The 107,729-nt window shown below is 66.4% G+C and carries 101 protein-coding genes, 1 tRNA gene, 1 pseudogene and 1 riboswitch; of the genes and pseudogenes, 48 read left to right on the plus strand and 55 right to left on the minus strand.

Annotated elements, in window-relative coordinates; genetic code table 11:
- The first annotated feature begins 119 nt into the window (after positions 1–119).
- A complete protein-coding gene (locus C8N44_RS04415) occupies positions 120–1,127 on the plus strand; it encodes a siderophore-interacting protein (protein WP_107974960.1) in 1,008 nt (335 codons plus the stop codon).
- Here the strand turns inward: C8N44_RS04415 and C8N44_RS04420 are convergent.
- The 4 genes from C8N44_RS04420 to C8N44_RS04435 form a co-directional block, all read right to left on the minus strand.
- A complete protein-coding gene (locus C8N44_RS04420; protein WP_244640986.1) occupies positions 1,109–1,621 on the minus strand; it encodes a hypothetical protein in 513 nt (170 codons plus the stop codon). The genes C8N44_RS04415 and C8N44_RS04420 overlap by 19 nt on opposite strands.
- A gap of 160 nt (positions 1,622–1,781) precedes the next feature.
- On the minus strand, positions 1,782–3,812 hold the full coding sequence (gene pbpC / locus C8N44_RS04425; protein ID WP_107974961.1) for a penicillin-binding protein 1C: 2,031 nt from the start codon (positions 3,810–3,812) through the stop codon (positions 1,782–1,784).
- Positions 3,805–4,356 carry a putative glycolipid-binding domain-containing protein gene (locus C8N44_RS04430; protein WP_107974962.1) on the minus strand — a complete coding sequence of 184 codons (552 nt, stop codon included), beginning with the start codon at positions 4,354–4,356 and terminating at the stop codon, positions 3,805–3,807. The genes pbpC and C8N44_RS04430 overlap by 8 nt, the downstream gene beginning before the upstream one ends.
- Complete coding sequence (locus tag C8N44_RS04435) at positions 4,353–9,764, minus strand: alpha-2-macroglobulin family protein (RefSeq protein ID WP_107974963.1); 5,412 nt, start codon at positions 9,762–9,764, stop codon at positions 4,353–4,355. The genes C8N44_RS04430 and C8N44_RS04435 overlap by 4 nt, the downstream gene beginning before the upstream one ends.
- Positions 9,765–9,889: 125 nt before the next feature.
- Here C8N44_RS04435 and C8N44_RS04440 point away from each other — a divergent pair, with 125 nt between their 5' ends.
- Complete coding sequence (locus tag C8N44_RS04440) at positions 9,890–12,439, plus strand: hybrid sensor histidine kinase/response regulator (RefSeq protein WP_107974964.1); 2,550 nt, start codon at positions 9,890–9,892, stop codon at positions 12,437–12,439.
- Between the two features lie 3 nt (positions 12,440–12,442).
- Here the strand turns inward: C8N44_RS04440 and yaaA are convergent, their stop codons facing one another.
- The 4 genes from yaaA to C8N44_RS04460 all read right to left on the minus strand — a co-directional run bounded on the left by yaaA (position 12,443) and on the right by C8N44_RS04460 (position 17,489).
- Positions 12,443–13,228 carry a peroxide stress protein YaaA gene (gene yaaA, locus C8N44_RS04445; protein WP_107974965.1) on the minus strand — a complete coding sequence of 262 codons (786 nt, stop codon included), beginning with the start codon at positions 13,226–13,228 and terminating at the stop codon, positions 12,443–12,445.
- Positions 13,229–13,428: 200 nt separating this feature from the next.
- Positions 13,429–15,480 (minus strand): DNA helicase RecQ, encoded by a 2,052-nt coding sequence (recQ, locus tag C8N44_RS04450; RefSeq protein ID WP_107974966.1) that lies wholly within the window; start codon positions 15,478–15,480, stop codon positions 13,429–13,431.
- An 84-nt stretch (positions 15,481–15,564) separates the two neighbouring features.
- Complete coding sequence (locus C8N44_RS04455; protein WP_107974967.1) at positions 15,565–16,002, minus strand: PPC domain-containing DNA-binding protein; 438 nt, start codon at positions 16,000–16,002, stop codon at positions 15,565–15,567.
- Entirely contained in the window at positions 16,002–17,489 is a 1,488-nt protein-coding gene (locus C8N44_RS04460) for a 2-isopropylmalate synthase (protein WP_107974968.1), read from the minus strand. Before C8N44_RS04460 ends, C8N44_RS04455 begins: the two co-directional genes overlap by 1 nt.
- A 147-nt stretch (positions 17,490–17,636) precedes the next feature.
- Here C8N44_RS04460 and C8N44_RS04465 point away from each other — a divergent pair, with 147 nt between their 5' ends.
- Positions 17,637–19,292, plus strand: coding sequence for an NAD+ synthase (locus C8N44_RS04465; protein WP_107974969.1), 1,656 nt, complete (start codon positions 17,637–17,639; stop codon positions 19,290–19,292).
- 322 nt (positions 19,293–19,614) lie between these two features.
- Positions 19,615–20,691 (plus strand): Acg family FMN-binding oxidoreductase, encoded by a 1,077-nt coding sequence (locus tag C8N44_RS04470; RefSeq protein ID WP_107974970.1) that lies wholly within the window; start codon positions 19,615–19,617, stop codon positions 20,689–20,691.
- Positions 20,692–20,901: 210 nt separating this feature from the next.
- Here the strand turns inward: C8N44_RS04470 and C8N44_RS04475 are convergent, their stop codons facing one another.
- Complete coding sequence (locus tag C8N44_RS04475; protein ID WP_107974971.1) at positions 20,902–21,288, minus strand: metallopeptidase family protein; 387 nt, start codon at positions 21,286–21,288, stop codon at positions 20,902–20,904.
- 132 nt (positions 21,289–21,420) lie between these two features.
- Here C8N44_RS04475 and C8N44_RS04480 point away from each other — a divergent pair, with 132 nt between their 5' ends.
- Both C8N44_RS04480 and C8N44_RS04485 read left to right on the plus strand, forming a co-directional pair.
- Positions 21,421–22,014 (plus strand): NAD(P)H-dependent oxidoreductase, encoded by a 594-nt coding sequence (locus C8N44_RS04480; protein WP_107974972.1) that lies wholly within the window; start codon positions 21,421–21,423, stop codon positions 22,012–22,014.
- Positions 22,015–22,107: 93 nt separating this feature from the next.
- Entirely contained in the window at positions 22,108–22,659 is a 552-nt protein-coding gene (locus C8N44_RS04485; protein WP_107974973.1) for a 2OG-Fe(II) oxygenase, read from the plus strand.
- Here the strand turns inward: C8N44_RS04485 and thpR are convergent.
- Both thpR and C8N44_RS04495 read right to left on the minus strand, forming a co-directional pair.
- On the minus strand, positions 22,625–23,188 hold the full coding sequence (gene thpR, locus C8N44_RS04490) for an RNA 2',3'-cyclic phosphodiesterase (RefSeq protein WP_107974974.1): 564 nt from the start codon (positions 23,186–23,188) through the stop codon (positions 22,625–22,627). The two genes, C8N44_RS04485 and thpR, sit on opposite strands and share 35 nt — an antisense overlap.
- A gap of 73 nt (positions 23,189–23,261) precedes the next feature.
- Entirely contained in the window at positions 23,262–24,206 is a 945-nt protein-coding gene (locus C8N44_RS04495) for a 1-phosphofructokinase family hexose kinase (RefSeq protein WP_107974975.1), read from the minus strand.
- A 124-nt stretch (positions 24,207–24,330) separates the two neighbouring features.
- On the opposite strand from C8N44_RS04495, the gene gltX reads away from it, so the two are divergent.
- Complete coding sequence (gene gltX / locus C8N44_RS04500) at positions 24,331–25,656, plus strand: glutamate--tRNA ligase (protein ID WP_107974976.1); 1,326 nt, start codon at positions 24,331–24,333, stop codon at positions 25,654–25,656.
- 3 nt (positions 25,657–25,659) lie between these two features.
- On the opposite strand, the gene C8N44_RS04505 is transcribed toward gltX, so the two are convergent.
- Complete coding sequence (locus C8N44_RS04505; protein ID WP_107974977.1) at positions 25,660–26,223, minus strand: gamma-glutamylcyclotransferase family protein; 564 nt, start codon at positions 26,221–26,223, stop codon at positions 25,660–25,662.
- Positions 26,224–26,313: 90 nt separating this feature from the next.
- Here C8N44_RS04505 and C8N44_RS04510 point away from each other — a divergent pair, with 90 nt between their 5' ends.
- The 4 genes from C8N44_RS04510 to gcvP all read left to right on the plus strand — a co-directional run bounded on the left by C8N44_RS04510 (position 26,314) and on the right by gcvP (position 31,515).
- Positions 26,314–26,802: an RrF2 family transcriptional regulator gene (locus tag C8N44_RS04510; protein ID WP_107974978.1), complete on the plus strand. Its 489-nt coding sequence runs from the start codon at positions 26,314–26,316 to the stop codon at positions 26,800–26,802.
- 8 nt (positions 26,803–26,810) lie between these two features.
- Positions 26,811–26,897: riboswitch (glycine riboswitch) on the plus strand.
- A gap of 155 nt (positions 26,898–27,052) precedes the next feature.
- Positions 27,053–28,174, plus strand: coding sequence for a glycine cleavage system aminomethyltransferase GcvT (gcvT, locus tag C8N44_RS04515; protein ID WP_107974979.1), 1,122 nt, complete (start codon positions 27,053–27,055; stop codon positions 28,172–28,174).
- Positions 28,175–28,191: 17 nt separating this feature from the next.
- A complete protein-coding gene (gene gcvH, locus C8N44_RS04520; RefSeq protein ID WP_107974980.1) occupies positions 28,192–28,554 on the plus strand; it encodes a glycine cleavage system protein GcvH in 363 nt (120 codons plus the stop codon).
- Positions 28,555–28,671: 117 nt separating this feature from the next.
- Positions 28,672–31,515: an aminomethyl-transferring glycine dehydrogenase gene (gene gcvP, locus C8N44_RS04525; RefSeq protein ID WP_107974981.1), complete on the plus strand. Its 2,844-nt coding sequence runs from the start codon at positions 28,672–28,674 to the stop codon at positions 31,513–31,515.
- Between the two features lie 4 nt (positions 31,516–31,519).
- On the opposite strand, the gene C8N44_RS04530 is transcribed toward gcvP, so the two are convergent.
- The 3 genes from C8N44_RS04530 to C8N44_RS04540 form a co-directional block, all read right to left on the minus strand.
- Positions 31,520–32,377 (minus strand): inositol monophosphatase family protein, encoded by an 858-nt coding sequence (locus C8N44_RS04530; protein WP_107974982.1) that lies wholly within the window; start codon positions 32,375–32,377, stop codon positions 31,520–31,522.
- A gap of 72 nt (positions 32,378–32,449) precedes the next feature.
- Positions 32,450–34,978, minus strand: coding sequence for an ABC transporter permease (locus tag C8N44_RS04535; RefSeq protein WP_107974983.1), 2,529 nt, complete (start codon positions 34,976–34,978; stop codon positions 32,450–32,452).
- Positions 34,975–35,667 (minus strand): ABC transporter ATP-binding protein, encoded by a 693-nt coding sequence (locus tag C8N44_RS04540; protein ID WP_107974984.1) that lies wholly within the window; start codon positions 35,665–35,667, stop codon positions 34,975–34,977. Before C8N44_RS04540 ends, C8N44_RS04535 begins: the two co-directional genes overlap by 4 nt.
- A 17-nt stretch (positions 35,668–35,684) precedes the next feature.
- Here C8N44_RS04540 and C8N44_RS04545 point away from each other — a divergent pair, with 17 nt between their 5' ends.
- Positions 35,685–36,356 (plus strand): arylesterase, encoded by a 672-nt coding sequence (locus C8N44_RS04545; protein ID WP_107974985.1) that lies wholly within the window; start codon positions 35,685–35,687, stop codon positions 36,354–36,356.
- Between the two features lie 33 nt (positions 36,357–36,389).
- Here the strand turns inward: C8N44_RS04545 and C8N44_RS04550 are convergent, their stop codons facing one another.
- The 5 genes from C8N44_RS04550 to C8N44_RS04570 form a co-directional block, all read right to left on the minus strand.
- Positions 36,390–36,587: a hypothetical protein gene (locus C8N44_RS04550; protein WP_107974986.1), complete on the minus strand. Its 198-nt coding sequence runs from the start codon at positions 36,585–36,587 to the stop codon at positions 36,390–36,392.
- Between the two features lie 210 nt (positions 36,588–36,797).
- A complete protein-coding gene (locus tag C8N44_RS04555) occupies positions 36,798–37,346 on the minus strand; it encodes a L,D-transpeptidase (protein WP_188758624.1) in 549 nt (182 codons plus the stop codon).
- 117 nt (positions 37,347–37,463) lie between these two features.
- The gene (locus C8N44_RS04560; protein ID WP_308421205.1) at positions 37,464–37,946 is read right to left on the minus strand and encodes a MotE family protein; all 483 of its coding nucleotides are present in this window, start codon (positions 37,944–37,946) and stop codon (positions 37,464–37,466) included.
- A 196-nt stretch (positions 37,947–38,142) separates the two neighbouring features.
- Complete coding sequence (locus tag C8N44_RS04565) at positions 38,143–38,523, minus strand: hypothetical protein (protein ID WP_107974988.1); 381 nt, start codon at positions 38,521–38,523, stop codon at positions 38,143–38,145.
- Positions 38,524–38,534: 11 nt separating this feature from the next.
- Positions 38,535–39,047, minus strand: coding sequence for a flagellar basal body-associated FliL family protein (locus tag C8N44_RS04570; protein ID WP_107974989.1), 513 nt, complete (start codon positions 39,045–39,047; stop codon positions 38,535–38,537).
- A 140-nt stretch (positions 39,048–39,187) separates the two neighbouring features.
- Here C8N44_RS04570 and fliF point away from each other — a divergent pair, with 140 nt between their 5' ends.
- The 4 genes from fliF to fliP are packed head-to-tail and all read left to right on the plus strand — an operon-like array spanning position 39,188 to position 42,445.
- A complete protein-coding gene (gene fliF / locus C8N44_RS04575; protein WP_107974990.1) occupies positions 39,188–40,831 on the plus strand; it encodes a flagellar basal-body MS-ring/collar protein FliF in 1,644 nt (547 codons plus the stop codon).
- Positions 40,828–41,439: a FliH/SctL family protein gene (locus C8N44_RS04580; RefSeq protein WP_107974991.1), complete on the plus strand. Its 612-nt coding sequence runs from the start codon at positions 40,828–40,830 to the stop codon at positions 41,437–41,439. The genes fliF and C8N44_RS04580 overlap by 4 nt, the downstream gene beginning before the upstream one ends.
- Positions 41,432–41,719 (plus strand): FliM/FliN family flagellar motor switch protein, encoded by a 288-nt coding sequence (locus C8N44_RS04585; RefSeq protein WP_107974992.1) that lies wholly within the window; start codon positions 41,432–41,434, stop codon positions 41,717–41,719. The genes C8N44_RS04580 and C8N44_RS04585 overlap by 8 nt, the downstream gene beginning before the upstream one ends.
- Before the next feature lie 3 nt (positions 41,720–41,722).
- Positions 41,723–42,445 carry a flagellar type III secretion system pore protein FliP gene (fliP, locus tag C8N44_RS04590; protein WP_107974993.1) on the plus strand — a complete coding sequence of 241 codons (723 nt, stop codon included), beginning with the start codon at positions 41,723–41,725 and terminating at the stop codon, positions 42,443–42,445.
- Between the two features lie 26 nt (positions 42,446–42,471).
- Here the strand turns inward: fliP and C8N44_RS04595 are convergent, their stop codons facing one another.
- Together C8N44_RS04595 and ilvD are read right to left on the minus strand one after the other, a co-directional pair.
- Positions 42,472–43,386, minus strand: coding sequence for a DMT family transporter (locus tag C8N44_RS04595; protein ID WP_107974994.1), 915 nt, complete (start codon positions 43,384–43,386; stop codon positions 42,472–42,474).
- Positions 43,387–43,550: 164 nt separating this feature from the next.
- Entirely contained in the window at positions 43,551–45,314 is a 1,764-nt protein-coding gene (gene ilvD / locus C8N44_RS04600) for a dihydroxy-acid dehydratase (protein WP_107974995.1), read from the minus strand.
- A 196-nt stretch (positions 45,315–45,510) separates the two neighbouring features.
- On the opposite strand from ilvD, the gene C8N44_RS04605 reads away from it, so the two are divergent.
- The 3 genes from C8N44_RS04605 to C8N44_RS04615 are packed head-to-tail and all read left to right on the plus strand — an operon-like array spanning position 45,511 to position 48,710.
- Entirely contained in the window at positions 45,511–46,413 is a 903-nt protein-coding gene (locus tag C8N44_RS04605; protein WP_107974996.1) for a CPBP family intramembrane glutamic endopeptidase, read from the plus strand.
- A gap of 57 nt (positions 46,414–46,470) precedes the next feature.
- Positions 46,471–47,439 carry an acetyl-CoA carboxylase, carboxyltransferase subunit beta gene (accD, locus tag C8N44_RS04610; RefSeq protein WP_107974997.1) on the plus strand — a complete coding sequence of 323 codons (969 nt, stop codon included), beginning with the start codon at positions 46,471–46,473 and terminating at the stop codon, positions 47,437–47,439.
- Complete coding sequence (locus tag C8N44_RS04615) at positions 47,436–48,710, plus strand: bifunctional folylpolyglutamate synthase/dihydrofolate synthase (protein ID WP_107974998.1); 1,275 nt, start codon at positions 47,436–47,438, stop codon at positions 48,708–48,710. The genes accD and C8N44_RS04615 overlap by 4 nt, the downstream gene beginning before the upstream one ends.
- A gap of 288 nt (positions 48,711–48,998) precedes the next feature.
- On the opposite strand, the gene zapE is transcribed toward C8N44_RS04615, so the two are convergent.
- Complete coding sequence (gene zapE, locus C8N44_RS04620; protein WP_107975068.1) at positions 48,999–50,069, minus strand: cell division protein ZapE; 1,071 nt, start codon at positions 50,067–50,069, stop codon at positions 48,999–49,001.
- 140 nt (positions 50,070–50,209) lie between these two features.
- Between zapE and C8N44_RS04625 the strand changes: the two genes are divergently transcribed.
- Positions 50,210–51,457, plus strand: coding sequence for an MFS transporter (locus C8N44_RS04625; RefSeq protein ID WP_107974999.1), 1,248 nt, complete (start codon positions 50,210–50,212; stop codon positions 51,455–51,457).
- On the opposite strand, the gene C8N44_RS04630 is transcribed toward C8N44_RS04625, so the two are convergent.
- From C8N44_RS04630 to C8N44_RS04650, 5 genes and pseudogenes are all read right to left on the minus strand, one after another.
- Positions 51,454–52,356, minus strand: a complete 903-nt coding sequence (locus C8N44_RS04630; protein ID WP_107975000.1) for an ornithine cyclodeaminase family protein — start codon at positions 52,354–52,356, stop codon at positions 51,454–51,456. The two genes, C8N44_RS04625 and C8N44_RS04630, sit on opposite strands and share 4 nt — an antisense overlap.
- Positions 52,353–52,973: an HAD-IA family hydrolase gene (locus tag C8N44_RS04635; RefSeq protein ID WP_107975001.1), complete on the minus strand. Its 621-nt coding sequence runs from the start codon at positions 52,971–52,973 to the stop codon at positions 52,353–52,355. Before C8N44_RS04635 ends, C8N44_RS04630 begins: the two co-directional genes overlap by 4 nt.
- Positions 52,974–53,039: 66 nt before the next feature.
- Positions 53,040–53,873, minus strand: a complete 834-nt coding sequence (gene fghA, locus C8N44_RS04640) for an S-formylglutathione hydrolase (RefSeq protein ID WP_107975002.1) — start codon at positions 53,871–53,873, stop codon at positions 53,040–53,042.
- 35 nt (positions 53,874–53,908) lie between these two features.
- A pseudogene (locus C8N44_RS04645) lies at positions 53,909–54,058 on the minus strand (TetR/AcrR family transcriptional regulator C-terminal domain-containing protein); the annotation flags it as partial.
- 126 nt (positions 54,059–54,184) lie between these two features.
- Complete coding sequence (locus C8N44_RS04650; RefSeq protein ID WP_107975004.1) at positions 54,185–55,417, minus strand: SAM-dependent methyltransferase; 1,233 nt, start codon at positions 55,415–55,417, stop codon at positions 54,185–54,187.
- Positions 55,418–55,593: 176 nt separating this feature from the next.
- On the opposite strand from C8N44_RS04650, the gene aspS reads away from it, so the two are divergent.
- Positions 55,594–57,366, plus strand: coding sequence for an aspartate--tRNA ligase (aspS, locus tag C8N44_RS04655; protein WP_107975005.1), 1,773 nt, complete (start codon positions 55,594–55,596; stop codon positions 57,364–57,366).
- A gap of 36 nt (positions 57,367–57,402) precedes the next feature.
- Here aspS and C8N44_RS04660 read toward each other — a convergent pair whose 3' ends face one another.
- Positions 57,403–58,119 carry a response regulator transcription factor gene (locus tag C8N44_RS04660; protein WP_188758626.1) on the minus strand — a complete coding sequence of 239 codons (717 nt, stop codon included), beginning with the start codon at positions 58,117–58,119 and terminating at the stop codon, positions 57,403–57,405.
- 130 nt (positions 58,120–58,249) lie between these two features.
- On the opposite strand from C8N44_RS04660, the gene mce reads away from it, so the two are divergent.
- Together mce and C8N44_RS04670 are read left to right on the plus strand one after the other, a co-directional pair.
- Entirely contained in the window at positions 58,250–58,654 is a 405-nt protein-coding gene (mce, locus tag C8N44_RS04665) for a methylmalonyl-CoA epimerase (protein ID WP_107975007.1), read from the plus strand.
- Entirely contained in the window at positions 58,654–58,944 is a 291-nt protein-coding gene (locus C8N44_RS04670) for a DUF1467 family protein (protein WP_107975008.1), read from the plus strand. Before mce ends, C8N44_RS04670 begins: the two co-directional genes overlap by 1 nt.
- Here C8N44_RS04670 and C8N44_RS04675 read toward each other — a convergent pair.
- Both C8N44_RS04675 and C8N44_RS04680 read right to left on the minus strand, forming a co-directional pair.
- A complete protein-coding gene (locus C8N44_RS04675) occupies positions 58,941–59,642 on the minus strand; it encodes an EI24 domain-containing protein (protein WP_107975009.1) in 702 nt (233 codons plus the stop codon). The genes C8N44_RS04670 and C8N44_RS04675 overlap by 4 nt on opposite strands.
- Positions 59,639–60,217, minus strand: a complete 579-nt coding sequence (locus C8N44_RS04680) for a nitroreductase family protein (protein ID WP_107975010.1) — start codon at positions 60,215–60,217, stop codon at positions 59,639–59,641. Before C8N44_RS04680 ends, C8N44_RS04675 begins: the two co-directional genes overlap by 4 nt.
- 96 nt (positions 60,218–60,313) lie before the next feature.
- On the opposite strand from C8N44_RS04680, the gene C8N44_RS04685 reads away from it, so the two are divergent.
- Complete coding sequence (locus tag C8N44_RS04685) at positions 60,314–60,568, plus strand: DUF167 domain-containing protein (protein ID WP_107975011.1); 255 nt, start codon at positions 60,314–60,316, stop codon at positions 60,566–60,568.
- Positions 60,569–60,570: 2 nt separating this feature from the next.
- On the opposite strand, the gene C8N44_RS04690 is transcribed toward C8N44_RS04685, so the two are convergent.
- Entirely contained in the window at positions 60,571–60,801 is a 231-nt protein-coding gene (locus C8N44_RS04690) for a hypothetical protein (RefSeq protein WP_107975012.1), read from the minus strand.
- A gap of 164 nt (positions 60,802–60,965) precedes the next feature.
- On the opposite strand from C8N44_RS04690, the gene C8N44_RS04695 reads away from it, so the two are divergent.
- The 3 genes from C8N44_RS04695 to C8N44_RS04705 all read left to right on the plus strand — a co-directional run bounded on the left by C8N44_RS04695 (position 60,966) and on the right by C8N44_RS04705 (position 62,362).
- Entirely contained in the window at positions 60,966–61,688 is a 723-nt protein-coding gene (locus C8N44_RS04695; RefSeq protein WP_107975013.1) for a M48 family metallopeptidase, read from the plus strand.
- A gap of 97 nt (positions 61,689–61,785) precedes the next feature.
- Positions 61,786–62,037, plus strand: coding sequence for a DUF6455 family protein (locus C8N44_RS04700; RefSeq protein WP_107975014.1), 252 nt, complete (start codon positions 61,786–61,788; stop codon positions 62,035–62,037).
- A 4-nt stretch (positions 62,038–62,041) separates the two neighbouring features.
- Positions 62,042–62,362 (plus strand): DUF6455 family protein, encoded by a 321-nt coding sequence (locus C8N44_RS04705; RefSeq protein ID WP_188758628.1) that lies wholly within the window; start codon positions 62,042–62,044, stop codon positions 62,360–62,362.
- A gap of 51 nt (positions 62,363–62,413) precedes the next feature.
- Here C8N44_RS04705 and C8N44_RS04710 read toward each other — a convergent pair whose 3' ends face one another.
- On the minus strand, positions 62,414–63,397 hold the full coding sequence (locus C8N44_RS04710; protein ID WP_107975015.1) for a complex I NDUFA9 subunit family protein: 984 nt from the start codon (positions 63,395–63,397) through the stop codon (positions 62,414–62,416).
- A 160-nt stretch (positions 63,398–63,557) separates the two neighbouring features.
- Here C8N44_RS04710 and C8N44_RS04715 point away from each other — a divergent pair.
- From C8N44_RS04715 to infB, 11 genes are all read left to right on the plus strand, one after another.
- Positions 63,558–63,644: transfer RNA gene (locus C8N44_RS04715), tRNA-Leu, on the plus strand.
- Between the two features lie 295 nt (positions 63,645–63,939).
- Positions 63,940–64,665: a GntR family transcriptional regulator gene (locus tag C8N44_RS04720; RefSeq protein WP_107975016.1), complete on the plus strand. Its 726-nt coding sequence runs from the start codon at positions 63,940–63,942 to the stop codon at positions 64,663–64,665.
- A 33-nt stretch (positions 64,666–64,698) separates the two neighbouring features.
- Positions 64,699–66,102, plus strand: coding sequence for a vanillate/3-O-methylgallate O-demethylase (gene ligM / locus C8N44_RS04725; RefSeq protein WP_188758630.1), 1,404 nt, complete (start codon positions 64,699–64,701; stop codon positions 66,100–66,102).
- Between the two features lie 165 nt (positions 66,103–66,267).
- The gene (locus C8N44_RS04730) at positions 66,268–67,248 is read left to right on the plus strand and encodes a TRAP transporter substrate-binding protein (protein WP_107975018.1); all 981 of its coding nucleotides are present in this window, start codon (positions 66,268–66,270) and stop codon (positions 67,246–67,248) included.
- Positions 67,249–67,269: 21 nt separating this feature from the next.
- A complete protein-coding gene (locus C8N44_RS04735; protein ID WP_244640987.1) occupies positions 67,270–67,758 on the plus strand; it encodes a TRAP transporter small permease in 489 nt (162 codons plus the stop codon).
- Positions 67,755–69,059 carry a TRAP transporter large permease gene (locus C8N44_RS04740; protein ID WP_107975020.1) on the plus strand — a complete coding sequence of 435 codons (1,305 nt, stop codon included), beginning with the start codon at positions 67,755–67,757 and terminating at the stop codon, positions 69,057–69,059. Before C8N44_RS04735 ends, C8N44_RS04740 begins: the two co-directional genes overlap by 4 nt.
- Before the next feature lie 27 nt (positions 69,060–69,086).
- Complete coding sequence (locus C8N44_RS04745) at positions 69,087–70,004, plus strand: methylenetetrahydrofolate reductase (RefSeq protein ID WP_107975021.1); 918 nt, start codon at positions 69,087–69,089, stop codon at positions 70,002–70,004.
- A gap of 143 nt (positions 70,005–70,147) precedes the next feature.
- Positions 70,148–70,723, plus strand: coding sequence for a ribosome maturation factor RimP (gene rimP / locus C8N44_RS04750; protein WP_107975022.1), 576 nt, complete (start codon positions 70,148–70,150; stop codon positions 70,721–70,723).
- Positions 70,724–70,729: 6 nt separating this feature from the next.
- On the plus strand, positions 70,730–72,373 hold the full coding sequence (nusA, locus tag C8N44_RS04755; RefSeq protein WP_107975023.1) for a transcription termination factor NusA: 1,644 nt from the start codon (positions 70,730–70,732) through the stop codon (positions 72,371–72,373).
- Between the two features lie 2 nt (positions 72,374–72,375).
- A complete protein-coding gene (locus C8N44_RS04760) occupies positions 72,376–73,011 on the plus strand; it encodes an RNA-binding protein (RefSeq protein WP_107975024.1) in 636 nt (211 codons plus the stop codon).
- A 9-nt stretch (positions 73,012–73,020) separates the two neighbouring features.
- On the plus strand, positions 73,021–75,498 hold the full coding sequence (gene infB, locus C8N44_RS04765) for a translation initiation factor IF-2 (RefSeq protein ID WP_107975025.1): 2,478 nt from the start codon (positions 73,021–73,023) through the stop codon (positions 75,496–75,498).
- 109 nt (positions 75,499–75,607) lie between these two features.
- Here the strand turns inward: infB and C8N44_RS23540 are convergent, their stop codons facing one another.
- From C8N44_RS23540 to C8N44_RS04780, 4 genes are all read right to left on the minus strand, one after another.
- A complete protein-coding gene (locus C8N44_RS23540; RefSeq protein WP_170121062.1) occupies positions 75,608–75,748 on the minus strand; it encodes a hypothetical protein in 141 nt (46 codons plus the stop codon).
- Between the two features lie 151 nt (positions 75,749–75,899).
- The gene (mutT, locus tag C8N44_RS04770; protein ID WP_107975026.1) at positions 75,900–76,298 is read right to left on the minus strand and encodes an 8-oxo-dGTP diphosphatase MutT; all 399 of its coding nucleotides are present in this window, start codon (positions 76,296–76,298) and stop codon (positions 75,900–75,902) included.
- A 22-nt stretch (positions 76,299–76,320) separates the two neighbouring features.
- Complete coding sequence (gene argJ, locus C8N44_RS04775; protein ID WP_107975027.1) at positions 76,321–77,550, minus strand: bifunctional glutamate N-acetyltransferase/amino-acid acetyltransferase ArgJ; 1,230 nt, start codon at positions 77,548–77,550, stop codon at positions 76,321–76,323.
- Between the two features lie 4 nt (positions 77,551–77,554).
- Entirely contained in the window at positions 77,555–78,427 is an 873-nt protein-coding gene (locus tag C8N44_RS04780; protein WP_107975028.1) for a peptidylprolyl isomerase, read from the minus strand.
- Positions 78,428–78,601: 174 nt separating this feature from the next.
- Between C8N44_RS04780 and secA the strand changes: the two genes are divergently transcribed.
- The gene (gene secA / locus C8N44_RS04785; RefSeq protein WP_107975029.1) at positions 78,602–81,421 is read left to right on the plus strand and encodes a preprotein translocase subunit SecA; all 2,820 of its coding nucleotides are present in this window, start codon (positions 78,602–78,604) and stop codon (positions 81,419–81,421) included.
- Positions 81,422–81,540: 119 nt separating this feature from the next.
- Positions 81,541–83,115, plus strand: a complete 1,575-nt coding sequence (locus tag C8N44_RS04790; protein ID WP_107975069.1) for a phosphate ABC transporter substrate-binding/OmpA family protein — start codon at positions 81,541–81,543, stop codon at positions 83,113–83,115.
- Here C8N44_RS04790 and radC read toward each other — a convergent pair.
- The 4 genes from radC to cysQ all read right to left on the minus strand — a co-directional run bounded on the left by radC (position 83,112) and on the right by cysQ (position 86,828).
- Complete coding sequence (radC, locus tag C8N44_RS04795) at positions 83,112–83,873, minus strand: RadC family protein (protein WP_107975030.1); 762 nt, start codon at positions 83,871–83,873, stop codon at positions 83,112–83,114. The two genes, C8N44_RS04790 and radC, sit on opposite strands and share 4 nt — an antisense overlap.
- An 86-nt stretch (positions 83,874–83,959) precedes the next feature.
- Positions 83,960–84,943 (minus strand): UDP-glucose 4-epimerase GalE, encoded by a 984-nt coding sequence (galE, locus tag C8N44_RS04800; RefSeq protein ID WP_107975031.1) that lies wholly within the window; start codon positions 84,941–84,943, stop codon positions 83,960–83,962.
- 17 nt (positions 84,944–84,960) lie between these two features.
- Positions 84,961–85,857: a UTP--glucose-1-phosphate uridylyltransferase GalU gene (gene galU, locus C8N44_RS04805; protein ID WP_107975032.1), complete on the minus strand. Its 897-nt coding sequence runs from the start codon at positions 85,855–85,857 to the stop codon at positions 84,961–84,963.
- A gap of 173 nt (positions 85,858–86,030) precedes the next feature.
- On the minus strand, positions 86,031–86,828 hold the full coding sequence (gene cysQ, locus C8N44_RS04810) for a 3'(2'),5'-bisphosphate nucleotidase CysQ (RefSeq protein WP_107975033.1): 798 nt from the start codon (positions 86,826–86,828) through the stop codon (positions 86,031–86,033).
- Positions 86,829–87,063: 235 nt separating this feature from the next.
- Between cysQ and C8N44_RS04815 the strand changes: the two genes are divergently transcribed.
- Positions 87,064–87,657 carry a COG3650 family protein gene (locus tag C8N44_RS04815; RefSeq protein WP_158274002.1) on the plus strand — a complete coding sequence of 198 codons (594 nt, stop codon included), beginning with the start codon at positions 87,064–87,066 and terminating at the stop codon, positions 87,655–87,657.
- A 3-nt stretch (positions 87,658–87,660) separates the two neighbouring features.
- Here the strand turns inward: C8N44_RS04815 and C8N44_RS04820 are convergent, their stop codons facing one another.
- Complete coding sequence (locus tag C8N44_RS04820; RefSeq protein ID WP_107975035.1) at positions 87,661–88,260, minus strand: alpha-ketoglutarate-dependent dioxygenase AlkB family protein; 600 nt, start codon at positions 88,258–88,260, stop codon at positions 87,661–87,663.
- A gap of 203 nt (positions 88,261–88,463) precedes the next feature.
- Between C8N44_RS04820 and dnaK the strand changes: the two genes are divergently transcribed.
- The 3 genes from dnaK to C8N44_RS04835 all read left to right on the plus strand — a co-directional run bounded on the left by dnaK (position 88,464) and on the right by C8N44_RS04835 (position 92,181).
- The gene (dnaK, locus tag C8N44_RS04825; protein ID WP_107975036.1) at positions 88,464–90,389 is read left to right on the plus strand and encodes a molecular chaperone DnaK; all 1,926 of its coding nucleotides are present in this window, start codon (positions 88,464–88,466) and stop codon (positions 90,387–90,389) included.
- An 82-nt stretch (positions 90,390–90,471) separates the two neighbouring features.
- Positions 90,472–91,629 carry a molecular chaperone DnaJ gene (gene dnaJ / locus C8N44_RS04830; RefSeq protein WP_107975037.1) on the plus strand — a complete coding sequence of 386 codons (1,158 nt, stop codon included), beginning with the start codon at positions 90,472–90,474 and terminating at the stop codon, positions 91,627–91,629.
- A 285-nt stretch (positions 91,630–91,914) separates the two neighbouring features.
- Positions 91,915–92,181, plus strand: coding sequence for a YjhX family toxin (locus C8N44_RS04835; protein ID WP_107975038.1), 267 nt, complete (start codon positions 91,915–91,917; stop codon positions 92,179–92,181).
- Between the two features lie 56 nt (positions 92,182–92,237).
- Here C8N44_RS04835 and C8N44_RS04840 read toward each other — a convergent pair whose 3' ends face one another.
- The 6 genes from C8N44_RS04840 to C8N44_RS04865 form a co-directional block, all read right to left on the minus strand.
- Positions 92,238–92,702, minus strand: coding sequence for a PTS sugar transporter subunit IIA (locus tag C8N44_RS04840; RefSeq protein ID WP_107975039.1), 465 nt, complete (start codon positions 92,700–92,702; stop codon positions 92,238–92,240).
- 50 nt (positions 92,703–92,752) lie between these two features.
- Entirely contained in the window at positions 92,753–93,319 is a 567-nt protein-coding gene (gene hpf / locus C8N44_RS04845; protein ID WP_107975040.1) for a ribosome hibernation-promoting factor, HPF/YfiA family, read from the minus strand.
- A gap of 231 nt (positions 93,320–93,550) precedes the next feature.
- Positions 93,551–94,312, minus strand: a complete 762-nt coding sequence (gene lptB / locus C8N44_RS04850; protein WP_107975041.1) for an LPS export ABC transporter ATP-binding protein — start codon at positions 94,310–94,312, stop codon at positions 93,551–93,553.
- Complete coding sequence (gene lptA / locus C8N44_RS04855; protein WP_107975042.1) at positions 94,309–94,809, minus strand: lipopolysaccharide transport periplasmic protein LptA; 501 nt, start codon at positions 94,807–94,809, stop codon at positions 94,309–94,311. Before lptA ends, lptB begins: the two co-directional genes overlap by 4 nt.
- Positions 94,806–95,423 (minus strand): LPS export ABC transporter periplasmic protein LptC, encoded by a 618-nt coding sequence (gene lptC / locus C8N44_RS04860; protein WP_107975043.1) that lies wholly within the window; start codon positions 95,421–95,423, stop codon positions 94,806–94,808. Before lptC ends, lptA begins: the two co-directional genes overlap by 4 nt.
- A 10-nt stretch (positions 95,424–95,433) precedes the next feature.
- Positions 95,434–96,048 (minus strand): ribonuclease D, encoded by a 615-nt coding sequence (locus C8N44_RS04865; RefSeq protein WP_107975044.1) that lies wholly within the window; start codon positions 96,046–96,048, stop codon positions 95,434–95,436.
- 732 nt (positions 96,049–96,780) lie between these two features.
- On the opposite strand from C8N44_RS04865, the gene C8N44_RS04870 reads away from it, so the two are divergent.
- Entirely contained in the window at positions 96,781–97,470 is a 690-nt protein-coding gene (locus tag C8N44_RS04870) for a sugar transferase (RefSeq protein WP_107975045.1), read from the plus strand.
- A 99-nt stretch (positions 97,471–97,569) separates the two neighbouring features.
- Here C8N44_RS04870 and C8N44_RS24025 read toward each other — a convergent pair whose 3' ends face one another.
- Positions 97,570–98,241 (minus strand): YiaD family glycine zipper/OmpA-like lipoprotein, encoded by a 672-nt coding sequence (locus tag C8N44_RS24025; RefSeq protein WP_107975046.1) that lies wholly within the window; start codon positions 98,239–98,241, stop codon positions 97,570–97,572.
- 119 nt (positions 98,242–98,360) lie between these two features.
- Entirely contained in the window at positions 98,361–99,203 is an 843-nt protein-coding gene (locus C8N44_RS04880) for a methylated-DNA--[protein]-cysteine S-methyltransferase (protein ID WP_107975047.1), read from the minus strand.
- A gap of 110 nt (positions 99,204–99,313) precedes the next feature.
- Between C8N44_RS04880 and nth the strand changes: the two genes are divergently transcribed.
- Both nth and C8N44_RS04890 read left to right on the plus strand, forming a co-directional pair.
- Positions 99,314–99,958, plus strand: a complete 645-nt coding sequence (gene nth, locus C8N44_RS04885; protein WP_107975048.1) for an endonuclease III — start codon at positions 99,314–99,316, stop codon at positions 99,956–99,958.
- Entirely contained in the window at positions 99,955–100,944 is a 990-nt protein-coding gene (locus tag C8N44_RS04890; RefSeq protein ID WP_107975049.1) for an adenosine kinase, read from the plus strand. Before nth ends, C8N44_RS04890 begins: the two co-directional genes overlap by 4 nt.
- 89 nt (positions 100,945–101,033) lie before the next feature.
- On the opposite strand, the gene polA is transcribed toward C8N44_RS04890, so the two are convergent.
- The 3 genes from polA to C8N44_RS04905 form a co-directional block, all read right to left on the minus strand.
- Positions 101,034–103,838 (minus strand): DNA polymerase I, encoded by a 2,805-nt coding sequence (gene polA, locus C8N44_RS04895; protein WP_107975050.1) that lies wholly within the window; start codon positions 103,836–103,838, stop codon positions 101,034–101,036.
- 74 nt (positions 103,839–103,912) lie between these two features.
- Positions 103,913–104,605 (minus strand): PAQR family membrane homeostasis protein TrhA, encoded by a 693-nt coding sequence (gene trhA / locus C8N44_RS04900; RefSeq protein ID WP_107975051.1) that lies wholly within the window; start codon positions 104,603–104,605, stop codon positions 103,913–103,915.
- A gap of 68 nt (positions 104,606–104,673) precedes the next feature.
- Positions 104,674–104,853, minus strand: coding sequence for a zinc-finger domain-containing protein (locus C8N44_RS04905; RefSeq protein WP_107975052.1), 180 nt, complete (start codon positions 104,851–104,853; stop codon positions 104,674–104,676).
- A 69-nt stretch (positions 104,854–104,922) separates the two neighbouring features.
- Here C8N44_RS04905 and C8N44_RS04910 point away from each other — a divergent pair, with 69 nt between their 5' ends.
- A complete protein-coding gene (locus C8N44_RS04910; protein ID WP_107975053.1) occupies positions 104,923–105,846 on the plus strand; it encodes an ABC transporter ATP-binding protein in 924 nt (307 codons plus the stop codon).
- 142 nt (positions 105,847–105,988) lie between these two features.
- On the opposite strand, the gene C8N44_RS04915 is transcribed toward C8N44_RS04910, so the two are convergent.
- Entirely contained in the window at positions 105,989–106,525 is a 537-nt protein-coding gene (locus C8N44_RS04915; RefSeq protein ID WP_107975054.1) for a hypothetical protein, read from the minus strand.
- 343 nt (positions 106,526–106,868) lie between these two features.
- Positions 106,869–107,414, minus strand: coding sequence for an STM3941 family protein (locus tag C8N44_RS23110; protein WP_146178804.1), 546 nt, complete (start codon positions 107,412–107,414; stop codon positions 106,869–106,871).
- Positions 107,415–107,729: the final 315 nt, after the last annotated feature.

Below are 107,729 nucleotides of genomic sequence, written 5' to 3' on the forward strand. Positions count from 1 at the left end.
ACGCGGCGGGATTGGCAATCAGGGCTATTTCATAGTAAAAAACTCAGACATCCCCTTGCGCCGGTCGTCGCGCCCCGCGACAGTGCCGCCGCAACGACAAATCCCGGAGGACTTTAGGCATGCACCAGGCACGCGCAGCGCTGGAAATCGAGACGGCGACGGCCTTCACCGCCTTCCGGCAGGTGGCCGACCTCTGGGAATCGCCCGCCCGGGCCGAGGGCGACGCCCTGCACATCGCCCTGCCCACCGGCACGGTCACGGTCCTGCCCGGCACCGGGTCCGGCACCGCGCTGCGGGTGGAATGCCCCGACGCGGGCGCCCTGCAGGGGCTGCGCGACACGCTGGACGAGATCATGTCCCACCACGGCGTCAGCCGCCGCTGGGAGGGCACGGGCGCCGGCCAGCGCCCCGCCAACCTCTCGCTCGGCAAAGTGGCCTCGGTCACCCGGATCTCGCCCTCCTTCACCCGCGTCGTGGTCGAGGGACCCGAGCTTGCCCGCCTTGCCACCGGCGGTTTGCACTTTCGCATCCTCTTCGGCCCCGAGGGTGCCGACTGGCCCGCGCTCGACGAAGGCGGCGTGACCCGCTGGCCCGGCGGCGCGGGCGCCTGGCACCGCCCCGTCTACACCGTCCGCGAGATCGAGACCGACGGCGCCACTGCGCGGCTGTCCTTCGACGTTTTCCGCCACGACGGCGGCCGGACCACCGGGTGGACCGACCGCGTGCAGCCCGGCGAGGAAGTCGCCCTCACCGGCCCCGGCGGCCACGGCATCCCCGAGCCCACGGGCTGGATCGGCCTTGTCGGTGACGAAACCGCCGTCCCCGCCATCGCCCGCACCCTTGCCGCCCTGCCCGAGGGCACCCGCGGCGAGGCAATCCTCTTTGTCCCCGAGAGCGGCGACATGGCGGACCTGCCCCGGCCTTCGGGTGTCTCGCTGCGCTGGATCGGTCGTGACGAAGGCGTCACGCCGCTTCAGGCGATGCAGTCGGTCGCGATCCCCGAGGACGACCGCCACGTCCTTTTCGCGGGCGAAAAATCCGAGGCGCTCGCCGCGCGGGCCTGGCTGCAGGAGCAGGGCCTGACCCGCGGCGAATTCCTTGCCGCGACCTACTGGATCCGCGACTGAGCGGGCGCCCGCAAATGAGCGGGCGCCCCGCAAAGCGGCATCACCCGCGCGAGCCGCAGCATCTCTTCCAGCAGGGGGCCCGTATCGTTGCCCTCGCAGAGGATCATCGCGTGGCCCGCCGCTTCTTCGGGCCGTCCCCGCGCCATCGAACGGCATGCGTTCAGCAGCAGCCGTTCGTGCGCGCAGAGCGTGGCCGCGCAATGCGGGCAATCGGGGTTCGAGAACTGAAAGGTGCTGCGCCGCGCGCAACGCATCTTCTGGATGACGTGAAAGACCGCGTGCACAAGCTCGGGCGCCGCATCCCGGCCCAGCCAGCTTTCCGCCCCCAACATCGCCCGCGTCCAGCCCTCGGTCTGGGGATCGGCGAAGGACTGGAAGAAATACCGCGCCACGGTCAGCACGAAGAACTCCTCGCGGTCCAGACCGCCGATCCCGGCCTGCCACCCCGCCTCGTGCCGGCAGCCGCGGCTTTCCTGCCTGTCGTGACGCGCCATCGTTCCGCTCCCTGTCGGGGCCCATCGGGCCGTTGAAGATACCTGAATCCAGGTCGGCTGGCCCGTGGTGACGGCTGGCATATTATTTCTGACAAAAACGATAAGTTATCGCAACCCTGCTTGTGCCGTATGGTGCAAAGAACGGCCAAGCACCCGTATGCTAACGCAATTCGATCCGCACGCGGCCCGATTGCCCCGCCGCGTCGATCACCGACAGCGTGGTGAACCCCGGCCCCGCGACGGGGGCCAGGAACTCCGGGACGTGGCGGCCGGTCTCGGCCACCGCGCCGTCGACCAGCAGCGTGTAGGGCGGCGTGCCCCCGCGCAGCTTGACGGGCACCGCCCCTGAGGCCTCCAGCCGCGCGCCCTCGGGCGGAAAGGTCAGGTCCAGCCCCGGGTCATCCGCCTGCGGGCCGAAGCGCTGCAGCGCGCGCGGCAGATGCGCGTTGTCCACCATCAACGTCTCGGGCGGAGGGGCTGGCAGCGGCGCCGGGCCCGTACGCGCCCGCTCCAATGCCCGGAACAGCGCGGGCGCCGCGAGATCGCCGCCAAAGGCGCCAGGCACCGGCGTGCCGTCCGCGCGCCCGATCCAGACACCCGCCACGTGGCGCCCGTCCCAACCCAGCGCCCAGGCATCGCGGTGCCCGTAGGAGGTGCCCGTCTTCCACGCGACCCGTCCCGGTGCCCCCGCGCTGGGCGGCGGTGGGATCTGCGCCAGCACGTGCCCCACCTGCCAGGCCGAGGCGCGTGACATGATCCGCGCAGACTGCCCCTCGGGCGCGTCCACCCGCCAGTGCAAAGGCAGGGCCACTCCGCCCCGCGCCTGTGCCGCATAAAACTGCACCATTTCCTCGAGCGTCAGCCCCACGCCGCCCAGCGCCAGCGCGAGCCCCGGCCGTCCGCCCGCCAGTTCCGGCGCCAGCCCCGCGCGTTCCAGCGCCGCCATGAGCTGCGCCGGACCCAGCGCCTCGGTCAGCCGCACCACGGGGATGTTCAGCGACAGTTGCAGCGCGCGTGCAGCACTCACCTCACCCCGGAACGTCCCGTCGAAATTCTGCGGTGCATAGCGACCGAAACGCACCGGCGCGTCGAGGATCAGCGTCTCCGGGTGCGCCAGGCCCCGGTCGAAGGCGAGCCCGTAGACCAGCGGCTTCAGCGTCGAGCCCGGCGACCGCTTGGCCTGCGTCATGTCCACGAACCCGCGCGAGACCGTGTCGGTGTAGTCGGGCGCACCGACCGAGGCGAGCACCTCGCCGCTTTCCACGTCGGCCAGCACCAGTGCCATGGACAGCCGCGGATCGCGACCGGCCATGTGGTGGCGCACCAGATCCTCCATAGCGCGCTGCAGGTCCGCATCCAGCGTCAGCCGGTGCACCCCCGGGCCCGCCGCCACGGCCCGGTCGGCCATGTGCGGCGCAAGGAAGGGCATCTCGTGCCGCGCCGGGGGCACCGGATCACCGGCCAGAACGCGCGCCGCCTCGGGGGCGATCACGCCGAGGTCGCCCATCCGCGCCAGCACCCGGTCGCGTGCGGCCTTCGCCACCTCCGGCTGCCGGTCGGGCCGGCGCGCCTCGGGCGACTGCGGCAGGGCCACCAGCAGCGCCGCCTCGGGTGCCGTCAGCCGTGCGGGCTCTTTCCCCAGCCAGGCGAGGCTCGCCGCGCGCACGCCTTCGACATTCCCGCCGTAGGGCGCCAGCGACAGGTAGAGGTCCAGGATCTCGCCCTTGCTCAGCCGTCGTTCCAGCGCCAGCGCCACCCGCACCTGCCGCAGCTTGCCGGACCACGATCCCGTGCCGCTGTCCTCCAGAAGCCGCGCCACCTGCATGGTCAGGGTCGAGGCGCCCGACACCACGCCCCCGTGCCGCAGCGCCTGCCACCCGGCCCGCGCCACGGCCCGCGTGTTCACCCCGTGGTGATCGAAGAAGCGCCCGTCCTCCCAGGCGATGAGCATGTCGAAAAACAGCGGATCGACGGCGTCGCGGCTGACCGCCATGCGCCATGTGCCCTCTCCCACCGGGTAGGCCCGCAGCAGGCGCCCCTCGCGATCCCGCACCTCGGGCGAGACCGCCTGCACCAGCACCGGCAGCTCCGTCTCCGCCACCCAGCGGTCGCCCACATCGCGCGCGAAGGCTCCGGCCCAGAGCACGACCACCAGCCCCAGCAAGACCCGGGGCAGGCGCCTGTCAGCCATCGGTGACATCCCAGAGGCCAGGATAGGTCTCAACGAAGCCGTCCGGGCCCACGACAAGCTGCGTCTCGAATCCGCTCGATGCCGTGTAATGCACCAGCCCGCCGCGTTCCCGCCGGTAGGCCTGATCCAGCGGCTCCGGCACGCCACCGGGCAGGCGGAACCAGGCCGCGCGCACCTCGAGCCGGCCCACCTCGGGCAGGCGCCGCAGCGGCATGAGGTTCGTCGCCGGCGTGAAGCTCAGGTCCACGTCCTCGGCCCCCTCGACCTGCGGCTGCGGCGCATCGTTCAGGAACCAGCCGCCCTCGTTCACGATCCGCCAGCCCACGGTCGCGTCCCCGTAGGTGCCGGAAATATCGGCCGAACGCGTCAGCCAGTCCTTGCCCATCCGCACGACGTAATCCAGCGCGGCAAAGCCCGCATCGTCGCGGAACCGCGCGTGGCCCACCAGCATCCAGCCTTCGCCCACGCGCGCCAGCCGGCACTTGTCCTCGCCCTCGCGGTCCAGCGCCCGCCAATGCACCGTCGCTACCGTTTCGCCCGTCATTCTGTCACCACTACGTTGCCCGATCCCGTCACCGCCCGGTATTCCGGGCGATACATGTCCTCCACCAGCGCCGCGGGGTGGTGGAACCGTCCCGGCGACACCGCCCGCACCACGTAGGCCAGCCGCAGCGCATCGGTGCTGCCCCAGTCCAACGCGGCAAGGAAGCGATCCGTGCGGAACTCTGCCGTCAGCGGCTCGGCGGTTTCGAGCCAGTCCATCCCGCGGATGTCACCCGAGCGCAGCAGGCTCGGGTTGTCGATCTCGAACCCCGCAGGCAGCGGGTCGTCCAAGATCAGCCGTACGCGCACCTCCTCGGCCGGCCGCACGGTCAGCACCGTCACCAGCCTGTCGCCCCGGGCCACGCGCGAGGGGTCGGCGCGCTCACCCTCCGGCGTGTAGTAGGCCCGCTCCAGCGCGTAGCCGTAGCCGCCGGGCTCGGTCACCCCCTCGGGCACGCCCAGCGTGGTCAGCGTCAATGCCACATCGCGGCCCGAGGTGTTGGTGATCTGCATGGACTCAAGCGCGTCGCCGTCGATCCGGCGCAGGAAGGGCCCCGCCACCGGCGTGCCGTCGACCGAAATGCCGGAGATTCCGGGATCGGCGACCATGGCCCGCGCCGCCAGCAGCGACCAGGCCTGCTCCTGCGTCGAGAGCGGCCTGTCCGAGACGGCCAGCCGTTCTGCGAGCGCCGTGCGATCCACCGCCGTGCTGCCCGCCTCGACCGCCAGCGACAGGACGCCGGCCGCATCGCGCAGCTCCGATCCGTAGTCGGCGCGAAAGACCCTCTCGCCCCGGCCACCCAACCGCGCGGCGGCCTGCGCAAACAGCCGGTCCGCCCGAGCCTGATCGCCATAGCTCGCCAGCGCCGCGCCAAGCTGCGCCAGCGCCAGCGGCGTGCCGAAGGCCCCCGCCTTTTCGTCGGCGTAGTAGCGCAGATCCCCCATGGCCGCCCGCCCCTCGCGGGCCAGCACCATGAGCGCATAGGCGATATCCTCGCCGCCCTGATCGAAGTCGGCGGCATAGGCGATGCGGTTGGCAAGGTTGTCGAGCGCCGATTGCAGCGCCCGGTCCGGCACCGCGTGCCCGGCTGCCGCCGCCCGCGTCAGAAAATCGCTCACATAGGCATCAAGCCAGCCATTGCCCGAGTCCGCCCGCCAGAGCCCGAAGGCCCCGTTCGCCGCCTGCCGTGTCAGGATCTGCGTGATCGCGTCGTCGATACGTCCGTCGATGCCCTGCGTGCCGCCGATCCCCAGCGGCCCCGCCACCGAGGCGAGCGACAGGAGCGGCAGCGCCTGGCTCGTCAACTGTTCGGTGCAGCCGTAGGGGTAGCGTTCCAGCGAGGAAAGCAGCCCCGGCACGTCGAAGCGCGCCAGCGGCCCGGCCGAGACCAGCACCTCCGACGATCCCGCGCGGTAGCCCGTCAGCACCGCGTCATCGAGCGTGAAGCTCTGCCCCGGTGCCAGCGACAGCCGACGCGTGGTGCCGCGCGCCGGGTCGTTCGCCCGCACGCCCAGCGTCAGCCGCTTGGTCAGCACTGCGCCGCCGGGCGTGGTCAAGGCCACCTCGATCGCGTAATCGCCCGGCTCCGTTCCCTTGACCGGGACCGACAGCACCGTGCGTCCGCCCTCGGCGATCTCCACGCTGTCGGCGACGGCGCCTAGGTCCAGCCCCGGCGCCGAGACCTTGAGCGCCATGGTGCCGCCCGGCCCCTTGGCGTGGGTCAGTTCCAGCCCCAGCAGGGCCTCGTCGCCGGGCGCCAGGAAGCGCGGCAGGTTCGCGGCCACGACCACCGGGTCGCGCACCAAAACCTCGGTCTCGGCCGATCCAACGCCGCGCGCGCTCCAGGCAACCGCCATCAGCCGCACGGTCCCATTGAAATCGGGCATGTCGAAGCTGACCCGCGCCATGCCGTCCACCCCGACGGTCACCGGCCCCGTGAACTGAGCCACCAGCTCCTCGGTCGGCGGCGGGCTCTGCATCCGCAGCGCCGCGGCGGCATCCCCGCCAGACCGGATCTGCCCCATGGCGCCGTTCAGCCCGTCGATCAGCCGGCCATAGACATCGCGGATCTCGACCCCAAGCCGGCGCTGGCCGAAGTAGTAGCCGCGCGGGTCCGGCGCCTCGAAGCCCGTCAGGTTCAGGATACCCACATCCACCGCCGCGACGGTGACATAGGCTGCGTCGCCCTCGGTCAGCCCGTCGATGCCCACCGCCGCCTCGAAAGTCCCGCGCGGTGCCACTTCCTCGGGTGCCTCCAGCGCCACGTCCAGCCGGGCCTCACCGGGATCGACCGGGGCATGGGCCAGTCCAAGACTGCGCGCCGGATTGTGACCGGCCTGCGCGTCCATGGGCCCGATCACCTGCGCCGTCACGTAGGCGCCCGCGCCCCAGTCGTCGGTCACCGGCAGCTCGAGCGTCGTCTCGCCCTCGGGCACCTCCACCGCCTGCATCGACACCACCCGGTCGGCCATGACCGTCACCAGCGCCTGCCCCGCGTAGCGCGGGACCATGCGCAGGACCGCCGTGTCGCCGGGGCGATAGGCCTCGCGATCGAGCGACATCTCAAGCATGTCGGGGCTGTCGGGGGCTGAGGCCGTCGCGTACCAGCCCGCATCAAACCCCACCGAACTCGCCAGATAGGCGCCGTCCGCCCGTGTCACGACCAGCTCGTATTGCCCCCAGTCGACCGGGGCCGCGATGCCCACCGGATCCTCGCCCAGCGCCGCGGTGCCCCGCGCCACCGTCTCGCGCGTGGTGACTGGCTCCCAGTTCCAGTCACCGTAAAGCTCGTACCACTGGTAGCGCGTGGTGACCCGGTTGATCGTCCACTCGACCTCCATGTCGACGGGCGCAAGATCCGGCCCGAAGGCCTGCAGATCGAACCGCGCCTCGCCACCCTCGGGCAGGGTGCCATCAAAGCCCGGTCGGATGCCGATCATCGGCCCCGGCGCCAGCACCGGGCGCGAGATCTGTCGTTCCACCGGGCGCCCCGAGCCTTCGGTGATCCGCACCGCGACTTCTGCCTCCATGGGCCGCCCGCTGTCCTCTGCCTCGGGCAGCGGCAGGCGCAGCGACGCCGCGCCGCTTCCGTCCGTGAAGACCTCGCCGATGGGCGCAGTGCGCACCGAAACCTCGGCATCGTGCCGTCCGAAATGCCAGCCCGGCAGGTCCTCCAGCCGGTCGCGCGCGGCGAGCCTCACGCTGCCTTCCACCGGCAGCCCGCCCCCTGGCGCGCCGAACAGATAGCGCGCGTCGATTGTCAGCTGCGGCGGTGCGAGCGGCGAAATCGCGCCTTCGGGCAGAGTGAGGTCGAAGTCGATCCGCTCGGGCACGAAATCCTCGACCAGCAGGCTTTGCGATTGCAGCGCCTCGGCCTCGGGATCGGCATAGACATCCAGCCGCCAGGTCCCGCGCGGCGCGCTTTCGGCCACGGGCAGGTCAAAGACATGTCCGCCCGCCACGCCGCCGTCCGAGACCTCACGCGCGTATTCCACCCCGTCGGGCCGGGTCAGCACCGCCGTCAGCGGCACGTCCTCGACCGCCGCGGCCTGCGCATCCCGCGCCAGCACCGTGGCATGGATCACCTCGCCCGCACGGTAGGCGCCCCGGTCCGTCGCGACGAAGACATCGAGCGGCCCCGCAGGCGCCCGCCCCGCCACACCGCGATCCGAGAGGTCAAAGGCCGGGTCCGCGAGCGACAGGAAGGCGATGTCCTCCTCGCTGTCCCGCGCGATCACAAGGGCCGGCGCAGCCCCGCCCATGCCGCGCATCAGACCTGCCGGGAAGGTGGCGACACCCGCGGCATCCGTCTCGGCCACGCCCAGCGCCCGGTTCGCCGCCGACAGCAGCGTGACCTCCAGCCCAGCACGCGGCGCCGCATCGCCAAGACCCCGCGCCACGACGGTCAGACCCTCGGTCCCCTGCAGGGTCGTCAGCCCGGTGTCCGACAGCACGAACCACTGCGTCGCCGGTTCGCTCTCCACAGCCTCCGGCAGCCGCGCCGTCAGCGCGTAGATCCCGGCGGGCATGTCGCCCACGAGTTCGCCCACGGGCAGGCGCGTCACCATGTCGGCGTTCAGCTCCTGCTGAAGATCCGCCTCGCCGCGCCAGACCTCTTCAGCCACCTGGTCGCCGAACTGTTCCAGCTCCCATTCGGACATGCGGCGGGCAAAGAAATCCTCCTGCATGGCGCGCAGCAGGTTGCGGTCCGACACGCGGCGCAGGACCAGCTCGGCCCGATCCGCGTTCACGCTCTCCAGCGGCAGCCCCGCCTCGGGGCTGCGCGGCAAGACGTAGGCCCGCCCGGGAAAGCCCAGCTCGGGCGCCCGGTCGCGGACATAGGCGGTGATCTCCACGTCTCGCGACAGCACCTCTCCGCTGGCCGCCGGAAGCCCCGAACGGAAGGTCAGTGTGTAGCGCGCGCCGTGCTCCAGCCCGCTCACGCAAAGCCGCTGGTCCTCGGCCCGCACCGCGAGACGCGCATCGGGCAGCCGCACGTAGGGGGCATAGTCCACGCCCGCAGGCGCCAGATCCTCGGAGAACACCGCGCAGATCCGCGGCGATGCGCTGTCGGCCTCCACTTGGTGTTCGGTGATCCGGAAGCCGTACTGCGCCACCGCTTCGTCGAGCGCCGCGGCGATGTCGTCACGCGCGCCCAGCGACGCCGCCAGCCTTAGCGCATCCACCGTGTCGCGCCCGCGCCCTTCTACCTCGAGCGCATCAGCCAGCTGCAAAAGCGCCGCCTGCCGCTGCGGGGCGCCCTCACTGCGCAGGTAGGCATTCACGGCGCCAAGAAAGGCCCGGTCGCGCAGGGTGAACCGCTCGCTCCCCGTCACGCTCTCCGCCAGCGCCGCCGACAGTTCACTGTATTGCAGCCAGTGCGCGGCGCTGTCGCTCTGCGCCGTTGCCGCGCCCGTCCAGTGCACCGCATCGCGCAGGTTGCCCGACTGCCGGGCGTCCTCGGCGGCGTCCAGAAGCGCCGGCACGTCCCAGCGGCCGCCCGCATGGCGGGCGCCGAGCGCCGCAGCCTCGTCCCTCGCGCGGTCCAGATCGTCCGGCGTCAGGAAATCCAGCTCGGCCGACCGTGTCGTGGCACGCTCCAAGTCCCCCGGCGCGGCATCGACCACCACGGCCGACACCGCCCCCTGGAAAGGCTTGCGCTCGGACACGCCGGTCTTGGGGAAACAGATGGCCTTCGCGGTGTTGAAGGTAAAGGCTCCGCAGGCAGGATCGCTCAGGCAGACCCTCTCGCAGGCCTCCTGCGTGGTGTCGAACAGCGTCTGCAGATCAGCGCCGTAGAAATCCACGTCACGCGACACGACGCTGCGCCGCTCCGGGATGGCCTCCTGCGCGGCGACCTGCGCTGTGGTGACAGCGCCCAGCAAGAGGGCGGCAAGCAAGGGGCGCATCACGAAGACTCCGGCTGAAAATTTGGGCAAGCGTGCCACGCGGCCGGGGCCCAGACAAGCGCAGGAAAGTTAAGCCGTTGTTCACGCAGGCGGGGGCAATCTCCGCCGGAACGCGGAGGAAAGGCATGGATCTGGCCAACCGGCTGGCCGAGGAACGTCGCAGGCGGCTGGCCGCCGAACGCCTGCTCGAACTCAAGCAGGCGGAGCTTTTCGCCGCCAACCGCAAGCTGGGCAAACACGCGCTTCAGCTTTCGCAGGAGGTCACCGAACGCCGGGCCGAAGTGGCGCAGGTCCGCGACCAGAACCAGCGCATCACCTCGCAGCTCGGGCAGGCCACCGAACGGATCGAGCTTGTCGAGGGACAGCTCTGGGCCGCACTCGATGCCATGCGCGACGGGTTCGCCATGTTCGATGCGGCCGGGCAGCTTGAACTCGCCAACAGCGCCTTCATGTCACTATTCGACGGGCTCGACAGCGTGCGCCCCGGCGCCAGTCACGACCACCTGATCGAGATGATGATCGAGGAAGGCATCGTCGACCTGCAGGGCGAAGACGCGCGCGACTGGGCGGCCCGGATGCGCACCCGCTGGGACCGGTCCCCGATCCCGCCGGAAACACTGCGCCTCTGGAACGGCGGCTTCATCAAGCTGCAGGACCGCCGACGCCCGGACGGCGGCATCGTCAGCCTCGCGGTCGAGATCACCGAACTCATGCGGATGTGGTCCGCGGTCGAGGAACTGCCCGACGGCTTCGTCCTCTACGACACCGATGACCGGCTGCTCATGTGCAACCAGCCCTACCTCGATTTCTACGACGATTCGGCCCCCGCCATCCGCCCCGGCGCCAGCTTCGAGGATATCCTGCGCTACGGGCTCGACCACGGCCAGTACGCCGAGGCCATAGGTCGTGAGGAAGAGTGGCTCGAGGAACGGCTCGAACGGCACCGCCGTGCCGACCAGGAGCTCGAACAGCAGCTCGCCGACGGCCGATGGCTGCGCATCTACGAGCGCGAAACCCGCGACGGCGGGCGCGTCGGGCTGCGCATCGACATCACCCAGATCAAGCAGGACCAGGAACGCCTGCGCGACGCCATCCACCGGGCCGAGGCCGCAAGCCGCGCCAAGTCCGCCTTCCTCGCCAACATGAGCCACGAGATCCGCACGCCGATGAACGGCGTGGTGGGCATGGCCGACCTGCTGATGGAATCCCCGCTGGACGACGAACAGCGCCTCTACGTCGACACAATCCGCGCCTCCGGCGAGGCGCTGCTCGTGATCATCAACGACATCCTCGACTACTCCAAGATCGAGGCCGACAAGCTGACGCTCCACCCCGAGCCCTTCGACCTCGAACGCTCGATCCACGACGTGGTGATGCTCTTGCAGCCCGCCGCCCGCGACAAGGGCCTGTCGATGCTGGTGGACTACGACATGTTCCTGCCCACCCGCTTCGTCGGCGATGCAGGCCGGCTGCGCCAGATCCTGACCAACCTCGTGGGCAACGCGGTCAAGTTCACCCAGTCCGGGCATGTCCTCGTCCGTGTCACCGGCGTCACCGGTGCCGAGGAAGCGCCCGCCGGGGAAGCTGCGCTGCACCTCACGGTCGAGGACACCGGCATCGGCATTTCAGCCGACAAGCTCGGCACCGTCTTCGACGAGTTCAATCAGGTCGAAACCGAGCGCAACCGCAGCTTCGACGGCACCGGCCTCGGCCTCGCCATCACCCGGCGGCTCGTGGGTCTCATGGGGGGCGAGGTCTGGGCCGACTCCGAGCCGGGCGCGGGAAGCTGCTTCGGCCTGCGCATCGTCCTGCCCGCCGACGAGGGACCCGCCCCCGAGCTGCCTTCGCTGCCGGAGGGCTTCCGCAGGGTGCTGGTCGCCGAACCCGACGGCGGCAACCGCGCCATCCTGCACAAGCAGCTCGACCTTATCGGTCTCGATCCCCGTTTCTGCCCCGACGGCGCCGCCGCGATCGCCGATCTCGACCCGCCGCCGGACCTTGTGCTGCTCGACGCCACGCTGCCCGACATGACCGGTCCCGATCTGGTGCGCCAGCTGCGCCGCCACGGCATTACCGCCCCCGCCCTGCTCATGAGCGACAGCGCCGCTGCCCTCTCGGCCCATCTGCCCGGCAGCGTGCAGGGCGTGCTGCAGAAACCCATCGCGCGCCGCGCGCTTTTCACCGCGCTCGAAGAGGCCGGCGGCATGCGACCCCTCGCGCAGGTCCCGGCCACGCCACCCCCTGCGCCTCCCGCGCCGCGGCAGGCGCCCGCCCGCACGCGGCCCGAAATCCTGCTGGCCGAGGACAACCGCACCAACCAGCTCGTTTTCCGAAAGATGATCGCCGGGCTCGACGTCGATCTCCGCCTCGCCTCCAACGGCCTCGAGGCGGTCGAGGCCTATCGCAGCCACCATCCCGATGCGGTCTTCATGGACATCTCCATGCCCGGCATGGACGGCAAGCAGGCCACCCGCGAAATCCGCCTGATCGAGGAGGAAGAGGGCGCCCCGCGCGTGCCGGTGATCGCCGTCACCGCCCATGCCATGGCCGAAGATCGCGCCGCGATCCTCGCCGCCGGGCTCGACGACTACCTCACCAAGCCCGTGCGCAAGGCGGAACTGGTCGAAAAGCTGCTCGCCCACTTGCCCGCCCTGCGCGAAAGCGCGGCGGGCTAGGGCTCACGCCGCGTCGCGCGCCTTCGCCTCGGACCGCAGGAAGGCCGGCTTGCCCGGCGCCGACAACGCCTCGGAATAGGCATAGCCGCCCAGGCCGAAGTCCTTCAGGCTTTCGGCATCGGTCAGCCGGTGCGTCACCACGAAACGCGCCATGGCACCCCGGGCCTTCTTGGCGTGGAACGACACCACCTTCGGGCCGCCCGGCTTGTCCTCGAGGAACTGCGGCGTCACCACGTCGAGCGACAGCGCCTCGCGGTCCACAGCGCCGAAATACTCTTGGCTCGCGCAGTTCACGAGCACCCCGGCGCCGACCTCCTCGGCCTGCGCGTTGAGCGCCTTCGCGATCCGGCCGCCCCAATAATCGTAGAGGTTCCTCCCGGCATCCGTCTTCAGCCGCGATCCCATCTCCAACCGGTAGGCCTGGATGCCATCAAGCGGCCGCAACAGCCCGTAGAGCCCCGAGAGGATCCGCAGGCGATCCTGCGCGAATTCCATTTCCTCGGGCTCCAGCGATGCCGCCTCGAGCCCCTGGTAGGTGTCCCCGGCAAAGGCCAGCGCGGCGGGGCGCAGGTCCTCGGGGCCGGGCTCATCGGTGAAGGCGCGAAAGCGGTCGCGGTTCAGCGTGGCCAGATCCTCGCTGATCGACATGAGCTTGCGCAGCTCCTCGACGCTCAGCCCGCGCGCGACACCGGCCAGATGCTGCGCATCCGCCTCGAAGGCGGGCGTGGTCATCGCGACCTTCCGCTCGGTCCAGTCCAGCTTCTTCGCGGGCGAAATCACAACCAGCATGTCCTGCCTCCATCTCGTGCCATCCCCGGCCACACGCGCGCCCTGTCAGGGGGAGGGCCGGGAAGGCGACTACCTAGTCCGCCGCGCCCCCGAGGTCCAGCATGGCCACGCCTGAAGTCACCACGCCAAGCCAAGGACGCCCTCCCTCTCCCCTCGGGGGAGAGGGCCGGGGTGAGGGGCAGAAGGCGCGCCGCGAAGTCTCAGTCCCGCTGTTCCAGCACCCTCAGGAAGGCCGCGCCGAACCGCTCGGTGCGCCGGTCACCCAGCAGCCGCTCCAGCGCCTGCTCCGACCCGGGCCGCGCCTGCGCCACCTTGGCGATCTGCGAGGCCGAACAGGACAGCGTCTTTTCCGTCCCGTCCACGCCGCGCACCAGGTCCGCCTGCGCCGCCATCAGCGCGTCGTACAGCGTGCCCTCGTCGCGGCCCGCGAGCTTGCGCCGCGTCGGGTGCATCTCCTCGGCTTCGCCCGCCAGCACCTGCAGGAACTCCGCCCCGTAGCTTTCCAGCTTCTTCGCGCCGACGCCGCCGATGCGGGCCATCTGGTCCAGCGTCGTGGGCCGTGTCTCGGCCATCTCGATGAGCGTCCGGTCGTTGAAGATCATGTAGGCCGGCAGGCGCGCCGCCTCGGCCAGCGCGCGCCGCTTGGCCTTGAGCGCCGAGAGCATCGGCGCGTCCTCGTCCGACACCAGCGCCTTGGCCGCGGGCCGCCGCTCGGGCCGCTGCACCACGTCGCGCCGCAGCGCCACGCTTTCCTCGCCGCGCAGCACCGGCAGCGCGCGGTCGGTCATCACCAGCGCGCCGTGGCGTTCCGCGTCGGGCCGGATCAGATCGCGCCCCATCATCTGCCGGAACACCGCCTGCCACTGCCCCTTGGACAGGTCCCGCCCCACCCCGAAGGTGGGCAGCTTGTCGTGCCCGCGCTGGCGCACCTTGTCGGTCTCGTTCCCCATGAGAACGTCGATCAGGTGCCCCGCGCCAAAGCTCTCCTCGGTCCGCAGCGCCGCCGACAGCGCCTTGCGCACCGGCTCGGTGCCGTCAAAGGTCTCGGGCGGCGTGTCGCAGAGATCGCAGTTGCCACAGGCCGGGGCCTCCTCGCCGAAATAGGCCAGAAGCTCCTTGCGGCGGCAGCCCAGCGCCTCGGCCAGCCCCAGAAGCGCGTTCAGCCGCCCGTGATCGGCGGCGCGGCGCTCGGGCGGGGCCTGGCCCTCGTCGATCTGGGCGCGGCGCAGGCGGATGTCCTCGGGACCGTAAAGCGTCAGCGTCTCGGCGGGCGCCCCGTCGCGCCCGGCGCGGCCGATCTCCTGGTAATAGGCCTCGATGCTTTTCGGCAGGTCGGCATGCGCCACCCAGCGGATGTCGGGCTTGTCCACGCCCATGCCGAAGGCCACCGTCGCCACGACGATCAGCCCTTCCTCGGTGGCAAAGCGTTCCTCGACGCGGCGGCGGTCGTCCGCCTCCATCCCGCCGTGATAGGAACAGGCCGAATGCCCCTCGTCGCGCAGCGCCTTGGCCAGCGTTTCGGTCTTGGCGCGGGTGCCGCAGTAGACGATGCCGCTCTGCCCCTTGCGGGCGGCGGCGAAGCTCAGGATCTGACGGCGCGGCCCGTCCTTGGGCGTGAAGGCCAGGTGGATGTTGGGCCGGTCGAAGCCGCGCAGGAAGGTCTGCGGCACCTCGCCGCCGAACAGCCGCGCGACGATCTCTTCCTGCGTCTCGGGATCGGCGGTGGCGGTGAAGGCCGCAAGCGGCACGCCAAGGCTCTGGCGCAGCTCGCCGATACGCAGGTAATCGGGCCGGAAATCGTGGCCCCACTGGCTGACACAGTGCGCCTCGTCCACGGCGATCAGGCTTACCCCCGCCTGCGACAGCATCCGCTGCGCCGAGAAGGAGGCCAACCGTTCCGGCGCGAGGTAAAGCAGCCGGAGCGAGCCGTCCTGCAACGCTTCCATCACCGCTGCCGTCTCGTCCTCGGTATTGGCCGAGGTCAGCGCCCCCGCGGCCACGCCCGCCTCGCGCAGCCCACGCACCTGGTCGCGCATGAGCGCGATCAGCGGCGAGATCACCACCGTGATCCCCTCGCGCATGAGCGCCGGAAGCTGGTAGCAGAGCGATTTGCCGCCGCCCGTGGGCATGATGGCCAACACGTTGCGCCCCTCGGCCACGGCCTCCACGATTTCCCCCTGCCCGGGGCGGAAATCGTCGAATCCGAAGACATCGCGCAGCAGCGGGGCTGCGCCGGGGATATCACGGGGCATGTGGGGCCTGTCGATGGGAACTATATCTGCCTGCCCTGCCACAGTCTCACACCACAAATGGGGAAATCAAGGCGCCTTGGCGTCTCAGGCGCCGCCGGTGCCCGCTTTCTCGGGGGCAAGTTCCGCATAGCCCGTCTTAAGATCGCGTTTACGATGAAACACGACCGCCCCGGTCAGCCCCAGCACCACTTCGGCGGTGGTGCGCACGACGCAGCCCGCCAGCAGGTGCCCGCCGCGCCTCGCGCCCTGCGCGTCCGAGACCGCCATGTGCAGGTGCGGCCCGTCCGGCCCGAATGTCCCCGAAAGGCTCACGATCTCGAGCGGGCCGGGCACGCTCGTACCGCCGTCCTCGCCCGCCATGCGCAGCGCGGCCGAGGTCAGGCTGCCGACGCAGGCCACCACAAAGCCCGCCGTGGCACCCGTCCCTTCAAAAACCTCTTCCAACGCAAGGCGCAGGTCGGCGCCGGGCTCCAGCCGCACGACAAGGTGCTCCGTCGCCGAACACGCCCAGCGCAGCGCCATCAGTCGGTCGCGGCCGGCTCGGCCTCGCCCTCGGTGACCTCCGCCTCGCCTTCGCCGCCCTCGGGTGCCTCGGGCGTCTCCGGCGTGGTCATCGCCTCGCGGTCGGTCAGCGCGCCGTTGGTCCACTCGCCGGTCACTTCCTCGCCGCTGGCATAGCGCATGGTGCCCTGCCCCTCGCGCTTGCCGTCCACGAATTCACCCTCGTAGACGTCACCGTTGGCGTAGTTGGCCACGCCCGCGCCGCTCATCTCGCCGTCTTCCCAGGTGCCCCGGTAGCGAAATCCGCTGGCCATGGCGATCTCGCCCTCGCCCTCGCGCTGGCCCTCGACAAAGCTGCCCACGTATTCCGACCCGTCGGGATAGGTCGCGCGGCCCTGCCCGTGGCGCTGGCCATCCTGCCATTCGCCCTCGTAGCGGTAGCCGTCGGGATAGGTCATGACGCCTTGGCCGTGGTTGCGCGCGTTGCGGAAGCCGCCCTCGTAGACCAGCCCGTTGGCATAGACCGCACGGCCCTGCCCCTCGATCACGCCGTCGACCCAGTCGCCCTCGTAGGTCGACCCGTCGGGATAGGTGATCTTGCCCTCGCCATTGGCGAGATCGCCGCTGAACTGGCCCTCGTAGACCGACCCGTCGGGATAGGTCACGGTGCCCTGCCCCTCGATCTGGCCGGCCTCCCACTGGCCCTCGTAGCGATAGCCGTCGGCGCCGGTGAAGGTGCCCTGACCTTCGCGGCGGTCATTGCGGAACTCGCCCTCGTAGACGTCGCCATTGGCATAGGTCACCTTGCCCTGCCCGTCGCGGCGGCCCTGCGACAGCTCACCTTCGTAGACATCGCCGTTGGGCTGCGTGAGCGTGCCGATGCCGTCGATCTGCCCGTCGTGCCAGGTCCCCTCGTAGACCAGACCGTCGGGCATGGTCAGCGTACCGCGGCCCTCGCGCTCGCCCTCCTGGACCTTGCCCTCGTAGACCGACCCGTCGGGATAGGTGATCGAGGCCTCGCCCTCCTTGGTGCCGTTCACCCAGGTGCCGTCGTATACATAGCCCGAGGGGTTCGTCATCACCCCCTGCCCGTGGTGCAGCGCATTGCGGAAGCTGCCCTCGTAGCGCACCCCGTTGGCATAGACCGCGACGCCCTCGCCGGTGATCTTGCCGTCGCGCCAGGTGCCCTCGTAGGTGCCCCCGTCGGCGAAGGTGATCTTGCCCATGCCCTCGGGCTTGCCCTGCGCGAACTGGCCCTCGTAGACCGACCCGTTGGGAAAGCGCGCCACGCCCTGGCCCTTGATCTCGCCCTCGTCCCAGTCGCCGGTGTACTCGTAGCCGTTGGGCAGCCGGTAGGTCCCCTCGCCGTGCTGCAGCCCGTTGCGGAACGTGCCTTCGTAGACCCCGCCGTCGTCGTATTCCTTGGTGACGACATCGCCATCCTGCGCCAGCGCCGCCTGCGACAGGAGCACCGCGAGGGCCGTGATGGTGAGTTTCCTGCGGATCATTCTGACGTTGTCCCCATCATCGTCGCTTCCCCGTGCAGCAACCTAGAGAAGCCCCCCCATCGGAGCAATCTCTTTTGCCCGCCCGCGCTTCCCCTCGCATCCCGATCTGCTATGTCGGCACCCGGACCGAAGAAGAAGGACGCGCCCATGGCCGACCGTTTCCGCCTGACGCTCGCGCAGATCAACCCTACCGTGGGCGACCTCGAGGGCAACGCCGCCCTCGCGCTCGACGCCTGGAAGCAGGGCTGCGACGCGGGCGCCGACCTCGTGGCGCTGCCGGAAATGTTCATCACCGGCTACAACGCCCAGGACCTGGTGATGAAGCCCTCCTTCCACCTCGCCGCGATCGAGCGGATCGAGCAACTGGCAAAAGACTGCGCCGACGGCCCCGCGCTCGCCATCGGCGGCCCTTGGGTCGAGGGCACCGAGCTCTTCAACGCCTACCACATCTGCAGCGGCGGCCGCGTGGTCAGCCGCGTGCTCAAGCACCACCTGCCCAACTACGCCGTCTTCGACGAGGTGCGCATCTTCGACAGCGGCGCGCTCGGCGGGCCCTATGCCGTGGGCAACACCCGCATCGGTTCCCCCGTCTGCGAGGACGCCTGGTACGAGGACGTGGCCGAAACGCTGGCCGAAACCGGCGCCGAATTCCTGCTGGTGCCCAACGGCTCGCCCTACCACCGCGGCAAGTACGAAACCCGCCTCAACAAGATGATCGCCCGCGTGGTCGAAACCGGCCTGCCGCTGATCTACCTCAACATGGTGGGCGGCCAGGACGACCAGGTCTTCGACGGCGGCAGCTTCGTGCTGAACCCGCACGGGCGCATCGCCGTGCAGCTGCCCGTCTTCGAAAGCTGCGTCGCCCACGTGGACCTCGAACGCACCGACGATGGCTGGCAGGCGGTCAAAGGCGACTTCGCCCAGCACCCCGACACTCGCGAACAGGACTACCACGCCATGGTGCTGTCCCTACGCGACTACCTTCGCAAGAGCGGTTTCAGGAAGGTGCTACTGGGGCTCTCGGGAGGGGTGGATTCCGCCATCGTCGCCGCCATCGCGGTGGATGCCATCGGTGCCGACAACGTCCGCTGCGTGATGCTGCCCTCGGAATACACCTCGGAACATTCGCTCGAGGACGCCAAGCAGGTGGCCGAAAACCTCGGCTGCCACTACGATTTCGTGCCCATCTCCGAGGGCCGCGACGCCATCACCGGCACGCTCGCCCCCCTCTTCGAGGGCTACGCCGAGGACCTGACCGAGGAAAACATCCAGTCCCGCCTGCGCGGGCTGCTGCTCATGGCCATGTCCAACAAGTTCGGCGAGATGCTCCTGACCACCGGCAACAAGTCCGAGGTCGCCGTGGGCTACGCCACGATCTACGGCGACATGGCCGGCGGCTACAATCCGATCAAGGATCTCTACAAGACCGACGTCTTCGAGACCTGCCGCTGGCGCAACGCGAACCACCGCGACTGGATGATGGGCAAACCGGGCGAGGTGCTGCCACAGCGCGTCATCGACAAGCCGCCCAGCGCCGAGCTGCGCGCCGACCAGAAGGACAGCGACTCGCTGCCCGACTACCCGGTGCTCGACGCCATCCTGCGCATCCTCGTGGACGAGGACGGCAGCATCGGCGACTGCGTCGCCGCCGGCTACGACCGCGAGGACGCCCGCAAGGTGCAGGGCCTGCTCTACGTCAGCGAATACAAGCGCTTCCAGTCCGCCCCCGGCACGCGCCTGTCGCCCCGCGCCTTCTGGCTCGACCGCCGCTACCCCATCGTCAACCGCTGGCGCGACGGCTGAGCCAGCCCGGAGTGGCGCGCCACCCAACACCCGCACAGCACATCCTCCTGCCAGGGGGAGGGTTTGGGAAAGGGCCGCACGGGTTCGAACCGAGACCCAGCGCCCAGCACAACGCGCCTCCCTCTCCCCTCTGGGGAGAGGGCCGGGGTGAGGGGCATCCCGACGCCTGAAATGCATGTCGGCCGCCAGCGCACCCCCTACCCCAGCCAAGAGCAGGTCAGCGAGGCGGTCTCCCCCCGGCTTGATCCGCATCAACGCCCCGCCTGCCACCCCGCGCTAACCTCGGACCATCCCGATCCTCCAACCAAGGGGGTGAGTCCCCATGCCCTCCCGCAGAACCCTTCTCGTCTCCGCCGCCGCCGGCCTCGCGGCGCTCGGCTACGCCAGCTGGCCCGACATGGCTCCCTATGCCGAGGCGGCCGCGCAACAGCGCCACCTGCCCGCACCGGACCCCGAGCTTTCCGAGCTCGTCCGCATGGCGACCCTCGCCCCCAACGGCCACAACACGCAGCCCTGGGTCTTCCACCTCGACGGCGACACGATCTCGATCCGGCCCGATCTCTCGCGCCGCACCGCCGTGGTGGATCCCGACGACCACCACCTCTTCACCAGTCTCGGCTGCGCGGCCGAGACGCTCGCGATCGCCGCCCGCGCCCATGGCCATGCCCCGGAGTTCACGCGAACAGACGACCGCATCGACATCACCCTCGGCACGGGGCGGCCCGAGCCCGGCCCGCTCTACGCCGCCATCCCGGCGCGCCAGTCGACACGTGCCCCCTACGACGGCCAGCCCCTCACCAGCGATGCGCTCCGACAGCTCGCCGCGGCCGCCGGTCAGGAGGGCATCTCCGTCGAATTCTTCACCGATGACCGCCGGAAGGAGGCGCTGCTCGACCTCGTGGTCGCCGCCAACAGCACCCAGATGGAGGATCCCGCCTTCATCGCCGAGTTGCGCGACTGGCTCCGCTTCACCCCGGAAGAGGCGCTGGGCCGACGCGACGGGCTCTTCACCGCCAGCAGCGGCAATCCCGTCCTGCCCGGCTGGTTGACGCGCAGCCTCTTCGGCGTGCTCTTCACGAAGGAGGCCGAGAACGACAAGTACCGCAGCCACGTCCGCAGCTCCGCCGGGATCGCGGTCTTCACCGGCGATGCCGCCGATCCCGAGCACTGGATCGCGGTGGGGCGCGCTTACCAGCGCTTCGCCCTCCAGGCGACCGCGCTCGACATCCGCACCGCCCACCTGAACCAGCCCGTCGAGGTGCCGCGGATCCGCGATGAGCTCGCCGCCTGGATGGGCATCCCCGGACGCCGTCCGGATCTCGTCGTCCGCTTCGGCCACGGCCCGACCCTGCCCATGTCGCTGCGCCGCCCGCCCGAGGCCGTGATCCGGCCCGCGTGACGCGCCCTCGCCCCGCACCGCGGCCCCGCTCCACCCGCCCGCCCCCGGCCCTTCTTCTCGCCGGAAAATACCTCGGGGGAGTCCCGCAGGGACGGGGGCAGAGCCCCCTCTTTTCGGGAACCACCCGCGGGACATTCCTAAGATCCGGTTAATCTGCCTCTGTAACCCATTGATTCATATAAGGCGCCAAGATGTCCCGGCCCGGGACAGCTATTCCCACCAGGGGTCGATCACCGCGATATCCTCGTCCGACCAGCCGAAATGGTGGGCGAACTCATGCACCGTCACATGCGCCACCAGATCCGCCAGGTCCACGTCCCCCCGGTCGCGCCATTCCGCCAGGATCGGCTCGCGGAAAAGCCAGACGGTGTCCGGGAAAGGGGCCGGGTCGGCAAAACTCTTCTGGGTCATGGGCACCCCGTCGTAGAGCCCTGTCAGCTCCAGCGGATCGCCGATCCCGAGCTCGCGCAGGAACGCGTCGGGCGGCCAGTCCTCGACCCGGATGACCACCTCCCGCGCGCCCTTCCGGAAGGGCTCGGGGAAGGCATCGACCGCCGCGCGGGCAGCGGCGTGAAAGGCGTCGGAATCGGTTTTCATGCGCCCGGTAAACCCCGCCCCGCGGCCAGCTGCAAGCTTCGCGCGGGCGCGCACAGATCCCCTGCGCTGCCGGGAGATGGCAGGACGGCTTTCGCAGGCTAACTTTGGGAGAGATCAAACAAGGAGGCACCCATGGCCGCACCGAAAATCGCCATCATCTTCTACTCCACCTACGGCACCAACCACGCCATCGCCCTCGAAGCGCAGCGGGCCGCCGAGGCAGCCGGTGCCGAGGTTCGCCTGCGCCGCATTGCCGAGACCGCCCCCAAAGAGGTCGTCGAAGGCCAGGACGCCTGGAAGGCACAGCTCGAGAAGATGTCCGACATTCCGGAGGTCAGCCTCGACGACATGACCTGGGCCGACGGTTACTTCTTTTCCTCGCCGACCCGCTATGGCAGCGTGACAAGCCAGATGCGCGCCTTCATCGACACGCTCGGCCCGCTCTGGATGGAAGGCAAGCTGGTCGACAAGACCGCCACGGCGGCCACCAGCGCGCAGAACCCGCACGGCGGCCAGGAGACGACCCTTATGGGGCTCAACACCACCTTCATGCACTGGGGCGCGATCCTCGTGACGCCAGGCTATACCTCGCCCGTGATCTTTGAATCCGGCGGCAACCCCTACGGCTACTCCGCCGTCGCCGGCCAGTTCGACGACAAGGGCAAGGCCTCCGTCGCCCACCAAGCCAAGCGCCTCGTGGAAGTGACCGCCAAGCTCAACGCCTGAAGTCGCTTTCGGCCCACCCCGTCGCGAACGGACGCGCGCGGCGGGGATCCGGCCCTATGGAGTGGTGCTTTCGATCCCCCAAGGCGCCACTCCATGATCCGTATCCATCACGTGCCGCAGGCCTTCTCCGAAGGCGAATGCGCGCGCCTGATCGCCCTTTCCGCCGAATCCGATCCCTCCGACGCGGGGCTGGTTGGCCGCAAGCGCGATCACAACCTGCGGCGGGCAGACCTCGTCTGGCTCGATGACCTGCCCGAATGCGACTGGGTCATGCCGCGCATCGTCGATCTTGTCCTTCAAGCCAACCGCGAGTTCTACGGCTTCGATCTCGACGGTTTCGACGAAAGCGCCCAGATCGCCCGCTACGGTGCCGAGCGCGAGGGCCACTTCAGCTGGCATTCGGACATCGGCGATGGCCGCCTTGCCGCGAGGCGCAAGCTGACCATGGTGGTGCAGCTTTCCGATGATGCGGACTACGCTGGCGGCGCACTGGAAATCATGCCCTCGGCCAATGTCGACGCCGCACCGCGACAGCGAGGCACCGCAACGCTTTTCCCGAGCTTCCTGTTGCATCGTGTGACACCGGTGACCGAAGGCGCCCGCCACTCGCTCACCATATGGGCCCATGGCCCTGCATTCCGTTAAGGTTCGGCCCGAGCGGATAGCTGGCCAGAACCTCGTGCAACGCCCCGTCCTCGCGCAATGTGGAGGACACGAGCGCGAGTTCCGTAAGTGACACCGGTCCGATCTGCGCCGCGCTCAGCGTTGCCAGCGCGGCCCCCGGCTCCGCCCCACGCGGCAGGCGGGCGACGGTGACATGAGGTCGGAAGCGCCGCCTCTCGAGCGTGATCCCCGCCCCTCTGACGCGCGAAACGACGCGGTCGTAGAGGTCCCGCAGGCCCGGGCCGCCATCCACCTCAAGGCCAAGCGCTTGGCCGTGTTGCCCCCCAAAGAAGGCGGCTCCGGCAAGTTCGATGGAAATGGTTCCGTGGCGCAGGGTGAGAAGCTCCTCGTGCACGGCCTCGAGGGCGCGCTCCGGCTGATCACCGAGAAAGGCCACGGTGAGATGCAGGTTCTCCTCGGGCACGGGTCGCCCCTTCGGCAGCCTCGACTGAAGCTGCAGGAGCGGCTCGATGGCCGCTTCGGGCATGGGGAGTGCGATAAAGGCGCGCATTCGAGGAATGCACCACGTATGCCCTGGACATCGCAAGCCCCCGGGACGTGTCAGCCGCGCAACGCCCCGGACGTCAGAGCTGCGTAAGGCTCGTCACGGCAAAGAGTCGCTCGACATCCTCGCGGCGACAGAGCTGGGTTCCACCCGTCATCACGGCGGAACTGGCCGCCGCAGCGCCCAGCCTCAGCGCCTCGGGGTAGCTGTCGCCGCGCGACAGCCCCAAGACGAAACCGCCCACGAAACTGTCGCCGGCGCCGATCGCGCTGACCACGGTGTCATTGGTCGCGCTGACCTTCCAGCGGCCGTCCGGCCCCACCATCACTGACCCCTCGGCACCACGGGCAACGATCACGCGCCGGGCGGCACCACGCGCCACGAGAGAAGCCGCGAAGTCTGCGCTGTCCTCTGCCTCGGGCAAGGGACTTCCCGCAAGCTCCTCGGCCTCGTGCGAATCCATCCGAAGCACGTCCGGCGTGGCGCTTCCACCTTTCGCAAGCGCCGCGAGCGGACGGCCCGAGGTATCCGCGATGACATGTCGGTCGGGACCGAGCGCCGTGGTGGCGCGCGCCATGAAGTCGTCGGGCGCGCCGGGCGGCAGGCTTCCCGAGAGCACCACGAGGTCACCCGGCGCGGCTTCCGTCGCGAGCCCCGAGAGCATCGCGTCGAGCTGATCCTGCGTCCATTCCGGCCCCGGCAGGACGAACCGGTACTGACTGCCGTCCCGATCGTCGGTCACCGCAAAGCTGAGACGGGTTTCCCCCGGCGCCGCGACTTCGACCACCTCGACCCCTTCCTTGGCAAGAAGCCCTGCAAGCGCCTGCCCGTTGGGCCCGCCGAGCGCCACCATCGCGCGGGCGCTGCCCCCCATGATGGCCACCGCTCGCGCCACGTTGACCCCGCCGCCGCCGGGTTCGGCACTCGCGGGCGCGCAACGCAGCTTCGGGCCGGGTTCGACCTTCGGGGCCGAGGTCGCCAGGTCGAGCGCCGGGTTGAGAGTGACCGTGAGAATGTCGGGCATGAGCTGATCCTTTCGCTGCGGCTCAGAATGTCAGCGCAAACGGCCTGTGCAAGCGCCGAAGTCCCGGCGATATGGACAAATCCGCGCGGCTGTGAAAACACGCCACCCTGACAGGAGACCCGCCATGACCGTCACCCGATTTGCGCCTTCGCCCACCGGCTACATCCACGTGGGCAACCTGCGCACCGCGCTCTTCAACTTCCTCATCGCCCGCAAGGCCGGGGGCGAGTTCATCCTGCGCATCGACGACACAGACCCCGAACGCAGCAAGGAAGAATACGTCGACGCGATCAAGGAAGACCTCGAGTGGTTGGGGCTCCACTGGGACCGGGTCGAGCGGCAATCGCAGCGGTTGGACCGCTATGCCGAGGCCGCCGACAAGCTGCGCGAGATGGGGCGCTTCTACGAGGCGTGGGAGACGCCGACCGAGCTGGATCTCAAGCGCAAGAAGCAGCTCAACATGGGCAAGCCGCCGGTCTACGACCGTGCCGCGCTGAACCTGACGGATGACGAGAAGGAAAAGCTGCGGGCCGAGCGGGGCGACGGCGTCTGGCGCTTCAAGCTCGATCACGAGCGCATCGTCTGGGAAGACGGCATCCTTGGCGAGGTCTCGATCGACCCGGCAAGCGTCTCGGATCCGGTGCTGATCCGGGCCGACCGGCAGGTGCTCTACACGCTGGCCTCGGTTGTCGACGATACCGAGATGGGCGTGACCCACGTCGTGCGCGGCAACGACCACGTGACCAACACCGCCACGCAGATCCAGATGATCCGCGCGCTGGGTGGCGAGCCGCCCGCGTTTGCGCACCATTCTCTGCTGACCGGCCCCACGGGCGAGTCGCTGTCGAAGCGTCTTGGCGTGCTGTCGCTTCGCGACCTGCGGGCCCGCGGCGTCGAGCCCGAAGCGCTGCTGAGCCTGATGGCGCGGCTGGGGTCCTCGCAGCCGGTCGAGCTGCGCATGACCATCGACGAGATCGCCGAGGGGTTCGACACCAGCCAGTTCGGCTCGGCGCCGACGAAATTCGACGAACGCGACCTCTTCCCGCTGTCCGCGCGCAAGCTGCATGCCATGCCCTACGAGGCGATGACCGAGGAAATCACGGCCCTCGGCGTGCCCGAGGACAAGGGGCCGCTGTTCTGGAAGGTCACGCACGAGAACATCGAGACCCGCAAGGACCTGACCGGCTGGTGGCAGCTCTTCTCCGAAGGTGCCGACCCGCTGGTGGCGGACGAGGACCGGGAGTTCGTGGCCGAGGCCTTTGCCCTGCTTCCGGAACCGCCCTATGACGAGAGCACCTGGTCGACCTGGACCGCCGAGGTGAAGGAAAAGACGGGCCGCAAGGGCAAGGGGTTGTTCATGCCGCTGCGCAAGGCCATCACCGGCCGCGAGCGCGGTCCGGAAATGGCCGAGGTCATGCCTCTCCTGCAGAAGAAACCGTCGCTGGACTGATCCTCACCTGAGGATTCGGCACCCCTTGCGGCCAAGCCATTCGTCCACGACGGCGGTTTCCTCGTCGCCAAGCGTCTGCGCCCGCGGATAGCGGGGGTCGGCGCGGTCGTCGAGGATCGGCACATCCCAGCCGTCGGTGGTCTCGAAGAAGTGCGTGGCGCCGGTGGGACCGAACTCGGCCAGGTAGCCCTGCACAACGACATCGAGATAGCTCAGCAGAACCGGGTGGTTGTCGTCCGGTTCGCGCAGGCGATCAGGGGCGATGGCATAGATCGCCACCTCTTCCGGAGCCGCATCCTCGGCCTTGACCTGATGGGCCGCCGGGCGGCGTTCGTAGGCAAATTCCCGTTCGTCCAGCACCACCCAGCCGCCCTCGGGCACAGGTGCGATCAACCCGTCGATGCTGCCATCCGGATCTGCCACCGCAGTCAGGAAGGCGATGTCGCGGTCGGGCGTGACACGCCAGGCGCGGCGCCATCCGTTGGCTGTCGCCCGGTGAACGGGCGTGAACCCGTGGGTCAACCGGTTCACGAGGGAACCGTAGCCGAAAAAATATGACGCCTGCATGTGCCTTTCCTTCAAATGATTGATTCAGGTCAAACCTTCTGGATGCTTTTGCCCGTATCACGGCGGCGTTACCCGAGGGAGGGACGGTCGATGCGTGTCACCAAAAGAACCAATATCGCCATGCGCGTGCTCATGTTCTGCGCCGCGAACAACGACCGTCTTGTCACCAAGGCCGAGATTGCACGGGTCTGCAACGCCAGCGAGAACCACCTCGCGCAGATCATCAACCACCTGGCGCAGCTTGGGTACCTTCATACCCAGCGCGGGCGCAACGGGGGAATGATGCTCGGACGCCCGGCCTCGGACATCGTCATCGGCGACATCTTTCGCGCGCTCGAAGCCCCGGTCCCGCTGGCCGAGTGCTTCGCCGACGTGGACAACACCTGCCCCCTCACCGAATGCTGCAAGCTGCGCTCGGCCCTCAGCCAGGCGGCAGAGGCTTTCTATGCCACGCTCGATCCGATCACGCTGGACGAGCTTGTCTGCAATAACACCGAACTGCTCAACATTCTGGCACCTCTCGCAGCCTGCCGGGGCGCGGACCGCCCCGAGCTTGAAAGCGTCGGGAAGAGCCGCTAACGGTTTGCCTGTCCACGACGGGAGAACCGGCAGAGCCGGTGCCGAAGGAGCAACCGCCCCGGAAACTCTCAGGCCAAAGGGACCGCCGCGGACACGAAAACTCTGGAGAGACCCCGGCTCAACCGGGGCGCCGAAGGGATAGCGATCTCAGGCCAAAGGACAGAGGGGGCATTCGTTGCGCGGCATCTGCCGCGCGGGATGCCCGGTTGCCGACATCTTGGCCGGGCCCGACACGTAACCGGGAGGCCAGATGGGCGAAGAGCTGAAAGAGACGATACTTCACGGACTTCATGAGGCGCACGGCGCCCGCATGGTGCCCTTCGCCGGCTACGACATGCCGGTGCAATTCAAGCCCGGCGTCATGAAAGAGCACCAGCACACGCGCACGGCCGCGGGTCTGTTCGACGTCAGCCACATGGGTCAGGTCATCCTGAGAGGGGACGGCGCCGCCGAGGCTCTGGAAAGCCTCGTGCCGGTGGATGTCGTCGGCCTGAAAACCGGACGGCAGCGCTATGCGCTGTTCACCAACGATGAGGGCGGGATCGAGGACGACCTGATGATCGCCAACAAGGGCGATCACCTGTTTCTGGTCGTGAACGCAGCCCGCAAGGACGCCGATCTCGCCCTCATGCGCGCCGCTCTGGAGCCGCGTGGGATCGAGGTGACGCTGATCGAGGATCGCGCGCTGATCGCCCTGCAGGGCCCGCAGGCCGAAGAGGTGCTTGCCGGGATCGCGCCCGCTGTGCGCGACATGCGCTTCATGGACGTGGCGACGCTGACGCTCGCTGGTGCAGAATGCTGGATCTCTCGTTCGGGCTATACCGGGGAGGATGGCTTCGAGATCTCGGTGCCTAATGCCGCCGCCGTGACCCTTGCGGAAAAGCTACTCGAGGACGAGCGCGTCATGCCGATCGGCTTGGGCGCGCGCGATTCGCTGCGCCTCGAAGCCGGACTTTGCCTCTATGGCCACGACATCGACGCGACCACCACACCCACGGCTGCCCGGCTCGGCTGGGCGATCTCGAAAGCGCGGCGCGCCGATGGCGACCGCGAAGGCGGTTTTCCGGGTGCCGACAAGATCCTGCCCGAAATGGCCGAAGGCGCCGGGCGCGCACGCGTGGGCCTGCAGCCCGGCGGACGCGCCCCGATGCGCGAGGGCACGCAGCTCTTCGACAGCGAAGACGGCGGATCACCCGTCGGCGAGGTGACATCGGGCGGCTTCGGCCCCACGGTAGGCGCGCCCGTCGCCATGGGATACGTCCCGGCGGCTCTGTCGGAGACGGGCACGGAACTTTGGGGCGAGGTACGCGGCAAGCGGCTTCCGGTGACGGCTGCCGCCCTGCCCTTCGTACCCGCCCGCTTCAAGAGATGAGAACAGGAGAGGAAATCATGCGCTACACCGAAGAACACGAATGGCTGCGCGTCGAGGAGGATCTGGTCGTGGTGGGCATCACGACCCACGCGGCCGAGCAGCTGGGCGACGTCGTCTTCGTCGAACTTCCCGACGAGGGGCGCGCCGTGACCAAGGATGACGAGGTTGTCGTCATCGAGTCGGTCAAGGCCGCCTCCGACATCCTTGCCCCGCTCGACGGCGAAATCGTCGAGGTGAACGAGGCGATCGTGGATGAGCCCGCCAAGGTCAACGAAGACCCCGAGGGCGATGCCTGGTTCTTCAAGATGAAGGTCGAGGATCTCTCGGCACTGGACGATCTGATGGATGCCGCCGCCTACAAGGACTTCATCGGCGACTGAGCCGCGCATGACCGGCGGGGAAGGGGGCTCTGCCCCCGGGCGCTTCGCGCCCGCCCCCGAGGTATTTCCGGCAAGAAGAAGCGCGCCCAGCGGCGCGGCCAACCCGAGGAGAGTTTGATGTCCTTCGAACCCACCGACTACCTGCCCTACGACTTTGCCAACCGCCGCCACATCGGCCCCTCCCCGGCCGAAATGGCCGAAATGTTCACGGCGCTCGGTGTCCGGGATCTCGATCAGCTGATCGACGAGACGGTGCCCAAGGGCATTCGTCAGGAGGAGCCGCTCGATTTCGGCAAGCCGCTGTCGGAGCGCGAGATGCTACACCAGGTGCGCGAGATCGCAGGCCGGAACAGGGTTGTGACCTCGCTCATCGGGCAGGGCTATCACAACACGGTCACACCCCCGGCGATCCTGCGCAACATCTTCGAGAACCCCGCCTGGTACACGGCCTATACGCCCTATCAGCCGGAGATCAGCCAGGGCCGGCTCGAGGCACTGCTGAACTACCAAACCATGGTGAGCGACCTGACGGGCCTTCCCGTGGCCAACGCCTCGCTCCTGGACGAAGCCACCGCCTGCGCCGAGGCCATGACCATGGCCAAGCGGGTCGCCAAGTCTAAGGCAACCGCGTTCTTTGTCGATGCCAACTGCCATCCGCAGAACATCGCGGTGATCCGCACCCGGGCCGAACCGCTGGGCATCGAGGTCATCGTGGGCGAGCCGGAAGAGCTGGATGCGAGTGCCGTCTTCGGTGCGATCTTCCAGTATCCCGGGACCCTTGGCCGGGTGCGGGACTACAGCGACGAGATGGCCAAGCTGCACGCGGAAAAGGCCGTGGGCATCATGAGTGCCGACATCATGGCGCTCTGCCTGCTGAAGGAGCCGGGTGCGATGGGTGCGGATATCGCCGTCGGCTCCACCCAGCGGTTCGGCGTGCCGCTCGGCTACGGCGGCCCGCACGCCGCCTACATGGCCTGCAAGGACGAGATGAAGCGCGCCATGCCCGGTCGGATCGTCGGTGTTTCGGTGGATGCCCACGGCAACCGCGCCTACCGGCTGGCCCTGCAGACCCGCGAACAGCACATCCGCCGCGAGAAGGCGACTTCCAACGTCTGCACGGCACAGGCGCTGCTGGCCGTCATGGCGGGCTTCTACGCCGTGTTCCACGGGCCCGAGGGGCTCAAGGCCATCGCGCAGCGCATCCACCGCAAGACGGTGCGCCTTGTCCGCGGGCTGGAAGACGCGGGCTTCGCGGTCGAGCCAGAGAGCTTCTTCGACACTGTCACCGTGGACGTCGGGCTGCTTCAGCGCGGGGTCCTTCAGGCCGCAGTGCACGAAGGCGTCAATCTGCGCCGCGTGGGCAAGACGAAGATCGGCATCACGCTTGACGAGACCACGCGCCCCGAGACCATCGAGGCGGTCTGGCGGGCCTTCGGCATCCAGGCCAAGGACGGCGATTTCGCGCCGGACTACCGCCTGCCCGAGGCGCTGCTGCGGACCTCGGACTATCTCACCCACGAGATCTTTCAGATGAACCGGGCCGAGACCGAGATGATGCGCTACATGCGCCGTCTCGCCGACCGCGACCTTGCGCTCGACCGCGCGATGATCCCGCTGGGGTCGTGTACCATGAAGCTCAACTCGGCCGCCGAGATGATGCCGGTGAGCTGGCGCTCCTTCTCCGAGATGCACCCCTATGCCCCGGCGGACCAGGCTCGCGGCTACCAGGCGCTGATCGACGACTTGAACGCGCGGCTCTGCGAGATCACCGGCTACGCTGCGATCTCGATGCAGCCGAACTCTGGCGCGCAGGGGGAATATGCGGGCCTTCTGACCATCCGCCGCTGGCAGGTGGCGCGCGGTGAAGGGCAGCGCAACGTCTGCCTGATCCCGGTCAACGCCCATGGCACCAATCCCGCCAGCGCCCAGATGGTGGGCTGGAAGGTCGTCGCGGTGAAATGCGACGAGAACGGCAGCATTGATCTCGAAGATTTCCGCGCCAAGGCCGAAAAGCACGCGGCCGAGCTCGCCGCCTGCATGATCACCTATCCCTCGACCCACGGCGTCTTCGAGGAGACCGTGAGGGAGGTCTGCGACATCACCCACGAACATGGCGGCCAGGTCTATATCGACGGGGCCAACATGAACGCCATGGTCGGGCTGTCGCGCCCCGGCGATCTGGGTGGTGACGTGAGCCACCTGAACCTGCACAAGACATTCTGCATTCCGCATGGCGGCGGCGGGCCCGGCATGGGGCCGATCGGGGTGAAATCCCACCTCGAGCCGCATCTGCCGGGCAACCCGGTGGATGGCGGCGGCGCGGTCAGTGCGGCGCCTTTCGGCTCGCCCTCGCTGCTGCCGATTTCCTGGGCCTATGTCCGGATGATGGGCGGCGCGGGCCTGACGCAGGCCACGCGGGTGGCGATCCTCAACGCCAACTACATCGCCAAGCGACTCGAAGGCGCCTACACGGTCCTCTATCGTGGCGGTGAAGGGCGCGTGGCGCACGAGTGCATCATCGACACCCGGCCTTTCGAGAAATCGGCCGGGATCACGGTCGAGGACATCGCCAAGCGACTGGTCGACTGCGGTTTCCATGCTCCGACGATGAGCTGGCCCGTGGCGGGAACGCTGATGGTCGAGCCCACCGAGAGCGAGACCAAGGCCGAGCTCGACCGCTTTTGCGACGCGATGCTGGCCATCCGCGAGGAGATCCGCGCCATCGAGGAGGGCCGCAGCGATGCCGAGGCGAACCCGCTCAAGATGGCGCCGCACACGATGGAAGACCTCGTCCGCGACTGGGATCGTCCCTATTCGCGGGAACAGGGCTGCTTCCCGCCGGGCGCCTTCCGCGTGGACAAGTACTGGCCGCCGGTCAACCGCGTGGACAATGCCTATGGCGACCGCAACCTGATCTGCACCTGCCCGCCCATGTCGGATTACGCCGAAGCGGCCGAATAACGGCTCAGATCAGGAAATCGAAGACGTCCCTGACGCGGCCCCAAGTGGCCGCGTCACTTGCCATAAGCAGGTAGCCATCCTGCTGCTGGGCCTTGTAGGGGCTCCCGTCGAGCATGGCCACGTGGCCACCGGCTTCGAGCGCGATGGCAGCCCCCGGCGCGTGATCCCAGGGTGTCAGGCGAGCGCTGAGGACGAAGTCGACATTGCCCTGCGCGAACATCCGCGATTCGTGGCAGGAGCAGCGCAGCGACCATGCCCGGCCGAAGCGCGGCAGCACCGCCGCCACGGCGGGCTGGAGATCCTTTTCGAAATTGAAGAGCGGCACGTAGCCCAGAAGCTGATCGACCGGCCCGCCGGGCGAGGCGCGCAGCGGCCGCGGTGCATGACGGGGGCGCACCATCTCGGCGGCAAGATCAGCGCCGCCCCAGGTCACGTCGTCCATGACCGGATCATAGAGCAGACCGAAGGCCGGCTGGCCGAAACGCACCATGCCGACCATGACCCCGAAGGTCGTCAGCCCGCGTGCGAAATTCCAGGTCCCATCCACGGGGTCGATGACAAAGGCCGTCTCGGCCTCGGCGATCCGGCCGATCAGGTCTGGGGCCGTCGAGGCGGCTTCCTCGCCCACGATCAGGGCGCCGGGGAACATCCGCGACAGGCCGCGCGCGATCATGGCCTCGGCCGCGGTATCCGCCTCGGTCACAAGGTCCTGCGGCCCGGTCTTCTGCGCGATGTCCGCCTCGGACAAGCTTCTGAAGCGCGGCAGGATTTCGGCGCGGGCAGCCCGGCGCACGAGGTTGAGAATCGCCGTGCGCTGAGCCGAGCTCAGGGCGGTGACAGGCATCGGAAGGCTATCGGTCATCGCGGGGGCTCCGTTGGCAAGCGTCAGGGGTTGCCCGGTCCATGCCACCCGCGACATGGGCGTTCAAGATGACTATTCGCGTGCGCGCAAAACCCGCGCAGGACGTGCCGCCAGCGGGCGCCATGCAAAGCCAAGCCCCGCCACAAGCGTTGCCAGCACCCCGCCCGCGACGATGCCGACGGCAGATGGCCAGATCACGGAAAACGACGTCTCCATGACGAAGGTCGCGACCGCCCACCCTCCGGCGATACCGGCGGCCAGCGCCACGACACCGGCGCCCGCGCCCAGGAGCGCCGAGCGCAACGCGAAGCTCTGCAGGATGCGGGCGCGCGTGGCCCCCAGCGTCTTGAGAAGGGCCGCCTCGTAGGTCCGCGCCCCCTCGCCCGCCGCGGCTGCGCCGACCAGCACGAGGAAGCCTGTCAGCAGCGTCGCAGCCGCCCCCCAGCGCACCGCAGCGGCGATTCCGTCCAGAAGCTCGGAGACGCGGCCGATGGCATCGCGCACGCCGATGGCCGTGATGTTGGGATACATGTCCGCGACATCGCGCAGGATCGCGGCCTCGTCATCGGCATCCGCGTAGACGGTGGAGATCCAGGTGTGAGGGGCGCCTTCCAACGCCGCGGGGTTCATCGTCATCACAAAGCCGATACCGGCGGTCGAGAAATCGACCTCGCGAAAGCTGGTGATTGTCGCCGTGATGTCGCGCCCGAGGATGTTCACGGTGATCTCGTCCCCCAGCTGCAGACCCATTTCCGCGGCCTCTTCGGCCGCGAAGCTGATCTGCGGCGCGCCGGTGTAATCCTCGGGCCACCATGTGCCCGCTGTCACGGTCGTGCGGTCATCCGGTGTCGCGGCATAGGTGACGCCCCTGTCGCCGTTCAGCACCCAGTGGTCGCCCACAACTTCGCTCGCCGACTGCCCGTTGATCCGTGTGATGATGCCGCGCAGCATGGGGGCGCTGTCGATCCGGCTGACCGCCGGATCGGTTTCCAGCCGGTCGAGGACCCCCGGCATCTGGTCGTTCTGGATGTCGACGAAGAAATACGACGGCGCCACCTCAGGAAGGTCACGCTGGATCGCCTGCCGCAGGTTGCCGTCGATCTGACCGATTGCCGCCAGCACCGAAAGGCCCAGACCCAGCGACAGCACCACAGAACCGCCGCCCTCGCGCGCACCACCGATCGCCGACAGCGCCCACCGCAAGGCCGGCCGCCCGCCCGCCACCCGCGTGGTCCGCCCGGCAAGGGCCTGCAGGCCCTTCGCGGCAATGACGAGAACCGCAAGCGCAGCCACAATCCCCGCCGCCGTCCAGAGCGCAAGCTGCGGACTGCCAGAGAAGACGGCCGCCGCCCCGATCAGCAGCGCCGCCAGTACAAGCGTCGCGGCCACGTATCGGGGTGCGGGAAACGTCCGGGCCCCGGCAAGCGCATCGCGGAAAAGCGTCGCCGCACGCACCTCTTCCGCCCGCGCCAGCGGCCAGAGCGTGAAGATCAGCGCCGTGAGCACGCCATAGAGCGCCGCCTCGGCCAGGGGTGCTGGATGCAGGGAAAAGACCGCCGGCACCGGCAGGGCGGCGTTGATGAAGGGCCCGAAGAGGATCGGAACCGCAGCGCCAAGGATCAGCCCAAGCAGGATGCCGACAACGGACAGCACGCCGATCTGGATGAAATAGGTGGCGAAGATCACGCCGCGCGTTGCACCCAGCGTGCGCAGCGTCGCGATGACCGGTGTCTTGCGCGACAGGTAGGCCCGCACCGCCGCCGAGACGCCGACCCCGCCGACCGCCAGCCCCGACAGCCCGACAAGCACCAGGAAGCTCGCCAGCCGTTCGACGAAGGTCTCGATCCCCGGCGCGCCGTTGCGGGCGTCGCGCCAGCGGATCCCGGTATCTTCGAAGCGCGCCATGGCGTCGCGCTCCAGTGCGGCCAGATCGGTTCCGGGGGGCAGCGTCATGCGGTACTGAGTCTCGAACAGCGATCCGGGCGCAAGCAGCCCCGAGCCCTGCAGCGCCTCGGTCGTGACGATGGTCCGGGGGCCAAGCGCGAAGCCCGCGCCGGCGTCGTCGGGTTCGGCCGCGATGCGCGCGGAAAGGACGAAGTCCTGCGAGCCCAGCCGGAACCGGTCCCCCGGCCGAAGCGCGAGCCGATTGGCGAGCAACGAAGCCATGACCGCCCCCGGCAGCCCGTCGCGTCCCGCAAGGGCCTCGCTCAGCGGCATTTCTGGCTCCAGCCTGACCTGCCCAAGCAATGGATAGGCGGCGTCGACGGATTTCACCTGCGTCAAGCCCCGCTCGGTCTGCCCGTCGCGCTCGACCACGGCCATGGAGCGGAAATCCGTGACCTCCGACACCTCCTGCGAGACGCTTTCGAGCCAGTCGCGCTCGGCGTCGCTGGCAAAGCGATATGTGAACTCCGCCTGCGCGTCGCCGCCCAGAAGGACGGCGCCCTGCTCGGCCAGGCCGGTCTGGATTGCCGACCGGACGGAACCGACCCCGGCGATCGCTGCCACCCCGAGCGCGAGGCAGGCCAGAAAGATCCGGAAGCCGCGCAGCCCGCCGCGCAGTTCGCGCCGGGCCAGGACCGCGGCGGTGCGCAGGCTCATTCGGCGGCCCTCGCCTGATCCGTATCCACCCGTCCATCCCGAAGCCGCAGCACACGGTCACAGCGTGCAGCCAGCTCGGGAGCGTGGGTCACAAGAACAAGCGTCGTTCCCGTCCTTGCCGACATGCCAAAAAGCAAGTCCACCACCGCCGCGCCATTGGCTTCGTCGAGGTTGCCGGTCGGTTCATCCGCAAGCAGGATGTCTGGTCGCGGCGCCAGCGCGCGGGCGAGCGCAACGCGCTGCTGCTCGCCACCCGAAAGCTGACCGGGATAGTGATCCGCGCGATGGGCAAGCCCCACGGACTCGAGTTCGACCCCAGCCCGCTCGAAGGCATCGCGCACACCGGCAAGCTCGAGCGGGGTCGCGACGTTTTCAAGGGCGGTCATCGTCGGAATGAGGTGAAACGACTGGAAGACCACGCCCATATGATCTCGCCGAAAGCGGGCAAGAGCATCCTCGCCCAGCGCGCTCAGGTCATGGCCCAGAGCGTCCACGCGGCCGGTCGTGGCGCGCTCCAGCCCGCCCATGATCATGAGCAGGGAAGACTTTCCCGATCCGGAGGGTCCCACAAGCCCCAGACGCTCTCCCCGGCGCACGTCGAGTGAAACCCCGTGCAGGATCTCGACGGGTCCGGCATTGCCGTCGAGCCTGAGGGTGACATCTTTGAGGGAAAGAACCGTATCGGTCATTAGGGAAGGGTCCGGGCATGAAGCATCGAAAGACATATGGAGCGCTGCGTCGGGGCAGCAAGATTGCCCTGCTCACGCTGGGGCTTTGGGCCGCACCCGCGCTAGCCGAGCAGGTGGATATCCTGGCGCTCGGCGACAGCCTGACCCAAGGCTACGGGCTTCCGGAACAAGACGGATTCGTGCGTCGCCTAGAGACTTGGCTACGTGAACGCAATCACGATGTGGCGATCGTGAACGCCGGTGTCTCGGGCGACACCACGGCCGGAGGATTGTCGCGCGTTGAATGGTCGCTCACGCCCGAGATCGACGCGATGATCCTGGCGCTCGGCGCAAACGATATGCTGAGAGGACTCGATCCGGAGGTCGCGCGCGGAAACCTGGAGGGCATTCTCGAAGTGGCTCAGCTGCAGAATACTCCCGTACTTCTGATCGGCATCGAAGCGCCGGGGAACTACGGGGCCGACTACAAGCAGGCCTTCGATGCGATCTATCCGGACTTGGCTGAGGAATACGAAACGCTCTATCTGGACAGCTTCTTCGCGGGTCTCCGAGAAAACGGCGCGCTTCCCGACGATCTGTCCCAGTTCGTCCAGGCAGACGGACTGCACCCCAATCCGACCGGCGTGGAACGGATCGTGGAGGGCGTCGGACCGAAAGTGGAAGAGTTGATCGACAAGCTGGACCACTAGGTCCGGCGGGTCACGAGTTCGGGTCTGCTGCCCTCACACCCCTTCACCTGCCACGTCGTTACCCCCGGAGGAATAGGCAACGAAGGCCACCGAAAGGAGCGACATCGTGAGCGAGGCAGCGATGTAAAGTCCGAAGGCCGAGAACAGCGACATCTGACCGGTGATCCAGCCGGCGAACCCGGCGCCGAAACCAAGAAGGCTTCCGCCCAAAAAGATGATGATCGTTGCCATGGTCGTCTCCCACCACTTCGATGAAAGAAGACATAGCGCCCCACTTGGCCTTGAATCGGGCTCAATTAAGGCAGTGACTGCCTAATTTCCCTAAGAATTGGTAGAGAAATCGCGCGCTCAGGCCAAATGCGCGCCCCTCCGCCCTTCCGTTGGCGGGTTCAGAACGCCTCGGACAGACAAATGGGGCGATCCACCGCCCAGATTCGAAGCTTAGATGACTGTCACCTTTGCGCCCACCGGCACACGTTCGTAAAGGTCAATGACGTGATCATTGATCATCCTGATGCAGCCGTTCGAGACGGAACGGCCAATCGAACTTGGCTGCGTCGTGCCGTGGATCCGGAAGTAGGTGTCACGCCCATTCTGGAAAAGATAAAGCGCACGCGCACCAAGCGGGTTACCGGGTCCGCCGGGCTGGACATAGTCGTTGTCCACGAACTCGGCGTAGGCTTGCGGCTCGCGCTCGATCATCTCGTTGGTCGGGCGCCAAGTCGGCCACTTCTTCTTCGCGCCAATCTTGGCTTCGCCGGTGAACGCAAGTCCCGCTTTGCCGACGCCCACGCCATAACGACGCGCCTCGCCGGGTGCCGTGATGAAGTAAAGCAAGTGGGCGCGTGGCAAGATCAGGATCTGGCCCGCCTCCATATCGCGCTTCATGCCAACGGTCTGCGGTTGGAAGACAGGATCAAGTTCGTACGCCAGCGCGGGCGTCGCAAGGCTTGCGGCCGCGGCAGCAAAGAAGGTTCGCCGGTCGATCATGAAAAATCCCCGTTTCAGCGCGTGGAAGCGTTTTGGTTATTCCCCGCCCGGGCGCAAAAATCAACTCGCGCCAGGCTTTCAGTAGGATAACGATCCTACAGGCGTGGTGTTCCTGCCCTATTGCCGCGGCGCGTTGGCGTTTCGGCCCGCAACGATTACGCTGATGGTGTAGGCGGTTTCCGGCGTCAGTCCCGCGAGGATCGCGGCGGCCGCATCCGGCGGCATTCTTCCCAGAAACCCAGCCGCGAACTCCGGGTCCATCGTTTCGAACAGTGCAGCGGCCTGCTTGGGCTTCATCGAGGCATAGACATCGGTGAGGCGCGCCACGTCGTCCTCTGCTGCGGTTCGCGCAGTCGCTAGAGTCGCCCGCAGGCTGGCTTCGGCTTCCTCGAGACGCGCGAGCTTTCGATCGATTTCGCTTTCGGCGACCGAGAGCGCCTGCATCCGCACGTCGATTTCCTCTTCCAGCGTGGCCACCCGTGCCTCTCGCGCCTTCAGCGCTTCGATCATCGGACGAAGATCTTCCTCCGAAACGTAGACCTGGTTCGCCGCAGCGCCTTGCTCGCCCCCCATTCCGGAACCGGAAGCCGTCTCCTCCACGGAATGTTCTTCTTCGGGGGTTGCGCCTCGTTAGCCGCCATTGCATCGCTTGCACCAACCGCAATCCGCAGTGTGGCCGACGCGAGAAGCAATCCGCCGATCAGCGCGAGGACACCACCGCCGCGCCGAATCGAACGACGCACACGTGGCTTCTTCCCGGAAGTTTTTGCAGTTGTCTTGGTCTTCTTGAACGCCATCACGCGGCCCCCCGTCCGGCATGCCGCATGAAGACGGTATCCCCCTCCGTTCTCGGACGTACGGTCTCTTCCGGTTTCGGACGCGTTGCCTCGTCCTTCGGCAAGCCGTGCATCGAGGCAAGGTGAAGCTCGAGTCGCTTCGCCGTTTCCTCGGCGCGCATGGTGAGGTCCGCCAGCGATTCGCTCGATTCGCCGGCTGTCTTCTGCGCTTCGGCAAGCGTGCGGGTCAGGTCGTCCACCTGGGCAGACAGCACCGCCACGGCACCGCCCACCCCGTTTTCGAGATCGGTGAAACGCGTCAGCCGGCGAGACAGGACGAAACAGTAGAAACCCGCCCCCAGCGCACCCGCGGCAAGCAGGATATCGGCAATCAGATCCATTCCCATCCCTTTCAGTTCAGTACAAATTCGGTCACGAGCAGGTCGCGCACGCGCCCCTCACCGGCCACCAGCTGGATCCGGCGCAGTAGCTGCGCACGCAGGCGGATGAGCGCGCCCGGCGCCTCGATATCCCGCGATTCGAGCGCCCGGAGGTATGAGTTCATCACGTCCTGGACCCGCGGCAGGATCCGCTCGACGTCGGCCTGCGCGCTTCCCGGCACCTCCAGACTCGCCCGGAAACGGAGGTGCGCCGCCTGCGCACCGGGCCCGAGAGAAATGACCATCGGCGGGATCTCGATGAACGCGACATCGCCCAAAGGTGTCATGGGCTCGGCCGGTGCCTCGGGACTTTCGTCGGCGTGCTCTGCGGAATCGCCACCGCCGCCAAGCCCCAGAAGACCCGACGATACCGCGAAAAAGCCCCCGCCCGCCCCCGCAAGTGCAAGCACGACGCCAATGATTAGGGGCAACTTGGACGGCTTCGCGGGCGCGGCCCCTTCCTCGTCGACAGTGGTATCAGTCATTCCACAGCCTCTTCGATGGATCCCGGCCGCACCCTTCTGGCCGACCAGGGGTGACCATATGCAAAAGGGGCTAACTGATTGTTAAGTCTGATAGGTCAGTGTCCGGCCAACCGAACAGAACGTTTGGACGGAGGCCGGTGGTGGAGCAAATTACCTCAGTTTGGACAGCGCTCAGCGTGCGACAGCGGATCGTGGTTCTTGCCGCGACCGTGGCCACGGTGCTGTCTGTGTTCTTTCTTGCGCGCCTGGCGTCCACGCCCAGCATGTCGCTGCTCTATGCAGGCCTGGAAAACGGCGCGGCCGGCGAGGTGGTGCAGGCGCTGGAGGCGCGCGGCATTCCCTACGAGGTCAACGGTGGCGCCATCCTCGTGCCCGATTCGCAGCGCGACAGCCTGCGCCTGACGCTGGCCAGCGAAGGCCTGCCCGCGAACTCCAACCAGGGCTACGAACTGCTCGACAGTCTGTCCGGATTCGGCACCACATCGCAGATGTTCGACGCCGCCTATTGGCGGGCCAAGGAAGGTGAACTTGCGCGCACCATCGTGTCGAACCCGAACATCTCGAGCGCACGGGTGCATATCGCGAACTCCAGCGCCAATCCCTTTCAGCGCGATGTCACGCCCACGGCTTCGATCTCGGTGTCCACTTCCGGCGGGGAGCTTTCCGTCCAGCAAGCACGCGCGCTGAAGTACCTCGTGGCGTCTGCCGTACCGGGCCTTGTCCCCGAAGACGTTGCGGTGATCGACGGGCGTGGTGGCCTCATCGCCAGCGAGAGCGAAAACAGCGCGGGTCCCACCGCCGAAGACAGGGCCGTGGGTCTGCGCGAGCGCGTGCAACGGCTGGTCGAGGCCCGCGTCGGCAGTGGCAATGCGGTGGTCGAAGTCAGCGTCGAGACGGTCACCGATCGCGAATCGATCCGCGAACGCCGGTTCGACCCGCAGGAACGCGTGGTCATTTCCACCGACACCGAGGAAAGCAGCGAGACCTCACAGGAGACCGGCGGCGGCGACGTCACGGTGGCCTCGAACCTCCCCGACGGCGCGGCCGGCGGTGGCGGGGACTCCTCCCAATCTCAAAGCTCCGAAACGCGCGAACGGGTCAATTTCGAGGTTTCCGAAACCACCCGGGAGGTCACCCGGATGCCAGGGGCAGTCCGACGCCAGACCGTCGCCGTCCTCGTCAACGGCAGCTATCAGGAGGGCCCGGACGGCGAACAGCAGTTCGTCCCGGTCCCCGATGAGGAGCTTGCAGCGCTGCGTGATCTCGTGGCCTCGGCGGTGGGTTTCGACGAGGCGCGCGGGGACCAGATCACCATCCGCTCCCTGCCCTTCGAGCGTCCGGAAGGGCTCGGAACCGGGCCGATCTCTCCCGGCCTCTTCACCGGGACGATCGACACGATGCGCCTGATCCAGATGGCGATCCTCGCGGTCGTCGCACTGATCCTTGGCATGTTCGTGGTGCGGCCGATCCTTGCCGCGCCGGGCGCCGCAGCACTGCCGGCCCCAGCCGGGGATGGCGAGGATGGCTACGATGGCATGGGCGGCACGGCACTCGACGGGGAAATCGAACCCGCCGGCGGCTTCGGCGATCTGCCGATGCTGACCGACGGACCCGACTTCGGAGGAATGGGAATGGTCGACTTCGATTCGCCGATCGGCGGCACAGGGACGGACGGCGACCCGGTCGAACGGCTGCGCAACCTCATCGAGGAGCGCAAGTCGGAAACCGTGGAGATCCTGCGCAGCTGGCTTGAAGACGATCCCGAGAAGGAGAAGGCCCAATGACCGCCCTGCGCCAGTTTCTCGAGGATTTCGAGGCACCTGCCGCGAAACCCCGTCCTGCGCCGGAAGAGCCCGGCATCGGCGTGGCCCAGCTCGAGGCAGAGAAACTCGAAGCCTACGAAAACGGCTATCGCGCCGGCTGGGACGATGCCGTGAAGGCCCAGACGGAAGAGAGCAGCCGCATCTCCAGCGCGCTGGCCCAGAACCTCCAGGACCTCTCCTTCACCTACAACGAGGCCTATTCCCAGGTGATGAATGCGATGGCCCCCCTGCTTGAGGAAATGGTCAGTGCCTTGCTGCCAGGTCTGACCCGCGAAGCGCTCGGAGCACAGGTGCTCGAACAGTTGCTCGGCACCGCGCGCGAGGTCGGGTCCGTGGGTGTGGTCATCGCGGTGGCTCCCGGCGTCTCCGAGAGCGTCGCCCCTCTACTGGAACAGGACTTCGGCTTCCCGGTGACGCTGCAAGAGGACGACACCCTTACCGAGGGCCAGGCCGACCTTCGCTTTGGCGAGACCGAGCGACAGATCGATCTCTCCGAAGCGCTCGAGACCATCACGGAGTCCGTCCGCGGCTTCGTTCACGACAACCGGAGGATGACGGCTCATGGATGACTTCGACAAAGGCCAGGCCGGCGAAACGGCCTCCGTCTTCACCTCTGTCCCGATCGAGATCACGGTTTCGGTGGGCCGGGCAAGGCCGCTGGTACGCGACCTGCTGCAGCTGACCAACGGATCGGTGCTCACACTCGACAAGCGCCTCGAGGATCCGGTCGAGCTCTACGTGGGCGACAGGCTGATCGCCATCGGGGCGCTCGAGGTGATCGAGGGCGACGAGCAAGGACGCCTTGCCGTCAGGGTGACCGAGGTGGCCGACCTGCAGACACCGGCCTGACAAATGATCCGGATCGCGCTTGCGGCGTTCTTCCTGCTGTTGCCCGTCGCGGCATCGGCGCAGTCGATCTCGGTCGACCTGGGCGAAGGCGGATCGGTGACCGGCACGAGCATTCAGCTCATCGCGCTCATCACCCTGCTGAGCCTCGCGCCCGGCATCGCGATCATGATCACCTGCTTCCCGTTCCTCGTGACGGTGCTGTCGATCCTGCGCCAGGCGATCGGCCTGCAACAGTCGCCGCCCAACATGCTGATCGTGAGCCTCGCGCTGTTCCTGACCTACTTCGTGATGGAGCCCGTCTTCACGCAGGCCTGGCAGAACGGTCTCCAGCCGCTCATCGATGAACGGATCGCGGTCGAGGATGCGATACCCGCCACGCTCGCCCCGTTCCGCGATTTCATGGCGGGCCGCACAGACCCTGCCACGTTCGAGGCCATGGCGGATCTTCGGCCTGACGCCGAGGGCCTGACGCTCGCGCCCGACGCGCCGCTTTCGGTCCTCGTGCCGAGCTTCATGCTGTCGGAAATTGCGCGCGCCTTTCAGGTCGGCTTTCTGATCTTCCTGCCCTTCCTGATCATCGACCTCGTCGTCGCGGCCGTGCTGATGTCGATGGGCATGATGATGGTGCCGCCCGCGATCGTCTCGCTGCCGTTCAAGCTTGCCTTCTTCGTGATCGCGGACGGCTGGTCGCTTCTCGCGGGCGCACTGGTTCGCAGCTATTTCTGAGGCACCGATTTGAAGGACAAGTGCCGCTATCCGTTCGGTGTCATGTTCGGACGCGCCCGTCCGCGCTGCAGCCCCAACTGCCGTTCGCGCCAGACGATGGCGCCTCCCGCGGACATGACCACGGACGACCCGAGCAGGACCATCGTCGTCGGGACCTCATCGAAGACCGTGTAGCCGATCAGGATCGCAAAGAGGAGCGAGGCATAGTCGAAGGGCGCCAGCACAGCCGCCTCCGCATGTCGATAGGCGGTCGTCAGCAGGATCTGACCGAAACCGCCGATCAGCCCTGCCATGATCAGGCACAACAGGATCTGGGCCGACGGCACCTGCCAGCCGAAGGGCAAGGTGAACAGGGACAGGACGGTCGCCGTCATCGAGAACCAGAAGACGATGGCCGAGGTCTGCTCGGTCGCGACAAGTCTGCGGACATGCACCTGCGCCAGCGCACGCATTGCAGCCGAGACCATCATGAGCGCGACACCCATCGTTGCCGCCTGGTCGAGGTTGTCCACCGAGATGCGGGGCCAGAGCACGATCAGCACCCCGACCAGCCCGACCAGAACCGCGGAAATCCTGAAAGCGCGGAGCCGTTCGCCCAAGAGCAGAGCCGCCAGAAGGACCGTCATCAATGGCGCGGCGTAACCCAGTGCCGTCACCTCGGGCAGAGGCAGCAGGCCGAGTGCCGCAAAGCCGCAGCCCATCGCCGTGACGCCCACGACCCCGCGCCAGACATGCCCCATCGGCCAGTCGGTGTGAAAGCCGGTGCGCAACTCGCCCCGAAAGAAGAGCCAAGCGACAATCACCGGCATGGCAAAGAAAGACCGGAAGAAAACCGCCTCTCCCGGCGGCACTTCGGAGGAGCTGGCCTTGATCAGGGCGGACATCACGGTGAACAGCAGAATTGCGCTCGTCTTGAACGCGATGCCGCGCAGGGGGTGCATGGAAGATCCTTCGTGGTTGCAGGCAAACTGGCCCGCCCCGCAGGGAAGGTCAATCGCAGGCGCTCACCCACCGGCGGAATTACGGCTCGCGCCATCGAATGCAAATCGCCGCCACCCCGGAGGATGGCGGCGATCACATTAACGGAATTCGACGCGTCTGCGCCTCAGAGATCCGCGTAGACGTGCTTTTCGGCCTGGCCGCCGGGGTGCGTCACTGCACCTTTGTAGGTCGCACCGACAAGCTGGGCATATTTCCACAGCGCGCCCGAGGCATAGATGGTCTCGCGCGGGCCGGCCCATTCCTTCTTGCGCGCGGCAAGCTCTTCGTCGCTCAGCTCGACGGAAAGCTCGCCCGTGACGGCGTTGATCGTGATGACATCGCCGGTCTTCACGAAGGCAATCGGACCGCCCAGCGCCGCTTCGGGACCGACGTGGCCGACACAGAAGCCGCGCGTGGCCCCCGAGAAGCGGCCATCGGTGATCAGCGCGACCTTCTTGCCCATGCCCTGGCCCGAAAGCGCAGCGGTGGTGGCCAGCATCTCGCGCATGCCGGGGCCACCGGCGGGACCCTCGTTGCGGATGACGATCACTTCGCCTTCCTCGTAGGCACGGTCCTTGACCGCCTCGAAGGCCTCTTCCTCGCATTCGAAGACGCGCGCCGGTCCGGTGAAAACCTGCCCCTCGGCCGGGATGCCCGCGACCTTCACGATGGCGCCTTCAGGGGCGAGGTTGCCCTTGAGGCCGACAACACCGCCGGTCTTGGTGATCGGGTTCGAGATCGAGTGGATAACCTTGCCGTCCGCCTCGCGGTCGATCAGATCGAGCTCTTCGCCGATGCTGCGACCACTGGCAGTGATACAGTCTTCGTGGATAAGCCCCGCCTTGCGAAGCTCCTTCATGACAACCGGGATGCCACCGGCGTCGAACAGGTCCTTGGCAACATGCGCGCCGCCGGGCTTGAGGTCGACGAAGTAAGGAGTCTCGCGGAAGATATCGCAGACGTCCTCGAGGAAGAAGTCGATCCCCGCCTCGTGGGCGATGGCGGGCAAATGCAGGCCCGCGTTGGTCGAACCGCCGGTACAGGCCACGACGCGCGCGGCGTTTTCCAGAGACTTGCGGGTGACCACGTCACGCGCGCGGATGTTCTTCTCGATCAGATCCATGACGGCGCGGCCCGAGGCCTCGCCGTACTGATCACGGCTCTCGTAAGGGGCCGGCATGCCGGAGGAGTTCATCAGCGCAAGCCCGATCGCCTCGGACACGCAGGCCATGGTGTTGGCGGTGAACTGGCCACCGCAAGCGCCCGCACTTGGGCAGGCCACACGCTCGAGCATGGCAAGCGCCGCGTCGGAAAGCTCGCCGTTCTGGTGGCGGCCGACCGCCTCGAACATATCCTGCACGGTGAGGTCACGGGTCCGGAAATCCTCGGGGATCTCGTCGAGCTGCGGCGCCTTGCCCGGCAGGATCGAGCCGCCGTAGATGAAGACCGACGGCACGTTCAGCCGCACCATGGCCATCATCATGCCCGGCAGCGACTTGTCGCAGCCGGCCAGACCGACGATTGCGTCGTAGCAGTGGCCGCGCATCGTCAGTTCGACCGTGTCGGCAATCGCCTCGCGCGATGCGAGCGAGGAGCGCATGCCCTCGTGGCCCATGGCGATGCCGTCGGTCACGGTGATCGTCGTGAACTCGCGCGGGGTGCCGAAGCCCTGCTTCACGCCGCCCTTGACCGCCTGCGCCTGACGGCTCAGCGCGATGTTGCAGGGCGCGGCCTCGTTCCAGCAGGTCGCCACGCCCACCAGCGGCTGGTGGATCTCTTCCTCGGTCATGCCCATGGCATGGTAGTACGACCGGTGCGGCGCCCGCGCCGGGCCCTCTGTCACGTGGCGGCTGGGAAGCTTGGTCTTGTCGAACGGACGCTTGAGCATCGCGGGGATCCTTCCGGGCTTTTCGTCGGGTCTAGCCGAGCAGACCTTGCCAGACAAGCGGATCGGACAGGACGCTGCGCCGCACGCCACTCCAGAGCAACAAGCTTGCGCCATGACCTGATCAAGTCGTCCGAAAGTGCTCATCCAGGCAAAGCGTCATTTGACAGCGGCCCCGGCGCGCAGCACTAACGCCGACATGCCCAAGCGCGACCCCTATGCCCCCCACCGCATCCTGGTGGCCACTGCCGACGGGCAATCGGCCCTCTGGCGGCTGGCATTGGGTGTGTTGCTTGCACTAGCAGTCACGTTCGGACTGGGCCGTTCGGTTTTTGCCATCGCGCGCCTCGCGCTCGACGAACAGACCTATCTTTCCTTCACGCAGACGCTGTCGCAGGCCGACACGCCGCTGACGCTGCTGATCCTCCTTCTCAGCACGGGGTTTCTCGGCATCGGCACGCTGGTTGCAGCCGAGCTTCTACACCGCCGGAGCGGCGTCTCGCTGCTGGGACCGTTGCCCTTGCTGAAATCGCAGTTCCTCCGCGTCCTCGTCGCGCTTGTCGGGCTGCAACTGGCGATCACCCTCCTGCCGCCATGGCCCTTCGCAAGCGTTCTCATTCCCGGCCTTCCACTCTCGACCTGGCTGGCCTTCCTGCCGCTGACCCTTGTCACGCTGCTACTGCAGACCGGCGCGGAGGAGCTGTTCTTTCGCGGCTACCTGCAATCGCAGCTTGCCGCGCGCCTCCACGCTCCGGCGATCTGGATGGGCGTTCCTTCGGCATTCTTCGCAGCGGCGCACTACGCGCCCGGCCTCTATGGCGACAGCGCAATGCTCGTGGTGCTTTGGGCCTTTCTCTTCGGTCTGGCGGCGGCCGACCTGACGGCGCGGTCGGGCTCGCTCGGCCCTGCCATCGCGCTACATTTCGTGAACAACTTTGCCGCTGTCGCGGTGACATCCATGCAGGGCGACATGTCTGCGCTCGCGCTTTACCAGCTTCCCTTCGGCCCCGGTGATGCCGAGATGCTGCGCGCTCAGCTTCCCATCGACCTCGGCGCGCTCGCCGTCGGATGGCTTGCAGCGAGACTCGTCCTGCGCGCCTGATTGCAAATCATCGCCACGTGGCTTACGTCAGCGCCCAATCCAAGGGACGCCGCCGATATGAACTGGATCACCAACTACGTCCGCCCGCGCATCAACTCGATCTTCTCGCGGCGCGAAATCCCCGAGAACCTCTGGTCGAAGTGCGACAGCTGCGGAACGATGCTGTTTCACCGCGAAATCAGCGACAACCTGAATGTCTGCACCAACTGCGGGCATCACATGAACATTACGCCGCGCGACCGTTTCCATGCGCTGTTCGACGGCGGGGTTTTTTCCGAGATCAGCGTTCCCGAACCGGTCAATGACCCGCTGCACTTCCGCGATCAGAAGCGATATCCGGAACGGATGCGCGCCGCGCAGAAGGCGACCGGTGAAAAGGAAGCGATGCTCGTCGCCCGTGGCGAGATCGGCCGCACGCCCATCGTGGCCGCCGCGCAGGACTTCACCTTCATGGCCGGGTCCATGGGCATGTACGTGGGCAACGCCATCATCGCCGGGATCGAGGAAGCGGTCCGCCTGGGACGGCCCTTCGTGCTGTTTTCGGCGGCAGGCGGCGCACGCATGCAGGAAGGCATCCTCAGCCTGATGCAGATGCCGCGCAGCACGGTCGCCATCCAGATGCTGCGCGAAGCCGGGCTGCCCTACATCGTGGTCCTCACGCACCCGACGACCGGCGGCGTGACCGCGTCCTACGCGATGCTGGGCGACGTCCAGATCGCCGAGCCGGGCTCGCTGATCTGCTTCGCTGGCCCCCGCGTGATCGAACAGACCATCCGCGAAAAGCTGCCCGAAGGCTTCCAGCGTGCCGAGTACCTGCTCGAGCACGGGATGCTCGACCGCGTGACCGACCGCCGCGAATTGCGCGAGGAGCTTATCGTCATCCTGCGGATGCTGATGCAGCTGCCGCCCGCCACGTGGGGGGACCTGCCGCCACCGGGACCGGAAGAGCTGCCGGAAGATGGCGCCGCAGACCAGGTGCAAGCTGCCCCCAATCCGGCACTTGAAGACGCGCCCCGCAAGGAATGAGCGGCGAGAGCTCGGACGTCATCCTCGAAAGGATGATGTCCCTTCACCCGAAGATCATCGACCTGACGCTGGACCGAGTCTGGCGGCTGCTCGACGCGCTCGATCACCCAGAACAGCAACTCCCGCCCGTGATCCATGTGGCCGGGACGAACGGCAAGGGGTCGACGCAGGCCATGATCCGGGCCGGGCTCGAAGGCGCCGGGCACCGCTGCCATGCCTATACCTCGCCGCATCTCGCGCGTTTTCACGAGAGGATCCGCCTTGCAGGTGAGCTAATCTCGGAAGAGCATTTGACCCGCCTTCTCGACGACTGCTGGCAGGCCAACAATCACGAGCCGATCACCTATTTCGAGATCACCACCGTGGCCGCGCTGCTTGCCTTTGCGCTGACCGAGGCAGATTTCACGCTGCTGGAAGTGGGGCTCGGCGGGCGGCTCGACGCGACCAACGTGGTCGAACGCCCGGCGCTGTCCATCATTACCCCGGTCTCGATGGATCACGAGCAATATCTCGGCGGCTCCCTCGATGCGATCGCGGGCGAGAAGGCCGGCATTCTCAAGCGTGGCGTGACCTGCATTGTCTCGCGGCAGGACGATACCGCGCTGGAGGTCATCGAACGGCAGGCCGCGCGCGTGGGCGCGCCCTTGCTGATCCACGGGCAGCACTGGCACGTCGGCACCGAACACGGGCGGCTCGTCTATCAGGACGAGCATGGCCTACTTGACCTGCCGCTGCCCAACCTGCCCGGCGCGCACCAGATCGACAACGCCGGCGCGGCGATTGCCGCCCTGCGCCACCTGGGCCAGCCAGACGCCGCCTTCGAGGCGGCCGTCACCCGCGCCTTCTGGCCCGGCCGGCTTCAGCGGCTGCGCGAGGGACCGCTTGCTAAGGCCGCGCCCGACGCCGAGATATGGCTCGACGGCGGACACAACCCCGCGGCGGGTGAGGCGCTTGCAAAGCACCTCGCCTCGCTTCCCGCGCGTCCCACCCACCTCGTCTGCGGCATGCTCGGCACCAAGGATGCCAGCGGTTTTCTCACACCGCTTGCCAAGGTGACCGACCACCTCACCGCGCTCTCCATTCCCGGCGAGGTCAGCTCGATGACGGCAGAAGAGCTGGCAGAGGCCGCGCGCGGCTGCGGCATTACCGCGGACACCGCCGCCAGCCCCGTCGAAGCTTTCTCGGAGATCGCTGGCAGGGAACCGCAAGCGCGCATTCTGATCTGCGGATCGCTCTACCTTGCCGGGCATATCCTTCGAATGCGCGGATAAACGGCAGCCCATCTCGCGCGGAATTCGATTCGCCTCGCGACGGATAGTTCGCGACACTATATGTTGACGCTAGGGGTTTATTCCTCTACAAGTTGAGTTGTGGATCCAGCCACAGACTTACCTCGACATAGCCAAGATCCCCGGACTTCAGGGGCTTCCATCAGACGCCCCGAACCAAGATTCGTGCCGCGACACCAGTCGGCACAGCCTCCAAGACAACGACAGGCAGAAGACCCAAGCGAGAGCAGTTTCTAGGGCCCCACCCGGGGCCCTTTTTTTGAACTTCGCTCAGTCCCCGTCCGACGAAACGCCCCAGCTCTCGCTCTGCATTTCGCGAAGCCGGCTCGCGGTACGCTCGAACTCGAAAGCCCCCCGTCCCTCCACATAGAGGCTTTCCGGCTCGTCCGCAGCGCTTGCGATCAGGCGAACCTTCGCCTCGTAGAGCGCATCGACAAGCGTCACGAAGCGCTTGGCCTCGTTGAAGTTGCTCCGTCCCAGCCGAGGAATGTTTTCGAGCAGCAGCACACGCACCGCTTCTGCCAGCGCAAGGTAGTCCCCCGGCCCCAGCGCGGCACCGCACAGATCGTAGAACGAGGCCCGCGCCACCCCATTGTGATAGCGCGGCAGCGTCACTTCGCGTCCCTTCACGCGCAGCGTCAGCGTGTCTTCCTCGCCGTGGGTCAGCTCCTGCCAGATCCGGTCCATGTCCGCCCGTGCCTCGGCGTTGGCAGGGGCAAAGTAGACCTGGCTTCCGGACAGGCGGTCCTGCCGGTGGTCCCGCTCGCTCGCCAGCTCGTGCACGACAAGCCGCTCCTTGATGAGCTCGATGAAAGGCAGGAAAAGCTCGCGATTGAGGCCGTCCTTGTAGAGATCGTCGGGAACGCGGTTCGACGTCGTGACCACCACGCAGCCGGCGTCGAAGAGACGCTCGAAGAAGCGCCCGACGATCATCGCGTCGGCGATGTCCGTGATCTGCATCTCGTCGAAGGCGAGCACCTTGATGCTGTCCGAGACATCCTTTGCGACCGGCTTGATCGGGTCCTCGTGGCCCTTCTCGCGCAGCTTGTGGATCTCTCCCTGCACCTCCTGCATGAAGGCATGGAAATGCACCCGGCGGGCAGGCACCTTGAGGCTTTCGACGAAGAGATCCATCAGCATGGACTTTCCGCGCCCCACGCCCCCCCAGATATAGAGCCCCTTCGGCGGCTCGGGCGCCTTTCGGAAAAGACCTTTCTTCCGCGGCTTGGAGAGCTCGGACCGGATACGCTCGAACTCCGGCAGCGCCTCTTCCTGCGCGGGATCCCGCGTCAGGCGGCCTTCTTCGAGACGGGCTTCGTAGAGATCAGATACGCTTGGCATGCCCGTGCATACCGAGGCCCGAAAGCAATGCCTAGGGGCCACGCGTGCCGTATCACGGTCGTTGATGGCAAGGCCCAAGAACATGCATTTGATCTTTGCTGTGAGGATGACGCAAATGGGCAGGACGCCGAGGAACCACCATGCCCCGCACAACGCCCCTTTTCACGCCGGTCCTGATCGGCGGCTGCCTGATCATCCTCGTGGGCTTTGCCGTCCGGTCGAGCTTTGGCGTCTTCCAGATCCCGATCGCCGAGGAATTCGGCTGGCTGCGCTCCGAGTTCTCGCTGGCCATCGCGATCCAGAACCTGGCTTGGGGCATCGGGCAGCCGATCTTCGGCGCCATCGCGGAACGCATCGGGGACCGACGGGCCATCGTGCTCGGCGCAGTGACCTACGCGGCGGGCCTTGTGCTGTCGAGCTTTGCCGTCACGCCCGCCGCCCACCATATCTACGAGGTCCTCGTAGGCTTTGGCATCGCCGGCACGGGTTTTGGGGTCATTCTTGCCGTGGTCGGACGCGCATCCAGCGACGCGAACCGGTCGATGAGCCTTGCCATCGCGACCGCCGCGGGCAGCTCGGGCCAGATCGTGGGCCCGCCCGTGGCCGAGGCGCTGCTGTCGGTCATGTCCTGGCAGTCGGTCTTCCTCGTCTTCGCGGCAACGGTGCTGGCGGTCATTCTCGTCCTGCCGCTGATGCGCGCGCCCGAACCCGCGACCAAGGCCGAACTCCAGGAAAGCATGGGAACGATCCTGGGGCGGGCCGCCCGCGATCCGTCCTTCACGCTGATCTTCGTCGGCTTCTTCAGCTGCGGCTACCAGCTCGCCTTCATCACCGCGCATTTCCCCGCCTTCGTGACCGAGCTGTGCGGCCCCATTGCGCCCGGCGGCGTCCTGCACGGGCTCGGCATCACGACGACATCGGGGCTCGGGGCACTGGCCATCGCGATGATCGGTTTCTTCAACATACTGGGCACGCTCACGGCGGGCTGGGCCGGCAACCTGTTTCCGCGCAAGTACCTGCTCGCCGGCATCTACACGGGCCGCACCATCGCGGCGGCCCTGTTCATCGCGCTGCCAATCACGCCCGCATCAGTTCTGATCTTCTCGGCGGTGATGGGCGCGCTCTGGCTGGCGACGGTTCCACTGACCAGCGGGCTCATCGCGCATCTCTACGGGCTGCGCTACATGGGGACACTCTACGGGATCGTCTTCTTCAGCCACCAGCTCGGCGGCTTCATGGGGGTCTGGCTGGGCGGTCGGCTCTACGACCTTTACGGGAACTACACCGTCGTCTGGTGGATCGGCGTTGGCGTCGGCGCCTTCAGCGCCCTCGTCCATCTGCCGGTGCGCGAACGCCCCTCGCAGCTACGACCGGCTGCGGCGGCCTAACCCTCGAACCGGTCAAGAATGTAACGCGCCGTCATCAGGTCCAGATGCGCGCCGCCCCCGTTCTTGAAGAGCGTGATATCCTCGGGCGCGCGGGTGAACGCGGCAGGATCGTAGTAGTCCGCCACGATGTCGGACTTGGCGATGACGCCCTGATCTAGCGGGATCTTGATCTCGCCGATATGGCCCAGCGTCGTGTCGTAGCTGTCGACGAAGATCCGCGCCCGCTTCAGCGCCGCGTCGTCGGCCTCGCGCATATCCGGGCGATAGGCCCCGATCAGGTCGACATGCGTTCCCGGCGTCAGCCAATCGCCCCGGATCAGCGGCTCGGTGCTCATGGTGGCCGAGGTTACGATATCCGCAGCACCCACCGCCTCTTCCAGGTCCTCGGCCCAGGCGATGCCCAGATCCTCGGCAAAGCTGCGCGCGCGTTCCGTGGTGCGGTTCCAGACGGTGAACTCGGCGTCGGGGAAGGCGGCGGAATAGGCGGCGTGCAAGGAGGCCCCCACCGTTCCGGCGCCGACAATCAGGATCTTGCGGCTGTCCGGCCGCGCCAGACGCCGCGCGGCAAGGAGGCTGTCGCCGGCGGTCTTCCACTTCGTGACCAGATGGAAATCCACCACCGCCTCAAGCAGACCGGTCTCGTCCTCGAAAAGGTTCACCGCCCCGTTGACCCGGCCAAGCCCTCGATCCGGGTTACCGGGAAACACGGTCGCGGCCTTCACCGCAACGCCGAGCCCGTCGATCCAGGCCGACCGGTTCAGCAGGGTATCCTCGCCGCGGTAGATGAACAGGTCGCCGATCTCGGCCTTGGGGCGTTCATGCCCGGCGGCGAGCGCATCGGTCAGCCCGATCCAGTCGAGATTGGCCTCGCCCTGATCGAAGGGAATGATCTTGGTCATGCGGCCTCCTCCTCGGTCAGCAGGCCCTCGGCGACAAGGCGCGCGGCCCATTCTTGCGGTCCTTCGAACAGATGGGTTTGCCAGCCACGCGCGGCGGCGGCAGCGATATTGTCGGCCTTGTCGTCGGTGAACAGCAGGCGCTCCGGCGCGATGCCGCAGTCCGCCTCGACCATCTCGTAGATGCGCGCCTCGGGCTTGATCACCTTCATCTCGGCGGAGATGTAGTGCCGGTCGAATTCCTTCAGGAAAGGATAGGCGGGCTCTGCCACGGCCCAGGTCCCGATGCCGAAATTGGTCAGCGCGAAGACCGGGATGCCCTTGTCGCGCAAGGCTTTCTTCAGCCTGATCGAATGCGGAATCTCCGGCTGGGCAAGGTCCAGCCAGCGGTCATGCCAGTCGCGGATGGCGGCGCGCCACTTCGGGTTCCGCTCGGCACAGTCGTAGACGGTCTCGCGGAAATCGGCGCCCCGGTCGATCAGGTCGTTCATGCCGTGCAGGTCGACCTCGGCGAACATTTCACGCCGCTGGTCCTCGCCCAGAGTGGCATCGTAGTAGATCTCGGGCTGCCAGCGGATCAGCACGTTGCCGATGTCGAAGATCACCGCGTCGACGGCCATGGGCGCTTCCTTTCCTGATTGCGGGCGCAGCAAACGCCGCGCCCGCCGGATTGTAAAGGCCGCGGCTCAGGCGACGCCCAGCGCCTCGGCGTGGAAGCGGACATGCTCGCCCATGAAGGTCGAGATGAAGAAATAAGAGTGATCGTAGCCCGGCTGCATGCGGAAGGTGCCATGCTGACGGCGGGCGGTCATCGCCTCGGCCAGTTGCTCGGGCATGAGCAGGTCGAGGAACTGGTCATCACCACCCTGATCCACGAGAACCGGGCCATCGAAGCCGAGGTCATGCATCAGCAGCGTCGAATCGTGTTCGCGCCAGGCGGTTTCATCTTCGCCGAGGTAGGCCGAGAACTGCTTGCGGCCCCAGTCGCTGCGGGTCGGATGCGCAATCGGCGCGAAGGCCGAAACCGACTTGAACCGGCCCGGCAGGCGCATGGCCAGCGTCAGCGCGCCGTGACCGCCCATGGAATGGCCGGTGATCGACTGCCGGTCGCTGTCCACGGCGAAATTCTCGAAGAGCAGAGCGGCAAGCTCATCAGACACGTAGTCCCACATGCGGTAATGCGATGCCCAAGGGTCCTGCGTGGCGTTCACGTAAAAGCCCGCGCCCTTGCCCAGGTCAAAGGCCTCGTCATCAGCGGCCTCGGCGGCGCGCGGCGAGGTGTCGGGAAACACCAGCGCGATGCCCGCCTCGGCCGCATAGGCCTGCGCGCCGGCCTTGGTCATGGCATTTTCGTGGGTGCAGGTCAGTCCCGACAGGAACCACAGCAGCGGCACCGGCCCCCGACTGGCCTGCGGCGGCATGTAGAGGCCGAAGGTCATCTCGCCGCCGCATACCTCCGACTCGTGGGAGTAGACCCCCTGGACCCCGCCGAAGCACTTGTTTTCCGAAACCGTCTGCACGCATGACCTCCGTTTGCCTGCCCGTCGTGGGGCTGTCACGGGCCGTAACGTGCCATGAAGGTTTCGGGGGCGCCATCCGCAATCCGGTCGATTTCCGGCTGGCTGAACTCGGACTGGACACCGAGCAAAAGTCGGTGCCAGCGATCCGCCATGCAGAGCACCGCGCATTTCTCCGCTGAAAGGTCCGGATTGCCGCAGAGGGACCCGCACCTCGCGCGCGGCGGTCAGATTAACCCACCAGCGCGACCTTCAGGCCCAGTGGCCCCGAGCGACAGACCTCACCTCCAAACCGCGGGAAGCACTCGGATGGATCATTCGGCCGCGCGGAGCAACTCTGCCTGATCCGGTTGGTACATGTAGTCGCGCGTTGCCGGCACCGCGTGCTGACGGTGTGTCAGCTGGTACTGGAAAACGGCCTGATGCTGCTCTTCGAAGGCCATCTCGCAGGCGATCAGATAGAAGCGCCACATGCGGACGAACCGCTCGTCATACATCTCTCGCACCTTGTCGAGGTTGGCTTCAAACCTTTGGTGCCAGTGGTGGATGGTCGGACCGTAATGGCCGCGCAGGATCTCCATGTCCGTTGTCCAGAGCCCGGAACGCTCCAGCACCGGGGCCACGTCGGACATCGACGGCACGTAGCCGCCTGGGAAGATGTACTTGGCAATCCAGGGACTGGTCGCACCCGGAGGGGCCACGCGCCCGATCGTGTGGATCAGCGCGACACCGTCTTCCTTCAACAGATCGCCCACCTTGTCGAAGTACTCGGCGAAATGCGGAAGGCCGACGTGCTCGAACATGCCGACCGACACGATCCGGTCAAAGCTGTCGCTCAGGTCGCGATAGTCGATCAGCCGGAACTCCACCTTGTCGGAGAGCCCCTCGGCTTCGGCGCGCTCGCGCGCCGTCTTCAGCTGGTTCTCGGAAAGCGTCACGCCCACGACTCGTGCGCCGTAGTCCCGCGCCAGTGTCAGCGCCATGCCGCCCCAGCCGCACCCGATATCGAGAATACGCATCCCCGGTTCGATCATCAGCTTGTGCGCGATATGGCGCTTCTTCGCCTCCTGCGCCTCTTCCAGCGTCATATCCGGGCGCGCGAAGTAGGCGCAGCTGTACTGCATGTCGGCATCGAGGAAGAGTCGGTAGAGGTCGTCCGAGATGTCGTAGTGATGCGCCACGTTGTTGCGCGACTTGCGCGGATCGTTGTGCTGCATGAACCGGCGTACGGCGTCGCGGTAACGCCCGTACGCCTTGAGCCCGGCCGGAAGCCCGCCCCCCTTCTGCTGGTTTCGCACCAGCAGGGTCAGCAGGTCGTACATCTCGTCGGTCTCGATATCGATCGAACCGTCCATGTACCCTTCGCCAATCGCGAGAACGGGATTCAGGCACAGCGGGCGCAGGATCTCTTCCCGGGTCAGGCGGATCGAGGAGCTGATGCCCCCGCCAGGGCCGTAGGTCCGCGTTTCGCCATCAGGCCATTCAACTTTCAGCTCACCCCACGTCAAAAGACGTCGAAGCATACGGTCCAACGCTGTTTTCCACATCGTGTCCCACCTTCGTAACTAATCTCAACCAAAAGCGCTAAACGCGCCAGATCGTTAAAAGTTACCAAAGAATTTTTGGTTCTGGCAAATCCATGTCCCGCTTCCCTTGACTTCCGGCCCCCTTGGCGGTGTATCGGCGCCAAATATCCGCGCACTTCCTGAAAGGTTCGACCCCTATGCACGCCTATCGCAGCCATACATGCGCCGACCTGACCATGGATAACGTGGGCGATACCGTTCGCCTGTCCGGCTGGGTCCACCGCATCCGCGACCACGGCGGCGTCCTCTTCGTCGACCTGCGCGACCACTACGGCATGACGCAGGTGCTCTGCGATCCCGACAGCCCGGTCTTTTCCCAGGTCGAACGCCTGCGCAGCGAATGGTGCGTGCGCATCGACGGCGTGGTGAAGGCGCGTGCGGAAAGCCTCGTGAACCCCAAGCTGCCCACCGGCGAGATCGAGGTCTACATCCGTGACGTCGAGGTGCTCGGTGCCGCCGAGGAACTGCCGCTGATGGTCTTCGGCGATCAGGAATACCCCGAGGAAACCCGCCTGCGCTATCGCTATCTCGACCTGCGCCGCGAGGCGATGCAGCGCAACATGATGCTGCGCTCGGACGTGGTGTCCTCGATCCGGCGGCGCATGTGGGACAGCGGTTTCCGCGAATACCAGACGCCGATCATCACCGCGTCCTCCCCCGAGGGCGCGCGCGACTTCCTCGTGCCGTCGCGCCTGCACCCGGGCAAGTTCTACGCGCTGCCGCAGGCGCCGCAGCAGTTCAAGCAGCTGATCATGGTCTCGGGCTTCGACAAGTACTTCCAGATCGCGCCCTGCTTCCGCGACGAGGACCCGCGCGCCGACCGCTCGCCCACCGATTTCTACCAGCTCGACATGGAGATGTCCTTCGTCGAGCAGGACGACATCTTCGCGACGATGCAGCCGGTCATCCAGGGCGTCTTCGAGGAATTCGGCGACGGCAGTGTCGACACCGAGTGGCCGCAGATCCCCTATGCCGAGTCGCTGCTGAAATACGGCACCGACAAGCCCGACCTGCGCAACCCGATCGAGATGCAGGACGTGTCCGAGCATTTCCGCGGTTCAGGTTTTGCCATCTTCGCCAAGCTGCTCGAGCAGGACGGCACCCAGATCCGCGCGATCCCCGCGCCCAAGGGCGGCTCGCGCAAGTTCTGCGACCGCATGAACTCCTTCGCGCAGAAGGAAGGCCTGCCCGGCATGGGCTACATCTTCTGGCGCGACAAGGACGGCGAGACAGAGGCCGCCGGCCCGCTGGCCAAGAACATCGGCCCCGAGCGGACCGAGGCGATCCGCCAGCAGCTGGGTCTCGGCGTCGGCGACGCGGCCTTCTTCCTCGGCGGCAAGCCCGCGAGCTTCGAACGCGTGGCCTCCAAGGCGCGCGACGTGATCGGCGAGGAATGCGGCCTGACCGACATGGACCGCTACGCCTTTGCCTGGATCGTCGACTTCCCGATGTACGAGGCGGACGAGGAAAGCGGCGCGGTGGACTTCAGCCACAACCCCTTCTCCATGCCGCAGGGCGGGAAGGACGCGCTCGACGGCGATCCGCTGAGCGTGAAAGGCTACCAGTACGACCTCGCCTGCAACGGCTACGAGATCCTCTCGGGCGCCATCCGGAACCATCGCCCCGACATCATGTTCAAGGCCTTCGAGCTTGCCGGCTACGGTGAAGACGAGGTGCGCAAGCGCTTCGGCGGCATGGTCAACGCCTTCCGCTTCGGCGCCCCGCCGCACGGCGGATGCGCGGCCGGCATCGACCGCATCGTCATGATCCTGGCGGACACGGCGAACATCCGCGAAGTCATCATGTTCCCGATGAACCAGCGGGCCGAGGACCTGATGATGAACGCGCCGTCGGAGCCGACCAGCGATCAGCTCATGGAGCTTGGCCTGCGCGTCATCCCGCAGGAATAAAGCCAAGGCCCGCCGGCAACGGCGGGCCTTTTTCGTTCAGATCGCGATCCGGTCGGACACCCGATCCTGAACCAACGTGGAAAGCCGCGCCATGGCGGCGGCATGTGGTGTGCCTTCCTCATGGACGCTGGCAAGGTCCGCGGCGGCATCCTCGAGGACATGATCGCCCGCACTGCGCGCCACCCCGCCCAGGAACTGCGTTACGTAGCGGATCGCCCCGGGCTCCATCCGGTCGCGCAGGAGCTCGGCCGCGTGGGCCATGTCGTCGCGATAGGAGATCGGGTCCGGGCAGATCGGTTCGGCGCTGATCGTGCGCGGCCCGCTCGGGCGCATCTCGGGCGGCAGCTTTTCGATGACAGCAGCCTGGAAGGCCGGAAGCGAGGTCATCGGCTTGGCCAGGAACCCGTCCGCGCCAGCGGCCAGCGCCACGTCTTCGGCAAAGCTGTCGCCGCTCGTAGCCAGGATCACGCCGATGCGCGGCACGGAGCGACAGAGCTCGGCGATCAGGTCCGCGCCCGACCCATCCGGCAGCCCCAGATCCACGATGATCACGCTGGGGCGGTAGACCTGAAGATGGCGCCGGGCCGAGGCAAGGCAATCCGCGCGCCGGATCCGAGCCCCCGAGCGGAGGCACATCAGACGCATCGCGTCACAGGCATAGCGGCTGTCTTCGACAACCAGGACCGTCAGGCCCAGAAGCGGGCGCCGACTGTTCGGTCGAGGCATCGAACCGAGTCGTGTTTCGTCGTCCATCATCCCCTCCGTCAGCAGACCCGGGAAGACTGCCCCGTCAACGCTAACAAGCGGTTAATGGCCGCACCGCACTTGTGAGAGCGTCTTGGAGACACCATAACCTGCCCAGACTTTGCCCGGAGAGAGACACATGATCGGTCGCCTGAATCACGTCGCCATCGCCGTTCCGGACCTCGAAGCAGCCTCGGCCATGTACCGCGACACGCTGGGCGCCAAGGTCGCTGCGCCGCAGGATGAACCCGACCACGGCGTCACGGTCGTCTTCATCGAGCTGCCAAACACCAAGATCGAGCTCTTGTACCCCTTGGGCGAAAGCTCCCCCATCGCGGGCTTTCTCGAGAAGAACCCCTCGGGCGGCATCCACCACGTCTGCTACGAGGTGGAAGACATCCTCGCCGCCCGTGACCGCCTCAAGGACCAGGGCGCGCGGGTCCTTGGCGACGGCGAGCCGAAGATCGGCGCGCACGGCAAGCCGGTCCTCTTCCTACATCCCAAGGATTTCCAGGGCACACTGGTCGAACTGGAGCAGGTCTGATGAGTATCACTTCCGCAATCGTTCTCTTCGCGATGATCTGGTTCCTCGCCTTCCTCACCATCATCCCGATCCGCCTCAAGACGCAGGGCGACGTCGGCACCGTGGTGGAGGGCACGCATTCCTCCAGTCCCGAGGTGCACAACCTCAAGAAAAAGGCCTGGATCACCACGGGCGTGACCATCGTCGTCTGGGGGCTGATCGCCGGAACCATCCTGTCGGGCGTCATCTCGGTGCGCGACATCGATTCGTGGATGTTCCAGCGTATGGGACCGCCGGGATCGACCTACTAGGCCCGCCCCCGCCGGTCCTCGAGCATATGGAAGAGATGCGTGAAGGTTGCCGCGCCGAGGATCGGCACCAGAAGGTTCAGGATCGGCACGGATAGCGGCAGCGCCATGACCACTCCGGCCACCCAGATGGTCGGCATGTGCCGCCGTCGCCGCTGCCTGGCGCCGTCCCGGCCGACGCGACGCATGGCCGCCAGCGTGTAGTATTCCCGCCCCAGCAGAAAGCCGTTCAGCCCCCAGAAGATGAAGGGCGCGAAGGGCGCGAACATAAGGTAGAGCACCAGCGCCACGGCGTTGGCCGCGATCAGGACCCCGAGGAAACCCACGGAATCTCTCACCGCCTCGGCGAAGGGGATAGACGGCGCCTTGGGCAGCGCCGGGTAGTGCACCTCCTCGACCGCATCCGCCACCTCTTCGAGAAAGATCGAGGTGAAGGCCGAGGCGACCGGCACCATCAGAAAGACCGACAGCAGCAGCATGAGCGGGATTGCCCCCCAGCTCAGCGCATTGTCGATCCAGGTGACCGTGCCGACCCAGGGCAGCGTCACGGAATCGCCCACCCACCAGCCGACAAGCCAGACGAAGGCAAGGTAGACCGCGACGAAGGTCGCCACGGTCAGCCCGAGCCCCAGGAGCAGCACCTTGCGGAACCTCGGATCGCCGATCTGGCCCAGGGCGCGCAGGACGGCCTTGGGAATCATGCCTCGACCCAGGTGACGATCTGTTCGAGATCGGGACGCGGACGATCCGGAGGCGCCACACTCTCGGTGCCGATATGGATGAACCCGGCAACTTGCTCGTCCTGCGAAAGACCCAGTTCGCGCTCTACCAGCGGCCTGTCAAACGCCCCGTAGCCTGTCAGCCAGTTAGCACCCCATCCGGCCGCCAGCGCGGCGTTGAGCAGTGCAAGACAGACGGCGCCCGCCGAATAGGTCTGCTCGATGGCAGGAATCTTCTCGCTTTCCTTGGGGCTTTCGACCACCACGACGCAAAGCGGGCTGTCCGCAAAGGCCCGACGGGCCTTCTCGATATCCGACTCTCCCTTGCCGATCTCCGCGCCCCGCGCGGCGACCGCACCGGCGACACGCTGCAGCGCATCCCCCTGCAGCACCACGAACCGCCAGGGCTCCAGCTTGCCATGGTCGGGGCTGCGCGCAGCTGCCGTGAGAAGCGGCAACAGGGCCTCGCGATCCGGCGCGGGGCCGGTGAGCGTCTTGGCCGGGCGCGAACGGCGGATCAGCAGGAAATCGAGGGCGGCATCGTTGCGGGGCGGCATGGGCAATCCTTCTTTGTCCAGACCTGTATCTCTGCGCTTGGGGCGACGGTTTCAAGCAACCTTGCCGCCCCTGGGGCGCAATGCTAGCCGCCCAGCATGAAAGGAAGCCTTGCCGACCTCGCCCAACCCGGCGCCACGCTGTCCTGCCGCGTGACACCGCGCGCCTCGCGCGATGCGATCGACCGTGGCCCCGACGGCCTCAGGATCCATGTCACCGCAGTTCCCGAGAATAGCAAAGCCAATGCCGCGGTTATCAAGATACTGGCGAAGGCGCTTGGCATTCCGAAGTCGCGGCTGACGCTCGTGCGCGGAGAAACCGGCCGGGACAAGGTCTTCCGGATCGAACCCTGAGGCTATTTCTTGCGCCGGTAGACACCCTCGGGAAGATTGATCGCCGCCGCAAGGTCCTTCATCTGCGTCTGCGAGAGCGTGATGCGCACCGTTTGGTCGGTCCGCGGGTCGTATTGCTCGACGGTGACGCACTCCTCGAAGGACGACACGATGACATCCTCCTGAAGGGGGACTTCGCCCTCGTCGACAAGGGTCACAACCGTCGCGTCGAAATCGTGCTCGATACTGAACATGAGATCAGCGTAGCGGTCCCCCGGCCGGGTGCAATCCGAAATCGGGGCTTTGGGCGTCGCACAGTGTGACCGCCATGCCAGCACACCGCCAAGTGACAGAGCGCCCCTTCCTGTGCAGGCCTTCGATGCCTATCCTATGGCGAATCTCAATCTCCGGAGATCCAATGCACCGCTTCCTGATCGCCGCATTCCTGATGCTCACCGCCTGCGGGACAGTGACCGTCTCCACGGCCACGCCGCGGGGGCCATCACCCTCTCCGCAAAGACCCGCGCAGGAACAACCCGTCGCCTCAGCGGCCGCCCGGCAGTTCGTCGAGGTGGTCCAGACGGTCGAACCCGTCGCGGAAGCCGCCTGCCGCCGCGCAGCAAGCCAGGACAACTGCGATTTCCTGATCGTTGCCGACGACCGTCCCGGCCAGCCTGCGAACGCGTTCCAGACCGTGGATTCGCGCGGCCGGCCGATCCTGGCGTTCAACCTTGCGCTGATCTCTTCGGTCGAGAACCCCGACGAGCTTGCCTTCGTCATGGGCCACGAGGCATCCCACCACATCCTCGCGCACATCAACCGCATGCAGGACAGCGCCTCTGTCGGAGCGGTCATCTTCTCGGGCATCGCTGCGGTCACCGGGGCCAATGCCGATGCGGTCCGCACTGCGGAGTCTCTCGGGGCTCAAGTGGGCGCGCGGACCTTCTCCAAGGACTTCGAGCTCGAAGCCGACAGGCTCGGCACGATCATCACCGCTCGGGCCGGCTACGACCCCGTCCGCGGCGCGCTCTTCTTCAACCGCATCCCCGATCCGGGCAACCGCTTCCTCGGCACGCACCCGCCCAACAGTCAGCGCATGGACGTGGTTCGCCGCACCGTGGCCGAGATGGGAGGCCGCTGAGCAGCAACCCTGCGTTGACCTGAGTCAAGGCGCGCCGTCTGTCATTCTGAGACACTCCCCCCACTTGGTGGAAACCTGACAGGGAAGGGAGGGTCTCATGGATACCCGCTACAAGCGCCACGCAGGTCTCGTGGACAGGATGGCCAACGCCCGGGGCATCGATCTCGAAGAAGAGATGCTCCGCGGTCGGCTCGGCTTCATGCAGCTGGAAGATGCGGTACTGAAGTGCACGGGCTGCACCGCACCCTGCGCCTGCGAGAGATGGCTCGAGGATCTTTCCGGCCCGGCCACCGAGCCCCCTGCCTTCTGTCGCAACGACGATCTGTTCCGTAGTCTTCAGCGGGATTGAGACGATGATCCGCGACCATGCCTATCAAAACCCCTACGCGCCACTCGGCTCCGAACGGCAGCACTACTGGATGGCGCTGAGGATGGCCAAGGCGACGGGCACGGATCTCGCCGCCGCGCTTGCGACCGGCCGGCTCACACAGGACGACTGGGCCTCCATCGTGACGCGGTGCCGGGGCTGCCCCTGGACCGAAGGCTGCGCCCGCTGGCTCCAGCGTCCCATTGACAGCATTCGGGATCTGCCCGAGGGCTGCAGGAACGCTGAGCTGTTCGAAGATCTACGCGATGCTCCGAAGACCCGGGCCGCGGCACACCGGTCGGTCTGATCCCGCTCTTGGGGAAACGCAGCGCCGGTTTCGGCGCTGCTTTCGATTCGATCAGTCCGCCCGAAGGTTCTCGGCCGATTCCTTGATCGCGTCGTATTGCCCGGAAGGACGGAACCGCCAGAGATAGTCCGGCAGGACAGCCTCATGCGCGGTCGGTGCGATCCCGAGATCCTCGAAGGTCATCACGTCGCCGGAAACCACGTTGTCATGGCGCAGGTTGCGCACCTGGTCGGCGCTCAGCGGTGGGGTGATCAGGCCAAAGCTCGCCGACTGAAGCAAATCGAACGCACGGCCCATGAGCCCGGCGATGCCGAAGGGGATGTTCACCACGGCCCGCCGCCTGCGGATGATGTGAAGCATGTCTTTCATCAGCTCGCGGAAGGTCTTCACCTCTGGCCCGCCAAGCTCGTAGATCCCCGGCTTCGCCTGGCCGAGCACGGCTGTGACTGCAGCACGCGCCACATCGTCGGCGTAGACAGGCTGGAACTTCGTGTTCGCGCCGACCACCGGCAGCACGGGTCCCATCCGGGTCATTCCGGCAAAACGATTGAAGAACTCATCCTCGGCGCCGTAGACGACGGAGGGCCGCAGGATCACGGCGTTCGGGAAGTTCTCTAGGATCGATGCCTCGCCCTGCCCCTTGGTGCGGGCGTACTCGCTGTCGCTTTCCGCGTCGGCACCGATCGCGGACAATTGCACGAGCTGCTCGATCCCTTCCTCGGCGGCGATGCGGGCGACGCGCTCGGCGCCCTGGGCCTGGACGGAATCGAAAGTATTGCGGCCGGCTTCCACGAGAACGCCGACACAGTTCACGACAGCGTCGGCCCCGTGCAGCACGGCTCGAACGCTGTCATCGTCGCGGATGTTGCAGGTGACCGGCTCGACCTGCCCGACCACGCCGTAGGGGCGCACGAAGATCGCCTCGTTCGGCCGCCGTACCGCGACACGGATGCGCCAGCCCTCACGGGCCATGCGGCGGGTGATGTAGCGGCCGATGAAGCCGGAGCCCCCAATGATCGTCACCAGTTTGGACATGGCTGTCTCTCCGGGAATGCGTGTTTCACCCGTGACTATAAGGCGTTGAGCCACCGGGCAAGAGGCCCGATTGCCGCGCGCTCCGTGCAGGGGCAGATAGCGCGAAAAAGGTCATTGACACTCCCCTGACCCATCACTAAACGGCTGCCTCACACCACCGGCCCAGGTGGCGGAATTGGTAGACGCGCTGGTTTCAGGTACCAGTGACTTAACGGTCGTGGAGGTTCGAGTCCTCTCCTGGGCACCAACTCTTTCCCTACATCATCGGATCTCTGATCGGGTCGCACCCGCCCCGGGACACCTGCGTTCGTCGATCAGACGAAGCGCGCTGCCCGTGGGCGGTGCGCGGTTTTCGCGTGTCCGCAGTTCTGGTGGCCCGAAGCCAGTCGAGACACGCTCGGCGCATTCCGTATACAGTATAGCGTAATTCGGCTCCGAAACCGCCCCCATAACCGCCCCCATAGACGTGATCGAAAAGGATTTGACCGAAAACTGTATACAGAATAGCGTCGAATCGTGATGCGCTTCTGGGAGGAGGGTGCATGGATCGTCAGGAGAGAAATGCACAGTTCGCGCGCGCACTTATCGAGTTGCGCTCGATGGTGCTGGGCGCGGCCTTCGGTGCCGGCGAGCGTCTCCCCGAGACCGCGCTGGCCGAACGTCTGTCCCTGTCGCGCACCCCGCTTCGTCAGGCGATGGACCGCCTCGTGGACGAAGGCTTGCTGGAACGGGTAGAAACCGGCGGCTGCCGCGTCGCCCAGTTCAAGCTTTCCGACATCAAGGACGCGATAGAGCTTCGCGGCGTGCTTGAAGGCACTGCCGCCCGTCTCGCTGCCGAGCGCGGCATGGTGCCCGCGCTTGCCACGCGGCTGGACGAGGTCCTTTCCGAACTCGACACGGCCGTTGCCGGCACGCTCGACTTCCGCAGCTACCAGAAATTCAACGCCGAGTTTCATGACCTGCTCGGTCGCCTCGCCGGCTCCACGATCCTCGCCAAGGAACTGGAACGCGCCGGGCGCCTGCCCGCGGCCTCGCCCTCGTCCTTCCTGCAGGGGCAGGAGATGATTCCGGATTTCCGCGAAAGCCTGACGCGCGCGCAGCAGCAGCACCGCGCTATGGCCGACGCGATCCGCGCCCGTGAAGGCGCCCGCGCCGAGGCGCTGGCCCGCGAACACGCCCGTTTGGCGCGCGCCAACCTCGAATACGTGATGCGAAAGGAACCCGCGCTCGCCGAGCGCGTGCCGGGCCTCTCGCTGATCGCAGACTGACCCCTGTCAAAAGACACCAAGGAGGAGATCCGAATGCCTAGCCTTAACGACGTCATGAAGGACTGGAAGAACCCGGTCGAAATGCTGCGCAACTCGCGCGCCGGGATGTATGTCTACCCCGTCGTGACGCCCGAATTCGAGAACTGGCGCAACGAACAGGCCGCCTGGCGCAATGGCGCCGTGCTCTTCGACCAGAGCCACCACATGGACGAGCTTATCGTCGAGGGCCCGCAGGCCACCGAATTCCTCGCCTACCACGGCATCAACGGTTTCGGGAACTTCGACCTGAACCGCGCCAAGCACTACGTGCCCGTCACGCCCAACGGCCATGTCATCGGCGACCACATCATCTTCCGCGAGCGCGAAGACAAGTACGTCCTCGTTGGCCGCGCGCCGACCTCGAACTGGCTGATGTTCTGCGCCGCCTACGGCAACTGGAACGTGCGCATCAAGTACGACCCCCGGTCGCCGTCGCGCCCCGAGGGCGAACGCGTGTTGCGCACCCATTACCGCTACCAGATCCAGGGCCCGCTTGCGCCCGCCATCTTCGAAAAGATGAACGGCGGCCCGGTTCCGGACATCAAGTTCTTCCACGTCGACTGGATCAACGTCGGCAACAAGAAGGTGCAGGCCCTGCGCCACGGCATGTCCGGCGCGCCCGGGCTCGAGATCTGGGGCCCCTACGAAGACAAGAGCTACATCCTCAACACCATCCTCGAAGCCGCCAAGGACGCGGGCGTCGATATCGTGCGCTGCGGCAGCCGCGCCTACTCGACCAACACGCTGGAATCCGGCTGGATCCCCTCGCCGCTGCCCGGCATCTACACCGGTGACGGCATGCTCGCGGAATACCGCGAATGGCTCGGCTCAGACATGTACGAGGCTGCAGGTGCCATCGGCGGCAGCTTCGTCTCGGACAACATCGAGGACTACTACGTCAATCCGTTCGAGCTGGGCTACGGCTTCTACATCGGCTGGAAGAAGGACGACTTCATCGGCAAGGAAGCCCTGACCAAGATGAAGGACGCCCCCACCAACCGCAAGAAGGTCACCTTCGAGTGGAACAAGGAGGACGTGCTCAAGGTCATCTCCTCGGCCTTCGAGGAAGGCACCCCCTACAAGTGGATCGACTTCCCGCAGCCGAACTACGCAAGCTCCAGCGCGGACATGGTGATGCACGGCGACAAGATGGTCGGCATGTCCATGTTCAACGGCTACAGCTGGAACGAGCGCTGCCTGCTCAGCCTCGGCGTGGTCGACTCCAGCGTCGAGGTCGGAGATGTCCTGACGATGAAATGGGGCGAGCCCGACGACACCGCCAAGACCTCGGCAGAGCCGCACAAGCAGGCCGAGATCCGCGTGCGCGTGTCGCCCACGCCCTACTCCAGCGAAGCACGCGAGAACTACGCCGACAGCTGGCGCACCAAGGCGGCGTGATCCTGTCGCGATAAGTTTAACTGCCGTGTCACGATAAGAATAATTACATGGCATCGGGCCCCAAAGCCCGTCACAAAGAACCCCGGCGGCGGCCAGGCGGCCGCCGGAAATACCCTCCGCCCCCTGCGGGAACGGGGGAATGCTAGTCTCACTGGGAGGAAGACAATGCAGATCAGGAAAGTTGTCGCAGGTGCCGCTCTTGCCGTGACCGCGGCCTTCGCAGCGCAGGCAGAGGAACTGAAATTCGCCAGTTTCACGCCGCCGTTCCACACCATCAACGCCAGCGTCATCGAACAATTGAACGAGGACCTGAGCGCCGCGACCGACGGCGAACTCACCGTTCGCGGCTACCACGGCGGCGAACTCGGGGCCGGCCCGGTCGAACAGTACGTCCGCGCGGTGCAGGGTGCCGCCGACATGGTCTGGGGCTTGCCCGGCTACACCTCCTCGCAGTTCGGCAAGACCATGATCGTGGAAATGCCCAACGCGATCCCGCTGGACACACCAGGTTACGAGGCGCTCTGGGCCGCCTACGAGGATCACCTCAAGTCCGAGTTCCCGGCCACCAAGCCGCTGGCGCTCTGGACCTCCGAACCCAACATCTTCATCATGAAGGACGCGGTCATCCGCCAGCCGTCCGACCTTGAAGGCCTCAAGGTCCGCGTCGCGGGCTCCACCGCCGCCAAAGTGGCCGAAGCGCTCGGCGCGACCCCGGTGCAGATGCCCATCAACCAGGTCTACAACGCGCTGCAGACCGGCCTCATCGACGGCGTCATCACCGGCGGCTCCACGCTGGCAGACTTCCGCCTCGACGAGGTGGCCAACAGCTACACGCTCGGCGCCAACCTCGGCCGTCTCGCGTTCTATACGGTGATGGGCCAGGGCGCCTACGACGCGCTGAGCGACGAGCACAAGGCCGCCATCGACGAAGCCGCGGGCATGGCGCTTTCCAAGTCCGCCGAGGAAGGCTGGTACGCCACCTCCGACGCCGCCATCGAGGCCGCGCGCGAGGCGGGCGACAACACCTTCGTCGACCTGTCCGAGGAAGAGGCACAGGCCTTCGAGGACGCCGTGGCCGACGTGGTCGACGCCTACGTCTCGGACGTAAACGGCGAGGATGCCCTTGCCGCGATGCGGGGCGAATAAGTGCTTGGCACGATCAGAAAAGTGGCGGACGGGCTCATCAGCCTGTCCGCTGCCATCGGCGCGCTGGGGCTCGTGGCCGAGACCGGGATCATCCTGGTCGACGTGATCGGCCGCGCCTTCGGAAGCCCCCTCTTCGGCAGCCAGGATCTCATCACCATGACCATGGTGATCCTCGTCTTCGGCGGGATGGCGCTTTGCGACCGCAACGGCGGCCACATCTCCGTCGACCTGCTCGAACGCAAGTTCCCCTCCGCCGTGAACCGCGTGATCGACATCACCGCCGCCCTTCTGGGCGCACTGATCTTCGGGTTCATCGCGTGGTCGGTCTGGGACAGCGCCCAGCTCAGCGTCATGCTGAACCTCTCCACCAATCTTCTCGGCCTGCCAAAGGCCTGGTTCCAGTGGGCCCTCTGTGCCTTCGCCGCGCTCACCGCCCTCGGCATGATGCTGCGCGCGCTGGAACTGATCGTCTCCGGACGTGACATACGCAAGGAATGGACCCAGTCATGAGTGCCAGCGCCATCGGCCTCACCGGCATCGTCGCGCTACTGATCCTGCTGATGCTCCGGATCCCCGTCGCCTTCGCCATGTTCCTGGTGGGCTTCCTCGGCATCTGGCAGCTCAACGGGTGGAATGCGGCCATGTCGCTGCTGTCCTCCGAGACCTTCACCCTCGCCTCGAACCCCGAGCTTGTCGTGGTCCCGCTGTTCATCCTGATGGGCAACGTGGCCAGCCACACCGGCATGAGCCGCCAGCTCTACGACGCCGCCTATGCCGCCATCGGCCAGGTGCGCGGCGGGCTGGCCTCGGCCACCGTCATCGGGTGCGGCGGTTTCGCGGCGCTCTCGGGCTCCTCGGTGGCCTCTGCCCTGACCATGGGAAAGGTCAGCCTAGCCCAGATGGACCGCTTCAATTACAATCCGCGCCTGTCGACGGGCTGCGTAGCCGCCGGCGGCACCCTTGGCATCCTGATCCCGCCCAGCACCGGCTTCGTCATTTACGCGATCCTCACCGAACAGAGCATCGGTAGGCTCTTCCTCGCCGGCGTTCTGCCCGGCATCCTGCTGCTGACCGCATTCGTGACCACTATCACACTGATCTGCTGGCTCCGCCCCGAGTACGGACCCGGGGGCCCCTCCACCACCTTTGCCGAGAAAACCCAGGCGATGGTCCGCGCCCTGCCGATCCTGCTCACGATCATGCTGACGATCGGCGGCATCTACGCCGGCTTCTTCTCGCCGGTCGAGGCCTCTGGCGTCGGCGCGGGCATCGCCATCCTCTACGGCGTCGTGACCCGCAGGCTGGACCTCAAGACCTTCTGGAACGCCTGCCAGGACAGCATCGTGACCACTGCGACGGTCATGCTCATCCTGATCGCGGCGCACCTCGTGAACCCCTTCCTGGCGCTCAGCCACATCCCCAGCGCCGTGGGCGACTTCCTGAACGCGATGGATCTCGGGGTGACCGGCACGCTGCTGGTGATCCTCGCGATCTACCTCGTGCTGGGCTGCTTCCTCGAAGGCTTCGCCATGCTGGTGCTGACCTTGCCGATCTTCTTCCCGGTGATCCTCGATCTCGGGATCGACCCGATCTGGTTCGGCGTTCTGGCGGTTCTGACGCTCGAGATGGGCCTCATCTCGCCTCCAGTAGGCATTAACGTCTTCATCGTAAAATCCGTCGCACCCAACGTCGATCTGGGGGAGATCTTCCGCGGGGTGCTGCCCTTCTGGACCGCGATGGTCGTGACGCTGATCCTGCTGGTCGCGTTCCCGCAGATCTCGCTGTTCCTGCCGGACACGATGATCAACTGACCGAGTTACCTCAGGGAGGAGGATTCCATGGCTATTCTGAACTTCGGCAAGTCCAAGGCTGGCGCCAGCCGCCGCGCCGCCCGAATGCTCGACGGCTACTCGATCGAGGTGATGCCGCGCACTGCCTCCAAGATCGAAGACTTCCGCGAGGTGCTGCCCAAGGGCACGCGCGTCTACATCGCCCATATCGAGGGCACGCCCATCGACGAGATGGTCGCCACCACGAAGCGCCTGACCGACGAGGGCTTTGCGCCGATGCCCCACGTGCCCGCGCGGCTCGTGAAGGACCGCGCAGAGCTCGACCTCTGGCTCAAGCGCTACGCTGAGGAAGGCGGTGCCGACCAGGCCCTCGTGCTCGCGGGCGGCCCCAAGAGCCCGGCAGGTGACTTCGACAGCTCCATGCAGCTGCTTGAAACCAGGCTCTTCGACGCCCACGGCTTTGGCCGTCTGCATGTGGCAGGCCACCCCGAAGGCAACCCCGACATCGACGCCGACGGCTCCACCAGGCTGGTGGACGATGCCGCCCGCTGGAAGCAGGACTTCGCCGAGCGTACCGACGCCGACATGGCGATGGTCACGCAGTTCGCCTTCGACGCCGCCCCGGTGATCGACTGGATGAAGCGCCTCGACGCCGCCGGCATCAACCTGCCCGTGCACGTCGGTGTCGCCGGTCCGGCCAAGCTCCAGACCCTCATCAAGTTCGCCATCGCCTGCGGCGTCGGGCCCTCGCTCTCGGTGCTCCAGAAGCGCGCCAAGGACGTGAGCCAGCTGATTCGCCCCTTCGAACCCACGTCAGTGCTCGAAGACCTCGCCTCCCGCGCGGACGAGTTGCCCGAAGGCCAGCTCGCGGGCATCCACGTCTTCCCGCTCGGCGGCATCCGCGCCGCGGCCGACTACGCCGCGCGCACGACGGACGAGGGAACGGGCGTCTCAGCGAGAGGCTGACGCCCCATTCCCTCTTGCACAAAGGGCGACGCCCCTCTATATCCGCTTCATCAGCGGCGCGCCGGGGTCCAAACCGGCGCTCCACCGGAGCGATGTAACGGGCCGTTGGCCCGTTTTTTTGTTTCTCAGACACCGAGGACGCCATGTCCGAGTCAGACCTCATAGCCAAATCTCCGATGGATCAACGCCTGGCCGAGATCCTGACCCCCGCCATCGAGGGCATGGGGTTCGAGCTCGTGCGCCTGCGGCTGATGGGGGGCAAGACCCCCCTTCTGCAGATCATGGCCGAACGACCCGATGGCACCATCGAAGTTGACGACTGCGCCGAGATCTCGACCGCCGTCAGCGCCCTCCTGGATGTCGAGGACCCGATCACCGACAACTACACGCTCGAAGTCTCGAGCCCCGGCATCGACCGCCCCCTGACCCGCTTCAAGGATTTCGAGGCTTTCGAGGGCTTCGAGGCCAAGCTCGAGACCTCCGAGCTGATCGAGGGCCGCAAGCGATTCCGCGGCGTGCTCGCCGGGACCGACGGCACCGAGATCCTGATAAACGTCGATGAGGGCACCATAGGGCTCGACTTCAGCTGGCTTACCGATGCCAAGCTCGTCATGACCGACGAACTGGTGCGCGAGATGCTTCGTGCCCGCAAGGCGGCGCACGTGGAAGACGGACAATACGATGAAATCGAGGCCGACGGGCGGCCTGACGAGGAGTAAAGACAGATGGCTATCACCTCTGCCAACCAGCTTGAGCTCTTGCAGACCGCCGAAGCGGTTGCGCGGGAAAAGATGATCGACCCGTCCCTGGTGGTCGAGGCTATGGAGGAATCCCTCGCTCGTGCCGCCAAGTCGCGCTACGGCTCGGAAATGGACATCCGCGTGTCCATCGACCGCCGCACCGGCCGCGCCACCTTCACTCGCGTCCGCACCGTGGTCGAGGATGACGAGCTCGAGAACTATCAGGCCGAGATGACCGTCGAGCAGGCCAAGCAGTACATGGCCGATCCCAAGGTCGGTGACACCTATTCCGAGGAAGTCCCGCCCGTCGAACTCGGCCGGATCGCGGCCCAGAGTGCCAAGCAGGTTATCCTGCAGAAGGTGCGCGAAGCCGAACGCGACCGTCAGTACGACGAGTTCAAGGATCGCGCAGGCACGATCATCAACGGCGTCGTCAAGCGCGAGGAATACGGCAACGTCATCGTCGACGTCGGCCGTGGCGAAGCGATCCTGCGCCGCAACGAAAAGATCGGCCGCGAGGCCTACCGCCCCGGCGACCGCATCCGCTGCTACATCAAGGATGTCCGCCGCGAGACGCGCGGCCCGCAGATCTTCCTCAGCCGTACTGCACCCGAGTTCATGGCCGAGCTCTTCAAGATGGAAGTGCCCGAAATCTACGACGGCATCATCGAGATCAAGGCCGTCGCCCGTGACCCCGGTTCGCGCGCCAAGATCGGCGTCATCTCCTACGACGGCTCCATCGACCCGGTCGGCGCCTGCGTCGGCATGCGCGGCAGCCGCGTGCAGGCCGTCGTGAACGAGCTTCAGGGCGAGAAGATCGACATCATCCCGTGGTCGGACGACATGCCCACCTTCCTGGTGAACGCGTTGCAGCCAGCCGAGGTCTCCAAGGTGGTGCTCGACGAAGACGCCGAGCGTATCGAGGTCGTGGTCCCCGACGAGCAGCTGTCGCTGGCCATCGGCCGCCGCGGCCAGAACGTGCGCCTCGCCTCGCAGCTGACCCACCTCGACATCGACATCATGACCGAGGAAGAGGAAAGCCAGCGTCGCCAGAAGGAATTCGAGGAACGCACCCAGCTCTTCATGGACACGCTGGACCTCGACGAATTCTTCGCCCAGTTGCTGGTCTCCGAAGGCTTCACCAACCTCGAAGAGGTCGCCTACGTCGAGCAGGACGAGCTTCTCGTGATCGACGGTGTCGACGAGGACACCGCGACCGAGCTTCAGACCCGTGCCCGCGAACACCTCGAGGAACAGGCCCGCAAGGCGCTGGAAAACGCCCGCGCGCTTGGCGCCGAGGAAAACCTCATCGCCTTCGAGGGGCTTACCCCCCAGATGGTCGAGGCGCTTGCCAAGGACGACATCAAGACGCTCGAGGACTTCGCCACCTGCGCCGACTGGGAACTCGCCGGCGGCTGGACCACGGTCGACGGTCAGCGGCACAAGGACGATGGCCTGCTCGAACCCTTCGACGTCGGCCTCGAGGAAGCCCAGAACATGGTCATGACCGCACGCGTCATGCTCGGCTGGGTCGACCCCGAGGAACTCACCGCCGACTCGGCGGACGAGCGCGAGGACGAGGATGACGGCGAGACCGAATCCGAGACCGAAACGGAGCAGCAGGACTGAGCATGAGTCGCGGCGGAAACGACAAGGACCGGGAGCTCGGACCCGAGCGGAAATGCATCGCCACGGGCGAGGTGCATCCGAAATCGGACCTTGTCCGCTTCGTCGTCGGGCCCGATTCCGCGATTGTGCCCGATCTGGCTGGAAAACTGCCGGGACGAGGTATATATGTCTCAGCCAATCGCGCTGCGCTGGATCGTGCGGCGCGCAAAGGGCTCTTTTCCCGTGCCGCAAAGGCCCCGGTGACGGCGCCCGACGGACTACCGGCCTTGGTGGAATCCTTGCTGGCCCGCCGCGTCATCGATCTTGTCAGCCTTGCACGCAAGTCCGGGGCGGCCGTGGCCGGCTACGAGAAGGTCAAGGACTGGCTCCAGAAGGAAGAGGCCCGGGTCCTGATCCAGGCCGACGATGGCTCGGAACGGGGCAAGTCGAAGCTGAGCACCCCCTACGGGGGCGACTACATCGGATGGCTCACGGCGGACGAACTCGGTGCCGCCTTCGGCCGGGAAAAGGTGATCCATGCAGCGCTTGGCGCTGGCGGTCTGTCAGCGCGTGTTGTAGGGGAAGCACAACGTTTGAAGGGTCTACGCGCCGGAGGGTCCGGCGCGGAACGCGGCGGCAGGGGCCGTCGGAAAGGATGAAGAAGCTTTATGAGCGATAACGACGGCAAAAAGACATTGGGTCTGCGCGGTGGCCCCCGATCGGGCAACGTGAAGCAAAGCTTCAGCCACGGCCGCACCAAGAACGTCGTGGTGGAAACCAAGCGCAAGCGCACCGTGGCCAAACCCGCAGCCGGTACCGGCAAGGGTGGACCCGGCGCAGCGGGCGGTAGCGGCAAGCGTCCCGGCGGCATCACCGACGCCGAGATGGAACGCCGGCTGAAGGCATTGCAGGCCGCCAAGGCGCGCGAAGCCGACGAGCAGGCCAAGCGCGAGGCCGAGGAAAAGGCCCGCGCCGAAGAGCGCGAACGCATGCGCGCCGAAAAGGAACAGAAAGAGCGCGAGCAGCGCGAGGCCGAAGAGCGCGCCAAGGCGAAAGCCGAGGAAGAAGAGCGCAAGGCCCGCGAGGCAGCCGAAGCGGCACGCGTGGCCGATCAGCCCGCCGCCGAACCCGCTCCCAAGGCTGCCGACAACACCCGCGGCAAGACCAAGGAAGCCCCCCGCAAGACGGAGCGCGAGCGCGACGACCGCAACACTCGCGGCAAGGGCCGTGGTGGTGACGACGGCAACCGGCGCTCCGGCAAGCTGACGCTGAACCAGGCGCTCTCCGGCGGCGAAGGCGGCCGGCAGAAATCGCTCGCGGCGATGAAGCGCAAGCAGGAACGCCAGCGCCAGAAGGCGATGGGCGGCTCCCAGCAGCGCGAGAAGGTCGTGCGCGACGTTCAGCTGCCCGAGACGATCACGGTGGCAGAACTCGCCAACCGTATGGCCGAACGTGTCGGTGACGTCGTCAAGGCGCTCATGCAGAACGGCGTGATGGCGACGCAGAACCAGACCATCGACGCCGATACCGCCGAACTCATCATCGAGGAATTCGGCCACCGCATGACGCGCGTTTCCGACGCCGACGTCGAGGATGTCATCAAGGAAGTCGAGGACGCCCCCGAGGACCTGCTGCCCCGTCCCCCGGTCATCACGATCATGGGCCACGTGGACCACGGCAAGACCTCGCTGCTCGACGCGATCCGCGATGCCAAGGTGACCGCAGGCGAAGCCGGCGGGATCACGCAGCACATCGGCGCCTATCAGGTGCAGACCGATAGCGGCGCGACGCTCAGCTTCCTCGACACCCCCGGCCACGCGGCCTTCACCTCCATGCGCTCGCGCGGCGCACAGGTGACGGACATCGTGGTGCTGGTGGTGGCGGCCGACGACGCGGTGATGCCGCAGACGGTCGAAGCCATCAATCACGCGAAGGCCGCCGGCGTTCCGATGATCGTGGCGATCAACAAGATCGACAAGCCCGAGGCGAACCCCACCAAGGTGCGCACCGACCTTCTCCAGCACGAGATCGTGGTCGAGGAGATGTCCGGTGACGTGCAGGATGTGGAAGTCTCGGCGCACACCGGTCAGGGCCTGGACGAGCTGCTCGAAGCCATCGCGCTTCAGGCAGAGATCCTCGAGCTCAAGGCCAACCCGAACCGCGCCGCACAGGGCGCCGTCATCGAGGCGCAGCTCGACGTGGGCCGCGGCCCCGTGGCCACCGTTCTGGTCCAGCACGGAACCCTGCGCCGGGGCGACATCTTCGTCGTGGGCGAGCAGTACGGCAAGGTTCGCGCGCTCATCAACGACAAGGGCGAGCGCGTCGAAGAAGCCGGTCCGTCGGTTCCGGTCGAGGTGCTTGGCCTCAATGGCACACCCGAGGCAGGCGACGTGCTGAACGTCGTCGAGACCGAGGGTCAGGCCCGCGAAATCGCCGAGTACCGCCAGCAGGCGGCCAAGGACAAGCGTGCCGCGGCAGGTGCCGCCACCTCGCTCGACCAGCTTCTGGCCAAGGCCAAGGAAGACGAAAACGTCAGCGAGCTGCCGATTCTCGTCAAGGCCGACGTGCAGGGCTCGGCCGAGGCCATCGTCCAGGCGATGGAGAAGATCGGCAACGACGAGGTCCGTGTGCGCGTGCTGCACTCCGGCGTGGGCGCCATTACCGAATCCGACATCGGCCTTGCCGAAGCGTCGGGATGCCCGGTGATCGGCTTCAACGTCCGGGCCAACGCACCGGCACGGAACGCGGCGAACCAAAAGGGCGTGGAAATCCGCTACTACAGCGTGATCTACGACCTGGTCGACGACGTGAAGGCAGCGGCCTCCGGCCTTCTCTCGAACGAGATCCGCGAGAAATTCATCGGCTACGCCCAGATCAAGGAGGTCTTCAAGGTCTCCGGGGTCGGCAAGGTCGCGGGCTGCCTCGTCACCGAAGGGATTGCACGCCGCTCCGCCGGTGTCCGCCTCCTGCGCGACGACGTGGTGATCCACGAAGGCACACTGAAGACGCTCAAGCGCTTCAAGGACGAGGTATCCGAGGTCCAGTCGGGTCAGGAATGCGGTATGGCCTTCGAGAACTACGAGGACATTCGTCCCAACGACGTGATCGAAATCTTCGAACGCGAGGAGATCGAGCGGTCCCTGTGACCGCTCGGCTCGGGCCGGTCCGATCACCTGAACAGGCCACTAGCAAAATAAAAAGGGGAGGCATCTAGCCTCCCCTTTTTATATGTGCGTGAGCGTGATGGGCTTTGATTTAGGCAGGGGCACCAGTCATCACGGGAAGACCCGTGAACACCTGATTGCCGACACGAACTGCGATGCGGCCATCGGGAAGTGTCTTCTCGAGAAGACCCTGAACCGAATGGCAGCTGCCCATGATGATAGTCTTCAGCATACCGATTCCTCCCAACCTTTGGTGGGAACCTTTTTAACGGATCATGCGTTAACAAATCCATAATAAAATCTCAGCAAAAGAATCATATTTTGTGCAACCAGGGTGCACAAGGAATAGTCACACTGGACTGTTACTCATTTTCCTTGACGCTTCAAATCCAATCGCGCAGCAGCGGGATCAGCGGCACGTCAGCTGCAGGCATCGGGTAGTTGCGCAGCTCGCGCCCTCTCACCCACTTCAGCACCTGGCCCTCGCGCGCCTGCGGGACGCCTTCCCACTTCCGACAGATGAACAGCGGCATCAGCAGATGGAAATCATCGTAGGAATGCGAGGCGAACGTCAGGGGCGCCAGGCAGCTCTGCCAGGTACCGATCCCGAGTTCTTCCTGGAGCTCCCGGATCAATGCGGCCTCCGGCGTTTCGCCGGTCTCGACCTTTCCACCGGGGAATTCCCACAGGCCCGCCATGGACTTGCCCTCGGGCCGCTGTGCCAACAGCACGCGCCCTTCAACATCCACGAGCGCCACGGCCGAAACCAGGACCATCTTCATGCGGGATCTCCCCTGCCCGTCTCTACGAGCGGTAGTCGGCGTTGATCGAGATGTAGCCGTGCGTCAGATCGCAGGTCCAGACCGTCGCCGCCCCCGAGCCGAGTCCCAGGTCCACCCCGATCTCGATCTCGGGCTGCTTCATCTTCGCCGCGCCCTGTTCCTCGCTGTAGGACGGAGAGACCCAGCCTTTCTCGGCCACGAGAACATCGCCAAAGCGGATGGTCAGCAGGTCCCTGTCCGCCGCAGCGCCGGACTTGCCGATCGCCATCACGATGCGGCCCCAATTGGGATCCTCACCGGCCACGGCTGTCTTGACCAGCGGCGAATTGGCGATGCTCAGCGCATGGGTTCGCGCATCCGCATCGCTCTCTGCGCCAGTGACCGCGATTGTGACGAACTTCGTAGCGCCCTCGCCGTCGCGGACAACCTGATGCGCAAGGTCTAGCATGACGCCTTCAAGCGCCTCTGCAAACGCGCTGTCCTGCGCGCCGACCTCGACCCCCGAAGCCCCCGTCGCGCCCATGAGAAGTGTGTCGGACGTCGAGGTATCGCTGTCCACGGTTATGCAGTTGAAGGTCCGCTCGTTGATCGCCGAAATCATGCCCTGAAGGTCGGTGCGGCTCATCTTTGCATCGGTGAAAATGTAGACCAGCATCGTCGCCATGTCCGGCGCAATCATGCCGGAGCCCTTGGCAATACCCGCGATCTTGACGCGGCCCTGCGGCAGATCCACCTCGGCCGTCGCCCCCTTGGGGAAGGTGTCGGTCGTCATGATCGCCTTGGCGGCACTCTCGATCCCGGCGGGATCGAGCCCCTCGACCAGTTCGTCGAGCTTCGCGGTGATCCGCTCGTGCTTGAGCGGCTCGCCGATCACGCCCGTCGAGGAGGTGAAGACACGCGTGTCCGGAAGGCCCGTGGCCTTCGCCACGGCAGCCGTGACATGGCCAACCGCCTCTTCGCCGTTCTTCCCGGTAAACGCGTTCGCGTTCCCCGAATTCACGAGGATCGCCGCGCCATCTGGCGCTTCGCCCCCGATCTTGCGCTGGCAGTCCAGCACCGGGGCGGCCCGTGTGGCCGACCGGGTAAAGACCCCTGCCACGACGCTGCCCGGATCGAGGAGGGCGAGCATGACGTCAGTACGGCCCTGGTAGCGAACCCCGGCCTGAACGGTCGCGAAGCGCACCCCGTCGATGACGGGGAGCGCCGGAAAGCCCTCGGGCGCCAGCGGCGAACGGGCAAGCGTCTTGGCCACGGGATCAGTCCTGCAGAAGATCGAGCTGGTTGAGAACGGTCGGGTCCACGCCCTCGAGATCGGCGCGATCCACCTCGGCTTCCGCCAGCTGGCTGTCGATATAGTCGGACACGGCCTGCTGCTGGATCTGCTGGGTCAGCTCTCCGCGCACCTCTTCAAGCGCCGGCGCCTCGGCGGTGCGGGTCTCGTTGAGCTTGATGACGTGCCAGCCGAACTGCGTCTGCACCGGCTCCGAAACCGTGCCGACCTCCATTTGCTCGACCGCCTTCTGGAAGGAATCGACCATCATGCCGGCACCGAACCAGCCAAGCTGACCGCCGTTCGGCCCCGACGGACCGGTCGAGTTTTCGCGGGCAAGTTCGGCGAAATCAGCACCTTCGTTCAACTGCGTGACCAGCGCCTGCGCCTCTTCCTCGGTCTCGACAAGGATGTGGCTGGCGTTGAACTCCGTGCCCTGGTCGGCGTTCGCATAGGTCTCGTCGTAGGCCGCCTGAAGCGCCTCTTCGGTCACGGCCTCGTCTGCGATCTTCTCGATCGCCACGGCAGCCATCAGCGAGCGGCGCTCGTTCTCGACGGCGACCTGCACCCGGCGGTTCTCTTCGGCCTGATCGCTCTGGCTCAGGACTTCCTGCTGGATCAACTGATCGACAATGCCGTCCCACAGAACGTCCGGCGAAAGCTGCGCGTACTGCTCGGGAAGGGCCGCGCGAACCATCAGCATGTTGCCGATCGTGATCTCGGTGCCGTTCACCGTGGCGACCACGGTGTCGGCCGTGACATCCTGTGCCGACTCTTCGCTGCTCTCCTGTGCCTGCGCGGGCAGCGCGAGGCCAACGGCCAGCGCCGCGGCCGACAGCTTCATCAGGGTTCTGGGCATTGATTCGTCCTTGTAGCCTTGCCGTCCCCGGGGGTCGGCGTTGACAGTTAAAGAACGGCCCCTTACATCGCCCTGCAGGCTCTGCGAGGCCGGTCGTTCCTTCCGTCATATGGGCTGTGTGCGAGGCGGGCAAGCAGATGCCGCACACGAAGCTGTCAATCAGGTTGGACGTTCATGCTGGGAAGATTCGCGCGCAAGGTGTTCGGGACCCCCAATGACCGCAAGGTCAAGGCGACCCGCCCGCTGGTCGAGAAGATCAATGCGCTGGAACCCGAATTCGAGGCGCTTGATGACGCTAGCCTGATATCCAAGACCGAGGAATTCAAGAAGCGGATCGCCGATGGCGAAAGCCTCGACAACCTTCTGCCCGAGGCCTTCGCCAACTGCCGCGAAGCCGCCAAGCGGACCCTCGGCCTGCGCGCCTTCGACGTCCAGCTCATGGGCGGCATATTCATGCACCAGGGCAACATCGCCGAGATGAAGACCGGCGAAGGCAAAACGCTCGTCGCCACCTTCCCAGCCTACCTCAACGCGCTCGTCGGGCGCGGCGTCCACATCGTGACGGTGAACGACTATCTCGCCCGCCGCGACGCCGACTGGATGTCCAAGGTCTACGGCGCGCTGGGGCTGACCACCGGCGTGGTCTATCCCCGCCAGCCCGAAGACGAGAAAAAGCAGGCATATGCCGCCGACGTCACCTACGCGACGAACAACGAACTCGGCTTCGACTACCTGCGCGACAACATGAAGTCCGAGCTGGACCAGATCCACCAGCGCGACCACTACTTCGCCATCGTCGACGAGGTGGACAGCATCCTGATCGACGAGGCCCGTACGCCGCTGATCATCTCCGGCCCCTCGCAGGACCGATCCGAGCTCTATACCGGCGTCAACCGTCTCGTGCCCGAGCTCACCGACGAGCACTACGAGATCGACGAGAAAACCCGCAACGTCACCTTCACCGACGAGGGCAACGAATATCTCGAGCAGCAGCTGCACGCCCGCGGCCTGCTCCCCGAAGAGCAGACGCTCTACGATCCCGAAAGCACGACGGTCGTTCACCACGTCAACCAGGCGCTCAAGGCGCACAAGCTCTTCAACAAGGACAAGGACTACATCGTTCGCGACGGCGAAGTCGTCCTGATCGACGAATTCACCGGCCGCATGATGGCCGGTCGCCGCCTCTCCGACGGCCTCCACCAGGCCATCGAGGCCAAGGAAGGCGTCAAGATTCAGCCCGAGAACGTGACGCTCGCCAGCGTGACCTTCCAGAACTACTTCCGCCTCTACGACAAGCTCTCGGGCATGACCGGCACCGCCACGACCGAGGCCGAGGAATTCGCCGAGATCTACAAGCTCGGCGTGGTCGAGGTGCCCACCAACCTGCCCATCGCGCGGATCGACGAGGATGACGCCGTCTACCGCACGGGTCAGGAGAAATACGCCGCCATCGTCGAGGCCATCAAGGAAGCTCACGAGAAGGGCCAGCCGGTCCTCGTCGGCACGACCTCTATCGAGAAATCCGAGATGCTCTCGGCCCTGCTCAAGAACGCCGGCCTCAAGCACAACGTGCTGAACGCCCGTCAGCACGAACAGGAAGCCCAGATCGTCGCCGACGCGGGCAAGCTCGGAGCGGTCACGATCGCCACGAACATGGCCGGCCGCGGCACCGACATCAAACTGGGCGGCAACGTGGAATTCCAGATCATGGAAGCCATCGCCGCCAATCCCGACCGCCACCCCGACGAGATCCGCGCCGAGATCGAGGCGCAGCACGACGCCGACGAGGAAGCGGTCAAGAAGGCCGGCGGCCTTTTCGTTCTGGCCACCGAACGTCACGAAAGCCGCCGCATCGACAACCAGCTGCGCGGTCGCTCCGGCCGTCAGGGCGACCCCGGCCGGTCCTCCTTCTTCCTGTCGCTCGAAGACGACCTGATGCGCATCTTCGGCTCGGATCGGCTCGACAAGGTGCTGAGCGGTCTCGGCATGAAGGACGGCGAGGCAATCGTGCACCCCTGGGTGAACAAGTCGCTCGAACGCGCGCAGGCCAAGGTCGAGGGTCGCAACTTCGACATCCGCAAGCAGCTGCTCAAGTTCGATGATGTCATGAACGACCAGCGCAAGGTGATCTTCGCCCAGCGCCGCGAGATCATGGAAGCGCAGGATCTCTCCGAGATCGTGCAGGACATGCGCCACGAGGTGATCGACGAACTGGTCGACATCTACGCGCCGCCCCGCGCCTATGCCGACCAGTGGGATGTTCAGGGTCTATATGCCGCCTGCCTCCAGAGGCTTGGCATCGACGAGCCGGTGATCTCTTGGGCCGAGGAAGACGGCGTCGACCAGGACGTGCTGCGCGAACGGCTCGAGGCGGCCTCCGACAAGCTCATGACCGAAAAGGCCGAGGCCTTCGGCCCCGACACCATGCGCCAGATCGAAAAGCAGGTGCTCCTGCAAACCATCGACACCAAGTGGCGTGACCATCTCCAGACACTGGAACACCTGCGCTCCGTCGTCGGCTTCCGCGGCTACGCCCAGCGCGATCCGCTGAACGAATACAAGACCGAAGCCTTCCAGCTTTTCGAGCGCATGCTCGAGACCCTGCGCGAGGACGTAACCGAAAAGCTCAGCCAGGTCCGCCCGATGTCCGAGGACGAACAGCGCGCCCTGATCGACCGCTTCCGGCAGCAGCAGGACGCGGTGCGCGAGAACGCGCAGCCAAAGCGCGAGCCCGAACCCGCGGTCGCCGGTGCCGCCGCCGCGGCGGCCACCGCAGGTGCCGCGGCCGAGGGCGAAGCCGCCACCACCACCGGTCCTGCCACCGCGCAGCAGCCGCAGCCGGTTGATGTCGACGTCGACGCCGAGGCGCCCCAGCCTCTGGTTGATGGTTTCGTCGAAACCGATCCCGCGACCTGGGGCAATCCCGGCCGGAACGAGGCCTGCCCCTGCGGCTCGGGCAAGAAGTTCAAGCACTGCCACGGCAAGCTGGTCTGAGCCTCGGGCTCTGACCGCCTGCCGTCCCGGCACCGCGGGATGACAGCTTTCGGGTGTTGAAAAAGATCTTCGGACACCCGAAAATCATCCCGATACGGGACTGGACCGAGACGGATTTCATGGTGACGTTGCGTGCGGCGATCTTCGCCGCACTTTTCTTTTTGTCGGCGCTCGCCGCAGTGCTGCCCTCGGCGACCCAGGCTCAGGACATCACCCTGCGGTCCCGCGACGGAGCAATCGAACTGTCGGGGACCCTGCTCGGCTTCGACGGCGAGTTCTATCGCATCGACACCGACTACGGCGAACTGACCGTGGATGGTACGGGGGTGCGCTGCATCGGCGTCGGCTGCCCGTCACTCACCGACTTCGTGGCCGACCTGACGATCTCGGGCTCCGGCACCATCGGTGACGTGCTCCTTCCCGCCCTGATCGAGAGCTTCGCACTGCGCAACGGTCTGCGCGCCCAACGCGAAACCGGCAGCGAGACCGGTTTCAGCTACACCCTCTCCGACGGAAGCGACGGCCGGACGGTGGGACGCTTTCGCCTGCGGATCGGCACGACGGACAGCGGCTTTGCCGACCTTCTCGACGGGCGCGCGGACATGGTCATGGCCCTCCGCGAAATCCGCCCCGAAGAGGAAGAGGCCGCGCAGCAGGCGGGCGTCGGCAACCTCTCCCACGCGAACCGCAGCCATGTCCTCGCCCTCGACGCGCTGGTGCCCGTCGCGGCCCATGGCAACCCCGTCGACACGATCTCGCCCGCCGATCTCGCCGGGGTGCTGGCCGGACGGATCACCAACTGGCAGGCCCTCGGCGGGCCCGATGCGCCTGTCACCGTCCACCTGCGCAACGCGGGCTCGGGCCTCGCCCAGGGCATGGCAGACCAGCTTCTGCGCCCCTCCAGTGTAGACCTGCGCGCAGGCGTGGTCCGCCACGACTCAAACGCGGCTCTCGCCCGGGCGGTCGCGGACGATCCGTTCGGGATCGGTATTGCCTCACACTCCGAAATCGGACCAGCGCGCGCCATGGTCCTGACGGGCGACTGCGGCTTCCGCCTCCGCGCCACGTCGCGCAACATCAAGACCGAGGACTACCCGCTCACCGCCCCCATGTTCCTCTACACGCCCGCGCGCCGCCTGCCGGCGCTGGCGCGCGATTTCCTCGCCTTCACCCGCTCGGATGCCGCGCAGCCGGTGATCCGGCGTGCAGGCTTCGTCGATCAGGCCCCCGAGGAGATCCCGCTCGACCTGCAGGGCGACAGGCTGGCCAATGCCATCGCCGTGGCGCGTGGCGAGGACGGCCTGCGCCGCCTCCGCGACATGACGCGCACGCTCGGCGAGCTGCGCCGCCTCAGCATCTCCTTCCGCTTCGAACCCGGCTCCATCCGCCTCGACGCGCAATCGCGCTCCAACGTGGGGCGGCTCGCCAGCGCGCTTGAGACCGGCCGCCACGACAACCGGCGGCTTGTCTTCGTGGGCTTCTCGGACGGACAGGGCCCCCACGATGCGAACCTCGCGATCGCGGCCGAGCGCGCCGAAACCGTGCGCCGCGCCGTGACAGACGCCGCCGAGACCGCGGATTTCGACCGGATCGACATCTCGACGCTCGCCTATGGCGAGGCTCTGCCCATGGCCTGCGATGACAGCGAATGGGGCCGCGAGGCCAACCGGCGTGTGGAAGTCTGGCTGCGCTAGAGCAGCCCCTCCGAGCGGAAGCTGAGCTCCGTCGACTTGCCGATGATCAGGTGATCGTGGAGCGTGATCCCCAGCGTCCGGGCCGCCTCTTCGACCTTGCGGGTCATCTCGATATCCGCGGCACTCGGGGTCGGATCGCCCGACGGGTGGTTGTGCACCAGGATCAGCGCCGTCGCGTTCAGCTCCAAAGCGCGCTTCACCACCTCACGGGGATAGACTGGCACGTGATCCACCGCCCCGCGCCCCTGCGCCTCGTCCGCGATCAGGACGTTCTTGCGGTCGAGAAAGAGCACGCGGAACTGTTCGATCTCGCCATGTGCCATGGCCGTCTGACAGTAGGAGATCAGCGCCGACCAGCTGCTGATGATGCTGCGCTGCATGACCCGCGACCGCGCGAGGCGATGCGCCGTGGCTTCCACCAGCTTCAATTCGCAGATCACCGCGTCCCCGACGCCCTTCACCTCCGCCAGCCGTGCGGCCGGTGCCGAGACGACGGTGTTGAAGTCCCCGAACCGGTCCAGCAATTCGCGCGCCAGCGGTTTCACGTCCTTCCGCGGGATCGCCCGGAAGAGCAGCAGTTCCAGAAGCTCGTAGTCGGGAAGCGCCTCGGGGCCGCCCTGCATGAACCGCTCGCGCAGGCGGGTGCGGTGATCGCGGAGATACGAAGGCACCCGGACCGCCGGCGCCGCGTATTCGGGCGCTTCGTCCGGCGCGAAGAGCGCGCCCTGGTTTTCTGAGAATTCGTGGCCCTGCATCATGGCCACAGTAGACGCCGCACCTGGTTATCGCCCGGTTAACGGTGGCTGGGGGCAGACGGAAAGATCCCGCCCGCCCCGGCCTTTCCCTAGGCGGTGTATTCGCCGTTCTTGTGCCAGCGCCAGGCGTCGGCGATCATCTGCGGCATCGTCGAAAGACCCGGCTCCCAGCCGAGCTCTTCACCCGCCCGAGTCGAGCCCGACACAAGCTTGGTCGCGTCGCCCGCACGGCGCGGACCTTCGCTGTGGGGCACCTCGCGGTTGGTCACCGCCCCGGCCGCGTCGATCGCCTCGCGCACCGAGAAGCCGCGCCCGGTCCCGAGGTTGAAGACACGGCTGGGCTTTCCGTCCTCGAGCCACTTCAGCCCGAGCACATGCGCCTGCACGAGGTCCATCACGTGCACGTAGTCGCGCACGCAGGTCCCGTCGGGCGTGTCGTAGTCGGTGCCGTTCACCGTCAGCCCGTCGCGCTTGCCGTCGATCGCCTCCAGCATGACCGGGATCAGGTGCGTCTCGGGGCGGTGATGCTCCCCGATCTCGCCCTCGGGGTCCGCGCCCGCCACGTTGAAGTAGCGGAAGATCACGTGCCTCAGCCCGTGCGAGTTGCCGAAGTCCCGCAGGATATCCTCCACCGCCCGCTTGGAGGCGCCGTAGGCGTTCAGCGGGATCTGCGGTGTCTCCTCGTCCAGAACCACGTTGTCATGTTCACCGTAGGTCGCGCAGGTCGAGGAGAAGACGAAGTTCATGCAGCCTGCATCGCAGGCCGCCTCGATCAAGGTCAGCGACCCCCCCACATTGTTGCGCCAGTAGAGGCCGGGCTTGGCCATGGCCTCGCCCACCTGACTCAGCGCCGCGAAATGCATGACTGCAACGGGCGCGTATTTCTCAAACACTTCGTCGAGCCTCGCCCTGTCATGCAGGTCGCCCTGCTCGAAGGGGCCGAACTTCACGGCGTCGGACCAGCCGGTACACAGGTTGTCGTAGGTCACCGGCGAATAGCCGGCTGCCTTCAAAAGCTTACAAGCGTGGCTGCCGATATACCCGGCGCCACCGGTAACCAATACATTTGTCACGCTCCGAAACCCCGGACCTACTGCGCTGCGCTGCGCGCGGCCATCACATCCTGGAGGTAGGCGTCTAGATCGTCGCGCAGGTCATCCCGTGCAAGGCCGAACGCCACCGTCGCCTGCAGGAACCCCGCCTTGGAGCCGCAGTCGAACCGCTGACCGCGGAAGCGGAACCCGTAGACCCCGGTCTTGTCCTCACCGATCTCGCGGGCGATCGCATCGGTCAGCTGGATCTCCCCACCTGCGCCGGTTTCGGCCGCCTCGAGGTTCTTCATGATCTGCGGCGAAAGGATATAGCGCCCGATCACGGCCAGGTTGGAAGGCGCCTCTTCCGGCTTCGGCTTTTCGACCATGCCGTTGACCGAGACGATCGACCCCATGTCTTCCTTGATGTCGAGAACGCCGTAGGACTTGGTCTTTTCCTGCGGCACTTCCATCGCCGCGACCATGTTGCCGCCGGTTTCCTGGTAGGCATCCACCATCTGCTTGAGACAGGACGTTTCGGCCGCGATCACATCGTCGGGCAGGATCACGGCAAAGGGTTCGTCGTGGATCATCCGCCGCGCGCACCACACCGCGTGGCCCAGACCCAGCGCCTTCGCCTGACGCAGGTAGGCGATCTGGCCGGATTCCATGTTCGTGCTCTGGAGGATCTCGAGAAGATCGCCCTTGCCCTTGGCCTCGAGCTCCTGCTCGAGCGCCGGCGAATGGTCGAAGTAGTCCTCGAGCGCGCTCTTGCCCTTGGCGGTGACGAAGATGAACTCCTCGATGCCGGCGGCACGGGCCTCGTCGATGGCGTATTGGACAAGCGGGCGGTCGACCAAGGTCATGATTTCCTTGGGAACCGATTTGGTCGCCGGGAGAAAGCGGGTCCCCATGCCCGCAACCGGGAAAATGGCCTTGGTGACTTTGGTTTGCATCTGACTGTTCCTCTGTCGATCTGCGTGGCGAAAGACGTCATGCAAGCAGAATTATATGGGATGTAAGGCGACGTTGACACCGGACGGACTGGAGTTGCCAGTTCAACCGACCTGTATTCTAAGCAATTTGCCGCCGGAACGGGCACTTATGGACCCGACCGGCCGGATTCGGCTCAGGCCTCCTTCAGCTCGACTCCAGGCGCATAGGCGATGAAGAACGGGTTCGCGTAGCCCTGCTTGCCATAGGCGAGCGGCGTATGGTCATCGTAGCGGACGACCTGGCCACCCGCCCCGGCAAGCACCGCATGGCCCGCGGCCGTGTCCCACTCCATGGTGCGGCCCAGGCGCGGGTAGAGATCCGCTTCCCCCGTCGCCACGAGGCAGAACTTCAGCGAGGATCCCGCGCTGGTCATGTCCTTGACGTTGTACTTGCCGATGTAGGCGTCGGTCGCCTCGTCGCGGTGCGACTTGGATGCGACCACCATCAGCGACCCGTTGTCGGGGTCCGACACGTGGATCGGCTTGGTCTCGCCCGGGGTTTCCGGATCGAAGGGCCCCTGCTCCTCGACGGACTTGCCGACGCTGTCGGTGTAGAACATCCGCTTGCGGGCCGGTGCGTAGACCACGCCGCGAACCGGCACACCGTCTTCGACCAGCGCGATGTTTACCGTGAAATCGCCGCGACGCTTCACGAACTCCTTGGTGCCATCCAGGGGATCGACGATCAGGAAGGTTGCCGCCGAAAGATCGTGGCTGTCCGCCTGTTCCTCGGTCACCAGAGCCACGTCCGGAAAAGCCTCGCGGAGACCGGCAGAAATCAGGGCGTCCGCTGCTTCGTCCGCTTCCGTCACCGGGCTTTCGTCCGACTTCGACTTCACCTCGAAATCATCGGACTCGTAGATCTCCATGATCTTGTCTCCGGCTTCGAGCGCAAGCCGGCGCATGACCGTAGTCAACTCGCCATAGTTCAAAGTACTACCTCATATTCATTGTTTGCGCCCCGCGGTGGACTGCGCATTGATCTAAATCTCGAGCCTACTTATGGTTCCTTTGACCATGGTCGGCAAGGACAGGCACCCCACAACCCTAACGGGAATCAAGTGGAGCTCGCAAATGTTTCAAACACAGGCGTTCCTTGTTCGACTGCGCCCCGCTGACCCCGCCTCGGCCCCTCGCATTTTTAGTTCTGTGCGCTCGACAATGCCGGTGCTGGCCCTTGTTTTCACCTTGATCGCCACGGCGGCACCGGCCCAGGATCTTCCCGCCCTCTACGACGTGACCGGCGTCGCGCAGGATGACGTGCTGAACGTCCGCACGGCCCCCTCTTCCGACGCTCCCGTGATCGGCACACTTTCGCCGGGCGAAAACGGTGTGGAGATCGTGCGCACCAATCCGGCAAGCACCTGGGCACAGCTCAACATCGAGGGGCGGCAGGGCTGGGCCTCACTCAACTTCCTCGCCCGGCGCCGTGGCAGCGCCCTGCCGGAGGCACCTTGGCTGCGCTGCTTCGGCACCGAACCCTTCTGGTCGCTCGACGCGGCCCAGACCGGCCGCGCCACCTTCCGCACCCCGGAAGAAACCCTCTCACTTAGCGCCGGAACCATAGATGCCGCGCAGGGCCAGACCCGCCCCTTCGTCCTCCGGACGGAGGCCACAGACCTTTCGGCCACCGTCGTGATCCGCCCCGGCGAATGCAGCGACGGCATGTCCGACAACCGCTACGGCCTCTCGGCGGCGCTGCTTTTCCAAGGCAGCCGAGACAACTTCCTCGCCGGGTGCTGTTCGCTCGAAACGCGCTGATCCTCAGGTCACGACACGCAGGGTGAGGTTGATGCGCCCGCCCTGCGGCAGCAGCGTCGAGGATCCGAACCTGATGCGATCCACCCCGTGATGGCGCAGGCGCGCCTCGCCGCCCATCACCACCACGTCGCCGGATTTCAGCCAGACGGACTCGGTCTTGCCGCCGCGCTCTTCGTTGCCCATCCGGAACATGCCCTCGTCGCCCAGCGACACCGAAACCACCGGCTCACCGAAATCCGTCTCGTCGCGGTCCTGGTGCAGCCCCATGCGCGCGCCCTCGCCGTACCAGTTGATCAGGCAGCACTCCGGATCGCGCGCCGACCCCGAGACCTCGCGCCAGATCTCCAGCACCTGCGCTGGGATCGGCGGCCAGGGCTGACCATCCGGATGCGTCTCGGAATAGCGGTACCCCTTGCGGTCGGTGATCCAGCCATACTCTCCAGCCGCACTCATCCGCACCGACATCGGCCGGCCCCGCGGCGTGACCGGCTGCACCAGCGGCGCCTCCTGCAGAACACCCCGCAGGGTCTCGACAAGACGCTCCTGTGCCGGGCGGTCCAGAAAGCCGTGATGGATGACAAAGCCCCTGCGTTCGGTCCTCATACCGTGCACTCCCCGCAAATAACGTCGGAAAACCTGCGAAAATGGGGCCGCGGCGCCGCTTGCAGGCACTTGGACCCCTCCTTATATACCCTCCGAACGCAGCGGACCGGCTTTTCGGTCCGCGCCTCAATCAATGCGGGGCGGGATGCCGGAACGGGTCTGCAGCCTCGCGACATCGCCTTGACTATGAAAGGGATCGAAACATGGGCAAAGTGATTGGTATCGACCTCGGCACCACCAACTCCTGCGTCGCCATCATGGATGGCAGCCAGGCACGCGTGATCGAGAACTCCGAAGGCGCACGCACCACGCCTTCGATCGTCGCCTTCACCGAAGACGAACGTCTCGTGGGCCAGCCGGCCAAGCGCCAGGCGGTCACCAACCCGACCAACACCATCTTCGGCGTGAAGCGCCTCATCGGCCGCAGGTACGATGACAGCGACCTCGCCAAGGACAACAAGAACATGCCGTTCGAGATCATCGATGGCGGCAACGGCGACGCCTGGGTCAAGGCCCGCGGCGAAAAGTACAGCCCCTCGCAGATCTCGGCCTTCATCCTCGGCAAGATGAAGGAAACCGCCGAAAGCTACCTCGGCGAAGAAGTCGACCAGGCGGTCATCACCGTCCCGGCCTACTTCAACGACGCACAGCGTCAGGCCACCAAGGACGCCGGCAAGATCGCGGGCCTCGAAGTGCTCCGCATCATCAACGAGCCGACGGCCGCCGCTCTGGCCTATGGTCTCGACAAGAAGGAAACCAAGACGATCGCGGTCTATGACCTCGGCGGTGGTACCTTCGACGTGACCATCCTGGAAATCGACGACGGTCTCTTCGAGGTGAAGGCCACCAACGGTGACACCTTCCTCGGCGGCGAAGACTTCGACATGCGCGTGGTCAACTACCTTGCCGACGAGTTCAAGAAAGAGCACGGCATCGACCTGACGCAGGACAAGATGGCCCTGCAGCGTCTGAAGGAAGCCGCGGAAAAGGCCAAGATCGAGCTCTCCAGCTCCAGCCAGACCGAGATCAACCAGCCGTTCATCTCGATGGGCTCCAACGGCCAGCCGCTGCACATGGTCATGAAGCTGACCCGCGCCAAGCTGGAAAGCCTCGTGGGTGACCTCATCAAGGGCTCCATCAAGCCCTGTCAGGCCGCGCTGAAGGATGCCGGCATCTCCACCGACGAGATCGACGAGATCGTTCTGGTCGGCGGTCAGACCCGCATGCCCAAGGTGGTCGAGGAAGTGACCAAGTTCTTCGGGAAAGAGCCCCACAAGGGCGTGAACCCCGACGAGGTCGTCGCCATGGGTGCCGCCATTCAGGCCGGCGTCCTGCAAGGTGACGTTAAGGACGTGGTCCTGCTCGACGTGACGCCGCTGTCACTCGGCATCGAGACGCTGGGTGGCGTGTTCACGCGCCTGATCGACCGCAACACCACGATCCCGACCAAGAAGTCGCAGATCTTCTCGACCGCCGAGGACAACCAGAGCGCCGTGACGATCCGCGTCTTCCAGGGTGAACGCGAGATGGCTGCCGACAACAAGATGCTCGGCCAGTTCAACCTCGAGGAAATCCCGCCGGCCCCGCGTGGCATGCCCCAGATCGAGGTGACCTTCGACATCGACGCCAACGGCATCGTGTCGGTCGGCGCCAAGGACAAGGGCACCAACAAGGAGCAGAAGATCACGATCCAGGCGTCGGGCGGTCTGTCGGACGACGACATCGAGCGCATGGTCAAGGAAGCCGAGGAAAACGCTGACGCCGACAAGGCGCGCCGCGACCTCGTCGAAGCCAAGAACCAGGCCGAAAGCCTTGTCCACGCCACCGAGAAGTCGGTCGAGGAACACGGCGACAAGGTCGACCCGACCACGGTCGAAGCCATCGAACTGGCAGTCTCCGCTCTCAAGGAAGACCTCGAGAAGGACGACGTCACCGCCGAGAAGATCAAGTCCGGCATCCAGAACGTGACCGAAGCGTCCATGAAGCTGGGTGAGGCGATCTACAAGGCGCAGTCCGAAGACGGTGGCGACCAGCCCGAGGCAGACTCCTCGGAAGGTGGTTCGGCATCGAGCGACGACGACATCGTCGACGCCGACTTCGAGGACCTGGACGACAACAAGCGGGCGTGAGGCCCGACCTCGGAACCCGAAACGGGGCCGGTCCGGACACCGGGCCGGCCCTTCGCGTTCCGCCTGAAGGAGAGCATGAAGAATGTCCAAACGCGACTATTACGATGTGCTCGGCCTGAAAAAGGGCGCCTCCGCGGACGAGATCAAGAAGGCCTATCGCAAGAAGGCCAAGGAACTTCATCCCGACCGCAACAAGGACGACCCGCAGGCCGAAACGCAGTTCAAGGAAGCCAACGAGGCCTACGAGGTTCTCAAGGACGAAGAGAAGAAAGCGGCCTATGACCGCTTCGGCCACGCGGCCTTCGAAGGCGGCATGGGCGGCGGCGGCGGCCGTCCCGGTGGCGGCGGCATGGGCGGCAACGCCGATTTCGCCAGTGCCTTTTCCGACGTCTTCGACGATCTCTTCGGCGACTTCATGGGCGGACGCGGCCAGGGCGGCGGACGTCGCCGCGCCGCGCGCGGGGCCGACCTGCGCTACAACATGCGCGTCACGCTGGAAGAGGCCTACATCGGCCTCCAGAAGACGATCAACGTCCCCACCAGCGTGCAGTGCACGGCCTGCAGCGGCTCCGGCTCCGAGGGCGGCGCCGAACCCACCACCTGCCCGACCTGCTCGGGCATGGGCAAGGTGCGGGCCACCCAGGGGTTCTTCACCGTTGAACGGTCCTGCCCGACCTGCTCGGGTCTCGGACAGATCATCAAGAATCCCTGCCAGAGCTGCGGCGGCGCCGGCCGCGTCCAGAAGGAGCGCGCGCTGTCGGTGAACGTCCCCGCGGGCGTCGAAACCGGGACCCGCATCCGTCTGGCCGGCGAAGGCGAGGCCGGCATGCGCGGCGGGCCTCCGGGCGATCTCTACATCTTCATCGAGGTCGAACCCCACCCGATCTTCGAGCGTGACGGACCGAACCTTCAGTGCCGCGTGCCGGTCTCGATGATCTCGGCCGCGCTCGGTGGCGACATCGAGGTGCCGACCATCGACGGCGGCCGCTCGCGGGTGAAGATCCCCGCCGGCAGCCAGTCCGGACGCCAGATGCGCCTGCGCGGCAAGGGCATGCCCGGCCTGCGTGGCCCGGGTCACGGCGACATGTTCATCGAACTGGCCGTCGAGACGCCGGTGAACCTCACCAGCCGCCAGAAAGAACTCCTGCGCGAGTTCGAGGAGCTGAGTGAGGAGAATAACCCCGAATCCAAGAGCTTCTTCTCCTCGGTGAAGAACTTCTGGGATTCGATGAAGGGCTGATCCCCTCCGCATCGGCATCAGTTGCAAAGGCCGCAGCCCCGCGCTGCGGCCTTTTTGCGTCGCCCCCGGCCTTCGCCACCGGCGGACCTTGCGTCAACGCCTAAGAGCCCCGATATAGGGTCCACCACAAGGCCGCGGCACGGCGCCCGGCCCTTTATGGAGAGTGGATGTTAGAGCTTGTGTGACACGGCTCTCTGACGACCAGAGAGCCACGTGATCCCGGAACCGCCGGTCCCGCGCCTCGCGCGACCGGCTACGTTTTCACGTCCGTCATACGAGACATCCATGAACATCTCACGCAACGAACAACGTGCCCTGCACGTTCTGGCACTCGGCGGCCGCATTCTCCACGAGCGCGGCGAAGGCAGCCGGAAGATCACCCATGTCACCTGCGTCACGCGCGAAGGCACGATCCTCAGCGATTGCGACCTGAAGACATTTCAGGCCCTGCGCCGCAAGCGCCTGATCGAATCCCGCTCCGGCGGTCCCTACCGCATCTCGCGGCGCGGCCGCATCTCGGTGCGCGCGCAGCTCGACAACCAGGGCGGCTGACAACGAAAAGGGCCGCGCAACCGCGCGGCCCTCATTCATGTCCCACGACCGGGCTTTCAGGCGGCCTTTTCGGCCTCCGTCTCGGTCAGAATGGTGTAGATCGTCCCCGGGTCCGGGTTTGCCCGCAGCTTGCTGCAGCGCTTGGCATCGCGCAGGCTGCGCGAGACGAGCGCAAGGGCCTTCAGGTGCTCGACCCCGGCATCCTCCGGCGCGAACAGCGCACAGACGAGATCCACGGGCTGCCGGTCGACGGAATCGAACGGCACAGGCTTGTCCAGCAGGATGAAGACCCCCACCACCTTGTCGAGCCCGCGCAGCCGCGCATGCGGCAGCGCCACGCCCTCTCCGACGCCGGTCGGCCCCAGAGCCTCACGCTCCATCAGCGCTTCGACTGTCGGCCCCGAGGGCAGGCCATAGGCACTCTCAGCGAGTGCCGCGATGTCCTGCATGAGGCGCTTCTTGCTCGAAGCGGTAGAGACGACCTTCACGGCCTCGGGTTTCACTAGATCCAGAAATTTCATGTCCAGTCCGTTTCGGGGGCGGCGCAGGGCTGCCTGCGATGGGCTCGGCGTTACGACGGCTCGATCCAGCCGATGTTTCCGTCGTCACGGCGATAGACAACGTTCACGCCGTCCTTTTTTTCGTTCCGGAACACCAGCACGGGGGCGCCGGCAAGTTCCATCTGCATCACTGCTTCACCGACCGATAGGGACGGGATCTTTGTCTGCATCTCTGCCACGATGATCGGCTGAAGCGTGTCGGGCTCTGATTCTTCCGAGTCGCTGTCGGTGGCGAGGATATAAGAGGATGCGCCCAGCAGATCAACGGGGTCCGTCCGTTCCCGCTTGTGATCCTTCAGCCGGCGCTTGTAGCGGCGCAACTGCTTGTCCATCTTTTCCGCACATGCATCGAATGCGGCATAGATCTCGGTCGCATGGGCCTTGGCCGCAGCCTCGAAGCCGCTGGACAGGTGAACGGTCGCCTCGCAGACGTATTCATGCGCGGATTTCGAAAAGACGACGGTCGCATCGGTGGGCCGTTGGGAGTATTTCTCCATCACAACGCCCAGTTCCTGTTTCACATGCGTCTGAAGCGCCTCGCCGATGTCGAGCTGCTTGCCGGTGATCTGATAGCGCATGTTTGCTCCTTCTCTTTATGGCGCCCTTTTCAGGCAGGCGCGCACCGGGCTGTCACGCTCGGCGCAGCTGGATCTGAAAGGGCGGGAAAGACGCCGGCCCCGCTTGCAGGGACACAATGGCCAAGGCCCGCGCTGCGCGGGGACCCCGGACCAAACCTGCAACCGTGGGATGCGTCATGACCCGATTGAGGTAGAAAAGCCCGATGCTGTCAATCGAAACCGGCAGCAAGGTTAGCCGATCCGAAAATTGTCGCCGAGGTAAACCCTGCGGACGTTCTCGTTCCGGACAACCTCTTCGGGCGTTCCGGACATCAGCACCTGCCCGTCATGCAGGATGTAGGCGCGATCGACGATTTCCAGCGTTTCCCGCACGTTGTGGTCGGTGATCAGGACACCGATACCGCGCGTCTTCAGATCGGCCACCAGGTGACGGATATCGGCCACGCTGATCGGGTCCACGCCGGCAAAGGGCTCGTCGAGCAGCAAGTACTTCGGGTCCGCCGCAAGGCACCGGGCGATCTCCACGCGGCGCCGCTCGCCGCCCGACAGGGCCAGCGCAGGAGCGCGGCGCAGGTGTTCGATCGAGAACTCGCCCAGCAGTTCCTCCAACCGCTCCCGGCGCCGGTGCACGTCACGCTCGGCGATGTCGAGCACGGCCGAGATATTGTCCTCGACGTTCAGCCCGCGAAAGATCGACATCTCCTGCGGCAGGTAGCCGATGCCGAGACGGGCGCGGCGGTACATCGGCAGATAGGTTGCATCGCGGCCGTCGATCGTCACCTGCCCGCTTTCCGGGTTCACCAGCCCGGCGATGGCATAGAAGGACGTGGTCTTGCCCGACCCGTTCGGCCCCAGTAGCGCCGCGACCTCGCCCCGGTCCACCTTAAGGGAGACATCACGGATCACCACGCGTTTGCGATAGCTCTTGCGCAGGTGATCCACCCGCAGGCCGCTACCGCCCTCGGTCAGTTTCAAATCGGGAGCGGGCGTCAATTGGCGCCGTCCGCGTTGCTGCCCTGGTCGATCACCGTGCGCACGCGCCCCGACATCTGCGCCGTGCCCGCGTTGAGGTCGACGGTCATGCTTTCGGCCATGAGCGCGTTGCCGCCCTGCGTCAGCAGCACGTCGCCGCGCATCACGATGCTGCCGCCGTTGATGTCGTAGTCGGCCTCCTCGGCCTCGGCCGCCTCTTCGCCGCTCACCAGCGTCACGCCGCCCCGGGCCTCCAGCCGTTCGATCCGACCCTGCCCCTCGACGTAGACGACAGTGACACGCGGCGCGGACAGGCGCATGTCGCCCTGACCGATCACCACGTTGCCGGTGTAGACGGCCGTACCGTCCGACTGGTTCACCCGAAGCTCGTCCGCGCTAACCTCGACGGGGGCATCAGTGGACTGCTGCATGTCGCCGAAAGCAACCTGTGCGCCCTGGGCGAAAACAGGCCCGGCCACCGCGAGTGCGGCGGCGATCAAGACAGCGAAACGTTTCATTCGTCAGACACCCCGGAATTCTGCGGCTCGTATACCATCTCCACGCCCTCGGTGAAGATCATTTGCACCTCGTCACCGGGCCCGGAGGGCAGAACCCGCATCTTGCCGGCGGTCAGGGTCCCGGCCGGCCCGTCGGCCCGGACCTCGCCGTCGCTTTCCAGGTCGATCCGGTCGATTGCGGCGTTCAGCCTCTCTGTCCGGACACGATATCCGGTCGAGCTGTCGATCTCGACACCCCCGCTCAGCGTGGCCATGGCCGATCCATCGGTGAAGATGGCGTTCGGCGCGCGGAAGTCCACCGTGCCGCCGTCCGTCAGGCCGATCCGTGCCGACAACTCGTCCGCCGCGATGCGCCCCCCGGACACCGGCCGGGCCCGCGTCGCCTCGAAGGTCAGTGCATCGCCGCGCTCGGTCGTCCCCGCGAAATAGGGCGATCCGACCTGCTCGTCGGCCCGGCCCGCCTCGCGTAACTGCTCAGCGAAGGGGATCTCCGCCTCGCTTCCGGTCTGCCGGGCGACAAGGAACATCGTCGACATCAGCGCCAGCGCCGAGAGCGGCAGCAGGATCTTCAGCCAGGCCACGACCTGAGAATATCGCCCCCCGGCGCGTGCCATCCGCCGACGCTCAGGAATGCGCAAAGATGTCGGTGTCCGGCCAGCCTGCAAGGTCCAGCCGCGCCCGCGTGGGCAGAAAGTCGAAACAGGCCTGCGCAAGGTCGCGCCGCCCCTCGCGCTCCAGCATGGCGTTCAGAACCTCGCGAAGCCCATGCAGATGCAACACATCCGAAGCGGCGTAGCTCCGCTGCGCGTCACTGAGATCGGCCGCGCCCCAATCGCTCGACTGCTGCTGCTTCGAAATATCGACCCCCAGCAGCTCCTGCGTCAGCGCCTTGAGCCCGTGGCGGTCGGTGTAGGTCCGCACCAGCCGGCTTGCGATCTTGGTGCAGTAGACCGGCGCCGCCAGCGCGCCGAAGGTGTTGTACATCGCCGCGATGTCGAAGCGCCCATAGTGGAAGAGCTTCAGCACCTGCGGATCTTCCAGCAGCCGCGCGAGGTTCGGCGCTTCGGTCTGGCCACGGGCCACCTGCACGAGATGCGCCTGCCCGTCACCGGCCGAAAGCTGCACGACGCAAAGCCGGTCGCGGTGCGGGTTCAGCCCCATGGTCTCGCAGTCGATCGCGACCACGGACCCCAGGTCCAGCGTGTCGGGCAGATCGCCCTGATACAGTCTCGGCGTCATCGTGAAACGTCCTTGCGGCGTGGCAGGACGGACATATCCACCCCCACGCGTTCTTGCAACGCGGCTCCGGGCCGACGGCACTTACAAAGCCTGCGAGCAGCGGTGCGACGCCTTCGATTCGCCGCAAACCTTCGTGCGAAGCGCCAAGGCACCCGCCCCAATTCGACCTGAACTATTAAGAAGAGGTTAACGCTGTAACATTCCGTGAGGTGTGCACTAGCGCTATACGTGTCGCACATCTGCGGCTAGGCGTTCCTTCCGATAGAGCAATCGCTCCGGGCCGGGAAGGCCCGTCGGCGCCCGCCTCAGAGCTCAACTGTTTCCTCGGCGGCAACCTGCGGCTCAGACGCCGGCAGCGGCTCTTCGCGCTTTGCCGTCCTTTTCTCAAGTATGCTCGCATCTCGAGCGCCGTCGAAATCTTCGCACCTGCAGCATGGCAAATTTGCGGCGCGATTGTTTCTATCGGTGGACCCCACCGCGACACCTGCAAGACCATCCGGCGCCGATGCACTCCGGCCTTCTCGGCAAGGCAAGAGGGCCATCACGCCCGCGGAAGAAGGGATTCAGCGCCAACTTCCATCCACCTGAAGTTGCGTCGCGATTGCCCTGTTGACGCCACAATGTGTCAGCGCCATAAGGTGAACGTCGGACCAGGACAAATTCACGCCACATTTGGCCGAAGTTCGGCCACACTGACCGCCTGCGTCTCCGAACCGAACAGAGGCACTTTTCATGACCGAGATCACTCGCACGCTACGCGGTAACGACTTCGATAAATTCATCGATGACTCGGTCTTTGCCACGAAGCCCCGGGGCAGTCTCTACCGCGACGGGTTCAAGCGTGCGCTCGACATCGTCCTGGTCCTGATCGCCGCACTCCCCGTCATGATCGTCATCGGCATGCTCGCCCTGATCGTGGCCCGCGACGGCGCATCGCCCTTCTACTTCCAGAAGCGCGTGGGCCGTGGCGGCCGGGTCTTCCGCATGATGAAGCTGCGCTCCATGGTGCCGAACGCCGACAGCCTGCTCGAGGCGCATCTCGCCGCCGACCCAGAGGCGCGCGCCGAGTGGAACCGCGACCAGAAGCTCCGCAACGACCCGCGCATCACCCCCATCGGCCGGTTCATCCGCAAAGCCTCGTTCGACGAGCTCCCCCAGCTCTGGAACGTGCTCAAGGGTGACATGGCCCTTGTCGGCCCCCGCCCGATGATGGTTGAGCAGCAGGATCTCTACCCGGGCAGCGCCTATTACGCGCTGCGCCCCGGCCTGACCGGCCCCTGGCAGGTTTCGGCTCGCAACGACTCCAGCTTCGCCGAGCGCTCGCACTACGATACCGGCTACCTGCGCGACATCTCCTTCACGACGGATCTTCGCATCATCGCCAAGACCGTCGACGTGGTGGCACGCGGCACCGGCTGCTGATCCCCAGCCAGCCTCCCCTCAAGAAGTCCCCAAGACCCCCCAATAAAAAAGCGCCGCGGAATTCCGCGGCGCTTTCTCTTTCGTGGCCCGAAACCGGTCTTACTGCTGGTTCGGCAGGATGACGATTTCGACGCGGCGGTTCTGGGCGCGACCTTCGGGCGTCAGGTTCGACGCAACCGGCGCATCCTCGCCACGGCCGATGACGGCGATGCGGCTCGCCGACACGCCCTCGGACAGGAGAACGCTCGACACGGCACGCGCGCGGCGCTCGGAAAGCGTCTGGTTGTAGGCGGCCGAACCGGTGTTGTCGGTGTGGCCCACGACCTGAACGGTGGTGTTGGGGTAGGACAGCAAGCTCTGGCCCACTTCGCGCAGATCGCCCTGAAGCGTCGGGCGCAGTTCCGCGCTGTCGGTCGCGAACAGGATGTCCTGCGGCATGGTCACGATCAGGCGGTCGCCAGTGTTGCGGATACTGGTGTTGCTGCCCAGCTGCTGGCGAAGCTCCGCTTCCTGCCGGTCCAGACGGTTGCCAATGACGGCACCCGCTGCCGCGCCCACCAGAGCGCCGGCCGCCGCGTTCTTGACGCGGTCGTCGTTGTTGCCACCGATGGCGCGCCCCGCCACGGCACCACCCAGCGCACCAAGCAGCGCGCCCTGTTGGCTGTTGCGGTTGGGGTTGTCGGGATTGTTCAGGCCCCCGGTCTCGGTGCAAGCGCTCAGCGCCATGGCACCGGCCAGCGGAAGGATCAGGAGAGTGCGTGCTCGCGTCATGTAAGCCTCTGTGTCTTTGCCCGCGAATGGGCGGAATGTAATGTCCATACTACTCCGAGCATCCGTACCTGCGCAGCCGCCACGAAAGGGCGTCGGCAATCCTCCGCCCATGAAGCCTGTCACGCGTCCTCGCGTGCCGCTTCCCAGGCAAGGATGGCCCGCTTCACCGGAAGGCCCCAGTGGTATCCCCCGAGCCCCCCGGATTTCCGCAAGGCCCTGTGGCACGGAATCAGGAAGCTGACCGGGTTACGCCCCACTGCCGTACCCACCGCGCGGACCGCGCGCGGGCTTCCAATGGCCTGGGCGATGTCCGAGTAGGTGGTCACATGGCCCGAAGGCACGGACAGGAGCGCTTCCCAAACCTTGATCTGGAACGGCGCCCCGATGAGGAACACCGGAACCTCCCCTTTTTGTTCCCCAAATGCCGCAGAAACCCAATCCTCCAGCGCCCCGGGGTCCTCCACGTAGCGCGCTCCGGGCCAACGCGACCGCAGATCTTCCATGGCCGCCTCCTCGCCGGTCTCGGCGGTGAAGGCGATGCCGCAGAGCCCGCGCTCCGTCCCCATGGCAAGCGCCGGCCCAAACGGGCTCTCGAAGCCCCCCCAGCGTATGGACAGCCCCTCGCCGCCGCGGGCGTAGTCGCCGGGTCGCATCGCCTCCCATCGCAGGAACAGGTCGTGCAGCCGCCCGGTGCCCGAAAGCCCGGTCTCATGCGCGGTCTCGAGCAGCGTGTGACGCTCGGCAAGAAGTGCCTTGGCGTGGCCCAGTGTCAGATACTGCTGGTATCGCTTGGGCGAGACACCGGCCCAGCGACTGAACAGCCGCTGGAAATGCGCGGGGCTCATGTTCAGCTCGGCGGCCAGCGCCTCGAGCGAGGCCCCCGGCCCCAGCCGGTCCACGGCCTCTATCGCCCGCCGCATGACCTGGAAGTGGTATCTGTCGTCCATCTCGTCCCGCGCCATGCCTAATCCTCCGACACTTCCCGCCCCGGTTTCACCCGATCTAGGCCTTCCGCCCACATCTGCCGACCCGAATGTTGCGCATCCCTCCCCCCCGATGCATACCACGCCCCATGGCGAAACAGCTCGACTACCATACCCTGCGGGAGATCTTCGACCGCTTCCACAAAGCAGAGCCGGAACCCCAGGGCGAGCTTCACCACGTCAATGCCTTCACCCTCGTCGTCGCGGTCGCGCTCTCCGCGCAGGCCACCGACGCGGGCGTGAACAAGGCCACAAGACGCCTCTTCGAGATCGCCGACACGCCGGACAAGATGCTGGCGCTCGGCGAAGAGGGGCTGATCGAGCACATCAAGACCATCGGTCTTTACCGCAACAAGGCGAAGAACGTCATCAAGCTCTCCCGCATCTTGTCGGAGGACTACGGCGGCGAGGTGCCCTGTTCCCGCGCGGCGCTGCAGGCGCTGCCCGGTGTCGGGCGCAAGACGGCCAATGTCGTGCTCAACATGTGGTGGCATTACCCGGCGCAGGCGGTGGACACCCACATCTTCCGCGTCGGCAACCGCACGGGCATCTGCCCGGGCAAGGACGTCGTCGCCGTCGAGCGCGCGATCGAGGACAACGTGCCCGTGGACTACCAGCGCCACGCGCACCACTGGCTCATCCTCCACGGACGCTACACCTGCGTCGCGCGCAAACCGAAATGCAAGGCGTGCCTGATAAGCGACCTATGCCAGTTCGAGGAAAAGACCCAATGAAACAGTACAAGGTTGTCGGCATCGGCAATGCCATCGTCGACGTGCTCACCCGGGCCGAGGACAGCTTTCTCGGGGACATGAACATCGAGAAGGGCATCATGCAGCTGGTCGAACGCGACCGCGCCGAAACGCTCTACGATGCCATGACCGACCGGGTCGAGGCGCCAGGCGGCTCGGTCGCCAACACGCTTGCGGGTCTCGGGAACCTCGGGCTCCCCACCGCCTTCATCGGCCGCGTGCGCGACGATGCGCTCGGCCGCGGCTACGCCACCGCGATGGAGGACGGCGGCACGGCCTTCGTCAACGCCCCCGTGGTCGAGGGCGAACTGCCCACCTCGCGCTGCATGATCTTCGTCTCGCCCGATGGCGAGCGCTCCATGAACACCTACCTCGGCATCTCGGCCGAGCTCGGCCCCGACGATGTGACCGAAAGCGTCGCCTCGGAGGCCGAGATCGTCTTCCTCGAAGGCTATCTCTTCGACAAGCCCAAGGGCAAGGACGCCTTCTACAAGTGCGCCCGCACCGCCCGCGCCGCCGGCGGCAAGGCCGGCATCGCCATCTCGGACCCCTTCTGCGTCGAACGCCACCGCGAGGATTTCCTCGCGCTGATCGAGCACGAGATGGACTACGTCATCGGCAACGAGGCCGAGATCCGCTCGCTCTACCAGAACGACGATCTGGAGGCCGACCTGCAGGCCGTGGGCAAGATCTGCCCGCTGGTGGTCTGCACGCGTTCCGGCGACGGAATCTCGATCCTGCACGAGGGCACGCGCATCGACATCCCCGTGACCAAGATCACCCCCGTGGACGCCACCGGCGCCGGTGACCAGTTCGCCGCCGGCTTCCTCTACGGGATGGCCACGGGCCGCGACATGGAAACCTGCGGCCGCATGGGCGCGGTTGCCGCGGCCGAGGTGATCGGCCACATGGGCCCGCGCCCCGAAACGGACCTTGGCGGGCTTTTCGCACAGGCCGGCCTCGTCTGACCGGGCGCGTCTGATTCCTGACGGGCCGGGGGCTCTGCCCCCGGACCCCCGGAGTATTTCCCCCAAGAAGAAGCAGGGGCGTGGCGCCCTCAGTGCGCCGCGGCCCAGTTCGGCCCCTGACCGGCCTCGACCACCAGCGGCACGTCGAGCTTCACCACCGGGTCGGCGGCGTTTTCCATGACCGTGCGCGCCGCGCCGACGAGGTCGTCGACCGCGCCTTCCTCGACCTCGAAGAGCAGTTCGTCGTGCACCTGCAGCAGCATGGTGGCGGGCAGTGCCTCGATGGCCGCGGGCATCCGGATCATCGCCCGCCGGATGATGTCGGCGGCGGTGCCCTGGATCGGCGCGTTGATGGCGGCGCGCTTGGCAAAGCCCGCCCGCGGACCCTTGGCGGCGATCTCGGGCGTATGGATCACCCGGCCGAAGAGCGTTTCCACCCGCTTGTGTTCCTTGGCGAAGGCCGTGGTCTTGTCCATGTAGGTCTTGATGCCGGGGAAACGCTCGAAATAGCGGTCGATGAAGCCCTGCGCCTCGGCCCGCGGGATGCGCAGGTTGCGCGCGAGCCCGAAGCCAGAGATCCCGTAGATCACGCCGAAGTTGATCGCCTTGGCCTGCCGTCGCACGTCCGAGGTCATCTCCTCCATGGGCACGTTGAACATCTCCGACGCGGTCAGCGCGTGGATGTCCTGTCCCTCGAGGAAGGCCTGCTTGAGTTCACCGATGCCGGCCATGTGGGCGAGGATGCGCAGTTCGATCTGTGAATAGTCGAGGCTCACCAGCACCTTGCCCGGCTCCGCGACAAAGGCCTCGCGGATGCGGCGGCCCTCCTCCGAGCGCACGGGGATGTTCTGCAGGTTCGGATCGTTCGACGCGAGCCGCCCGGTGTTGGCGCCCGCGATGGAATAGGAGGTGTGCACCCGGCCCGTGTCTCGGTTGATGTGTTCCTGCAGCGCGTCGGTATAGGTGGACTTGAGCTTGCTCACCTGCCGCCAGTCGAGCACCCGCGCCGGCAGGTCGTGTTCGGTCGCAAGATCCTCGAGGATGTCGGCCCCCGTGGCATAGGCGCCGGTCTTGCCCTTCTTGCCCCCGGCGATCCCCATCTTGTCGAAGAGGATCTCGCCCAGCTGCTTGGGGCTGCCGACGTTGAAGCTTTCGCCGGCCAGTTCGTGGATCTCGGATTCGAGCTGCGCCATCTTCTGGGCAAAGGCGCCGGACATGCGCGACAGCACATCGCGGTCCACCGCGATCCCTGCGCGTTCCATCGCCGCCAGCACCGGCACCAGCGGCCGTTCCAGACCCTCGTAGACGCGGGTCACATGGGCGCGGTGCAGCTGCGGCTTGAAGGTCTTCCACAGGCGCAGGGTGATGTCGGCATCCTCGGCGGCGTAGCGCGTGGCAGCATCGACCGGCACCTTGTCGAAGGTGATCTGCGACTTGCCGGTGCCGATGACCTCCTTGATGGGGATCGGCGTGTGGCCCAGGTAGCGCTCGCTCAGCGTGTCCATGCCGTGGCCGTGCAGCCCCGCGTTCATGGCGTAGGACATGAGCATCGTGTCGTCGATCGGCGCGATGTCGATACCGTAGCGGCCCAGCACCTTGGCGTCGTATTTCATGTTCTGGCCGATCTTCATGACGGCCGGATCCTCGAGCAGCGGCTTCAGCAGGTCGAGCGCCTCCTGAATCCCCATCTGCCCCGCGGTGACATCGCCATCCCCGAACAGGCCGCCGTCGCCCTCGCCGCGATGCGCCAGCGGCAGGTAGGCGGCATGGCCGGGCTCTATCGCGAAGGACAGGCCGACCAGATCGCAGGCCATCTCGTTCAGACCCGTGGTCTCGGTATCCACCGCGACCCAGCCGCGCCGGTAGGCGGCGTCGATCCAGGCCTTGAGCCCTCCGGCATCGGTCACGGTCTCGTAGACGGCCTCCTCGAAGGGCGGCATTTCGGGGGCATCGTCGGGATCGGCGGCCTCGGGCGCGGTCTCGGGGATCACCGGCGCCTCGGCGCCGAGTGTCTCGGCCACGCGGCGGCTGAGGCTGCGGAACTCCATCTCCGACAGGAAGCCCAGCAGCGCCTCGGGGTCGGGGTCGCGCAGCTGCAGGTCGTCGAGCGTGAAGTCGAGCGGCGTATTTGCATCCAGCAGCACCAGCCTCTTCGACAGCTCGATCTGCTCGCGCTTCTCGATCAGGGTCTGGCGGCGCTTGGGCTGCTTGATCTCTTCGGCGCGGTCCAGAAGATCCTCGAGCGTACCGAACTCGTTGATGAGCAGCGCCGCCGTCTTCACGCCGATGCCGGGCGCGCCGGGCACGTTGTCGACCGAATCCCCGGCCAGCGCCTGCACGTCGACCACCCGCTCGGGCGGGACGCCGAACTTCTCTTCCACCGCCTCGCGGTCGATGCGGCGGTTCTTCATGGCGTCGAACATCTCGACCCCGTCGCCCACCAGCTGCATCAGGTCCTTGTCCGAGCTCACGATGGTCACGCGCCCGCCGGCATCCCGCGCCTGGTGGGCCAGCGTGGCGATGATGTCATCGGCCTCGTAACCGGCGATTTCCTTGCAGGCCACGTTGAAGGCCTCGGTCGCGCGGCGGGTCAGCGGGATCTGCGGGCGCAGGTCCTCGGGCATCTCGTCCCGGTTGGCCTTGTACTGGTCGTACATGTCGTTGCGGAACGTGTGCGATCCCTTGTCGAAGATCACCGCGATATGCGTCGGCGCATCGCTGCCATGATCCTTGCCGACATACTGCAGCAACATGTTGCAAAAACCCTGCACCGCCCCCACCGGCATGCCGTCGGACTTGCGCGTCAACGGCGGCAGCGCGTGGAAGGCCCGGAAGATGAAGGCCGATCCGTCGATCAGGTGCAGGTGGCAGCCCGTGCCGAAACTCTCGTCCATCCCTCGTCCCCGCTGGCAGAAAACTCGGCCCGGTTCTGACAGGAAACGCCGGCCGCTTCCAGCGGCCATTGGCGTCAGCCGGGCATGACCTCAAGCGGGACGGCGGCGACAAGGAAAATCGCCACGAAGAAGACGATCGAGGCCGCGACCACGAAGCCGTGCCAGATCGTGTTGTGAAACGGCAGGCGCGAAACCATGAGAAAGGGCGTGCCCACCGAGTAGAGCACCCCGCCCACCACCATGAGCACGATGGCCGACATGGGCAGGGCGGCGATGATGTCCTGCCCGCCGATCACCACGGCCCAGCCCAGCCCAAGGCAGAGGCCCACCGCCACGCCGGAGGGCAGCGACCGCACGAAGAGCGTCAGCGCCATCGCCCCCGCCGCCGCCGTCCAGATCACCGTCAGCAGCCCCGACCCGGCGCCGGACAGCAGCGCGAAGGGCGTGTAGGTGCCCGCGATCTTGAGATGTATGGCCGACATGTCGAGCCTGCGGAAGAGCGCCGACCAGCGCGGCCGGCCGACGTGGTTATAGAGCAGCGAGGCCGTCAGCATCAGGATCAACGTCGCGCCGTAGATCGACACGCCGGCAATGCCCGCCGCATCCCCGCGCCAAACGGCGGTCAGGGTGATCAGCACGGGCACCGCGCCCACGGCAAGCGCCAGCGCCGCCAGGTGCACGATCATGTCACTGGCGAACTCGGCCCGGCTGTAGGGCCGCCGGTCAAGCGCGACCGGCGCGGGAAGGGGGGACTCGTCTGGGCTCATGTCACCAAGATAATGGCAGCCAGAGCTTTATCAAACGTGTCACGTGGTCCGGGGCGCAATCGCGCCGCTCAGACCTTGCCCTCGAAATCGCGGTGGACGAGCTTGGCATCGCAATAGGGGCATTCGACATAGCCCAGATCATGCGGGATCTGCAGCCACACGCGCGGGTGGCCCAGCGCCCCCTCGCCGCCATCGCAGGCGATGCGGTAGCTGTCGACGATGCGGGTTTCCGGTGCCTCGAGCGTCATGCGGTCATTCCCTTTCGCGTCTGCGTGAACTAGGTACGCCATGCGACGCAGCGGGGCAAGAGAGGCACGATGACACGCAACGCCATCGAGATCAGTGGACTGACCAAGACCTACCAGGGCGGAAAACAGGCGCTGAAGGGCGTCGACCTGAACGTGCCCGAGGGCTCGGTCTTCGGGCTGCTCGGCCCCAACGGCGCGGGCAAGTCCACCCTCATCAACATCCTCGCCGGGCTGGTCATCAAGACCGAGGGTCGCGTGAAGATCTGGGGCTGGGATCAGGACCAGAACCCGCGCCAGTCGCGCGCCGCCATCGGCGTCATGCCGCAGGAGCTCAACCTCGACCCCTTCTTCGCGCCGCGCGACGCGCTCGAGGTGCAGGCCGGGCTCTACGGCGTACCCAAAAGCCAGCGCCGCAGCGACGAGATTCTCGCGATGGTGGGCCTTGCCGACAAGGCCGAGGCCTACGCCCGCACGCTCTCGGGCGGCATGCGCCGCCGCCTGCTTCTGGCCAAGGCGCTGGTGCACAACCCGCAAGTGCTGGTGCTGGACGAACCCACCGCCGGCGTCGACATCGAGCTGCGCCAGATGCTCTGGGAAAACGTCCGCCGTCTCAACAAGGAGCACGGCCTGACGGTGATCCTCACCACCCACTACCTCGAGGAAGCCGAGCAGATGTGCGACGAGATCGCCATCATCAACCACGGCGAGCTGATCGCGCAGGACAGCACCCAGAACCTGCTGGGCCGCCTCGACGCCAAGACCATGGTGATCGAGCCCGACCACGACCCACAGAGCCTGCCCACACGCGACGGCATCGAGGTCACCCGCCGCCCCGACGGCACCATCGCGCTCAGCTACAACAGCTCCAAGACCTCCGCCGAAGAGGTGCTCGACTGCGTGCACGCCGCCGGCATCCGCATCCGCGACGTGCGCACCGAACAGGCCGACCTCGAGGACGTCTTCCTCAGCCTCACCCGCGACGCCGCCGCCTGAGTCGCGCCAGAGGCCCCGCCCCAGAATCACGTCTAAACGCAGGCCAAACGCGCCCCCCTCTCCCCTCGGGGGAGAGGGCCGGGGTGAGGGGCGCAGCACGCCCGGAACCAGACCTGGTGCTCACGGCCCGCCCCCCAACGCGTCACCACCCCTCGGGCAGCTCCACCGGCACGTACTTCCGGATGCCGTGGAAGAAGATGTCGATCTCTAGCGCCAGCCCCACCTCGAAATCGTTGAGCTCCGCCCCGCTCCAGCGGTGCTGCTCGAGCCGCGCAAGGAAATCCCGGCGCACCCGGTCATCGCCCGCGTCAAGCGGCAGGTCGCCCGCCGCACGCAGCAGGTCGATGCGCTTGTGAACCTCGCGCATGCCGGAAAACGCCTCCATCATCGGCCGGGTCAGGCGCGGATCGCTCTGCCAGGACCGGCCGCCGAAGACCTCCTGCACGACACGGTTGCCCGCGCCCAGGCAATCGTAGGCAACGCAGCCCGGAAAACCCTCTTCCGTCAGCCTGTCGTGGATCGAGCAGCTGTGCCCGGACAGGTTCGGACAGGGCTCGCCCGGGTTCTTGTCGAAGGCGAAATCCTTGCCCTTGTCGAAAGCCAGCGCGATGCAGCACAGGGCCGCGCATTTGGAACAATCGGTCTTCAGGTGGTCGGTCTCAGGAAGCGTCTCGGGCATGGCATCTTTCGGGTATCAGGGGTCCGGCCAGGGCTTTGCCAACCCGCCCTATCCCGCGGAACGCCGCCGGATTGCAAGGACCACCCGCAACCGCTGCGAAGCACTCATCCCCAATGCGTCATGGGGTAGCCACGAAGGTTTGGCCATCGACCGGCTGCAATCGTCCGAGAGCGGCCGTCTTTTCTCATCCCCGAGGATCAAGAGGGCCGCAATGGGGACGGAGCTGGCTTTTTTAAACGCAGGGTTTAGTGCCGCTCGCAGCGGAACTGGATCGTTTCCCGAAAATCGATCACATAGAGAGGCAACTTGTTTCGGGGAATAACATTTGGTCATCGAGCCTTTTCTATCTTGTGTCGTTGATTGCACCCGGATTGTAATCCGATAGATATTCCCCAAACAGGGCGCAAAGCTCAGAAAAGGAGATCCTCAAGTCCGCAGAGCTAACGGAAACTCCATCGCGGCAAAAGGGATTATTGAGCCAACTTGTTGCACGACCAATAGGAGAGGGCTTTATCTGACGCATCGATTCACTTGTCAGCTGGATACGAAGCGACGAAGCTCCTCCAAGCGACCAGATGGAAATACGCGAAACTGCGTTCCAAGGCACTTCCTGTTTGAAAAAGCGCTTGTCCCAAAAGCCCTGCGGTGACAGCTCGACTGGTTGGATATGTCCAAAGATCAGTCTATGGAGGCCAAGCAGCAGGCATAGCCCGAAGATTGGGGTGCCGATCCAGCCAAAGAACACCGATACCTGACCACGGGTGTCTACTGCGCCGCCTTGAATCAGCCACATCCCAAGGGGCACACCGGTCGCTGCGATAGCAACGTTCCTGAGTAACTTTGAAGCTGATTTTTGAATTACGGTGCAGCCCTGAGTCGTTCGGCTCATCGATGGTTTGGCTCTCGTGATTTCGCGTGCGTTATATGCTTGGCAGATCCAACGTCAAAAGTAGTATCACTTGCTGCTCGACCTACGAATTCTCAGCGCCCTGCTTTGAACAGCCTTTGATTTCGCAATACGCTGCGGCCGCTGCATGCTGCGCGACCATATTGGAGCAAGATGTCCTCTACCAGCCATCCGGCACTACCCCACGCTACCTCTGGTACTTGGCTTTGATGCTGTAACCGCCCCCCGACGGCATCGCTGTGCCAAGGTGGGATCGCAACAATCCTTAATGGGAGGCGGTCATGTCAAAGATTACCA

The sequence above is a fragment of the Allosediminivita pacifica genome, assembly GCF_003054175.1.
In the GTDB taxonomy this organism is placed as follows: Bacteria; Pseudomonadota; Alphaproteobacteria; order Rhodobacterales; family Rhodobacteraceae; genus Allosediminivita; species Allosediminivita pacifica.

Coding starts and splice junctions, on each gene's coding strand:
- C8N44_RS04650 (WP_107975004.1), bottom strand. CDS start 55,417: ATGTGGAAAACAGCGTTGGACCGTATGCTTCGACGTCTTTTGACGTGG.
- C8N44_RS24025 (WP_107975046.1), bottom strand. CDS start 98,241: ATGACGCGAGCACGCACTCTCCTGATCCTTCCGCTGGCCGGTGCCATG.
- C8N44_RS04570 (WP_107974989.1), bottom strand. CDS start 39,047: ATGACTGATACCACTGTCGACGAGGAAGGGGCCGCGCCCGCGAAGCCG.
- C8N44_RS04660 (WP_188758626.1), bottom strand. CDS start 58,119: ATGGACGACGAAACACGACTCGGTTCGATGCCTCGACCGAACAGTCGG.
- ilvD (WP_107974995.1), bottom strand. CDS start 45,314: ATGCTCAAGCGTCCGTTCGACAAGACCAAGCTTCCCAGCCGCCACGTG.
- C8N44_RS04890 (WP_107975049.1), top strand. CDS start 99,955: ATGAAACAGTACAAGGTTGTCGGCATCGGCAATGCCATCGTCGACGTG.
- C8N44_RS04690 (WP_107975012.1), bottom strand. CDS start 60,801: ATGTTCAGTATCGAGCACGATTTCGACGCGACGGTTGTGACCCTTGTC.
- C8N44_RS04910 (WP_107975053.1), top strand. CDS start 104,923: ATGACACGCAACGCCATCGAGATCAGTGGACTGACCAAGACCTACCAG.
- trhA (WP_107975051.1), bottom strand. CDS start 104,605: ATGAGCCCAGACGAGTCCCCCCTTCCCGCGCCGGTCGCGCTTGACCGG.
- C8N44_RS04440 (WP_107974964.1), top strand. CDS start 9,890: ATGGATCTGGCCAACCGGCTGGCCGAGGAACGTCGCAGGCGGCTGGCC.
- lptA (WP_107975042.1), bottom strand. CDS start 94,809: ATGAAACGTTTCGCTGTCTTGATCGCCGCCGCACTCGCGGTGGCCGGG.
- C8N44_RS04820 (WP_107975035.1), bottom strand. CDS start 88,260: ATGAGGACCGAACGCAGGGGCTTTGTCATCCATCACGGCTTTCTGGAC.
- C8N44_RS04685 (WP_107975011.1), top strand. CDS start 60,314: ATGAAAGGAAGCCTTGCCGACCTCGCCCAACCCGGCGCCACGCTGTCC.
- mce (WP_107975007.1), top strand. CDS start 58,250: ATGATCGGTCGCCTGAATCACGTCGCCATCGCCGTTCCGGACCTCGAA.
- galU (WP_107975032.1), bottom strand. CDS start 85,857: ATGCAAACCAAAGTCACCAAGGCCATTTTCCCGGTTGCGGGCATGGGG.
- hpf (WP_107975040.1), bottom strand. CDS start 93,319: ATGCGCTATCAGATCACCGGCAAGCAGCTCGACATCGGCGAGGCGCTT.
- C8N44_RS04465 (WP_107974969.1), top strand. CDS start 17,637: ATGGCCGACCGTTTCCGCCTGACGCTCGCGCAGATCAACCCTACCGTG.
- C8N44_RS04435 (WP_107974963.1), bottom strand. CDS start 9,764: ATGCGCCCCTTGCTTGCCGCCCTCTTGCTGGGCGCTGTCACCACAGCG.
- C8N44_RS04585 (WP_107974992.1), top strand. CDS start 41,432: ATGGATGACTTCGACAAAGGCCAGGCCGGCGAAACGGCCTCCGTCTTC.
- C8N44_RS04680 (WP_107975010.1), bottom strand. CDS start 60,217: ATGCCGCCCCGCAACGATGCCGCCCTCGATTTCCTGCTGATCCGCCGT.
- gcvT (WP_107974979.1), top strand. CDS start 27,053: ATGGGCGAAGAGCTGAAAGAGACGATACTTCACGGACTTCATGAGGCG.
- C8N44_RS04510 (WP_107974978.1), top strand. CDS start 26,314: ATGCGTGTCACCAAAAGAACCAATATCGCCATGCGCGTGCTCATGTTC.
- aspS (WP_107975005.1), top strand. CDS start 55,594: ATGCACGCCTATCGCAGCCATACATGCGCCGACCTGACCATGGATAAC.
- C8N44_RS04540 (WP_107974984.1), bottom strand. CDS start 35,667: ATGACCGATACGGTTCTTTCCCTCAAAGATGTCACCCTCAGGCTCGAC.
- C8N44_RS04550 (WP_107974986.1), bottom strand. CDS start 36,587: ATGGCAACGATCATCATCTTTTTGGGCGGAAGCCTTCTTGGTTTCGGC.
- C8N44_RS04475 (WP_107974971.1), bottom strand. CDS start 21,288: ATGAAAACCGATTCCGACGCCTTTCACGCCGCTGCCCGCGCGGCGGTC.
- C8N44_RS04790 (WP_107975069.1), top strand. CDS start 81,541: ATGGTGACGTTGCGTGCGGCGATCTTCGCCGCACTTTTCTTTTTGTCG.
- lptC (WP_107975043.1), bottom strand. CDS start 95,423: ATGGCACGCGCCGGGGGGCGATATTCTCAGGTCGTGGCCTGGCTGAAG.
- C8N44_RS04630 (WP_107975000.1), bottom strand. CDS start 52,356: ATGACCAAGATCATTCCCTTCGATCAGGGCGAGGCCAATCTCGACTGG.
- C8N44_RS04530 (WP_107974982.1), bottom strand. CDS start 32,377: ATGACCGATAGCCTTCCGATGCCTGTCACCGCCCTGAGCTCGGCTCAG.
- C8N44_RS04670 (WP_107975008.1), top strand. CDS start 58,654: ATGAGTATCACTTCCGCAATCGTTCTCTTCGCGATGATCTGGTTCCTC.
- C8N44_RS04420 (WP_244640986.1), bottom strand. CDS start 1,621: ATGGCGCGTCACGACAGGCAGGAAAGCCGCGGCTGCCGGCACGAGGCG.
- C8N44_RS04460 (WP_107974968.1), bottom strand. CDS start 17,489: ATGATCCGCAGGAAACTCACCATCACGGCCCTCGCGGTGCTCCTGTCG.
- C8N44_RS04505 (WP_107974977.1), bottom strand. CDS start 26,223: ATGCAGGCGTCATATTTTTTCGGCTACGGTTCCCTCGTGAACCGGTTG.
- zapE (WP_107975068.1), bottom strand. CDS start 50,069: ATGCCAAGCGTATCTGATCTCTACGAAGCCCGTCTCGAAGAAGGCCGC.
- C8N44_RS04495 (WP_107974975.1), bottom strand. CDS start 24,206: ATGCCCGACATTCTCACGGTCACTCTCAACCCGGCGCTCGACCTGGCG.
- C8N44_RS04840 (WP_107975039.1), bottom strand. CDS start 92,702: ATGAAATTTCTGGATCTAGTGAAACCCGAGGCCGTGAAGGTCGTCTCT.
- C8N44_RS04905 (WP_107975052.1), bottom strand. CDS start 104,853: ATGACGCTCGAGGCACCGGAAACCCGCATCGTCGACAGCTACCGCATC.
- C8N44_RS23110 (WP_146178804.1), bottom strand. CDS start 107,414: ATGAGCCGAACGACTCAGGGCTGCACCGTAATTCAAAAATCAGCTTCA.
- dnaJ (WP_107975037.1), top strand. CDS start 90,472: ATGTCCAAACGCGACTATTACGATGTGCTCGGCCTGAAAAAGGGCGCC.
- C8N44_RS04625 (WP_107974999.1), top strand. CDS start 50,210: ATGCCCCGCACAACGCCCCTTTTCACGCCGGTCCTGATCGGCGGCTGC.
- C8N44_RS04730 (WP_107975018.1), top strand. CDS start 66,268: ATGCAGATCAGGAAAGTTGTCGCAGGTGCCGCTCTTGCCGTGACCGCG.
- C8N44_RS04760 (WP_107975024.1), top strand. CDS start 72,376: ATGAGTCGCGGCGGAAACGACAAGGACCGGGAGCTCGGACCCGAGCGG.
- C8N44_RS04835 (WP_107975038.1), top strand. CDS start 91,915: ATGAACATCTCACGCAACGAACAACGTGCCCTGCACGTTCTGGCACTC.
- secA (WP_107975029.1), top strand. CDS start 78,602: ATGCTGGGAAGATTCGCGCGCAAGGTGTTCGGGACCCCCAATGACCGC.
- C8N44_RS04780 (WP_107975028.1), bottom strand. CDS start 78,427: ATGCCCAGAACCCTGATGAAGCTGTCGGCCGCGGCGCTGGCCGTTGGC.
- C8N44_RS04635 (WP_107975001.1), bottom strand. CDS start 52,973: ATGGCCGTCGACGCGGTGATCTTCGACATCGGCAACGTGCTGATCCGC.
- yaaA (WP_107974965.1), bottom strand. CDS start 13,228: ATGCTGGTTGTGATTTCGCCCGCGAAGAAGCTGGACTGGACCGAGCGG.
- C8N44_RS04605 (WP_107974996.1), top strand. CDS start 45,511: ATGCCCAAGCGCGACCCCTATGCCCCCCACCGCATCCTGGTGGCCACT.
- radC (WP_107975030.1), bottom strand. CDS start 83,873: ATGATGCAGGGCCACGAATTCTCAGAAAACCAGGGCGCGCTCTTCGCG.
- pbpC (WP_107974961.1), bottom strand. CDS start 3,812: ATGGCTGACAGGCGCCTGCCCCGGGTCTTGCTGGGGCTGGTGGTCGTG.
- C8N44_RS04865 (WP_107975044.1), bottom strand. CDS start 96,048: ATGACGCCGAGACTGTATCAGGGCGATCTGCCCGACACGCTGGACCTG.
- C8N44_RS04580 (WP_107974991.1), top strand. CDS start 40,828: ATGACCGCCCTGCGCCAGTTTCTCGAGGATTTCGAGGCACCTGCCGCG.
- C8N44_RS04870 (WP_107975045.1), top strand. CDS start 96,781: ATGACCGAGATCACTCGCACGCTACGCGGTAACGACTTCGATAAATTC.
- C8N44_RS04455 (WP_107974967.1), bottom strand. CDS start 16,002: ATGGCGCTGCGCTGGGCGTGTTCGGCGACGGAGCACCTTGTCGTGCGG.
- C8N44_RS04740 (WP_107975020.1), top strand. CDS start 67,755: ATGAGTGCCAGCGCCATCGGCCTCACCGGCATCGTCGCGCTACTGATC.
- C8N44_RS04695 (WP_107975013.1), top strand. CDS start 60,966: ATGCACCGCTTCCTGATCGCCGCATTCCTGATGCTCACCGCCTGCGGG.
- thpR (WP_107974974.1), bottom strand. CDS start 23,188: ATGCGCGCCTTTATCGCACTCCCCATGCCCGAAGCGGCCATCGAGCCG.
- ligM (WP_188758630.1), top strand. CDS start 64,699: ATGCCTAGCCTTAACGACGTCATGAAGGACTGGAAGAACCCGGTCGAA.
- accD (WP_107974997.1), top strand. CDS start 46,471: ATGAACTGGATCACCAACTACGTCCGCCCGCGCATCAACTCGATCTTC.
- gcvH (WP_107974980.1), top strand. CDS start 28,192: ATGCGCTACACCGAAGAACACGAATGGCTGCGCGTCGAGGAGGATCTG.
- C8N44_RS04545 (WP_107974985.1), top strand. CDS start 35,685: ATGAAGCATCGAAAGACATATGGAGCGCTGCGTCGGGGCAGCAAGATT.
- dnaK (WP_107975036.1), top strand. CDS start 88,464: ATGGGCAAAGTGATTGGTATCGACCTCGGCACCACCAACTCCTGCGTC.
- infB (WP_107975025.1), top strand. CDS start 73,021: ATGAGCGATAACGACGGCAAAAAGACATTGGGTCTGCGCGGTGGCCCC.
- polA (WP_107975050.1), bottom strand. CDS start 103,838: ATGGACGAGAGTTTCGGCACGGGCTGCCACCTGCACCTGATCGACGGA.
- recQ (WP_107974966.1), bottom strand. CDS start 15,480: ATGCCCCGTGATATCCCCGGCGCAGCCCCGCTGCTGCGCGATGTCTTC.
- C8N44_RS04535 (WP_107974983.1), bottom strand. CDS start 34,978: ATGAGCCTGCGCACCGCCGCGGTCCTGGCCCGGCGCGAACTGCGCGGC.
- C8N44_RS04415 (WP_107974960.1), top strand. CDS start 120: ATGCACCAGGCACGCGCAGCGCTGGAAATCGAGACGGCGACGGCCTTC.
- C8N44_RS04485 (WP_107974973.1), top strand. CDS start 22,108: ATGATCCGTATCCATCACGTGCCGCAGGCCTTCTCCGAAGGCGAATGC.
- C8N44_RS04720 (WP_107975016.1), top strand. CDS start 63,940: ATGGATCGTCAGGAGAGAAATGCACAGTTCGCGCGCGCACTTATCGAG.
- nusA (WP_107975023.1), top strand. CDS start 70,730: ATGGCTATCACCTCTGCCAACCAGCTTGAGCTCTTGCAGACCGCCGAA.
- C8N44_RS04470 (WP_107974970.1), top strand. CDS start 19,615: ATGCCCTCCCGCAGAACCCTTCTCGTCTCCGCCGCCGCCGGCCTCGCG.
- fliP (WP_107974993.1), top strand. CDS start 41,723: ATGATCCGGATCGCGCTTGCGGCGTTCTTCCTGCTGTTGCCCGTCGCG.
- C8N44_RS04480 (WP_107974972.1), top strand. CDS start 21,421: ATGGCCGCACCGAAAATCGCCATCATCTTCTACTCCACCTACGGCACC.
- C8N44_RS04430 (WP_107974962.1), bottom strand. CDS start 4,356: ATGACGGGCGAAACGGTAGCGACGGTGCATTGGCGGGCGCTGGACCGC.
- C8N44_RS04880 (WP_107975047.1), bottom strand. CDS start 99,203: ATGGCGCGGGACGAGATGGACGACAGATACCACTTCCAGGTCATGCGG.
- C8N44_RS23540 (WP_170121062.1), bottom strand. CDS start 75,748: ATGCTGAAGACTATCATCATGGGCAGCTGCCATTCGGTTCAGGGTCTT.
- C8N44_RS04675 (WP_107975009.1), bottom strand. CDS start 59,642: ATGATTCCCAAGGCCGTCCTGCGCGCCCTGGGCCAGATCGGCGATCCG.
- C8N44_RS04700 (WP_107975014.1), top strand. CDS start 61,786: ATGGATACCCGCTACAAGCGCCACGCAGGTCTCGTGGACAGGATGGCC.
- gcvP (WP_107974981.1), top strand. CDS start 28,672: ATGTCCTTCGAACCCACCGACTACCTGCCCTACGACTTTGCCAACCGC.
- C8N44_RS04745 (WP_107975021.1), top strand. CDS start 69,087: ATGGCTATTCTGAACTTCGGCAAGTCCAAGGCTGGCGCCAGCCGCCGC.
- C8N44_RS04615 (WP_107974998.1), top strand. CDS start 47,436: ATGAGCGGCGAGAGCTCGGACGTCATCCTCGAAAGGATGATGTCCCTT.
- C8N44_RS04595 (WP_107974994.1), bottom strand. CDS start 43,386: ATGCACCCCCTGCGCGGCATCGCGTTCAAGACGAGCGCAATTCTGCTG.
- rimP (WP_107975022.1), top strand. CDS start 70,148: ATGTCCGAGTCAGACCTCATAGCCAAATCTCCGATGGATCAACGCCTG.
- C8N44_RS04555 (WP_188758624.1), bottom strand. CDS start 37,346: ATGATCGACCGGCGAACCTTCTTTGCTGCCGCGGCCGCAAGCCTTGCG.
- C8N44_RS04710 (WP_107975015.1), bottom strand. CDS start 63,397: ATGTCCAAACTGGTGACGATCATTGGGGGCTCCGGCTTCATCGGCCGC.
- gltX (WP_107974976.1), top strand. CDS start 24,331: ATGACCGTCACCCGATTTGCGCCTTCGCCCACCGGCTACATCCACGTG.
- mutT (WP_107975026.1), bottom strand. CDS start 76,298: ATGAAGATGGTCCTGGTTTCGGCCGTGGCGCTCGTGGATGTTGAAGGG.
- C8N44_RS04565 (WP_107974988.1), bottom strand. CDS start 38,523: ATGGATCTGATTGCCGATATCCTGCTTGCCGCGGGTGCGCTGGGGGCG.
- C8N44_RS04705 (WP_188758628.1), top strand. CDS start 62,042: ATGATCCGCGACCATGCCTATCAAAACCCCTACGCGCCACTCGGCTCC.
- C8N44_RS04915 (WP_107975054.1), bottom strand. CDS start 106,525: ATGCCCGAGACGCTTCCTGAGACCGACCACCTGAAGACCGATTGTTCC.
- nth (WP_107975048.1), top strand. CDS start 99,314: ATGGCGAAACAGCTCGACTACCATACCCTGCGGGAGATCTTCGACCGC.